Annotated in this window: 98 protein-coding genes and 2 tRNA genes; 83 read left to right on the forward strand and 17 right to left on the reverse strand. The window is 64.4% G+C overall.

Annotation, left to right across the window (positions count from 1 at the left end; genetic code table 11):
* The 49 genes from tuf to HZB53_12060 form a co-directional block, all read left to right on the forward strand.
* On the forward strand, nucleotides 1-140 hold a 140-nt coding region (tuf, locus tag HZB53_11820; protein MBI5878327.1), incomplete at its 5' end, for an elongation factor Tu.
* 54 nt (nucleotides 141-194) lie between these two features.
* Nucleotides 195-503 (forward strand): 30S ribosomal protein S10, encoded by a 309-nt coding sequence (gene rpsJ, locus HZB53_11825; protein ID MBI5878328.1) that lies wholly within the window; start codon nucleotides 195-197, stop codon nucleotides 501-503.
* Between the two features lie 76 nt (nucleotides 504-579).
* Complete coding sequence (rplC, locus tag HZB53_11830) at nucleotides 580-1,281, forward strand: 50S ribosomal protein L3 (GenBank protein MBI5878329.1); 702 nt, start codon at nucleotides 580-582, stop codon at nucleotides 1,279-1,281.
* 49 nt (nucleotides 1,282-1,330) lie between these two features.
* On the forward strand, nucleotides 1,331-1,957 hold the full coding sequence (gene rplD, locus HZB53_11835; GenBank protein ID MBI5878330.1) for a 50S ribosomal protein L4: 627 nt from the start codon (nucleotides 1,331-1,333) through the stop codon (nucleotides 1,955-1,957).
* Between the two features lie 17 nt (nucleotides 1,958-1,974).
* Nucleotides 1,975-2,259, forward strand: a complete 285-nt coding sequence (gene rplW / locus HZB53_11840; protein ID MBI5878331.1) for a 50S ribosomal protein L23 — start codon at nucleotides 1,975-1,977, stop codon at nucleotides 2,257-2,259.
* Nucleotides 2,260-2,263: 4 nt separating this feature from the next.
* Nucleotides 2,264-3,088, forward strand: a complete 825-nt coding sequence (rplB, locus tag HZB53_11845; protein ID MBI5878332.1) for a 50S ribosomal protein L2 — start codon at nucleotides 2,264-2,266, stop codon at nucleotides 3,086-3,088.
* A gap of 96 nt (nucleotides 3,089-3,184) precedes the next feature.
* Nucleotides 3,185-3,460: a 30S ribosomal protein S19 gene (gene rpsS / locus HZB53_11850; protein ID MBI5878333.1), complete on the forward strand. Its 276-nt coding sequence runs from the start codon at nucleotides 3,185-3,187 to the stop codon at nucleotides 3,458-3,460.
* A 36-nt stretch (nucleotides 3,461-3,496) separates the two neighbouring features.
* Nucleotides 3,497-3,841: a 50S ribosomal protein L22 gene (rplV, locus tag HZB53_11855; GenBank protein ID MBI5878334.1), complete on the forward strand. Its 345-nt coding sequence runs from the start codon at nucleotides 3,497-3,499 to the stop codon at nucleotides 3,839-3,841.
* 4 nt (nucleotides 3,842-3,845) lie between these two features.
* The gene (rpsC, locus tag HZB53_11860; GenBank protein MBI5878335.1) at nucleotides 3,846-4,547 is read left to right on the forward strand and encodes a 30S ribosomal protein S3; all 702 of its coding nucleotides are present in this window, start codon (nucleotides 3,846-3,848) and stop codon (nucleotides 4,545-4,547) included.
* Between the two features lie 57 nt (nucleotides 4,548-4,604).
* On the forward strand, nucleotides 4,605-5,036 hold the full coding sequence (rplP, locus tag HZB53_11865; protein ID MBI5878336.1) for a 50S ribosomal protein L16: 432 nt from the start codon (nucleotides 4,605-4,607) through the stop codon (nucleotides 5,034-5,036).
* A gap of 3 nt (nucleotides 5,037-5,039) precedes the next feature.
* Nucleotides 5,040-5,255 carry a 50S ribosomal protein L29 gene (rpmC, locus tag HZB53_11870; protein ID MBI5878337.1) on the forward strand — a complete coding sequence of 72 codons (216 nt, stop codon included), beginning with the start codon at nucleotides 5,040-5,042 and terminating at the stop codon, nucleotides 5,253-5,255.
* On the forward strand, nucleotides 5,252-5,590 hold the full coding sequence (rpsQ, locus tag HZB53_11875; GenBank protein ID MBI5878338.1) for a 30S ribosomal protein S17: 339 nt from the start codon (nucleotides 5,252-5,254) through the stop codon (nucleotides 5,588-5,590). Before rpmC ends, rpsQ begins: the two co-directional genes overlap by 4 nt.
* A complete protein-coding gene (gene rplN / locus HZB53_11880; GenBank protein ID MBI5878339.1) occupies nucleotides 5,587-5,955 on the forward strand; it encodes a 50S ribosomal protein L14 in 369 nt (122 codons plus the stop codon). The genes rpsQ and rplN overlap by 4 nt, the downstream gene beginning before the upstream one ends.
* 24 nt (nucleotides 5,956-5,979) lie before the next feature.
* Nucleotides 5,980-6,315 carry a 50S ribosomal protein L24 gene (rplX, locus tag HZB53_11885; GenBank protein ID MBI5878340.1) on the forward strand — a complete coding sequence of 112 codons (336 nt, stop codon included), beginning with the start codon at nucleotides 5,980-5,982 and terminating at the stop codon, nucleotides 6,313-6,315.
* A 1-nt stretch (nucleotide 6,316) separates the two neighbouring features.
* Nucleotides 6,317-6,865, forward strand: a complete 549-nt coding sequence (rplE, locus tag HZB53_11890; protein ID MBI5878341.1) for a 50S ribosomal protein L5 — start codon at nucleotides 6,317-6,319, stop codon at nucleotides 6,863-6,865.
* A gap of 36 nt (nucleotides 6,866-6,901) precedes the next feature.
* Nucleotides 6,902-7,084 carry a type Z 30S ribosomal protein S14 gene (locus HZB53_11895; GenBank protein ID MBI5878342.1) on the forward strand — a complete coding sequence of 61 codons (183 nt, stop codon included), beginning with the start codon at nucleotides 6,902-6,904 and terminating at the stop codon, nucleotides 7,082-7,084.
* A gap of 99 nt (nucleotides 7,085-7,183) precedes the next feature.
* Nucleotides 7,184-7,579 (forward strand): 30S ribosomal protein S8, encoded by a 396-nt coding sequence (gene rpsH, locus HZB53_11900; GenBank protein ID MBI5878343.1) that lies wholly within the window; start codon nucleotides 7,184-7,186, stop codon nucleotides 7,577-7,579.
* Nucleotides 7,580-7,591: 12 nt separating this feature from the next.
* Nucleotides 7,592-8,146: a 50S ribosomal protein L6 gene (rplF, locus tag HZB53_11905; protein ID MBI5878344.1), complete on the forward strand. Its 555-nt coding sequence runs from the start codon at nucleotides 7,592-7,594 to the stop codon at nucleotides 8,144-8,146.
* A 17-nt stretch (nucleotides 8,147-8,163) separates the two neighbouring features.
* Entirely contained in the window at nucleotides 8,164-8,535 is a 372-nt protein-coding gene (locus tag HZB53_11910) for a 50S ribosomal protein L18 (protein ID MBI5878345.1), read from the forward strand.
* Nucleotides 8,536-8,543: 8 nt separating this feature from the next.
* Nucleotides 8,544-9,653 carry a 30S ribosomal protein S5 gene (gene rpsE, locus HZB53_11915; protein MBI5878346.1) on the forward strand — a complete coding sequence of 370 codons (1,110 nt, stop codon included), beginning with the start codon at nucleotides 8,544-8,546 and terminating at the stop codon, nucleotides 9,651-9,653.
* Nucleotides 9,646-9,837, forward strand: a complete 192-nt coding sequence (rpmD, locus tag HZB53_11920) for a 50S ribosomal protein L30 (protein ID MBI5878347.1) — start codon at nucleotides 9,646-9,648, stop codon at nucleotides 9,835-9,837. Before rpsE ends, rpmD begins: the two co-directional genes overlap by 8 nt.
* Nucleotides 9,834-10,292 carry a 50S ribosomal protein L15 gene (gene rplO, locus HZB53_11925; protein MBI5878348.1) on the forward strand — a complete coding sequence of 153 codons (459 nt, stop codon included), beginning with the start codon at nucleotides 9,834-9,836 and terminating at the stop codon, nucleotides 10,290-10,292. The genes rpmD and rplO overlap by 4 nt, the downstream gene beginning before the upstream one ends.
* A gap of 57 nt (nucleotides 10,293-10,349) precedes the next feature.
* A complete protein-coding gene (gene secY, locus HZB53_11930; GenBank protein ID MBI5878349.1) occupies nucleotides 10,350-11,675 on the forward strand; it encodes a preprotein translocase subunit SecY in 1,326 nt (441 codons plus the stop codon).
* 36 nt (nucleotides 11,676-11,711) lie between these two features.
* The gene (locus tag HZB53_11935; protein ID MBI5878350.1) at nucleotides 11,712-12,359 is read left to right on the forward strand and encodes an adenylate kinase; all 648 of its coding nucleotides are present in this window, start codon (nucleotides 11,712-11,714) and stop codon (nucleotides 12,357-12,359) included.
* Nucleotides 12,356-13,120 carry a type I methionyl aminopeptidase gene (gene map, locus HZB53_11940; protein MBI5878351.1) on the forward strand — a complete coding sequence of 255 codons (765 nt, stop codon included), beginning with the start codon at nucleotides 12,356-12,358 and terminating at the stop codon, nucleotides 13,118-13,120. The genes HZB53_11935 and map overlap by 4 nt, the downstream gene beginning before the upstream one ends.
* Before the next feature lie 56 nt (nucleotides 13,121-13,176).
* Nucleotides 13,177-13,290 (forward strand): 50S ribosomal protein L36, encoded by a 114-nt coding sequence (gene rpmJ / locus HZB53_11945; GenBank protein ID MBI5878352.1) that lies wholly within the window; start codon nucleotides 13,177-13,179, stop codon nucleotides 13,288-13,290.
* Nucleotides 13,291-13,302: 12 nt separating this feature from the next.
* Entirely contained in the window at nucleotides 13,303-13,686 is a 384-nt protein-coding gene (gene rpsM, locus HZB53_11950) for a 30S ribosomal protein S13 (protein ID MBI5878353.1), read from the forward strand.
* Nucleotides 13,687-13,731: 45 nt separating this feature from the next.
* On the forward strand, nucleotides 13,732-14,130 hold the full coding sequence (rpsK, locus tag HZB53_11955) for a 30S ribosomal protein S11 (protein ID MBI5878354.1): 399 nt from the start codon (nucleotides 13,732-13,734) through the stop codon (nucleotides 14,128-14,130).
* Between the two features lie 82 nt (nucleotides 14,131-14,212).
* Complete coding sequence (gene rpsD, locus HZB53_11960) at nucleotides 14,213-14,848, forward strand: 30S ribosomal protein S4 (protein MBI5878355.1); 636 nt, start codon at nucleotides 14,213-14,215, stop codon at nucleotides 14,846-14,848.
* Between the two features lie 200 nt (nucleotides 14,849-15,048).
* The gene (locus HZB53_11965; GenBank protein MBI5878356.1) at nucleotides 15,049-15,978 is read left to right on the forward strand and encodes a DNA-directed RNA polymerase subunit alpha; all 930 of its coding nucleotides are present in this window, start codon (nucleotides 15,049-15,051) and stop codon (nucleotides 15,976-15,978) included.
* Nucleotides 15,979-15,981: 3 nt separating this feature from the next.
* Entirely contained in the window at nucleotides 15,982-16,359 is a 378-nt protein-coding gene (gene rplQ / locus HZB53_11970; GenBank protein MBI5878357.1) for a 50S ribosomal protein L17, read from the forward strand.
* A gap of 21 nt (nucleotides 16,360-16,380) precedes the next feature.
* A complete protein-coding gene (gene truA / locus HZB53_11975) occupies nucleotides 16,381-17,169 on the forward strand; it encodes a tRNA pseudouridine(38-40) synthase TruA (GenBank protein MBI5878358.1) in 789 nt (262 codons plus the stop codon).
* Nucleotides 17,166-17,603: a 50S ribosomal protein L13 gene (gene rplM, locus HZB53_11980; protein MBI5878359.1), complete on the forward strand. Its 438-nt coding sequence runs from the start codon at nucleotides 17,166-17,168 to the stop codon at nucleotides 17,601-17,603. The genes truA and rplM overlap by 4 nt, the downstream gene beginning before the upstream one ends.
* 3 nt (nucleotides 17,604-17,606) lie before the next feature.
* Nucleotides 17,607-18,008, forward strand: coding sequence for a 30S ribosomal protein S9 (gene rpsI / locus HZB53_11985; GenBank protein MBI5878360.1), 402 nt, complete (start codon nucleotides 17,607-17,609; stop codon nucleotides 18,006-18,008).
* A gap of 174 nt (nucleotides 18,009-18,182) precedes the next feature.
* Nucleotides 18,183-19,127, forward strand: a complete 945-nt coding sequence (locus HZB53_11990) for an acetamidase/formamidase family protein (protein MBI5878361.1) — start codon at nucleotides 18,183-18,185, stop codon at nucleotides 19,125-19,127.
* A gap of 215 nt (nucleotides 19,128-19,342) precedes the next feature.
* Entirely contained in the window at nucleotides 19,343-20,116 is a 774-nt protein-coding gene (locus tag HZB53_11995) for a VOC family protein (GenBank protein MBI5878362.1), read from the forward strand.
* Nucleotides 20,117-21,115: 999 nt separating this feature from the next.
* Nucleotides 21,116-23,200, forward strand: a complete 2,085-nt coding sequence (gene fusA / locus HZB53_12000; GenBank protein MBI5878363.1) for an elongation factor G — start codon at nucleotides 21,116-21,118, stop codon at nucleotides 23,198-23,200.
* A gap of 443 nt (nucleotides 23,201-23,643) precedes the next feature.
* The gene (locus HZB53_12005) at nucleotides 23,644-25,002 is read left to right on the forward strand and encodes an adenylate/guanylate cyclase domain-containing protein (GenBank protein MBI5878364.1); all 1,359 of its coding nucleotides are present in this window, start codon (nucleotides 23,644-23,646) and stop codon (nucleotides 25,000-25,002) included.
* A gap of 40 nt (nucleotides 25,003-25,042) precedes the next feature.
* Nucleotides 25,043-25,207, forward strand: coding sequence for a hypothetical protein (locus HZB53_12010; GenBank protein ID MBI5878365.1), 165 nt, complete (start codon nucleotides 25,043-25,045; stop codon nucleotides 25,205-25,207).
* A 156-nt stretch (nucleotides 25,208-25,363) separates the two neighbouring features.
* Nucleotides 25,364-26,074, forward strand: a complete 711-nt coding sequence (locus HZB53_12015) for a hypothetical protein (GenBank protein MBI5878366.1) — start codon at nucleotides 25,364-25,366, stop codon at nucleotides 26,072-26,074.
* A gap of 230 nt (nucleotides 26,075-26,304) precedes the next feature.
* Nucleotides 26,305-27,447, forward strand: coding sequence for a hypothetical protein (locus HZB53_12020; GenBank protein MBI5878367.1), 1,143 nt, complete (start codon nucleotides 26,305-26,307; stop codon nucleotides 27,445-27,447).
* A complete protein-coding gene (locus tag HZB53_12025) occupies nucleotides 27,444-28,046 on the forward strand; it encodes an N-6 DNA methylase (protein ID MBI5878368.1) in 603 nt (200 codons plus the stop codon). The genes HZB53_12020 and HZB53_12025 overlap by 4 nt, the downstream gene beginning before the upstream one ends.
* Before the next feature lie 125 nt (nucleotides 28,047-28,171).
* The gene (locus tag HZB53_12030; GenBank protein ID MBI5878369.1) at nucleotides 28,172-29,350 is read left to right on the forward strand and encodes a DUF2130 domain-containing protein; all 1,179 of its coding nucleotides are present in this window, start codon (nucleotides 28,172-28,174) and stop codon (nucleotides 29,348-29,350) included.
* Nucleotides 29,351-29,624: 274 nt separating this feature from the next.
* Nucleotides 29,625-30,311, forward strand: a complete 687-nt coding sequence (locus HZB53_12035; GenBank protein ID MBI5878370.1) for a class I SAM-dependent methyltransferase — start codon at nucleotides 29,625-29,627, stop codon at nucleotides 30,309-30,311.
* A gap of 181 nt (nucleotides 30,312-30,492) precedes the next feature.
* On the forward strand, nucleotides 30,493-30,762 hold the full coding sequence (locus HZB53_12040; protein MBI5878371.1) for a hypothetical protein: 270 nt from the start codon (nucleotides 30,493-30,495) through the stop codon (nucleotides 30,760-30,762).
* Nucleotides 30,762-31,181, forward strand: coding sequence for a hypothetical protein (locus HZB53_12045; GenBank protein MBI5878372.1), 420 nt, complete (start codon nucleotides 30,762-30,764; stop codon nucleotides 31,179-31,181). The genes HZB53_12040 and HZB53_12045 overlap by 1 nt, the downstream gene beginning before the upstream one ends.
* 27 nt (nucleotides 31,182-31,208) lie before the next feature.
* Nucleotides 31,209-31,733: a hypothetical protein gene (locus HZB53_12050; GenBank protein ID MBI5878373.1), complete on the forward strand. Its 525-nt coding sequence runs from the start codon at nucleotides 31,209-31,211 to the stop codon at nucleotides 31,731-31,733.
* Between the two features lie 148 nt (nucleotides 31,734-31,881).
* Nucleotides 31,882-32,100 (forward strand): DUF4160 domain-containing protein, encoded by a 219-nt coding sequence (locus HZB53_12055; GenBank protein ID MBI5878374.1) that lies wholly within the window; start codon nucleotides 31,882-31,884, stop codon nucleotides 32,098-32,100.
* A 1-nt stretch (nucleotide 32,101) separates the two neighbouring features.
* Nucleotides 32,102-32,419 carry a DUF2442 domain-containing protein gene (locus HZB53_12060; GenBank protein MBI5878375.1) on the forward strand — a complete coding sequence of 106 codons (318 nt, stop codon included), beginning with the start codon at nucleotides 32,102-32,104 and terminating at the stop codon, nucleotides 32,417-32,419.
* Between the two features lie 129 nt (nucleotides 32,420-32,548).
* On the opposite strand, the gene HZB53_12065 is transcribed toward HZB53_12060, so the two are convergent.
* From HZB53_12065 to HZB53_12090, 6 genes are all read right to left on the reverse strand, one after another.
* Nucleotides 32,549-33,259 carry a DUF4058 family protein gene (locus HZB53_12065; GenBank protein ID MBI5878376.1) on the reverse strand — a complete coding sequence of 237 codons (711 nt, stop codon included), beginning with the start codon at nucleotides 33,257-33,259 and terminating at the stop codon, nucleotides 32,549-32,551.
* A gap of 26 nt (nucleotides 33,260-33,285) precedes the next feature.
* On the reverse strand, nucleotides 33,286-34,032 hold the full coding sequence (locus tag HZB53_12070) for a hypothetical protein (protein MBI5878377.1): 747 nt from the start codon (nucleotides 34,030-34,032) through the stop codon (nucleotides 33,286-33,288).
* A gap of 16 nt (nucleotides 34,033-34,048) precedes the next feature.
* Nucleotides 34,049-34,732: an ankyrin repeat domain-containing protein gene (locus HZB53_12075; GenBank protein MBI5878378.1), complete on the reverse strand. Its 684-nt coding sequence runs from the start codon at nucleotides 34,730-34,732 to the stop codon at nucleotides 34,049-34,051.
* Between the two features lie 239 nt (nucleotides 34,733-34,971).
* Nucleotides 34,972-35,925: a carbohydrate kinase family protein gene (locus HZB53_12080; GenBank protein ID MBI5878379.1), complete on the reverse strand. Its 954-nt coding sequence runs from the start codon at nucleotides 35,923-35,925 to the stop codon at nucleotides 34,972-34,974.
* Nucleotides 35,926-35,941: 16 nt separating this feature from the next.
* The gene (locus tag HZB53_12085) at nucleotides 35,942-37,006 is read right to left on the reverse strand and encodes an ADP-ribosylglycohydrolase family protein (GenBank protein ID MBI5878380.1); all 1,065 of its coding nucleotides are present in this window, start codon (nucleotides 37,004-37,006) and stop codon (nucleotides 35,942-35,944) included.
* 671 nt (nucleotides 37,007-37,677) lie between these two features.
* Nucleotides 37,678-38,751, reverse strand: a complete 1,074-nt coding sequence (locus HZB53_12090; GenBank protein MBI5878381.1) for a hypothetical protein — start codon at nucleotides 38,749-38,751, stop codon at nucleotides 37,678-37,680.
* A gap of 677 nt (nucleotides 38,752-39,428) precedes the next feature.
* Between HZB53_12090 and HZB53_12095 the strand changes: the two genes are divergently transcribed.
* The 5 genes from HZB53_12095 to HZB53_12115 all read left to right on the forward strand — a co-directional run bounded on the left by HZB53_12095 (nucleotide 39,429) and on the right by HZB53_12115 (nucleotide 45,394).
* Entirely contained in the window at nucleotides 39,429-40,988 is a 1,560-nt protein-coding gene (locus tag HZB53_12095; protein MBI5878382.1) for an aldehyde dehydrogenase family protein, read from the forward strand.
* A 58-nt stretch (nucleotides 40,989-41,046) separates the two neighbouring features.
* Complete coding sequence (locus HZB53_12100; protein ID MBI5878383.1) at nucleotides 41,047-41,787, forward strand: diguanylate cyclase; 741 nt, start codon at nucleotides 41,047-41,049, stop codon at nucleotides 41,785-41,787.
* A gap of 31 nt (nucleotides 41,788-41,818) precedes the next feature.
* A complete protein-coding gene (gene guaA / locus HZB53_12105; GenBank protein MBI5878384.1) occupies nucleotides 41,819-43,360 on the forward strand; it encodes a glutamine-hydrolyzing GMP synthase in 1,542 nt (513 codons plus the stop codon).
* 2 nt (nucleotides 43,361-43,362) lie between these two features.
* The gene (xpt, locus tag HZB53_12110; GenBank protein MBI5878385.1) at nucleotides 43,363-43,932 is read left to right on the forward strand and encodes a xanthine phosphoribosyltransferase; all 570 of its coding nucleotides are present in this window, start codon (nucleotides 43,363-43,365) and stop codon (nucleotides 43,930-43,932) included.
* Between the two features lie 346 nt (nucleotides 43,933-44,278).
* Nucleotides 44,279-45,394 carry an NHL repeat-containing protein gene (locus tag HZB53_12115; protein MBI5878386.1) on the forward strand — a complete coding sequence of 372 codons (1,116 nt, stop codon included), beginning with the start codon at nucleotides 44,279-44,281 and terminating at the stop codon, nucleotides 45,392-45,394.
* Nucleotides 45,395-45,475: 81 nt separating this feature from the next.
* On the opposite strand, the gene mscL is transcribed toward HZB53_12115, so the two are convergent.
* The 4 genes from mscL to HZB53_12135 all read right to left on the reverse strand — a co-directional run bounded on the left by mscL (nucleotide 45,476) and on the right by HZB53_12135 (nucleotide 48,910).
* The gene (gene mscL / locus HZB53_12120) at nucleotides 45,476-45,919 is read right to left on the reverse strand and encodes a large conductance mechanosensitive channel protein MscL (protein ID MBI5878387.1); all 444 of its coding nucleotides are present in this window, start codon (nucleotides 45,917-45,919) and stop codon (nucleotides 45,476-45,478) included.
* Between the two features lie 78 nt (nucleotides 45,920-45,997).
* On the reverse strand, nucleotides 45,998-46,894 hold the full coding sequence (locus HZB53_12125; GenBank protein ID MBI5878388.1) for a universal stress protein: 897 nt from the start codon (nucleotides 46,892-46,894) through the stop codon (nucleotides 45,998-46,000).
* Nucleotides 46,894-48,234: an Nramp family divalent metal transporter gene (locus HZB53_12130; GenBank protein MBI5878389.1), complete on the reverse strand. Its 1,341-nt coding sequence runs from the start codon at nucleotides 48,232-48,234 to the stop codon at nucleotides 46,894-46,896. The genes HZB53_12125 and HZB53_12130 overlap by 1 nt, the downstream gene beginning before the upstream one ends.
* 31 nt (nucleotides 48,235-48,265) lie before the next feature.
* Nucleotides 48,266-48,910, reverse strand: coding sequence for a metal-dependent transcriptional regulator (locus HZB53_12135; protein MBI5878390.1), 645 nt, complete (start codon nucleotides 48,908-48,910; stop codon nucleotides 48,266-48,268).
* Nucleotides 48,911-49,203: 293 nt separating this feature from the next.
* Between HZB53_12135 and HZB53_12140 the strand changes: the two genes are divergently transcribed.
* From HZB53_12140 to HZB53_12195, 12 genes are all read left to right on the forward strand, one after another.
* A tRNA-Val gene (locus tag HZB53_12140) sits at nucleotides 49,204-49,278 on the forward strand.
* A gap of 548 nt (nucleotides 49,279-49,826) precedes the next feature.
* The gene (locus tag HZB53_12145; protein ID MBI5878391.1) at nucleotides 49,827-51,611 is read left to right on the forward strand and encodes a sensor histidine kinase; all 1,785 of its coding nucleotides are present in this window, start codon (nucleotides 49,827-49,829) and stop codon (nucleotides 51,609-51,611) included.
* Nucleotides 51,608-52,357, forward strand: coding sequence for a hypothetical protein (locus tag HZB53_12150; GenBank protein MBI5878392.1), 750 nt, complete (start codon nucleotides 51,608-51,610; stop codon nucleotides 52,355-52,357). Before HZB53_12145 ends, HZB53_12150 begins: the two co-directional genes overlap by 4 nt.
* The gene (locus HZB53_12155) at nucleotides 52,288-54,276 is read left to right on the forward strand and encodes an alkaline phosphatase family protein (GenBank protein ID MBI5878393.1); all 1,989 of its coding nucleotides are present in this window, start codon (nucleotides 52,288-52,290) and stop codon (nucleotides 54,274-54,276) included. The genes HZB53_12150 and HZB53_12155 overlap by 70 nt, the downstream gene beginning before the upstream one ends.
* Nucleotides 54,277-54,322: 46 nt before the next feature.
* Nucleotides 54,323-56,227 carry an NAD-binding protein gene (locus HZB53_12160; protein MBI5878394.1) on the forward strand — a complete coding sequence of 635 codons (1,905 nt, stop codon included), beginning with the start codon at nucleotides 54,323-54,325 and terminating at the stop codon, nucleotides 56,225-56,227.
* Nucleotides 56,227-58,059: a 5'-nucleotidase C-terminal domain-containing protein gene (locus HZB53_12165; GenBank protein MBI5878395.1), complete on the forward strand. Its 1,833-nt coding sequence runs from the start codon at nucleotides 56,227-56,229 to the stop codon at nucleotides 58,057-58,059. The genes HZB53_12160 and HZB53_12165 overlap by 1 nt, the downstream gene beginning before the upstream one ends.
* Nucleotides 58,060-58,127: 68 nt before the next feature.
* Nucleotides 58,128-58,217: transfer RNA gene (locus HZB53_12170), tRNA-Leu, on the forward strand.
* Nucleotides 58,218-58,497: 280 nt separating this feature from the next.
* A complete protein-coding gene (locus tag HZB53_12175; protein ID MBI5878396.1) occupies nucleotides 58,498-59,193 on the forward strand; it encodes a hypothetical protein in 696 nt (231 codons plus the stop codon).
* Nucleotides 59,186-59,812: an ABC transporter ATP-binding protein gene (locus tag HZB53_12180; GenBank protein MBI5878397.1), complete on the forward strand. Its 627-nt coding sequence runs from the start codon at nucleotides 59,186-59,188 to the stop codon at nucleotides 59,810-59,812. The genes HZB53_12175 and HZB53_12180 overlap by 8 nt, the downstream gene beginning before the upstream one ends.
* A gap of 9 nt (nucleotides 59,813-59,821) precedes the next feature.
* Nucleotides 59,822-60,583, forward strand: coding sequence for a methyltransferase domain-containing protein (locus HZB53_12185; GenBank protein ID MBI5878398.1), 762 nt, complete (start codon nucleotides 59,822-59,824; stop codon nucleotides 60,581-60,583).
* Between the two features lie 84 nt (nucleotides 60,584-60,667).
* On the forward strand, nucleotides 60,668-61,882 hold the full coding sequence (coaBC, locus tag HZB53_12190; GenBank protein ID MBI5878399.1) for a bifunctional phosphopantothenoylcysteine decarboxylase/phosphopantothenate--cysteine ligase CoaBC: 1,215 nt from the start codon (nucleotides 60,668-60,670) through the stop codon (nucleotides 61,880-61,882).
* A 210-nt stretch (nucleotides 61,883-62,092) separates the two neighbouring features.
* Nucleotides 62,093-62,665, forward strand: coding sequence for a hypothetical protein (locus HZB53_12195; protein ID MBI5878400.1), 573 nt, complete (start codon nucleotides 62,093-62,095; stop codon nucleotides 62,663-62,665).
* A gap of 477 nt (nucleotides 62,666-63,142) precedes the next feature.
* Here the strand turns inward: HZB53_12195 and HZB53_12200 are convergent, their stop codons facing one another.
* Nucleotides 63,143-63,403 carry a DsbA family protein gene (locus HZB53_12200; GenBank protein ID MBI5878401.1) on the reverse strand — a complete coding sequence of 87 codons (261 nt, stop codon included), beginning with the start codon at nucleotides 63,401-63,403 and terminating at the stop codon, nucleotides 63,143-63,145.
* Here HZB53_12200 and HZB53_12205 point away from each other — a divergent pair.
* From HZB53_12205 to HZB53_12260, 12 genes are all read left to right on the forward strand, one after another.
* Nucleotides 63,396-63,650 carry a hypothetical protein gene (locus HZB53_12205; GenBank protein MBI5878402.1) on the forward strand — a complete coding sequence of 85 codons (255 nt, stop codon included), beginning with the start codon at nucleotides 63,396-63,398 and terminating at the stop codon, nucleotides 63,648-63,650. The genes HZB53_12200 and HZB53_12205 overlap by 8 nt on opposite strands.
* Before the next feature lie 84 nt (nucleotides 63,651-63,734).
* A complete protein-coding gene (locus HZB53_12210; protein ID MBI5878403.1) occupies nucleotides 63,735-64,823 on the forward strand; it encodes a glycosyltransferase in 1,089 nt (362 codons plus the stop codon).
* Between the two features lie 466 nt (nucleotides 64,824-65,289).
* Nucleotides 65,290-65,985: a hypothetical protein gene (locus HZB53_12215; GenBank protein MBI5878404.1), complete on the forward strand. Its 696-nt coding sequence runs from the start codon at nucleotides 65,290-65,292 to the stop codon at nucleotides 65,983-65,985.
* 183 nt (nucleotides 65,986-66,168) lie between these two features.
* Nucleotides 66,169-66,888, forward strand: a complete 720-nt coding sequence (locus HZB53_12220) for a hypothetical protein (protein ID MBI5878405.1) — start codon at nucleotides 66,169-66,171, stop codon at nucleotides 66,886-66,888.
* A gap of 25 nt (nucleotides 66,889-66,913) precedes the next feature.
* Nucleotides 66,914-67,588: a CpsD/CapB family tyrosine-protein kinase gene (locus HZB53_12225; protein MBI5878406.1), complete on the forward strand. Its 675-nt coding sequence runs from the start codon at nucleotides 66,914-66,916 to the stop codon at nucleotides 67,586-67,588.
* 1 nt (nucleotide 67,589) lies between these two features.
* Nucleotides 67,590-68,657, forward strand: a complete 1,068-nt coding sequence (locus HZB53_12230; protein ID MBI5878407.1) for a glucose-1-phosphate thymidylyltransferase — start codon at nucleotides 67,590-67,592, stop codon at nucleotides 68,655-68,657.
* Complete coding sequence (plsX, locus tag HZB53_12235) at nucleotides 68,654-69,640, forward strand: phosphate acyltransferase PlsX (protein ID MBI5878408.1); 987 nt, start codon at nucleotides 68,654-68,656, stop codon at nucleotides 69,638-69,640. The genes HZB53_12230 and plsX overlap by 4 nt, the downstream gene beginning before the upstream one ends.
* A 53-nt stretch (nucleotides 69,641-69,693) precedes the next feature.
* Nucleotides 69,694-70,935, forward strand: coding sequence for a beta-ketoacyl-ACP synthase II (fabF, locus tag HZB53_12240; protein ID MBI5878409.1), 1,242 nt, complete (start codon nucleotides 69,694-69,696; stop codon nucleotides 70,933-70,935).
* Between the two features lie 84 nt (nucleotides 70,936-71,019).
* Entirely contained in the window at nucleotides 71,020-71,799 is a 780-nt protein-coding gene (locus HZB53_12245; protein MBI5878410.1) for an NERD domain-containing protein, read from the forward strand.
* A 6-nt stretch (nucleotides 71,800-71,805) separates the two neighbouring features.
* The gene (locus HZB53_12250; protein MBI5878411.1) at nucleotides 71,806-72,303 is read left to right on the forward strand and encodes a PaaI family thioesterase; all 498 of its coding nucleotides are present in this window, start codon (nucleotides 71,806-71,808) and stop codon (nucleotides 72,301-72,303) included.
* Between the two features lie 512 nt (nucleotides 72,304-72,815).
* Nucleotides 72,816-73,046, forward strand: coding sequence for a hypothetical protein (locus HZB53_12255; protein MBI5878412.1), 231 nt, complete (start codon nucleotides 72,816-72,818; stop codon nucleotides 73,044-73,046).
* A 152-nt stretch (nucleotides 73,047-73,198) separates the two neighbouring features.
* Nucleotides 73,199-73,873 (forward strand): hypothetical protein, encoded by a 675-nt coding sequence (locus HZB53_12260; protein MBI5878413.1) that lies wholly within the window; start codon nucleotides 73,199-73,201, stop codon nucleotides 73,871-73,873.
* 25 nt (nucleotides 73,874-73,898) lie between these two features.
* Here HZB53_12260 and HZB53_12265 read toward each other — a convergent pair whose 3' ends face one another.
* A complete protein-coding gene (locus tag HZB53_12265) occupies nucleotides 73,899-74,270 on the reverse strand; it encodes a hypothetical protein (GenBank protein ID MBI5878414.1) in 372 nt (123 codons plus the stop codon).
* Between the two features lie 35 nt (nucleotides 74,271-74,305).
* Here HZB53_12265 and HZB53_12270 point away from each other — a divergent pair, with 35 nt between their 5' ends.
* Entirely contained in the window at nucleotides 74,306-75,934 is a 1,629-nt protein-coding gene (locus HZB53_12270) for an NAD(P)H-hydrate dehydratase (GenBank protein MBI5878415.1), read from the forward strand.
* Nucleotides 75,935-76,085: 151 nt separating this feature from the next.
* Here the strand turns inward: HZB53_12270 and HZB53_12275 are convergent, their stop codons facing one another.
* From HZB53_12275 to HZB53_12295, 5 genes are read right to left on the reverse strand one after another with little or no spacing between them, the layout of a single operon-like run.
* The gene (locus HZB53_12275; protein MBI5878416.1) at nucleotides 76,086-76,511 is read right to left on the reverse strand and encodes a YtxH domain-containing protein; all 426 of its coding nucleotides are present in this window, start codon (nucleotides 76,509-76,511) and stop codon (nucleotides 76,086-76,088) included.
* A gap of 31 nt (nucleotides 76,512-76,542) precedes the next feature.
* Nucleotides 76,543-76,842 (reverse strand): hypothetical protein, encoded by a 300-nt coding sequence (locus HZB53_12280; protein MBI5878417.1) that lies wholly within the window; start codon nucleotides 76,840-76,842, stop codon nucleotides 76,543-76,545.
* A 20-nt stretch (nucleotides 76,843-76,862) separates the two neighbouring features.
* A complete protein-coding gene (locus HZB53_12285; protein ID MBI5878418.1) occupies nucleotides 76,863-77,123 on the reverse strand; it encodes a hypothetical protein in 261 nt (86 codons plus the stop codon).
* Complete coding sequence (gene mnmA / locus HZB53_12290) at nucleotides 77,120-78,205, reverse strand: tRNA 2-thiouridine(34) synthase MnmA (protein MBI5878419.1); 1,086 nt, start codon at nucleotides 78,203-78,205, stop codon at nucleotides 77,120-77,122. Before mnmA ends, HZB53_12285 begins: the two co-directional genes overlap by 4 nt.
* Nucleotides 78,206-78,209: 4 nt before the next feature.
* Entirely contained in the window at nucleotides 78,210-79,385 is a 1,176-nt protein-coding gene (locus HZB53_12295) for a cysteine desulfurase (GenBank protein ID MBI5878420.1), read from the reverse strand.
* 324 nt (nucleotides 79,386-79,709) lie between these two features.
* Here HZB53_12295 and rpsO point away from each other — a divergent pair, with 324 nt between their 5' ends.
* The 4 genes from rpsO (at nucleotide 79,710) to HZB53_12315 (ending at nucleotide 83,983) form a co-directional block, all read left to right on the forward strand.
* Nucleotides 79,710-79,979, forward strand: a complete 270-nt coding sequence (rpsO, locus tag HZB53_12300) for a 30S ribosomal protein S15 (protein ID MBI5878421.1) — start codon at nucleotides 79,710-79,712, stop codon at nucleotides 79,977-79,979.
* Between the two features lie 267 nt (nucleotides 79,980-80,246).
* A complete protein-coding gene (locus tag HZB53_12305) occupies nucleotides 80,247-82,460 on the forward strand; it encodes a polyribonucleotide nucleotidyltransferase (GenBank protein ID MBI5878422.1) in 2,214 nt (737 codons plus the stop codon).
* Between the two features lie 340 nt (nucleotides 82,461-82,800).
* On the forward strand, nucleotides 82,801-83,478 hold the full coding sequence (locus HZB53_12310) for an SAM-dependent DNA methyltransferase (GenBank protein MBI5878423.1): 678 nt from the start codon (nucleotides 82,801-82,803) through the stop codon (nucleotides 83,476-83,478).
* A gap of 187 nt (nucleotides 83,479-83,665) precedes the next feature.
* On the forward strand, nucleotides 83,666-83,983 hold the full coding sequence (locus HZB53_12315; GenBank protein ID MBI5878424.1) for a GIY-YIG nuclease family protein: 318 nt from the start codon (nucleotides 83,666-83,668) through the stop codon (nucleotides 83,981-83,983).
* Nucleotides 83,984-84,318 lie beyond the last annotated feature (335 nt).

Genomic DNA, 84,318 nt, shown 5'->3' on the forward strand with positions numbered 1-84,318 from the left:
AGATGGTGATGCCAGGGGACAGCGTGAACGTAGACGTGCAGTTGATCGTGCCGGTGGCGCTGGAGCAGGGCAGCCGGTTTGCGATCCGCGAAGGCGGGCGCACGGTGGGCGCGGGCGTCATCACCCAGATCGTCGAGTAAACGCAAGCGTGCGGGACCGGCCGCCCGGCGGCGGTTCCCGCGTACGAGGACACTATGGCCAAGCAAAAGATTCGCATTCGTCTGAAGAGCTACGACCACCGCGTGCTGGATCAGTCCGTCAAGCAGATTGTGGACATCGCGGAACGCACCGGCGCCATTGTCGTCGGCCCCGTGCCGCTTCCGACGCAGATCGAGAAGTTTACCATTCAGCGCGCCACGTTCATCGACAAGGACTCGCGCGAGCAGTTCGAAATCCGCACGCACAAGCGCCTGATCGACGTGGTGGAGCCCGGTTCGAAGACGATCGAGAACTTGGTCAAGCTCAACCTGCCCGCCGGCGTGGACATCGAAATCAAACTGTAGGCCGCGCGGCGCGGCGGCCGGGCCAAACGCCCGTCCCGCCCGCTGCACGCCTGGCTACCCGAGTGACAGAGGTCGTATCATGAAAGGTCTAATCGCGAAGAAGCTGGCGATGACGCAGATTTTCGGCGCCGGCGACCAGATCGCGGGTGTGACCGTGCTTGAAGCGGGCCCGTGCTACGTGACGCAGATCAAGACGGTCAAAACGGACGGCTACAACGCCATCCAGCTTGGCTTTGGGGCGGTGCGCGCCGAGCGCCTGCGCAAAGACTTGACGAAAGCGGAGCGCGGCCATCTGGGCATGCTCAAGACGGACGAGAAGCATGCGTCCCGCAAGCCCGCGCTGGAGGGCGTGCCCGCCCTGCGGCACCTGCGCGAGATCCGTGTCGAGGACCCGGGCAAGTACACGCTGGGCCAGAAGTTGGTGGCCGACCTGTTCGCCGTCGGCGACATCATCGAAGCCGAGAGCGTCAGCAAGGGCAAAGGCTTCGCCGGCGCGGTCAAGCGCTACCATTTCCAGGGCGGCAAGAAGACGCACGGCGCCTCGGACCGCCTGCGCGCGCCCGGTTCCAGCGGCGCCACGACCACGCCGGGCCGCGTGCTCAAGGGCAAGCGCCGCGCCGGTCATATGGGTATGGACGTTGTCACCCAGCGCAGCCTGAAAGTGATGCTGGTCGACACCGAGCGTAACCTGATCGCCGTGCGCGGCAGCGTGCCGGGCGGCACCAATGCGCTCGTCATCCTGCGCGAGCCCAAGCAGACCGGCAAGAAGAAGAAGTAAGCTACCGGGCGCCGGGAATTCATCCCGGGGCGCGGCCGATCGAGGTCTTATTATGAAGATTCCAGTCCGAAATTTGAAGGGCGACACGACCGGCGAGATCGAACTGCGCGACGATATTTTCGCCATCGAGCCGAACCAGTCGGTCATGCACCAGGCGCTCAAGCGCCAACTGGCGAATGCGCGCCAGGGCAATGCCGACACGAAGACGCGCGCCGAAGTGGCCGGCGGCACCAAGAAAGTCTACCGGCAGAAGGGCACCGGGCATGCCCGGCAGGGCGACAACCGCGCGCCGCACTGGCGCAAGGGCGGTATCGTAGGCGGCCCGACGCCGCGCTCGTTCGAACAGTCCATGCCGAAGAAGATGCGCCGGCTGGCGCTCAAGTCGGCGCTGTCGATCAAAACCCGGGCCAACCAGTTGATCGTGCTCGACGAGTTGGCGTTCGAGAAGCCGCGCACCAAAGATATCATGGCACTGCTGGCAGCGCTGAATGTCGAGTCGGGCGCGCTGATCCTGCTGGCGGGCACCGAAGCGAACGTGGCGCGTTCGGCGGCGAACCTGTCGGAAGTCACGGCCCTGAATGCCCGCTATCTGAACGTGCGCGATCTGCTGGGCGCCAACACGGTGATTGCGCCGAAATCAGCCATTGACGTGATCGAGCAGACGTTCGGCAATTGATGCGCGGGGAGTGAACCATGCATACGTTTGATGTGATTATCCGGCCCATCGTCACCGAGAAGACCACGCAGACCGCCGATATGGGGCGCTACGCCTTCGAAGTGAGCCGCCGCGCCAACAAGGTGCAGGTGAAGGAAGCCGTGGAGCGCGCGTACAAGGTGACGGTCGCGCAGGTCAATATCATTAACATGCCCGCCAAGGTGCGTCGCTTCGGCCGCAATTTCAGCACGAAGCCCGTCTGGAAGAAGGCGATCGTGACGCTGGCAGGCAATGACCGTATCACGCTGTTCGAGGGAGTGTAAGGCCATGCCGATCAAGCTATACAAGCCGACGTCAGCGGGCCGCCGCGGGTACGTCTCGGTCTCGACCGACGATATCACGACGAGCGTGCCGCACCGACCGCTGCTGACCGACAAGCGCAAGCACGCCGGTCGCAACTTCCGGGGTATCGTCACCGTCCGTCATCAGGGCGGCGGCCACAAGCAGAAATACCGCCTGATCGACTTCAAGCGCGACAAATCCGGCATCCCCGGCAAAATCGCCACGATTGAATACGATCCGAACCGCACGGCCCGCATTGCGCTGGTGCATTACGCCGATGGCGAGAAGCGCTACATGATCGCCCCGCTGGGCCTCAAGGTCGGCGACGCGGTCATGGCCGGTCCGACGGCCGACCTGCGCACCGGCAATGCGCTGCCGCTGGCCAACATCCCGGTCGGCACGCAGGTGCACAACATCGAGTTGACGCGCGGCCGCGGCGGCCAGATGGTTCGCTCGGCGGGCAGCTCCGCGCAGTTGATGGCCAAGGAAAGCGGTCGCGCCACGCTGCGCCTGCCGTCCGGCGAAATGCGCTTCGTCAACATTGAAAACATGGCCACGATCGGCCAGGTTGGCAACGTCGATCACAGCAACCAGAAACTGGGCAAGGCCGGCCGCAACCGCTGGAAGAACGTCCGCCCGTCGGTGCGTGGATCGGTCATGACCCCGCGCGATCACCCGCACGGCGGCGGCGAAGGCAAGGCGTCTGTCGGCATGCCGGGCCCAAAAAGCCCGTGGGGCAAGCGCACGATGGGCAAGCGCACACGCAACAACCCGCGCACGGACAAACTGATCGTGCGCCGGCGCAAATAACCGGAACAAATCCCAAATTCCAAATACCAAGCCCCAAGCGTTCGGCGCAGGGCGGGTGGTTGGGATTTGGGGCTTGGGATTTGGGAGTTATTCATTATGGGCCGCTCACTGAAAAAAGGGCCGTTCATCGACCCGAAGCTGGTGAAGAAGATCGACGCGCTGAACGCGCGCAACGACAAGAAGGTCATCAAGACCTGGTCGCGTGCGTCGCAGATCTCGCCCGAAATGGTTGGCCACACCATCGCCGTGCATGACGGGCGCCGGCACGTGCCGATCTATGTCACCGAGAACATGGTGGGCCACCGGCTCGGCGAATTCGCGCCGACGCGCCTGTTCCGGGCGCACGCGAGCAAGGAGAAGGTGGTCGGCTAGTCGCCGCACCTTTGACGGGAGCACATTATGGCAGACATTGAGGTACGCGCAGTCGAAAAGTATATCGGCATGTCGTCGTTCAAGGTGCGTCTGGTCGCGAACAGCGTCAAAGGCAAGGGCGTGGACGCGGCGCTGGCCCAACTGAAGTTCATGACCAAGGCCGCGGCGGTGCCGGTGGCGAAGGCGATCAAGTCGGCGGCGGCCAATGCCGAGGAAAACTTCGGCCTGAACCGCGAAGACCTGGTCGTGGCGCGCATCCAGGCCGACGAAGGCCCGCTGCGCAAGTGGCGCCGCTTCGGCGCGCGCGGGCGCTTCAAACCGATCCTGCGCCGCTCGGCGCACATCACCGTCGTCTTGAGCCAGCAGGGCGGAGAGGAATAAGCACATGGGTCGCAAAGTTCATCCGTACGGGTTCCGGCTGGGCGGCATCAAAGATTGGAAGTCGCGCTGGTTTGCCGACCGCCGCACGTACAAGCGCTTGCTGGCCGAGGACATCGTGATTCGAGCGCAGGTGATGAAGCAAGTCTCGGCGGCGGGTGTCTCCGACGTGGAGATCGACCGCTATCCGAAGCAGGTTTCGATCACCATCCACACGGCCAAGCCGGGCGTGATCATCGGCCGCAAGGGCGCCAATGTCAACGACCTGCGCTCCGGTCTGGAAAAGCTGACCGGCAAGAAAGTGCACATCGACGTCAAGGAGATCCAGCATCCCGAAGTGGACGCGTATCTCGTGGCCGAGTCGGTCGCGCAGCAACTGGAGCGCCGCATCGCGCACAAGCGCGCGATGAAGCAGGCCGTGCAGCGCGCGATGCGCCTGGGCGCGCTGGGCATCAAGATCGTCTGCGCGGGCCGCCTGGCCGGCTCCGAAATGGCCCGCCGCGACAAGGTGATCGAAGGCTCGGTGCCGCTGCACACGCTGCGCGCCGACATCGACTTCGCGCGCTACGAGGCGCTGACGACCTACGGGCGCATCGGCGTGAAGGTCTGGATCTACAAGGGCGAGGTGCTGCCGCCGACGCCGGAAGAAATCGCCGCCCGCATCACCGAGGCGAGCGCGATCAGCGAGACGAGCGGTCTGGACGCGTAGCGACATCACTGGCCCGGGACCCGGCTGGCGGGGCGGGCAGGCTGTGAGGGATAGAGTATGCTTCAACCAAAACGCATGAAGTTCCGCAAATTTCATCGCGGCAAGCGCCGCGGCATGGAGTCGCGCGGCACCGCAGTCTCGTTCGGCGAGTTCGGCCTGCAGGCGACCGAAGTCTGCTGGATGACCGCCCGGCAGATCGAAGCGGCCCGCCGCGCCATGGTGCGCTACGTGAAGCGCGGCGGCAAGATCTGGGTGCGCATCTTCCCGGACATGCCGGTGACGGCGCGCGCCGCCGAGACCCGCATGGGCGGCGGCAAGGGCGCGGTCGACCACTGGGTCGCCGTGGTCAAGCCGGGCCGCATGATCTTCGAGATCGCCGGCGTCAGCGAGGAGTCGGCGCGCGAGGCCATGACGCTGGCCGGCGCCAAGCTGCCGATCAAGACCCAGTTCGTCGTGCGCGAGGAACTGCTGGCCGGAAGCGAGGAGTAGAGCATGGCCGACAAAAAGAAAACCGCCGAGGGGAGCGCGCTGAGCGCGAAGGACCTGGCGGAGCAGATTGACAGCAAGAAGCAGGAATTGATGAAGCTGCGCGAGAAATATGCGACGCGCCAGTTGGAAAACACCAGCCAGATCCGGCAGGTGCGCCGCGAAATCGCGCGCCTGATGACCGAGCGCCGCGTGCGCGAATTGCAGGAGGCGGGCCAATGAAAGAACGCCGCAGGGTTTTCACCGGCCGCGTTGTCAGCAACAAGATGCAGAAGACGGTCGTCGTGCTCGTCGAGCGCACTCGCCGGCACCCGCTGTACGGCAAGGTGATCCGCGTGCGCAACCGTTTCAAGGCGCACACCGAAAACGCGCTGAACATCGGCGACACGGTCAAGATTACCGAGGCGCGCCCGATGAGCAAAGAAAAGCGCTGGGTCGTGTCGCAGGTGATCGTCAAGGGCGAAGTGCTGGCCGTGCCGGAAACGGAACTGCCGCCGACCAAGACCGAACTGCCCGACGCGCCCGCGGCCCCGGCCGCTGAAGGAGCGCAGGCATGATCCAGCAAATGTCCACCTTGCGCGTCGCCGACAACACCGGCGCCAAGCTCATCATGTGCATCAAAGTGCTCGGCGGCACCCGCCGCCGCTATGCCACCGTCGGCGACGTGATTGTCGCCGCCGTGAAGCAGGCCGCGCCCGACGGCTCGGTCAAGAAGAGCGACGTGGTCAAAGCGGTGATCGTACGCACGACCAAGGAGTATGGCCGCAAGGATGGCTCGTTCATCCGCTTCGACGAGAATGCCGCCGTCATCCTGGACGAGGCGGGCGGACCGAAGGGCACGCGCATTTTCGGCCCCGTGGCGCGCGAGCTGCGCGAAAAGGGCTTCATGAAGATCGTTTCCCTGTCGCCGGAAGTGCTGTAAGGCCGGGAGACGCCGAGGACGCATATGACTGCAAGAGTGAAGAAGGGCGATACGGTGGTGATCCTGGCCGGCGATGAGCGCGGCGAAAAGGGCACCGTGCACCTCGTCAAGCCGCGCGACGGTACCGTCGTCATCGCCGGCCACAATATTGTGAAAAAGCACCAGAAAGCGAGCGGCCAGCAGGTGCGTACCCAGCGCGGCATCATCGAGCGCGAGGCGCCGATGCCGCTGTCGAAGGTCGCGCCGGTCTGCCGCAACAACAAGTGCAAGAACTTCGACAAGGGCGTGCGCGTCGGCTTCCGCATGGAAAGCGGCCGCAAGGTACGCTTTTGCCGCACGTGCGGCGAGGTGATGGAGTAAGATGAATCTCAAGCAGAAATTCCAGGCGGAGATCGCGCCGGCCCTGCATAAAGAGTTCAAGTACGCGAACGTGATGCAGATCCCGGCCATCAAGAAAGTGACCGTCAATATCGGTCTGGGCGAGGCGCTGACGAACTCCAAGGCGATCGAGAACGCCGTGCGCGACATGACGACCATCACCGGCCAGAAGCCGGTCGTCACCCGCGCGCGCAAATCGATCGCGACCTTCAAGGTGCGCGCCGGCCAGCCGATCGGCGTCAAGGTGACGCTGCGCGGCGAGCGCATGTGGTCGTTCCTGGAGCGCCTGATCGGCACGGCGCTGCCGCGCGTGCGCGACTTCCGCGGCGTGCCCGCCGAAGCGTTCGACGGGCGCGGCAACTACACGCTGGGCCTCTCGGAGCAGTTGATCTGGCCGGAGATCGCCTACGACAGCATCGACAAGGTGCGCGGCATGGAGATCACGATCGTGACCAGCGCCAAGACCGACGAAGAGGCGCACCGCATGCTGGCCCTGTTTGGGATGCCGTTCGTTCGCAAGGAGACCCGCTAGCAGCCGGCCGTCCGGAGGCGCGGAGGAGAGAATCGTATGGCCAAAACGTGCATGAAATACCGCGAAATGCGGCGCCAGTTTCCCACGCAGGTGCGCAACCGCTGCCACATTTGCGGCCGCCCGCGCGGGTATATGCGCCGCTTCGATCTGTGCCGCATCTGCTTCCGCAAGATGGCGAATGAAGGCAAGATCCCGGGTCTGACGAAGTCGTCCTGGTAATCCGCTGAACCGACGCACCGGCGCGGCGCCCCGTTCGCGGGGAGTCTGAGGGAAGCCGCGCTTTCCGGGTGATCCGTCACAGTTGTCGAGGAGAATGGTATGGTCAATGATCCAATCGCGGACATGTTGACACGCATCCGCAATGCGGTGATGGCGCGCCACACGCAAGTCTTGATGCCATCGTCGAAAATGAAGGTGTCGATCGCGAAGATCCTGCGCGAAGAAGGCTTCATTCAGGACTTCGACGTCAATTCCGAGAAGCCGCAGCCGACTCTGCGCGTGCGCCTCAAGTACAGCGACCAGCGCAAGCCGGTGCTCACTGGGCTTGAGCGTGTCAGCCGGCCTGGCCGGCGTGTGTACAGCGCAGGTGAGAACCTGCAGTGGGTCCAGAGTGGCATGGGCATCGCCATTGTCACGACGTCCAAGGGCATCATGACCGACCGCAAGGCGCGCCGCATGCACATCGGCGGCGAAGTGCTCTGCTACGTCTGGTAAAGGGGTAGACCGATGTCACGCATAGGCAGACTGCCTGTCGTTATTCCGGCGGGCGTTCAAGTCAACTTGAAAGACCACCTGGTCGAGGTCAAAGGCAAGCTCGGCGCCATGAGCCAGGTGGTGCATCCCTTGATCGCGGTGAAAAAAGAAGGCAACCAGGTGTTGGTCGAGCGGCCGGATGACGCGCAGGCGACGCGCGCCCTGCACGGCCTGACGCGCGCCCTGATCGCCAATATGGTGGCGGGCGTGAGCGACGGCTTCAAGCGCGAACTGCAGATCGACGGCGTCGGCTTCCGCGGCGAAGTGCAGAGCGGCGCGCTCGTGCTGTCGGTCGGCTTCACGCATCCGGTGCGCATCGACGCGCCGCAGGGCGTCAAGTTTGAAGTGGACAAGACCGGCCGGCAGGTCACGATCAGCGGCATGGACAAGACCCTCGTCGGCGAGATGGCCGCGCGGATTCGGCGCGTGCGCAAGCCGGAGCCGTACAAGGGCAAGGGCATCCGCTACGCGAACGAAGTGGTGCGCCGCAAGGCCGGCAAAGCCGGCAAGGCTGCGGGCGCCAAGTAAGCTAAGGTGAGGACACGATGACGAAGAAGACCAATCCGAGCGCGCAGGCGCGCGAACGCCGGCGCAAGCACGTGCGCAAGACCGTGCACGGCGAGCCGGAGCGCCCGCGCCTGAACATCTTCCGCAGCGAAAAGCACATTTACGCGCAGGTTATCGACGACCGCAAAGGCCACACCCTGGCCTCCGCGTCCGATGCCGAGCCCGAACTGAAGACACGCCTCGCGAGCATCAAGCCGCTGGAGCGCGCCAAGGTGATCGGCGAGACGGTCGCGCAGCGCGCGCTTGGCAAGGGCGTGAAGAAAGTTGTCTTTGACCGCGCCGGCTATAAATATCACGGCCGCGTCAAGGCCCTGGCCGACGGCGCCCGCGCGGGCGGGCTGGAGTTCTAGGAGATCCGATGGCGAATACACCCGAGCAGCAGCAGTCAAATCCCACGCCCAGCGAAGCGACCAACGGCGGCCAGAGCACTCCGGCTGAGCAGAGCGCGCCAACCGGCCAGAGCGCGCCGGCCGGCCAAACCGCGCCCACTACCCCCCCTGCGCCAGCCGGCGAGCAACGCCCGAGCGGCCAGGGCGGCGGCTATCGCCCTGGTGGTACCGGCGGCGGATACCGCGGCGGCTCCGGCGGCGGCGGTGGCTATCGCCCCGGCGGGACGGGCGGCGGTGGTGGTGGCGGTGGGTATCGCCCCGGTGGCACGGGTGGCGGCGGATACCGCGGCGGCTCCGGTGGCGGCGGTGGCGGCGGCTATCGTCCCGGTGGCACGAGCGGCGGTGGTGGTGGCTATCGCGGCGGCTCCGGCGGCGGCGCACCGCGTACCGGCACGGGCGGTGGCGGTGGCGGCGGATACCGTGGCGGCCCCGGCGGTGGCGGTGGTCGCGGCGGCCCCGGCGGTTTCCGCAGTGGCCCCGGCGGTAGTCGGGGTGGTCGCGGCGGTCGCGGCGGCGGTCCGGAGCGTGTGGAAGGCGCGCCGCGCTCGGATTCGCGCGACCAGCCGCAGATCGCTGAGGACAAGCTCGAAGAGCGCGTGGTGGACATCGCCCGCGTGTCGAAGGTGGTTAAGGGCGGCCGGCACTTCGGTTTCCGAGCGCTCGTCGTGGTGGGCGATGGCTCCGGCGCGGTGGGCATGGGTATTGGCCGCGCGCGCGAAGTGACCGACGCGATTCGCAAGGGCGTCGATCAGGCGCGCAAGCACATGATCACGGTGCCGGTCACGCAGGGTACGATCCCGCACCAGGTGATCGTCAAGTATGGCGCGGCAGAAGTGCTGCTGAAGCCGGCCTCACCGGGCACCGGCGTTATCGCGGGTGGCGGCGTGCGCGCCGTGCTGGAATCGGCCGGCGTGCGCGACGTGCTGACCAAGTCGCTCGGCAGCAACAACGTGATCAACGTGGTCGCCGCGACGCTGAAGGGGCTGGAAGGCATGAAGCGACCCGAAGTCGAGGCGGCGCGCCGCGGCAAGTCGACGGCGGATGTCTCGCCGTTCTGGAGGAAGAGCACCAATGGCTGATCCGAAGGTTAAGATTACCTATACCAAGAGCGGGATTGGCTACAGCCAGCGGCAAAAGAACACGCTGCGCGCGCTGGGTCTGCGCAAGCTGGGCGACTGCGTTGAGCGTCCGCTGAATGGGCCGATCAAGGGCATGCTGGTTGCGGTTGAGCATCTGGTGACCGTTGAGGATGTGAAGGCATGAAAGCACACGATTTGAAGTCGCCGCAGGGCGCATCGCACCGCCGGCGCCGCGTCGGGCTGGGGCATTCGGCCGGGCAGGGCAAAACGGCCGGCCGCGGCATCAAAGGCCAGGGCTCGCGCAGCGGCGGCACCAAGGCGCCGTACCATGAAGGCGGCTCGCTGCCGTTCGTGCGCCGCCTGCCGTTCATGCGCGGCGAAGGCTTTACCAACATGAATCGCGTTGAGTACGCTCCGGTCAATGTGCAGGAACTGGCGCATGCGTTCGCGGACGGCGATACCGTCAACCCGGAATCGCTCGTGGCGGCGGGTCTGCTGAAGTCGGTGCGGTCGCGCGTCAAGGTGCTGGGCGATGGCGCGCTGGCCAAAAAGTTGACCGTGCAGGCGCACGCTTTCTCGGCATCGGCGAAAGACAAGATCGAGAAAGCCGGCGGAGCAGCCGAAGTCCTGGCGGCCTAACCAGCCGGGACACCCGGGCGCCTGTCGCAAGGCGGCGCCCCGTGGAGTGATCCGTTTATGCAATCGCTCAAGCGACCGAGTTTCCTCTCGTCCGTGCTCAATGCCTTCCGCATGCCGGATTTGAGCCGCAAGCTGTGGTTCACCCTGTTGATTCTGGTGATCTACCGCCTGGCCGCGCATATCCCGATGCCGGGCGTGGATCGCACAGCGCTGGATGAGTTCTTCAAGCAGCAGCCGCTGCTGGGCATGCTGGACCTGCTGTCGGGCGGCGCCATGTCGAACTTCTCGATCATGGCGATGGGCGTCTACCCGTATGTGACCGCCTCGATCGTGATGCAGCTCATGATCCCGATCTTCCCGAAATTGCAGGAGCTGCAGAAAGAGGGCGGCGAAGCCGGCCGGCAGCGCTTGAACCTGTATACGCACATCATGACGGTGCCGATCGCAGCGCTGAACGCTATCGGCCAGGCGCTGCTGCTGGCACGCGGCGCGAGCGGCAAGGCGGTGCTGACGAACTTCGGTTTTGACCGGCCGGAGCTCTGGCTGCCGACGCTGGCGACGATTCTGACGTTGACCTGCGGCACAATGTTCGCGCTCTGGCTGGGCGAGTTGATCACGCGCGACGGCGTGGGACAGGGCATTTCGATCATCATATTCGGCGGCATTGTGGCGCAGGCGCCGCAGCGCCTCGGCCAGTTGGCCGCCACGAATGTGCTCGGGTTGGTTGGCTACATCGTGATCGCGGTGGTCACCGTCGTGGCGATTGTGGTCGTATATGAGGGCCAGCGTCGCATTCCGGTGCAGTATGGCAAGCGCGTGCGCGGCACGCGCGTGTTCGGCGGACAGTCGTCGCATATCCCGATGCGCATCAACCAGGCGGGCATGATTCCGCTGATCTTTGCGCAGTCGATTCTGATTCTGCCCGGCGTGATCGCGTCGTATTTCACGGTCAGCACCAACGATTCGCTGCGCGCGTTTGCCATCGGCTTTGCGGGGCTGTTCGACAGCCGCACCAGCACGTTCTACTGGCTGATGTATTTCGTCATGGTGGTCGGTTTCACATTCATGTACACCGACATCACGTTCCAGCAGCAGAACCTGCCGGAGACGCTGCAGAAGAACGGCGGCTTTATCCCCGGCATCCGGCCGGGCAAGAATACCGAGAAATACCTGATGGCAGTCCTACGCCGCATCACGCTGGTTGGCGCCGTATTTCTGGGCCTGGTCGCGCTGCTGCCGTTCATCCTGCGCGACGTGACCGAGTCGTCGGTCATGGTTATCACCAGTACGGGCCTGTTGATCGTGGTCGGCGTGGTGCTGGATACGATGAAGCAACTGGAAGCGCAGTTGCTCATGCGCCAGTACGAAGGGTTCATCCGCTAACGGGCAGCCTTGATGCGGTCTGAGGGAAGCCATCCGATGAACATCATCCTGATGGGGGCGCCGGGCGCGGGCAAAGGCACGCAGGCCGACCTGATGAAGCAGCGGCTGCGCGTCCCACACGTATCCAGCGGCGACCTCTTCCGCGAGAACATCCGCAACAGCACGGTGTTGGGCAAGCAGGTGAAGGCGATCCTGGATCGGGGCGATCTGGTGCCCGATAGCGTGACGATTGCCATGATCGGCCAGCGCATCGCGCAGCCGGACTGCAGCCGGGGGCTGATCCTGGACGGCTTTCCGCGCACGATCCCGCAGGCCGAGGCGCTCGATGCGCTGTTCGTCGGACAGGGCGGACGGGTGGACCATGTGGTGTATGTGAAGGTGGCGAGCGAAAAACTCGTCGAGCGGCTGGCCGGGCGTTGGTTCTGCAAGGTCTGCCAGACGCCGTATCACATCATCCACAATCCGCCGCGCATCGCCGGCCAGTGCGATCGCGAAGGCGGCGAACTGATCCAGCGGCCCGACGACCGTCCCGAAACGGTGTCGAACCGGTTGAAAGTATACTTCGACCAGACGGCGCCGCTGATCGCGTATTACGCCAAGCAGGGCGTGCTGGCGGAAGTCAACGGCGACCAGGACATCGAGCGCGTGTACGCGGAGATCGCCGCGGCGCTGGGCGTGCAATGATCTATTTGAAGCGCCCCGAGGAAATCGCCAGCATGCGCGCAGCCGGGCGCATCGTCGCAGAGATTCTCGCGGAGCTGGGCAAGCGCATCGAGCCCGGCATGCGCACGCTGGACATTGAGCTGGTCGCGACCGGCATCCTGAAGGCACGCGGCGCGCAGTCGCCGTTCATGCACTACCCGCATCACGGCAACGGGCCGGCGTTCCCGGCCAATGTGTGCGTCTCGGTCAACGAAGAACTGGTGCACGGCATACCGGGCAGGCGGGTGCTGAAAGAAGGCGACGTGGTCAGCGTCGATTGCGGCGCGGTGGTCGATGGCTGGGTCGGCGATGGCGCCTGGACGTTTCCGGTTGGCAAGGTGTCGCCGGTGGCGCGGAAGCTGCTGGACGTGACGCGCGATGCGCTGCTGCTCGGCATCCAGGCGGCGCGCGGCGGCGGTCGGATAGGGGACATCGGGCATGCCGTCGAGACGCACGTGCGCAGCAACGGCTTCGCGGTCATCCGCGATTACGTCGGACATGGCGTTGGCCGTTCGATGCACGAGGAGCCGCAGGTGCCGAATTATGGCACGCCGGGGCGCGGCGCCAGGCTGCAGCCCGGCATGACGTTCGCGCTGGAGCCGATGGTTTCCGTCGGGTCGCCCAAGACACGCGAATTGCGCGACGGCTGGACGGTTGTGATTGCGGACAAGAGCCTCTCGGCGCAGTTTGAGCATACGATCGCCATCGGCGACGGCGAGGCGCAGGTCCTGACCCAGTTGTGAGTGTTTCGCGATCAGCCTGAATATGAATTAGGCAAATCGCGGGGAGCGAGTATAATATGAAGGTTCGCGCGTCTGTAAAGAAGATGTGTGACAAGTGCAAAATTGTCAAGCGGCACGGCGTGGTGCGCGTGATTTGCACCAACCCCAAGCACAAGCAGCGCCAAGGCTAATTCGGAGGCATTATGGCCCGTATTGCAGGTGTGGACCTGCCGCGTGAAAAGCGCGTCGAGATCGGTTTGACGTATATTTACGGCATTGGCCCCTCGGCGAGCAAGCGGATCCTGAATCAACTGAATATCAGCCCGGACACCCGTGTGCGCAGCCTGTCCGAAGACGAGATCACGCGCCTGCGTTCGGTCATCGACAAAGAATTCAAAGTCGAAGGCGATCTGCGCCGCGAGATCAGCATGAATATCAAGCGGCTGCAGGAAGTCGGTTCGTACCGCGGCATCCGGCACCGCCGCAGCCTGCCGGTGCGCGGCCAGCGCTCGCGCACGAACGCGCGCACGCGCAAGGGCCCGAAGAAGACGGTGGCCGGCAAGAAGAAGACCAAGGCGAAGAAGTAATACCGCGCGCGCCGTGCGCGCCGGACGTTGACACGGAGGAGATGCATGGCAAGACGACCGGAGGGCGCCCGCACGGGCGGCCGGGCCGCGAAGAAATCGCCGCCGCAAGGGCAGGCGCACATCCAGGCGACCTTCAACAACACCATTGTGACGTTGACGGACACGCAGGGCAATGTCGTGGCGTGGGGGAGTGCAGGCTCGGCGGGCTTCAAAGGCTCGCGCAAAAGCACGCCGTATGCGGCGCAGTTGGCGGCCGGCACGGTGGCAAAGACCTGCCTCGATGCCGGCATGCGCGAAGTCGATGTATACATCAAAGGCCCCGGCCCCGGCCGCGAATCGGCCTTGCGCGCTCTGCAGGCGTCGGGCCTGCGCGTGCGCTCGATTACGGACATCACTCCGATCCCGCACAACGGCTGCCGCCCGCGCAAGAAGCGCCGCGTCTGATCCCGTGCGGTGGAGCATGGCGGCGCCCTGCGGGGTGCCACCGCTTGATTCTGACTGACCCGCGACTATCGTAGGAGATTCGATGGCAAGGTATACCGATCCTGTTTGCAGGCTGTGCCGCCGCGAGGGCATGAAGCTGTTTCTGAAAGGCGAGCGATGCTTCTCGCCCAAATGCGCCATTGAGCGGCGCGCGTACCCGCCCGGCCAGCATGGCGGCAAGCGCACGGGGCGCCGCAAGGCGTCGGACTACTCCGTGCAGTTGCGCGAGAAGCAGCGCGCCCGCCGCATCTATGGCGTGCTCGAAGGCCAGTTCCGCCGCTACTTCGCGGAAGCCGAGCGCCACCAGGGCATGACCGGCGTCAACCTGCTGCAAATGCTTGAGTTGCGCCTCGACAATGTCGTCTATCGCGTCGGCTACGCCGATTCGCGCGCCCAGGGCCGCCAGCTGGTGACGCACGGCCACGTGCTCGTCAACGGCCGCCCGCTCGACATCGCCTCCGCCGTCCTGAAGTCCGGCGACGTGGTATCGATTGCCGAGGGCAGCAAGGCCAAGAAATATTTCACGGACCTGTCCAGCGTTCTGCGCGAACGCCGCGCGCCCGACTGGCTTCAGCGCAACGATGCGAGCCTGTCGGCCAAGGTGCTCGGCGTTCCGTCGCGCGACCAGATCGACGTGTCGCTCAATGAGCAGTTGATCGTCGAGTACTACTCTCGATAGCGTCGATCGTGTAGCGGGATGCAGGCGCCCGCGCAGGCCCCGCGCCCCATGCCGGTTGATCCGGCAACTGGGCGGCCCGGTTGGCCTGCGCTTTGTGCCTGTGCCCCTCCGGGGAGAGGTGCGGCTTGGTCAATCAAATACTACCGAAAATCGAAATCCTGTCGCTGACCCAGAACTACGGGCTGTTTGCAATCAGCCCGATGGACAAAGGCTTCGGCACGACGATAGGCAACGCCTTGCGGCGCGTCCTGCTGTCGGCGCTGCCTGGCGCGGCGGTCACGTCGGTCAAGGTCGAAGGCGTTCATCACGAGTTTTCGCCGATCGACGGCGTCAAGGAAGACTCGATCGAGCTGATCCTGAACCTGAAGCAGTTGCGCCTGCGCATGGACGGCGACGAACCGGTGCGCATGCTGATTGAGCGCACAGGCGAGGGGCCGGTGACCGCCGGCGACATTGAAACGCCGGCGGGCGTCGAGATTGTGAATCCCGAACTGCGCCTGCTGACGCTGGACGCGGCCGATTCGCGCGTGTCGGTTGAAATCGTCGTCTCCAAGGGCAAGGGCTTCTCGCCCTCCGAGGATCGCGGCAAGTTGCCGATCGGCGAGATTCCGGTCGATGCGATTTTCAGCCCCGTCCGCAAGGTGAATTTCGCCGTCAAGCCGGAGCGCATCGGCCAGGTGGCCAACCTGGATCGCGTCGAGCTCGAAATCTGGACCGACGGTACCATGCGCCCGCTGGACGCCGTCAAAGAATCGGCGTTCCTGCTGGCCAGGCATTTCGGCATCATTGCGGGCGTCAAGGAAGAAGACCTGATCCCGATCGAGGAGCCGGCGGCGGCCGCCGAGGATACCAGCGGCCGCGAACTGCCGATCGAAGACCTGCAGCTATCCGTGCGCGCCTACAACTGCTTGAAGCGCGCCGGGATCACGAAGATCGGCGAAGTGCTCGACCGCCTGTCCAAGGGCGAAGAAGAGATTATGTCGATCCGCAACTTCGGTCGCAAGTCGCTGGTCGAGTTGCAGGACAAACTGCGCGAGCGCGGCCTCATCGGCGACAATATGGTGAACCCGGAGGCCGTCGCCGAAGAGAGCGACGAAGAAGAAGATCTGGAAGCGGAAACGGAGGAGTAGAGCGTGAGGCACCAAGTCGCCGGAAAGAGGCTGTCGCGCAGCACGGGCGCGCGCAAAGCGCTGTTCAAGAATCTGCTGACCGACCTGTTCCGCAACGAGCGGATTGAGACGACCGAGGTCAAGGCCAAGGTACTCCGCAGCCAGGCGGAGAAGATGATCACGATGGCACGCCGCGGCGATCTGGCATCGCGCCGCCGCATCATCTCGCAACTGAACTCGACCGAAGTCGCCAAGAAGCTGTTCGAGGAAATCGCCAAGGAGTACCAGGGGCGCAAGGGCGGTTACACGCGCATCTACAAGCTCGGCCCGCGCAAGGGCGATGCCGCGCCGATGGCGCTGCTGGAGCTGGTGCAGGTCGCGGAGACGGCGGAGAAGAAGTAGCGGGTTGCGCAGGCGCCCGTCATGCAGCGTAACTTTGCGGCTATCGTGCAGTACGATGGCACGGATTTTGCAGGTTTCCAACTTCAGACCGACCGCCCGACGATCCAGGGGGCCCTGGAAGAGACGCTCAGCGTCATCTGTCAGTCGCCAATCCGGCTTGCCGGGGCGGGGCGCACCGATGCCGGAGTGCATGCGCGCGCGCAGGTGGTTTCGTTCAGTTGCGCGTGGGCGCGCGAGGTGCGGGAGTTGCAACGCGCCTGGAACGCCCGCCTGCCGGATAGCATCGCCGTGCAGTCGCTGGTGGTGGCGCCGGACGACTTTCATGCGCGGCGCTCGGCACGGGCGCGCACGTACCGCTACGTGATTGACAATCGTGCGGTGCGGGCGCCGCTGGCCAACCGGTACGCGTGGAGCGTGACCCGGCCGCTGGACGAGCGACAGATGCACGCCGCCGTGCAGGGCTACATCGGGCGGCACGACTTTATCGCCTTCGGCAACCCGCCGAAGCGCGAGCGCAGCGCGGTGCGCGACCTGTTGGCCGCGCGCTGCTGGCGCGCAGTCGACCGCGTGACCGTGGAACTGACGGCTAATGCGTTCCTGCACGGTATGGTGCGGCGCATGGCCGGCGCGCTGGCGGCGCTGGGCGGCGGGCAACTGCTGCCGGAGGCGTTTGCGGCACTGCTGCCGGCGCGCGACAAGGCCCGCGTCAAGTGGGTGGCGCCGCCGCACGGCTTGTGTCTGTGGCGCGTGGAATATGAGCGAGACCCGCTTGAGCGATCGGGCGGACCGGATTTCGAGGAGCCGAAGTGAAAACATTCGCATTGAAAGAAGCAGATATCCAGCGGGACTGGTGGGTCGTCGACGCCGAGGGCCAGACGCTCGGCCGGCTGGCGACGCGCATTGCCACGCTCCTGCGCGGCAAGCACAAGCCAACCTTCTCGACGCACCTGGACACCGGGGACTTTGTGATCGTCGTCAACGCCGAAAAGATCAAGGTGACCGGCAAGAAACTGGACGACAAAATGTACTACGCCTACTCCGGCTATGCCGGCGGCCTGCGCACGACCCCGCTGCGCGAGCAGCTGGCCAAGCACCCGGACCGCGTCATCAAGTCGGCGGTCAAGGGCATGCTGCCGGACACGCGCATGACCGAAAAACTGATGGGCAAGCTCAAGGTCTATCGCAAGGCCGAGCACCCGCACGGCGCGCAGAACCCGAAGGTTTACACGATTCAGGAGAAATAAGCGATGGCAGAATTGACCGGCAAGTACTTCGAAGGCGTCGGGCGGCGCAAGACCTCGGTGGCGCGTGTGCGGTTGTATCCGGGCGAAGGCGCGTTTGTCGTGAATGAAAAGCCGTTTGAGCAGTACTTCATGCGCGTAGCCGACCTGTCGACCGTGCAGGCGCCGCTGGCCGCGACCGGCATGCGCGACAAATACCTCGTCTCCGTCATGGTGAAGGGCGGCGGCCAGGCGGGCCAGGCCGGCGCCGTGGCGCACGGCGTGGCGCGCGCGCTGCTGAAGAGCGACGGGGCGTTGCAGCCGGTGTTGCGCAAGGGCGGCTTTCTGACGCGCGATGCGCGCATCAAGGAGCGCAAGAAGCCAGGCCTCAAGCGCGCCCGCAAGGCGCCGCAGTACACCAAGCGTTAAGCTTCGGTTTCCGGCTCGCTACCATGGGCCCGGCAGACAGGATTACCTGTCTGCCGGGCTTTTTCGCGCCGGCGGGTGTTTGGCCGGCCGGCGGACTCGCGATATCATCGGATCAGTGCGGACGGGCGCAGAACAGCCTGCACCCGCCAATTTCCCTCACCCAAGGAGGAGCCGATGTCCCGCCGCGAGCACGTGCTCGACAAGAGCAAGATTCATTACAAGTGGAACAAGGCCAACCCGCCCGCGATTGAAATCGATCCCGGCGATGTCGTGCATTGCGAAACGAACGAGGTCAGCAGCGGCCAGGTCACGCCGGGCTGCGCAGCCGACGTGTTCGGCCGCCTTGACTTCAACAAACTGTATCCGCTGGCCGGGCCGGTTTACGTCAAAGGCGCACAGCCCGGCGATGTGCTGGAAGTCGAGATTCTCAAGCTGCAACCGCTGGCCTGGGGCTGGGCGGGCATCCTGCCGGGACTCGGCCTGCTGTCCGAGGACTTCCCCAACCCGTACATCCGCCACTTCGATCTGACCGACGGCTTCAGCACGGCGCTGCGCGACGACATCCGCATCCCGATCCAGCCGTTCTGCGGCACGATGGGTGTGGCGACCGACGAGGAGGGTGACAAAGACGTGCTGCCGCCGACCAAAGGCGCGGGCAACATCGACACGCGCCACATCGGCGTCGGGGCCAAACTCTACCTGCCGGTATACGTGCCGGGCGCGCTGTTTTCGGCCGGCGACTGCCACGCCGCGCAGGGGGACGGCGAGGTATGCGTGACCGGCATCGAGTGCCCGATGCAGTTCAGCATGCGCTTCAACGTCATTAAAGGCCGCTCGCTGCCGCCCTGGCGCTACGAGTTTGTGACGCCGGCGGGCGCGCTGCAGCCGCTGTCCGATGCGCGCGGCTACCGGGCGCACACGGCGCTGGGTCCCGACCTGATGACGAACGCGAAGAACGCCGTGCGCGGTCTGATCGACTGGCTGGAGCGCGAGAAACACCTGAGCCGCGAGGACGCCTATGTGCTGTGCAGTCTCGCCGCCGATCTCAAGATCAGCCAGATCGTGGATGCGCCGAATTGGGGCGTGTCGGCGTATCTGGCGTTAAGCGTGTTCGCGTAGACGGCGCCGCGGCCTGACTCCGGATGCCTTGATGGCGTCCGCCGTACTGCGGGAGGTCGCACGCATTTTGACACACGTTGCCAGGCGGCCGCCTGGTGACGCACGACCTTTCGCGTTTTCCCGCTTTGCCCCTATAGTTGAAACTTGCATGATGGCGATGTCCTGGATGCCTGACTGGCAGCCATTTTGAGAGCGAAGGGGATCAAGGAGTCATTATGACCACACATACGCACGCAAAACCGGCCGGCACACCCACCTGGATCGACTTGCTGTCGCCCGATACCGACGTGGCGCGCAAGTTCTACGCTGCGCTGTTTGGCTGGGAATTCGACGCCAGCAGTGGGGAATACGGCGGGTACGTGAACGCACGGCTGGCTAAGCGTGCGGTCGCCGGCCTTATCGGCAATGAGCCGGGCGCCGCACCGGCGCCCGCCGCGTGGAACCTCTATTTCGCCAGCGACAATGCACAGACCGATGCGGCCCGCGCGGTCGAGCTCGGGGCGCAGGTCGTGGTCCCGGCCATGGCCGTGGGGCCGCTGGGCAGCATGGCGACGCTGGTAGACCCGACCGGCGCCGGTTTCGGTTTCTGGCAGGCCGGGCTGCACGTAGGCTCGCAGGTCACCGATGAACCGGGCGCGACCGCCTGGTGCGAACTCTATGCGTCCGATGCGAAGCAGGCGCGTGATTTCTACGCTGCGCTGCTTCACGCCACCGTCGATCCGATGCCTGGCGGCATGGAGTACTATGTGCTGAAGCACGGCGACATGAGCCTCTGCGGTATCATGCAGATCGATCCGTCGTGGGGCAATTTCAAGTCGCAGTGGATCACCTATTTCACGGTGGCCAACACGGACGAAGCCGTGGCCATCGCGACCCGCCAGGGTGGCAAGGCGATGGGCACGACCGACGATTCGCCGTTTGGCCGCCTGGCCGCCCTGGCCGATCCGGGCGGCGCGGCGTTCAAAGTCATTCAACCGCCCGCACACTAATCCGCGTCACGTGACGCGATCGACAGGCCATGTGCACAAGCCCGCCGGGACGTTTCCGGCGGGTTTGCTTGCTGAAGAAACTAGCCGTCATGCCGGCTAACATCATGCTGGCATGACGTACGTGTGATACTGTTTCGACCTGACAATGTCCTCAGGCCTATTGCGTAAGTGCTTCGATCGCTCCCTCATCCCCTGGCCCCTGCTCCCCCGCGCGGGGGAGCAGGGGAAAAAAGTATGGGGGATTGGCGCGCCGGCTTTGCCGCCGCGCCAATCCCCCTTAACTTGCACCCCCTCCCAGCGAAGCTGGGAGGAGGCCCGGGGGGAGGGCTGAGATTATTGCCGTGTCGCAGATTCTTGCAGTAATCACTTGGGGACGCATTCAAATCGAAACAGTATGCGGTTAGGACGCTTGCAATATGCCCCTGGCTCCGATTGGCGCTCGGTTGCATTTCAGATTGGGGGCGAAGTGACGCCTGAGGCAGAACAAGCTGTCACTCCCGCGAAAGCGGGAGTCCAGAAGCAACGCCGCTGGATGCCCGCGAAAGCGGGCATGACGACGTGGCATACGGCGACCTTCGCTAACTTCTCCCCAGAAGTGAAATACACCCTCGGCGCACAGCAATTCTCATTTTGGAGTCGGCCGCCAGTATGCCCCCTCATCCCCTGGCCCCTGCTCCCCCGCGCGCGGGGGAGCAGGGGAAAAGCTAACGGGGAGGTGCGCGGCGGCGCAGCCGCCGCGCACCTCCCCTTAGAATCTCTCCCCCTCCCAACGAAGTTGGGAGGGGGCCGGGGGGAGGGAAGCAGTCATTACTCGTCGAATTGGCTTGCGTGATAAGCACCTGAACACCAGCGCATGACAAGCCGGCATTGGACAGTACGCGTCCAAAGCCAAATTGAGAATTGCTGCTCGGCGCACAAAACCTTTGTGGAAGGGCCAGCCTTCATGCTATAATCGAAAAGCCGCAGTAGCTGCATATCAATGTTTCAGGAGTGCATCGCATGGCTGATAGCAAGGTTGAGCGGGTACGCAATGTCGCGCTGGTGGGACATTCCAGCGCCGGCAAGACGTCGCTGGCCGAGGTGATGCTGTTCGACGCCAAAGTGACCACGCGCATTGGGCGCATCGAAGATGGCAACACCGCGTCGGATTTCGACGCCGAAGAGATTCGCCGCCGCATATCGATCAACACGAGCGTCCTGCCGTTGACCTGGCGCGACGTGCAGATCAACGTGTTGGACACGCCGGGCTACGTCGACTTCGCCGGCGAAGTCAAGGGCGCGCTGCGCGTCGCCGATGCCGCCGTGTTCGTCGTGGACGCGGTCGCCGGGCCGGAAGTCGGCACCGAATTGGCCTGGGGCTACGCCGACGAGCTTGCGCTGCCGCGCATCCTGTTTGTCAACAAGATGGACCGCGAGAACTCCTCGCTCCAGCGTACCGTGGATCAGATGCGCGCCACGTTCGAGGGCGGCCGTCTGGTTCCGCTGCAGTTGCCGATCGGCTCGGAGACCAATTTCAAAGGGGTGGTGGATATCGCCCGCATGAAGGCGATCATCACGAAGGAAGGCCGCGATGGCGACATCCCGGCCGAATACGAGGCTGAAGCTGCCGCGTACCGCCAGCAACTGGTCGAGGCCGCGGCCGAAGCCGAGGACTCGCTGATCGAGAAGTACCTGGCCGGCGAAGTGCTCACGCAGGACGAGGTCATCCGCGGTCTGCATGCCGGCATCCGCAGCGGAAAGATCATCCCGGTGCTGTGCGGCTCGGCGGCCGCCAATCTGGGCGTGCAGTCGCTGATGCATACGGTGGTGGACCTGCTGCCGTCGCCGTCCGAGACCGTGGCCGAGGCGACCAATGCGGCCAGCCACGCGGTTGAGAAGCTGACTGCCAACCCGGCGGGCCCGCTGGCCGCCTTCGCCTTCAAGACGCTGGCCGACCCGTTTGTCGGCAAGCTGACGTACTACCGCGTCTACTCCGGAACGCTTTCGTCGGATTCGCGCGTGATCAACGGCCGGTCCGGCCACGAAGAGCGCATCGGGCAGTTGTACCAGGTGCGCGGCAAGGAACAGCTTCCGGTTCAGTCGGTGGCGGCGGGCGACATTGGCGCGGTGGCCAAGCTCGGCGAAGTGCACACCGGCGATACGCTCTGCGACAAGGGGCATGCGCTGACCTTGCCGGGCATCGCCTTCCCGAACCCGGTCTACGGCGTGGCGCTGTCGGCCGTCAAGCAGGCCGACGTGGACAAGATGGGCACCACGCTCCAGCGCCTGGTCGAAGAGGATCCGACGCTGAACGTGCGGCGCGACCCGGAGACCGGCGAGACGATTTTGTGGGGCATGGGCGACTCGCACATCGACGTGGCGCTCAAGCGCGCGCACGCGAAGTTCAGCACCGACCTGACGGCGGCGCCGCCGCGCATCCCGTACCGCGAAACGATCCGGCGCAAGACGCAGATCCAGGGCCGGCACAAGAAGCAGTCCGGCGGGCGCGGCCAGTTCGGCGACATCTGGGTGCGCTTCGAGCCGCTCCCGCGCGGCACGGGCTTCGAGTTCGTCGACGAAGTCTTCGGCGGCTCGGTGCCGCGCAACTTCATCCCGGCGGTCGAGAAGGGCTTCAATGAGATCGTCGGCAAGGGCGTGCTGGCGGGCTACCCGACCGTCGACTTCCGCGCCGTGCTGTACGACGGCTCGTACCACTCGGTCGACTCGTCCGAAATGGCGTTCAAGCTGGCGGCGCACCTGGCGTTCAAGAACGGCCTCCCGCAGGCGGCGCCCGTGCTGCTCGAGCCGTACTACAAGATCAGCGTCGTGGTGCCGGAGCAGTATACCGGCGACGTGATGGGCGACCTGACCAGCAAGCGCTGCAAGGTCGAAGGCATCGACCAGAACAAGGGCAAAGCAGTCATCACGGCGATCGGCCCGCTGTCCGAGCTACAGCGCTACGCGACCGATCTGCGCTCGATGACGCAGGGGCGCGGCTACTACACCATGGCGTACTCGCACTACGAAGACGTGCCCAGTCATGTGACCGAGTTGATCGTGGCCAAGCATAAGGCGGCGATGACCGGTCAAGAAGAAGAGGAATAGTTTTTGTCGTCCCGCGCATTGTGCGCTGGTAACTGACAGGGGTTTTGCGCGCGCGAAACCCCTGTCTTGCTTTTGGATGGGGGGCGCGCTGTGTCGGTGCGCGTGGCGTCGGTGATCGGCCGCCAGTTCTCGGTGCGCGTGCTGGAGCGGCTGCTGGAGACGACGGGGACGTAGAGAGCGACATTGGCGGGGGCACAGCGCGAACAATTATCCAGGAGCATGTTGCGATGAAGCGCATCCCAAACCCGTCTTGACGTGCCGACAAGCGCGGCTATACTCCGGTACACTGCAGTTGTTGCCGATCGGGGCTATGCGGAAGCCGTTGCGCTGGTCTGCTGTGCAGGGGCAACGCGGGACGCGTTCCACATAGTCAAACTTCGGCGCACGAGGTCGACCAGGGCAGCCAGTGATCTCGTCGCCATAGATAGGGGTTGGAGGCTGCCATGAACGCTGTCCCAGAGACGAAGTACGCGAAGAGCGGGGACTTCCACATTGCGTACCAAACCATCGGCACGGGCCCGATGGACCTCGTGTTCATGCACGGATGGATATCGCACATCGAGCACATGTGGGAAGAGCCCCGGATGGCGCGATTCCTGAACCGGCTCGCGTCCTTTGCTCGCCTCATTGTGCTGGACAAGCGCGGGACGGGGATGTCGGACCCGGTGCCGTTGGACCGCTTGCCCACCCTCGAAGAACGGATGGACGACCTGCGCGCCGTCATGGACGTGGTCGGGTCCGAGCGGGCCGCCCTGATGGGAACGTCGGAGGCGGGAGCACTGAGCTTACTGTTCGCGGCGACGTATCCGGCCCGAACAACGGCGCTGGTGCTCCTCAATTCCTATGCGCGGCTGGCCTATGCGCCGGACTACGCTTACGGCATTCCGGTCGAGCAGACCCAGGGCCTTCTGCAGGCCATTGAAGAGGGGTGGGGCAAGGGCGTCGCCTTCGAAGCGTTGATCGCCAGCCAGACCGGGAATGCGCCGATGAAGAGTTGGTGGTCGCGCTACCAACGCCTGGCGGCCAGCCCGGGCGCCGCAGTGACGTTGCTCCGGAGCGCCTTCGCAACCGACGCGCGCGCCGTCCTGCCGGCCATCGCCGTGCCCGTGCTTGTGCTGCACCGGGCCGGCGACCCCTTCACCGGGCTGGAGCACGGTCGTTACCTGGCTGAGCATATTCACGGCGCGCGGTTCGTGGAGCTGTCGGGAGTTGATCACCTGTTCTTTGCAGAGGACGTTGACCACCTGCTCGCCGAAGTCCAGGAGTTCCTGACCGGAATCCGCGAGGCGCACGAACCCGACCGCGTGCTGGTGACCGTCATGTTTGTCGACATCGTCGGTTCTACGGAGCGCGCTGTGCAGTTGGGCGACGGAGCGTGGCGTGACCTGCTGGACCGCTATTACGCGATCGCGCGGCAACAACTCGCGCGCTTCCGGGGGCGCGAGATTGGCACGGCCGGTGACGGGATATTCGCGACCTTCGATGGGCCCGCGCGGGCCATTCGCTGCGGGAGTTCGGTTGCCGACGCGGTCAGAGTGCTGGGGATCGACGTACGGGTCGGCATCCATTCAGGCGAGTGCGAGGTCACCGGCGATAAAATCGGGGGGATCGCCGTCCATACCGGAGCACGCATTGGGGGCTTGGCCGGCCCCGGCGAGACACTGATATCGAGCACCGTGAAGGATCTGGTGGCCGGGTCTGGAATTCGCTTTGAGGATCGGGGCCGCCATGCGTTGAAGGGGGTGCCTGGCGAGTGGATGCTGTATGCCGTGGCGGCCGAGGTCAAGCAGAACCAGCCATGACGCAGCGCACAGTCTTGAGCACCATCGATGCGCCGCCGGGATGATCGACACGGTGGAGATCGCCGACAACCTGCAAGGGTTGTTGCTGGCGCGCATTGACCGCATGCCGGACGACGTCAAGCACATCTTGAGCGTCGCGTCGGTGATCGGGCGCCAGTTCTCGGTGCGCGTGCTGGAGCGGCTGCTGGAGAGCACGGGGACGTAGGGTGGGAGCGTTGGCAACTCGAGTTTGCCTTGACTTTCGGAATGATGGGGATATACTGGGGCGCATGGCGGGGTGTGCCTAACGCCCCTGCAAGTGGCGTGGTACAGAACGCGCTCCACATACCTAATAATTGGGCACGTCCGGTAGAGAACAGGCATGAAATCCAATTTTCCAGCCAATAGCGTAATTAGCGCCTACATCACAACAGAGAACATGCTCGTTGATGTCTTGAGAGTTATCCCGTATTGCGATGTGCACGAAAACGTTTGGTCGCCAGTTCTTGCAACGATTCTCCTAGAAACGTGCAGCCAACTTGATTCTCTGTGGAAATACGAGGCCAAACAATCCCCTTGCGTCACAAAAGACAAGTTGGGAATCAGGGACTATTTTTCCTATTTCGGCGAATATATGGCACCCAGATGGGTGGTTTTCTACAGTGAGGAACCAAGACGACTACACCCCTTTGACGCTTGGAGCAATGTGGTGAGTCACAAACCAAGTGATTATCCGGGGTTAGATTGGTGGGCCGCCTATAACAACGTGAAACACGATAGACTTGAGAACCGGGCCGAAGCGACTCTAAGGCACTCAACGAATGCACTTGCTGGTTTGTTTGTTGCCATACTGAGATGTGAATTGTGCAGAAATGCCGTAGCGCAAGCAGGCTGGCTGCTGGGAGATGGGCATAATCTCCAAGCTTGGCTTGGGGAGGATTCATCCTCGACAAAGCTCCAGCACATTACGGTGGAGTCAAAGCTATTTACCTATCCGGTTGGCTGGAGCAAGGAAAAGATTACTGGCACAACAAAATGGGACGGCACTTGCAGTTTTAGATTCAGAGACTGGTTTGACCATCACACCTCATGACGAGTACACGAGTGTCGCGCAAAGCCGTTATAGACCGTTCTATGCCGCCCAACAACTGCATGCAGCCGACTGGCGCTAAGTGCCGCTGACTAGGGCGAGTCTTGCCCGCGCGGGGTTTGGGGTAGTTCCGGCGAGTCTTCCCCTCGAAGGAGTCTTCGACGCCTGCAACGCGCCTGATGCGCGGGTCGTTAGCCGTAACAAATATGAAGGCCAAAAAGGGAAATCGACGAATGTCATACCAATCAGTTGACCAACTCCAGAAGGTTCTTACCGACAAGGTGTTTCACTACGCCAAAGACTCCAAGAAGGCTGCTGGGCGTGCGCTCGGCACCCTGGTAGAGATCATCACGTTCTACGCCCTAAAATCATGGGGGCTTGAAAGAAACATTGCAATAGAGAGACCGCTACCTGAATTTGGCAACGACAGTATCACCCACAATGTTGAGTATAGCCTTCATCCGTCCACTCCTCTGATGACGACGGAGTTCGGCAGGAATGAGCTCCCCATCACCGCAAAGAAGATTGCCAAGAATCAACAAATTGCCGAACTAGGGATCTCTGCGGACTCGATGAAGTCGCACACACTGTTGAGCAATGGCTTGATTCTACGCAACTCGTGCACGGTCTGTGACCTTGGAGAGACCTTCATAAACGCTTACCTCGACCAACTCGGAAAGGAGAAAGGACAGTATTCTGTTGTGGCCCTTCGACGTCGCCCATTCGCGATTTTCGAGTGTAAGCGAGTCGGGGTAGAAGAAGGAATGCGGAAAGGACCGCAGACGATCGAAAAGGCGAAGCAAGGAGCCTATGTTGCTCGAACAGTGTCAGCGTTGCAGAAGATCAGGTTGACTAATGGCGATATGGGCGGCCTGATTCAGAAACGTGACGGATCGTTCCGACATGGTAACTACTACAAGTTGATGGCTGAAATCATCGCCTCTGGGGATTCAGAACTTCTTTCGCACTTTATTCTGACGGTCGGTGTTGTCAGCAATCACGGCAATTGGTTCACGTCTGAGAAACACAACAAGGAACTGAAGGTTCTCGCTCAATCATACGACTGGCTTCTTTTCCTGACCGATGCAGGGATTGCCCAGTTTATTGATGAGTTGCTGTTCCATCCGACAAAGGAACTGGCGGCAGCCAAAGAAGCATTTCTGGCGAGTTACACAGGCAAGAAGGGAGTCAATCAGTTTACAAAAGTTCAGATTGCCCTTGCGGCTGACGCCTCTCTCCAATCCTATTTCCAATCGCACCTTAAGGTGATCGAAGGCTGGTTCAACATTATCGCCCCAGCGGGGAAACGGCTTGCAGTACTCAAGGATGAACTTGACACTTTGAAACGAAAGAACTGGCAGGAGATACACTCATGACGGCTGGAAGGACAGTTAATTCGCAGAGCGTCAACTGGTGTACACCTCCTAAGTATGTTGACGCGGTTAGAAAAGTCTTTGGCGGTAAGATATTTTTGGACCCATGCTCGAATGAGTGGTCCATCGTCCATGCTGAGACAGAATATCGCCTACCAGGGAAAGATGGGCTCAAGGAAACATGGAATTATCGGACAATTTATGTAAATCCACCTTATGGCTCTGACAAAGAGAATAGAACGACAATAAAACACTGGCTTTATAAGTGTGCCCATGCCCACAAGAATTATGGATCGGAAGTTCTTGCCTTAGTGCCTGTAGCAACTAACACCAGTCATTGGAAAGAATATGTGTGGGGCCGGGCAACCGCTGTCTGCTTTCTGTACGATACGAGACTGCGTTTTCTTGTTGAGGGTAAAGACGAGGGTAAGGGTGCGCCAATGTCCTGTGCAATGATCTATTGGAACAAGGACATTGATACATTCCGCGAGGTGTTCATCGAATATGGGGCAGTTGTTGATCTGAGGTCGTTGCAGGGTAAAGTTATAGGCGACAAAAGAAAGCTGCGTCAACCCAAATTATTCGATGAAGTGCAAGGCTAACAACCGCTTGTAGCCGAATCGAGTGTCGTCTGGCCGGGCCGCTCAGATCGAGGTCGTTAGCCGGCTGCTCCAATTCGCGACAACTCTCAAAACCGTAATCGTTTCGACTTAACAGGAGACTTACAATGGCCGAGCAATCAATCATCTGCCCTCACTGCAATAAGAAGATATTGCTGTCCAAAGCCCTGACCGGCCAAATTGAAGAGAAACTTCGCAGGAGTTATGAAGCCGAAGCAAAGGAGCACGAACGCGAGATAGAAAGCGATTTCAAGCAAAAGTTAGCCGCTGAAAAGCGTAATGCGGAAAAGAGAGCCAAAGAGTCGTTAGCCATTGAACTTGCAGAACTGCGCCAGCAAGTTTCCGAAAAGAATGATGAACTTGACAAGGCGCGGCAACAGGAACTTGACCTTCGGAAGCGTCAACGCGAACTTGAGAAGAAAGAACAAGCGATGGAATTGGAAATCGCTCGCAAGTTAGATGAAGAACGGCGGAAGGTTCAAGAAGAAGTCGCCACAAGGTTGACCGAAGAAAACCGCGTCAAGGATCTTGAGAAAGACAAACAACTTGCCGACATGAGAAAGCAGATTGAAGACCTAAGGCGGAAAGCCGAGCAGGGTTCGCAACAAACGCAAGGGGAAGCGGTTGAAATCGAACTTGAAGAATTGCTTCGTATGAATTTCCCCTACGACCAAATCGAGCCGGTGGCTAAAGGTGTCAAGGGGGCAGACGTTGTACAGCGTGTACATACTCCGTCAGGGCAATACTGCGGCACTATCGTATGGGAGTCCAAGAACACAAAGGCTTGGAGCGATGGGTGGATTCCCAAATTGAAAGACGACCAACGTGCCTTGAGAGCCGAGATCGCTGTGTTGGCGTCTGTGGCTTTGCCAAAGGAGGTAACGCATTTTGCCAATGTTGACGGCGTCTGGGTAACCGATTTCCCAACTCGTGTTGGAGTTGCCAGTGCTTTGCGAACAAATCTGACTCAAGTTGCAATGGCGAGACTCGCAGCAGAAGGCAAGAGCGGCAAAATGGAAATGCTATACGGCTACCTCTCTGGCACAGAGTTCAAGCAAAGAGTCGAAGCCATAGTAGAGTCTTTTGTCACGATGAAAGAAGACCTTGAACGCGAAAGACGCGCGATGGAAACATCGTGGTCAAAGCGGGAAAAGCAAATTGAGCGCGTTACTCGCAATGTCGCTGGAATGTACGGCGATATGCAAGGAATCATCGGAGCAACTCTGCCCAAGATTGAATATCTTGAGCTGCCTTCTCCATCCGATGGTTCGCAGACGGCATCATAGCAAAGGAACCCTTATTTCGGGCGCCACCGTCAAAAGCAGGACAGTTCAACAAGCCCGAAGCGCGTGCAGGGGAGCGTTGCTGTCGCGCCGCTCCAGCGAAGGTTCGTATAATTCCGGCGAGTCTTGCTCGAACAAGGGTCTTCGATACCCGCAATGCGGCTGATGACCACCGTTGCCCAGTGGAAGCAGCCGTGGGTAAAAGAGCGACGTCGATGGCGCGATAGGCGGCGCTTCAGCGCGCGGCTGACGCTGGACGCACGTTCGGAGGCGCGGCGTGAAAAGCAGAGGCCAAGCCAGCTTCGTCAGTCTTCCCAGTTTCGCTGCGCGATTGTACAACAGCCTGACGCAGACGACAGCGATTGAACGCCAGCACCGGGAAATTGCGCGCGACCTGGTATCCAGAATTGAGTGCGGCAGGTTGCTGGATATTGGCCCTGGACCCGGGAAGCTCCTATTCGAAGTCCATCAGCTAAACCCAAGAATTGAGCTTTTTGGGCTTGATATTTCCGAAGCCATGGTTCAACTCGCCAGGAAGAACCTGACGGGCATCGACGTCAACATTCAGTGCGGCGATGTCCGGCATACCAACTATGCGGATGACTTCTTTGATGTTGTTACCTGTACTGGCAGTTTCTACTTATGGGATAATCCAGAAGAATGCCTCGCGGAACTGTTCCGCATTACGAAGAAGGGCGGGTCAGCATTTCTCTTTGAGACGTATCAAGATTTCGACGACAATCAAGTGCGGAATGCTTTGAAGGCCAATCTTGAAAGGGAGGGCTTGGTTCGAAGGCTGGTAACGCCCTTTTTCTTGATGAGGCAACTACGGCTGACGTATCGAACGGGCGAAATTGCCGACATCATCAAGCGAACGCGCTTTGCTGAAAGTTATACGCTGGAGCAGATACGCCTGGGCGGGCTGCCGGCCTGGCTGCGGATCCAACTGACAAAGTGCGGCTAACCACGTACTGCATCCGATTCGAGCTTCGCCCTCCGCTTTGCAACGCGACTGTCGCCGGCCTCTGCCCGCCGTTGCCCGGCGGCGGGGGCCGAGGAGAGTCGTTGGTGACACATTGAGCAGGCCCGCGCGCATTTGTTTCGACAATCAGTAGTAGAATTGAGTTGAGTTAGGAGAGCCGACAATGGAAATTCACGAACTGGTCATCGAGATGAAACTGCTTGAGCGCCGGTTGACCCTCTATGAAGAGAAATACGGCGTCCTCAGCGAAGATTTTTATGCAGCGCTCACAACCGGTCAGTTGGCCGATTATGACGCCTACGATGAGACGCGCGCCGACTTCAGCCGCTGGAAGGGCATTTTTGAAACGTGGCGGCGGCGAAAGGAAACCTATCGCCAGCAACTTCAAGAACGAAAATTCTCCTCGGTGTTGCGCTTTCAACCGGCCTATTGATGACCGACAATCCGTTGAAGTCATTGAGCGCCTATAGCCGCTTTGTGGCGGAGTTACTCGACCAGCCCCAAGTCAAAAGCTCGACCGTCGCCATTTGGTCTGATAGTCCATATACGGGTATTGCCGAGGGCGAAGTCCTGTTTGCAAAGGGCGTGCGGCTTCGCCTTAGAGAAGAAATGGACTTTGACGCGGGCCTCCTCATTTCCTATGGGTATGAAGTGTATCGAGGCGAGGAGCGGTTATATTGGTACGACGACTTTCCACATCCCAATGATCCGGCTTTAGCTTCGACCATCCCTCACCATAAGCACATACCGCCCGACATCAAGCATCATCGTATCCCCGCGCCAAACATGAGTTTCACTGAGCCCAATCTGCCGGCGCTCATTCAAGAGATCGATGAACTCGAAATACCGTAAGAATTGCTTCATCAGAGGGAGGAACTCATGCGTATATGGATTCCACGCGGAATCGCCGCCGTCTTGCTTGTCGCGCTGCTGGCGCTCACGGCATGCGGCGAATCGGACAGCCCGGCGGGGAGTTATCCGGCGCCGGCCGGCGCGACGTCCGCAGCGCCCCGCGCCGCCAATACGGGGCAGGTCGTCATCAGTGGCGCGCTCAGCAAGAGCTTCACGCCCGTCAGTGTCGAGGCCGGCACGCTCGGCAAGCTGATGGTCATCAACCTGCACGAGAAGAATGCCGACGGCGTCAGCCTGTCGTTCCCGCCCGACACGAAGCCGGGCACCTACGCGATTGAAGATCAATCGGCCAAACCGGTCGTCGACTTCGCCGGCGCATACTCCGTGTTTGGCAGCGCTGCCGCGTTCTACCTGAGCACGAAAGGCAGCTTGACGCTGACGGCCGTCGGCTCGAAATACAGTGGCCAGTTCCAATTTACGGCCAGGCACACCAAAGACGCCTCGAAGACGATCGAGGTGTCCGGCCCGTTTGCGGACGTGCCGGTCAAGTAGCACTGACAGGAGGTGAGCTTAGCGCGGGAGCGGATGTCCGTTCAGACACCCATCGCTTGCATGTGCGGATTCTTGCCGGCCGGCAGAAACGATGATACTCTGAAACGGTAGCACAAAGGGTATACCACCTGGTTAGGGAGCACTGGCCATGCCGACGACATTGCGCATTGGCGCTCATCGCTTCTATTTCTATTCTTACGATTGCGAGGAGCCACGCCACATGCACGTCGACCGCGAGCATATGAGCGCGAAGTTCTGGCTTGACCCCGATGTATCCCTGGAGGCAAACTATAGCTACAGCCGCAAAGAACTGCGGGACATCGAGCGGATGATTCGAGACAATCTGGAGACACTGAGACATGAATGAGATGCTTTCTGCGGGGCTGACGCTCGCGCCCACTAGGGCCATCCGTGTTACCATCACGGATGACACCCTGTCCGTTGACCTCGAAGACGGCCGCACGATTATTGCCCCGATCGGCTGGTACCCGCGTTTAGCGTATGGAACGCCGGAGGAGCGCTCCAATTTCCAGATTAGCGGCGCGGGGTACGGCATTCACTGGCCCGACCTCGATGAGGATATTGGTGTTGAAGGTCTTCTGCTTGGCAAGAAGTCGAGCGAAAGTCAAGCCTCTTTCGCGCGATGGCTTCAGCGCAGACGATTGGGCAACGAAGCGAAAGCGTAGCGTCCTGCAACGCGCCTGCCGCTGGTCGCCGTCAGAGTAGTAGAGTGTGCAGGAGTCGAAAGGCAATGCGAAGAACAAGCCCGGTGGCGTTTTGCGCTGCGGGGCTTTTCTTGCATTCGCTCCCGCGTTTCAGGCTGCGCCGGTGATAATCGCCCGCGCCCAGGCCGCATCCGCCTCCACCAACGGCGGGATGGCCGGCTGTGCGTAGTCGAGGCGCATGTCGAAGCGGGCGCGCGCGTACAACGCATGCAGGACAGCCGTCAGGTCGAGCAGCGGATCGCTGTCACCCGGCAGCAGCGGCACGGGGAATGCCGGTATCGGCTGGCGCACGCCGAAATGGTAGAGCTGCGCGCGCCGTGCGACCAGGATACGGTAGTCGCTGCGTGCGACCGGCCCGACGACATCCATCGGTTCGCCGCCGCGCAGCAGGTCGATCTCCACGAGGTTCGTGCGCGATTCGAGAACGTCAAAGCGCTTGGCTTCGTAGTCCTCGCGGCCCTTGCCGGGCGCTTTGTTCGCGGGCGACAGCACCTCCAGCACCGTTACGAGCCGGCGGGTGCTCACCTCGCGGATTTCGAGGAACCACTCGCTGACCTCGGCGCGCATGGGGACAAACACCTCCGCCACCCCGATCTCCGTCATAGGTGCCACGCTACCTTGATCTGTGATAATGGGGTCGTACCGAGTTAGGTGCTTGCGTGACGCGACACTGGTGTAGTAATGTGGCGCGATACGTTGCGACAAATCATCTGCGATGGCGACAACCAGACTTTGGTGCACATCGTGCCAGATGGCCGGGTGCTGCAGATACGGGTCCATGCCCGGAAATGGTGTATCCATGTGTGTACCGTTTTGCGTCCGCCGCGCTACTGGATCAGCGTGCTCTCCTCGACATTCTCCATGCGCGCGTAAAGCACCTGCTCGTTGACTTCGAGGTTGTTGATCAGCGCGAGCGTGGTCACCACGCCGTGGCCGACCCACTCACCCGCGATCTCGCCGTACTCGACGATGATCAGCGTGTTGTCGGCGCGCTCGTCGTTGGAGACCGACTCCGGGTCTTGCCATGTCCCGTACGCGCCGAGTTCGGTCGTCGCTTTCATGAAGGCGAGTGCGACGGTCTTGTTGAGCGGGAGCGTGACCGTCAGCAGTTCGCGCTGCACGCGGGTCAACCGTGTGTTCGTCGCCTCGTCGCCGAACAGCAGCGCGAACAGCGTGTCCTTGGCGCGGTTGAGCAGGCGGCGGCCGCGCTCGGTGCGATGCTCCGCGCGCAGCAGCGCGGTGCCTTTGGGCGGCGCATGCGGTACCAGGAAGCCCTCGCGCACGAGGCGCGCGCGGTCGAAACTCCTGTAACGCGCGACGAATGCGCGCAATTTGCTCTCGTCGAGCGCCAGGTCGCGCACGCGCGCGATGCGCTCCTCGCGCTGGCGCTCCTTGCGCGCGCGGACCGCGCGCCGGTCCATTTCCAGCAGGCTGTGCGCGTCGAGCGTCAGGCGCACCACCTGCTCGACGAGCCACGCTTTGTCCTGCTCCTCAAGGTATGCGCGCAGGCGTTCCTCGAACTGCGGCGTCAACTCGCGCTGGATCGACCGCACGATCGTTTCAATAGTGTCCATGCTCTTTCCTTCCGGATCAGTTGGCCGCGATTCCCATCGCTCGCCGCAGGTGCGCTGCGGCGGCCGTCGCGCCTCTGGCGAGCGCCATATCGAGCGCGGTTTGCCCGTTCTCGGCGCGGGCGAACGGGTTGGCGTCATGTACCAGCAGCATCGCGATCAGATCAGGGTTGTCGTTGTCGGCGGCCTGGAGCAGGGGCGTCCAGCCGCCCTGTTGCGCTGCGTTTGCATCCGCGCCGGCCAGTAGCAGCAGACGCGCCATGTTCAGCGCGGTCTCGGCGTCGGTATTGGCGGCCGCGCTGTGCAGAGGCCGCACGCGACTGGGGTTGCGCGCGGCGGCGTTGACATCCGCGCCGACATCGACCAGCGCTTCGGCGGTCGAGTAGTGCCCGAAATACGCGGCCAGGCCGAGCGGGGCAAAGCCGTCGGGCGCCACCGAATTCACCAGCGACGGATCGGCGGTCAGCAACTCCCGCACACGCGCGCTGTCGCCCACCGTGGCGGCCTCCCAGATATCGAGCGCGATGCCGTGCGCCAGCAGATCGCGCACGATCTCTGCGCGCCGGTAGTACGCGGCGATCGTCAGCGCGGACAGGCCGTCGGCGTTCCGCGCTGACGCCAACGCCGGGTCGGCGGCCAGCAGCTCGCGCGCACGCGCCGCATCGTTGGAGCGGATCGCGTCGAAGATCGCTTCAGGACTCATTCCTCTCCTCCCTCCCGTGTGGCAAACCACACGTCATGCCCGCGAAAGCGGGCATCCAGCGGTGTTGCCCCTGGACTCCCGCTTCCGCGGGAGTGACGACTTTTTCTGCCACAGATGCCGAGTCACCCCCAATCTGAAATGCACACCTTCTCCCCGATTCGGGGCGAAGGGGCCAGGGATGGGGGGTAGACCTGTCACTCGCGCGAAAACTATGAGGACATAGTCAAAGCGAAACAGTATTACGGGCTGCTACGCGGAGCGCTCGCCAGCAGGGTGTCGATCTCGTCCACCGTCGGCATCCGCGTGCCGGTGCCGAGTTTGGAGACGGCGACCGCGCCGACCGCGTTGGCGAAGCGTCCCATCGCTTTGAGCGACTCGCCGCGCAGGTAGCCAAACGCAATCGCCGCGTTGAAGGCGTCGCCCGCGCCGGCCATATCAGCGACCGGCACGCGGAAGCCGGGCACCGTCACCGCCTCGCCCGGCCGCGCCAGGTAGCAGCCATCCGCGCCCAGCTTGACGACGACGGTATGCGGGCCGAGCGCCATGATGCGCACCGCCGCCTCCGCGGGCGATTCGGCGCCGACCACCTGGCCGGCCTCCCCGGCGGTCAGCAGGACTACGGACGCGGCGCGCATCGACACCTCGAGATCGGCCCGGTCGAAGCGCGCGATCATCGGGCCGGGGTCGAAGAAGACCGGGATGCCGGCAGCGGCGCACACCGCCAGCATCTGCTGCGCGTGCTCCACCAGCGTCGGGTACATCAGCAGGTAGCCGTGGTAGTAAAACATGCGCGACCGCCGCAGTCGCGCTTCCCAGTCATCCGCCAGCGGGCAGTGGTGCGCCTCGCCGCGCATGGCCAGGAAGACGTGCGCGCCGCCCGGTTCGACCAGCGTGACGCACGACGAGGTCGACTTGTCGCGCGCCTCGACGACGCCATCCATATCCACGCCCTCGCCCGCCAGCACTGCGCGGAACAGGGCGCCGTACATGTCGTCGCCGAGCCCGCCCAGCGCGGCGGTGCGCAGGCCGATGCGCTGAGCGGTGATCAGCACGTTGGCCATGCCGCCCGGTTCCATGAAGAATGCGCTCGCCACTTGGTGCTCGGCGGCGCGCACGGGCAGCGAGGGGATTGCCATAACCAGATCGACGACTAGATCGCCGAGCGTGATCAGGTCGTATGCGGGTGCGGGCATCGCGTTCTCCGCGCGCCTACTTCGCGGCCCGCGCCGCGCTGTTGGCGATGGCGATCTCGCTCAAGCGGCGGGCGATGCCGTCCATGTCGACGGGGTTGGCGCTCCGCACGGTCGCGTACAGGTCCGCCGGGACGCCGTCGATGCCCTTGAGCGCGCCGGCCAGCGCGCCGCTGATCGCGGCGATCGTGTCGGTGTCGTTGCCGACGTTGACGCCGCCCGCGACCGATTCCAGCACGTCGCCGCCCGCGAACACGAAGAAGCCGACCGCCGCCGGCACCGTCTCGGCGATCATCACGGAGTTGCCGATGTACGCCTCCATCGCCGCGAGGCACTCCTCCATGCTGTGCGCGTTCAGCGCCAGCGACACGGCCCATTCGATGCGCTTCTCGACGCTGGGACCGGGCACGACGCGCGCCAGTTCCGCGCCGAGCTCGACGCCGCGCTTCGCGCCCCACAGGCAGGCGCGCACGACTGAGAACACATCGGCGCCCTCCGTCAACCCCTCGGCCACGCCGGCCGCGATAGCGCAGGCGCCGGCCATGCCGATCTGCGTCTGGTGCGTCGGGAAGCAGGAGATCGCCGCCGTGCGGCAGGCGCCTTCCAAGTCGCCGGGGTGGATCAGCCCGGCCGGGGCCACGCGCATCGCCGCGCCGTTCGATGCGCCGGTACGCGCCGCAATGCGCCGCGACGCGCCGACCGTGCCGATCAGCGACGGATCCTCGCCTTTCGCAATCGCTTCGAGGATCGGCTTCGACGACGGGCCCATCATGCGCCGCTGCGGCGAGTGCTGGCTCCAGTCCACCAGCACCTGCGTCCACTCCTCGCGGTCGAGCTGGCCGCGCTCGGCGATCAGCTTCGCCATGGCGAACATCTGGCTGGTGTCGTCGGTGATCTCGCCGACCGCGTTGCCCCACGAAAAGGTGTCGGGCGGCGGCTTGATCAGCGAGCGCAGCAGCCCGCCGTGCTTGGCCACGATTTCGGCGGTCGTCCACTGCTCAGTAGCCGCGCCCATCGCGTCGCCGAGCGAGGAGGCGGCGAGCGAGCCGAGAATGTGCTGGTACAGCCGGTCGTTGTCGGGCATAGGTCAGTCGTGCCTTTCGCTTTTGGGTTTGCGGCTAGAGATTACCAAAAGGCGTCGCTTCGTGCAAGCGGGTCGGCGCCCAGGCAGCAATTCTCATTTTGGAGTCGGCTGCCAATATGCCCCCTCATCCCCTGCCCCTGCTCCCCCGCGCGCGCGGGGGAGCAGGGGACAAGCTAACGGGGAGGTGCGCGGCGGCGCAGCCGCCGAGCACCTCCCCTAAGAATCTCGCCCCATCCCAACTTCGTTGGGAGGGGGTCGGGGGGGAGGGCAGCGCCACTTTTTCGGCGGGCCAGTTTGCGTGACAAGCGCCTGAGAGCCAGCGCATCGCAAGCGGCATTGGAAAGTACCCGTACAAAGCCAAATTGAGAATTGCTGCGGGGTGCAGGTATACCGGCGAACCGCCGGATCTCACAAGCCCGTCATGCCGGCATGCGTTGCCCGCTGGCTTCGGGCCAGCGGACGGTCAACGGGCAGCGGTGCTGTCCAGCGGCTTCGCGTTGCTGGACGTTCAGCACGCCTGGGCTGGAGGCCCAGGCGCAACGAAGTCGCTGACCACCGCCGGCATCCACTCTAACCGCAGGCTCGACGTCGCTCCACTCGAGCGGAGCTAGGCGGAATGCGGTCAATAAACAGCACGGGAGTCCCTCTGTAGGCTCCCGTGCTGTTTATCGTCATGATGGCATCGCCGGCGGCGAACTGGGGCCGTCCGCAATTGGCGGCAGCGGCGCCAGCGGAGCCGGTGGGGCGGGCGGCGGTGTGGGCGGCATCGACGGCGCGAGCGTGTTGCCGGCGAGGTCGGGGTATGCCAGCGTCCAGACGCCGGTGGACCACGTTTCCATAATGCCGGACAGCACGATCAGCACCGGCAGGTAGCAGGCGCAGCATAGCACGGCAAAGGCGAGCGGGCCGGTATCCGGCATGCCCTGGTTGCCGATCGTGGACAAGATGACCGGCAGGGCGATGATCAGGAACGGCAGCGCGAGCACAAAACCGATCACGCCCGTGATGATAAGGACGATCACACCCAGGATCAGGATATTGACCAGATTGGCCTTGAGGATAGCCCAGCCGCGCTTGAACGCATCGATCGGCCCCATGCTCTCCAGCACGACGGCGAACTGCGCGAAGTGCGCGATGATCCCGATCGGGATGAACGCAATGATCCCGACACAGATCAGCGGAATCAGGCAGAATATGCCCAAACCGGCAGTCAGCGCGGTGAATGCCGTGCCAGTAAGAATGATGCACGCAAAGAGGAATACCGGCAGCAGCAGCAGCAGCTTCAGGCCGAACAATCGCATGAAGTTTTGCGTGCCGATACTCCATGCTTCGCCAAAGGTCACGGCCCCCTGCTCTTCGGCCAAACGGAGCCCGCCGATCAGCCCGCCGGTGCCTATGATACTGAGCACGAACAGCATAATGGCGATGATGATCGCGACGCAGGCCGCGACGATCAGAATCGGGGTCGCCTCGGGCGGAATGAGCGCGGTCGGCGGCGTCAGCGGCGGTGTGGGCGTCGGGATGCCGCCGCGCGGGAACGGTGTCACGAGCGGCGGGATATTGCCACCCGGCGGAAATGGCGTCACAATGGGCGGAACCGTGCCGCTGCGACCGCCGCCGCCGAAATTGAAATTGAAGTTGGCGGAGCGACCGCCGCCTAGTGCGGCCAGGATGCCGAAGATCCAGAGCACTTTGTATTTCCAGGTGAGCGCCCAGGCCCGGCTCAGATATTGCCCGAAGTTCATGACGGCCTCCTGCGGAAGATTAGCGAGTTATTTGCACCGCCGATTATAGCACCCCGGCCGCAAAATCCCAACGGCTGCACCCCGGTGGCCTCGGTGGGAGTGTGCGGCAAGCGTGTCGACGGACTCTGTCGTGCATATTGGCGCCGAGTTGGCTGAATTGAGTGAGCCACGCAGACCCGAAGAGTTTGGCTTGCGCGCCCTCATCGCGAGCGACACGCCAGAAACCCTTCGGGTCTATGCACGCGACGCAGTTTTGGCAGTTTAACGGTTTACTCGTCTGCGATCTGCGCAGAAATTCTCATTTTGGAGTCGGCTGCCAATATGCCCCCTCATCCCCTGCCCCTTCTCCCCCGCGCGCGCGGGGGAGCAGGGGAAAAGCTAACGGGGAGGTGCGCGGCGGCTGCGCCGCCGCGCACCTCCCCCAAGGAATCTCGCCCCCTCTCAACGAAGTTGGGAGGGGGTCGGGGGGAGGGCAGCGCCACTTTTTCGGCGGGCCAGCTTGCGTGACAAGCGCCTGAGAGCCAGCGCATCGCAAGCGGCATTGGAAAGTACCCGTACAAAGCCAAATTGAGAATTGCTGCGATCGGTGCGCAGCGATTGCGGTATGGCCTCCGATGTTGTATGATAAATGCGTTTGGATCGTCCTTGATTCCCACCGCAACGGAGGCGACAACCACATGGACAAAATCACATATGCATCGCTCGGGTCGCTCGGCGACGAGTTTCACCAGCGATTTGACGCCGCGCTGGACACGGTGCGCGGCGAACTGGGGCGCACGCATGCCCTGTATATCGGCGGTAAGGCGCGCAAAACCAAAGACAACCTGATCATCGATACCAGCCCGATTGACACCCGCATCGTGCTCGGCCAGTTCCAGCGCGGCAGCCGCGCCGACACCGTAAAGGCGATTGCGGCCGCGCGCGCCGCGTATCCCGGCTGGCGCGATCTGGGCTGGGCCGGGCGCGTCGCGCTGCTGCGCAAGGCCGCCCAGAACATGCTGGAGCGCCAGTATGAACTGGCCGCACTGATGGTCATGGAAGTCGGCAAGAACCGTTTCGAGGCGATTGCCGAAGTGTCCGAAACGATCGACCTGATCCTCTACTATTCGCAGCAGATGGAGGAACACAGGGGGTACGAAGTGCCGATGGCCGGCGCCGGCGCCGAGCAGACGCGCAGCGTGATGCGCCCGTTCGGCGTCTGGGCCGTGGTGGCGCCGTTCAACTTCCCGATGGCGCTGGCGACCGGCATGGCGACCGGCGCGCTCGTCGCCGGCAACACGATCGTCTTCAAGCCGGCCAGCGACACGCCGTACACCGGCCTGAAGATCTACGAAGTGTTCCGCGACGCCGGCCTGCCAGACGGCGTGTTCAACTTCCTGACCGGCCCCGGCAGCCAGATCGGCGAGGAGTTGATCGAGAACCCCGGCGTGGACGGCTTTGTGTTCACCGGCTCGCTCGAGGTCGGCATGAACATCCTGCACCGCTTTACGACGAAGTGGCCCAAGCCGTGCATCGCGGAGATGGGCGGCAAGAACCCGGCCATTGTCATGCCGTCGGCCGACCTCGACAGCGCGACCGAGGGCGTGCTGCGCTCGGCGTTTGGCATGGGCGGGCAGAAGTGCTCGGCGCTCTCGCGCCTCTACCTGCACCGCGACATCAGCAGGCCGTTCATGGAGATGCTGGTCGAGAAGACGCGCATGCGCACCATCGGCGACCCGCAGCTCAAGGAGACGTTCCTCGGCCCGCTGATCAACGCCGGCGCGGTCAAGACGTACGAGCAGGCGATGCGCGTGGCGAAGAAGCACGGGCGCATCGCGTACGGCGGGCACACGCTCAAGCAGGGCGACTTCCAACACGGCTTCTACGTCGAGCCGGCGATCGTCGACCGCCTGCCGAAGTCGTCGTCGATGTTCCGCGACGAGTATTTCGTGCCGATCCTGGCGGTAGCCGAGGTGCGTTCGCTCGACGAGGCGCTCAAGCTGGCAAACGACAGCGACTACGGACTAACGGCCGGTATCTTCAGCCGCGACGAGGCCGAGCTGGCCAGATTCTTCGACCAGATCGAGTCGGGCGTTACTTATTCCAACCGGCGCGGCGGCGCGACCACGGGCGCCTGGCCCGGCGTGCAGTCGTTCGGCGGCTGGAAGGGTTCCGGCACGACCGGCAAGAACGGGCTGGGACCAAACTACGTCATGCAGTTCATGCGCGAGCAGAGCCAGACGATGATCAAGGCCTAGCCAAATTGCGTATTACGAGCGGCGGCGCCCGTGGCGGCGGGCGCGGACGCGCCTCGCCATGTATCTAACTCTGCGTCTCCTCTTGCGCCGGCTGGGAACCGTACGCGCCACGCTGGCCGTCTCCATTCTGTCCGTCGCCATTTCCGCTGCCATCACGATCGTCATTGATGTGGCGCTGGATGGCGCGGTGGGCACACTCGGCATACTGCTCGCCGTTGTGATCCCGGCCCTGGTGTCGCCGTTCCTAAGCGGCATCACGATCCGGCTGGCCTATCAGTTGGATGAAGCCGAGCAGCGGGTGCACCAACTCGCGATCACCGACGAGTTGACGGGCGCCGCCAACCGCCGCCAGTTTTTCGCGCTGGCCGGCGCCGAGTTTGAGCGGGCGCGCCGCTATGCTCAGCCGTTTGCGATCGTTATTGTGGACCTGGACGACTTCAAGCAGGTCAACGACACGCATGGACATCCGGCCGGCGATGCGGTGCTGCGTGCGTTGAGCGAGCTGTGCCGCAAGCGCATCCGCGTGGTGGACACGTTCGCGCGCTATGGCGGCGAGGAGTTCGTGTTCCTGATGCCCGGCACCGGCGCCACCGAGGCGATGGCGTTTGCCGAGCGCCTGCGCGTCGAGGTGGCCGCCACCACGATCGTGCACGCCGGCGCTCAACTGCAAGTGACGCTGAGCGCAGGCGTCAGCGGCTGGCAGGCGGGCGACAGCGATCTCGATGCGCTGATCGTGCGCGCCGACAACGCGCTCTATGACGCCAAGGCCAAGGGCAAGAACCAGATCGAATGGCGCTAAGCGGCGCGCCGGCCTGTGATATAATCGGCCCATGCAAGCCATCGTCATTCTCGATTTCGGCGCGCAGTACAGCCAGTTGATCGCGCGACGCCTGCGCGCGCTCCACGTATACTGCGAGTTGCTGCCGTTTGATGCCCCGCAGGCGGAGATCGAAAAGCTGTCGCCCCGCGCGCTGATCCTGTCCGGCGGCCCCAACTCGGTCTATGACCCCGGCGCGCCCGCGCTGCCGGCCTACGTGCTGGCCAGCGGCCTGCCCGTGCTCGGCATCTGCTACGGCATGCAGTTAATCGCGCAGGCGCTGCACGGCGTCGTACACCGCGCCGACCGGCGCGAGTACGGCCCGGCGACGATAACCGTCGGCGGCCCATCGGCGCTGTTCCACGGCGTGCCGCCCGCGCTCAACGTCTGGATGTCGCACGGCGACTCGGTCGAGCGGCTGCCGGACGGTTTTGCGACGCTGGCGCAGTCGCCCAACACGCCGTTCGCCGCGATCGGCGATGCCGCGCGGCGCATCTACGGCGTGCAGTTCCACCCCGAAGTCACCCACACCGAGCACGGCCTCGACATCCTGCGCAATTTCGTGTACGACGTGTGCGGCGTCTCGCCGAACTGGGTGCCGGCCAATATCATCGAAGAGAGCATCGCGCAGGTGCGCGCGCAGACCGGCCCGCAGGGGCGTGTGCTGTGCGCGCTGTCCGGCGGCGTCGACTCGGCCGTCACCGCGACGCTGATCGGCCGCGCCATCGGCGAGCGGCTGACCTGCTTCTTCGTCGATCACGGCTTGCTGCGCCAGAACGAGGGTGACGAGGCGATGGCGCTCTTCACCGAGCACCTCGACCTGAACGTGGTGCGCGTCAACGCCGGCGAGCGATTCCTGTCCAAGCTGGCCGGCGTGAGCGACCCGGAGCGCAAGCGCAAGATCATCGGCGAAGAGTTCATCCGTGTTTTCGAGGAAGAGGCGAAGGCGCTGGGACCGTTCGAGTTCCTCGCGCAGGGCACGCTCTATCCCGACGTGATCGAGAGCGCGGGGCAGGGCAAGAAAGACGCCGCGCGCATCAAGAGCCATCACAACGTCGGCGGGCTGCCGGCGCGGATGGATTTCACGCTGGTCGAGCCGCTCAAACGCCTGTTCAAGGACGAGGTGCGCGCCATCGGCCGCACGCTCGGACTGCCGGAGCGCTGGGTCAACCGGCAGCCGTTCCCGGGGCCGGGGCTGGCGGTGCGCATCATCGGGCCGGTCACGCGCGAGGCGACCGAGACGCTGCAGGCCGCCGACGCGATCGTGCGCCAGGAGATCGACGCCGTGCCGGACGTGCAGCGCCGCCTGTGGCAGTACTTCGCCGTGTTGACGCCCGTGCAGACGGTCGGCGTCATGGGCGACGGGCGCACTTACGCCAACCTCGTTGCGGTGCGCGCCGTCGCCAGCGAGGACGGCATGACGGCCAACTGGGCGCACCTGCCACATGACCTGCTGGCGCGCATCAGCGCGCGCATTGTCAACGAAGTGCCCGGCGTCAACCGTGTCGTCTACGACATCTCGAGCAAGCCGCCGGCCACCATCGAGTGGGAATGATCATGGAAGAACTGAAGCAACGCATCCGCAAGGATGGCCAGGTGCTGGAAGGCAACATCCTCAAGGTGGATGCCTTCATGAACCACCAGGTCGATCCGCGCCTCATGAAACGGCTGGGCGAGGAGTTTGCCCGCCGCTTCGCGCCACTCAAGCCGAACAAAATCCTGACGGCCGAAATCAGCGGCATTGCGCCCGCGCTGGAAGCGGGCGTCGCGCTGGACATCCCGGTCGTGTTCGCCCGCAAAGCGCGCCTGGTGACCATGCCGAAAAAGGTGTTCGAGCGGCACGTGCCGTCGCCGACGCGCGGCGCCGAGACGCTGCTGGTCGTGTCGCCGGAGTTCCTCGGCCCCGGCGACCGCGTCATCGTGCTGGACGACTTCCTGGCCAGCGGCCAGACGCTCAACGCGCTGGCGAACATCGTCGTCGAAGCCAAGGCGCAGTTGCTGGCGTTCGGCGTCGTGGTCGAGAAGACATTCGAGTCGGGCCGCGCCGCGCTCGAAGAGTGGAACGTCCCGCTCGAGGCGCTGGCGATCATCGAGAAGATGACGCCGAAGCAGATCATTTTCAAGTAATCGTAACCGGTCAGCCGTCATTGCGAGGAGCGTCGTTTGCGACGAAGCAATCTCTCTGCAGCGTTATCGCCCAACACGGGTGGAGATTGCTTCGCAAAAACCGCTGCTCAGAAACTTCGACACGCGAGGCTGTCATGCCGGCATGTCGTTAGCCGGCATCCACGCCAGCATCTGGCGCGCATGCTGGCCCGTGTTGCGCCCGTCTGGATTCCGGCCGTCGCCGGAATGACGGCTTGGATATGCGGCGCATCAGTTTCTGCACTCACGCATCCTGCGCGGCGGGATGGACTTCTCGCAATGACAGGCTGGACTGGACGCTTACGAACAATCGCTCCGGAGACAGTTCATGCGTTTTGCCCGGCCCCTGCGTCTGCTCGCCCTGCTGGCGGCGGCGCTGATGCTGTTTGCCTGCGATAGCGCGCCATCCGGCACGCCCACGGCGGCGGGTGTGCCGCCGACCAGCGCGCCCACATTGGCGCCCGCGACCGAGACGCCGACCGCAGTCCCGGTGGCGGCGACGGCGCCAGCGACCGCGCCCACGGCGGCGCCACCGACCCGTGCGCCCACCACAGTCCTGCCGGCGTCGACCAGTGCGTTCACTACGGTCGCTACGACCGTGCCGCCCACGCCGGCGCGCCCGCTGACGATTGGCGGCCCCGGCATCGGTGACGGCCAGTTCAGCAAGCCGTCCGGCATCGCCGTGACCGCCGATGCGGTCTATGTGGCGGACAGCGACGCCGCGCGCATCCAGAAGTTCACGCTGGGCGGGCAGTTCGTCTGGAAGGCCGGCACGCTGGGCGCCGAGCCCGGCCAGTTGAACGCGCCTGGCGGCATCGTCGTCTACAACAACCTGCTGTACGTGGCCGATGCGCGCAACCGCCGCGTGTCGCTCTTCCGGGCCGACAGCGGGGCGTTTGTCCGCACGATCGGCGTCGGCGGCTCGGACTTCGACCAGTTGCAGTCGCCGTCGGCGGTCGCGCTCGATGCGGAGGGCAAGCTGTTCGTCGCCGACCGCAGCAATTTCCGCGTGCAGGTGTACGACCGCGAGGAGAAGCCGCTGCGCATGAGCGGCAGCGGCGGCGGCAAAGAGGGGCAGTTCGGTGAGCTGGGCTCGAACGGCGTCGCTATCAGCGCGGCCAACACGCTCTACGCCACCGATACGGCCAACGACCGCATCATGACGTTCGAATTCAGCGGCAAATACCTGTCGATCTTCGGCGGCGCCGGCAACACGCCGGGCAAGCTGCGCCGCCCGCTTGGGCTCACGATCGACAAGCAGGGCCGCCTGGTCGTGGCCGACACCGGCAACCAGCGCCTGTCGATCTTCGGGGCCGACGGCTCGTTCATCGCCGTGCGCCAGTCGCCCGAGCTGGAAGAACCGATGTATGTGGCTACCGGGCCGGACGGCGCGCTCTATGTCACCGATTCCAAGCGCGCGCGGGTGGTCATACTGGCGCCGTAGACTTCAGGCGGCCGCAGCTATCGAGTAAAAAGAATGAGCCGGAGCATTTCTGCTCCGGCTCATGGTATTTACGGTTGTGGGCTACTTCAACTGCGAGGTGCAGTTCGGGCAGCGGGTCGCCTTAATGCTGATCGCGCTGAAGCAGTACGGGCATGGCTTGGTGTCCGGCGCGGCCGGAGGCGGCGCGCCCTTCAACCGGTTCGCCTGCTGGACGATCAGGAAGATGACGAACGCGACAATCGCGAAATTGATGATCGCCTGAATGAACGAGCCGTAGGCGAACGCCACCGCGCCCGCCTTACGCGCCTCTTCCAGGGTGGCCGGCACTCCCGCGCCGGCCGGCGTGCGCAGGACGATGAAGTTGTTGGTGAAATCGATGCCGCCGGTGATGAGACTGATGAGCGGCATCAAGATGTCTTGCACCAGTGATGTGACAATCGCCGTAAACGCCGCGCCGATGATCACACCGACGGCGAGGTCGAGCACGCTGCCGCGCGCGATGAACTTCTTAAACTCGTCCAGCATAGTAGCCTCCGTGCGAAGGATTTGGGCGGGCGGGTGGGCCGCCTCGTCTGCCAGATTATAGATGCTCCGGGTCGCGCGTCAAGCGTCGGGCGCGCGCAGCAGCAGCAGCGAACCGGCGTAACCGGTGAGCACCTTGGGCGCAATGCTGGCCGACCAGAACGCGTTCAGCCCCATCCGCCCGTGCGTAGCCATTACGATCAGATCGGCGTGCACGCGCTCGGCCGCGGCGATGATGCCTTTGGCCGGATCGCCGCGCGCCACTTCAATCGTCGCGCTCGCCGGCAGGGTCGCGCGCACTTTCTGCAGATAATCGGCGCTGCCCTGCTGCGCGAATTCGAGCATGGCGCGCATCGCGTTGGGCATGATCGCACCGGTGCTGGCCTCCGGGCCGGAGAGTGTCTCCGAGGTCGGCACCACCGCGATGAGATGGATCGCCGCGCCAAACGCGCGCGCCAGGGCGGCCGCCACCGGCACGGCCGTCTCGTGCACGGCTTCGCCGTCCAGCGGCAGGACGATCTGCGCCAGCGCCCTCGGCGCGGCGCCGTTCTTGCGCGCGCGCGACAGCAGCACCGGCACGCGCCCTTCGCGCACGACGTGCTGCGCAATGCTGCCGAGCAGCTTTTCGCGCAGGACGACGCCGCTGCCGTGTGTGCTCAACACGATCAGGTCGGCGCCCAGCTCCAGCGCCTGGTCGACGATCATCGCGGCGACGCCCTGGTCGCCGGCTTCGTGCACGTGCCAAGCGGTCGCGCGCGCGGGCAGCGGCCAGCGGCCCGCCAGTTCGCGCAGGTAGGCCTCGGCCTCGCCGGTCGCCGTCAGGTGCCGATCGCCGTGGATCGTCGCCGGCGGGTTCTTCTCGGTGATGTGCAGGAGTGTCAGGCGGGCGTTCAGGCGCGCGGCCAGGAACTGGGCGTCGGCCAGGACCGCCTCGGCCAGTGTCGAGCCGTCCAGCGGCACCAGCAGATGGGTAAACATCAGGCACCTCCCAGCAACTGCATGATCGGTTCCGACAGCGTCTGGTACAGCAGGTACATGTTGAGCGCCACGATCAGCGCGGCGACGACGATGGCGAGGGCGGTCGTGGAACGCTTGTTGACCAGCACGCCCATCAGGTCGCTGCGGCGCGTGAACATGATCAGCGGGATGACGGCAAACGGCAGGCCGAAGCTCAATATGACCTGGCTGAATACGAGCGTCTGTGTCGGGTCGGTGCCGATCGCAATGACGATCAGCGCGGGCGCCATCGTCACCAGACGCCGCAGCCAGACGGGGATCTGGCGGTGCATGAAGCCCTGCATGATGACCTGCCCGGCCATCGTGCCGACCGTGGACGACGACAGGCCGGAGGCCAGCAGCGAAATGGCAAACACCCAACTGGCTGCCGAGCCGAGCAGGGGCGTCAGCGTCCGGTAGGCCTCCTCGATCGTGCCGATCTCGGTCAGCCCGCTGCGGTTGAACGTCGAAGCGGCCATGATCAACATCGCCGCGTTGATCAGTCCGGCCACGCCCATGGCGATCAACACGTCGATCGTCTCGTAGCGGAACAGGCGGCGCAGCTTATCGGGGTCGCGCGTCACGATGCGCTTCTGCGTCAGCGCCGAGTGCAGGAAGATGACGTGCGGCATGACGGTCGCGCCGAGGATGCCGGTGGCGATCAGCACGCTCTGGGCGTCGGCGAACTGCGGCACGACGGCATGGAATAGCACCTGGCCCACGTCGGGCCGGTCGAGGATGGTCTCCAGCAGGTAGGCCACGGCGATGACGCCGACGAGCACGGTGATGACGGCTTCAAGCGGGCGGAAGCCGCGCCGCTCGAGCGCCAGGATCACGAACGTGGCGACGCCGGTGAGCAGACCGGCGGCCAGCAGCGGTATGCCGAACAGCAGGTTGAAGCCCAGCGCGGCGCCGAGGAACTCGGCGAGGTCGGTGGCCATCGCGACGACTTCCATCAGCACCCACATCGAAACAACCACGGGGCGCGGGAACTGCTCGCGGCACATCTCGGCCAGGTTGCGGCCGCTGGCAATGCCGAGCTTGGCCGCCAGCGACTGCACGAGCATCGCCATCAAGTTACTGGCGACGATGACCCACAATAGCATGTAGCCGTAGCGCGCGCCGCCCTGGATATTCGTCGCAAAGTTGCCGGGGTCGATATAGGCGACGCAGGCGACGAAGGCGGGCCCCAGGAACGGCAGCAGCCGCGCCAGTCCGCCTTTCTTGCCCTGGCCTTCCAATATATCGTGCGCGTCCGAAACGGTGCGCACGTCTCCGGATCGGATTGGCCCGTCGAGTTCCGGGCTGCGGGGGGATGGCATTTTCATTTCCTCATGTCGAAGACACAGTCACCTATTTCGGCGTCGTCACGTAAACGATCTGCGCGAGCTCCGTGCCGATGCTGATTTCCCGGTCGCCGAGCCGCAGTCGAATCGGGCCGTTGAACGGCGTGCGCTCGACAACGATGAAGGTCGCGTCGGGCCGGAGCCCCAGACTGCCCAGATAGCGCAGTCGCTCCGCGCTGTGGTCGCTGACCCGGCATACGACCCCCGCCTGGCCCGCGGCAGGCATTTCGGCCAGGCTCTGATGGTGTACGTCCACGATGCGCCCTTCGCGGGAGGGGATCGGGTCTCCGTGGGGGTCGCGGGTCGGATTGCCGAGCGTTTCCGCAATGCGCGTCTCGAACGCTTCCGAGATATGATGCTCCAGCCGCTCCGCCTCGTCGTGCACCTGATCCCAGGGGAAGCCCAGCGCCTCCGACAAATACAATTCGATCAGGCGATGATGGCGAATGACTTCGAGCGCCACTTTGCGGCCGGCCGGCGTCAGTTCGACGCCGTAATACGGTGTATGGCGCGCCAGTTTCAACTCGGCCATCTTTTTCATCATGCTGGTGGCCGAGGCGGCCGAGACACCCAGTGCATCGGCCAGTGCCGTCGTCGTCACTTCCCGGTCCGCCACGCTCAGTTTGTACGCGACTTTCAGGTAGTCCTGCATGTGCTCGCTAATCATGTGCCCCTATTCATCTAAAAAATAATTTAGATATGGCTAAATTATATGAAAATGCTGCGGGCTGTCAAATAACGAATGCAGGGGCAAGGCGTTCCCGGATATCCTGCCGTCGCGACGACGGCGGCGGACGTGGTGGAGCAGGCGCACAGCGCACCCCGCCGCAAGAAACGCACGGCTCGAGAGCCGTAGTCAATCGATTGGAAGGCAACCCGGATTTGAAAACAGCCCTGATTTGCGCCCCCGGCCGCGCAATGCTATAATTTCTTCTGTATCAATTCGGGCGCGTAGTCTCAGTTGGTTAGAGCGCACGGTTCACATCCGTGAGGTCGAAGGTTCAAGTCCTTCCGCGCCCACTAGCCGGGTGGCAGGTCACCCGCTCCATAAGATGAAAAACACCCATCGTGCGCATGATGGGTGTTTTGCTATCTGCACTCCGAAAGCCCTCGCGATGGGCGCAGCGATCGCGTCATTGGTGTCTCTGATTAGAGATTGTCCACCCCATTGCCCCATCGCAGGTTCAAGACCTCACGGGCTTTCAAGACCCGTGAGGTCCGACAGATATGGGTAATCGCTGTGTCTCTGAGCAATACTGTGCGCATGGGGCGTTATACTGTTTTGTGATGAGTATGTCCCCAATCAGCTTTTCCCCTTCTCCCCCGCACGCAGGGGAGAAGGGGCCAGGAGATGAGGGGGTGACAACCGCACTTGCCCCCAGCATTGGGACATGATCAAACTAAAACGGTATTACCAGTGCGGATTCAGCGTCACTTAACAGATTGAGCCTGCGAGTGTGGAGCGCATCGAAGATAGCCGCTCACGGCGAAATTGATGTATGATATGCCATCACGAATTGCGATGTGATGACTGTGCTAACCGCTGACGACACGTCTGGTGTGATTCTATGAGCGCTTCCGCATCCAACGCCGCCACCGTGGCTGCCTCCCGGCGCGAGCCGATTGCCCGCACCGCCCGGCGCGAGCGCCTGTTCACGCTGATTCGCTTCGGTGCGCTGGCGCTGCTTGGGGTGCTCGGCACGCTCATGCCGGACCAGCCCGGGGACGTGCTCGCCTCGCTGTGGACGATCGTGGCGCTCGGCGCGCTCCTCAACAGTGCCTTCTGGCTTTTCCTGCGCGTGCAGGCGGCCAGCGCTCGCTGGATTCCGTCGCTGGCTTCGGCCATTGACATGGTCGGGCTGGTCACGTTTATCAGCCTGACCGGCGGGCCGCGCTCGTCGTTGTGGCTGTTCGCCTTCGTCGTCATCGCCGCCGTCGCGCTGCGACATGGCACGCTGGGCGGCGTGGTGGCGGCGGTCTTCTTTTCGCTGGCCAGCATTAGCCTCAGCCTGTTCGCGGGACTGCGCCCGCTCGATGCACTTTACGGCGCGGCCGTTACCGGGCTGGCGTACGCGGGCGTCGCGCTGACGGTGGGCTGGCTCATCCGGGAAGAGCGCGCAGCGGTGCGCAGCGAGCACGAGCAGACGCAACTGGATTTGCAGCGCGGCCAGGCGGATGTCAAGACGTTTGTGCAGATGGCCGACACGCTGTCGCGCAATACCAACTACCAGGAAACGCTGCAGCAGATGCTCGAGCTGAGCATCCGCGGGCTGCGCTCGCGCGGCCGCCACGACGACCCGGCGGCCGGTCTGATCTTGCTCTTTGCGACCGGTCCGGTCGAGACGCTGTACGTGGCGGTGGCCAGCGACCTGCCGCCGGAAGATGCGCAGGCACGCCTGTCGCCGATCAGCGGAGCGGTGAAGACCGCGCTCGATGACGTCGAGGCGCAGTTCGTCACCGATGCGCGCAAGGATCCGCTGCTGTGCCAGTTCCGCATGACGGCCACCGCGCCGGCCGCCGTGGTCATGCCGCTGCGCGCCGGGCTGGCGCTGTACGGCGCGGCCGTCTTCTTCGGGCGGCCGGAAATGTTCGACGTGTTTGGCCTGCGCGCGGAACTGATCGACGTGTATACCGGCCAGGCCGCGGTGGCAGTGCAGAACGCGCAGTTGTACGAGCAGGTACGGCAGGAGCGCGACCGCTTCATCGACAGCGAGGAAAAGACGCGCCACGAGCTGGCGCGCGACCTGCACGACGGCCCCGTCAACCAGGTGGCGTCGCTGACCATGGGCATCGACTTTGCACGCCGATTGATGGACCGCGACCTGGAGCGCGCCAAGGAAGAACTGGACGGCATGCACCGCCTGGCGGCCAAGATCGCGCGCGACATGCGGTTGACCATGTACCGTCTGCGGCCGCTGGCGCTGGAGCAGGCCGGCTTGACGCAGGCGCTGGAGCAATACCTGGCGCGCCTGCGCGCCGAGCGCGCGGAGCCGGAGTTTGTGCTAAGCGTCGACAAATCCGCGACCTTCGAAGCGCGCCTGCCGGCCAACGCGGCGATGATGGTGTTCGATATCATGACCGAGGCCGTCAATAACGCCGTCAAGCACGCGAACGCCGGCCAGGTGCAGGTCGAACTGCGCGAGGCGGGCGGTTACCTGGTCGCATCGACGCGCGACGACGGTCGTGGCTTCGATGTGGCCAAGGTGACCGCGGGCTACGCCGATCGCGGCTCGCTCGGCCTGCTGAACATCCGCGAGCGCGCCGAGTTGGCGCACGGCGATGCGGTGATCGAATCCACGCCCGGCCAGGGCACCATCATCACGGTTCGGGTGCCGCTCGATCCCGCCGCATGATGCCGCCGCTACCGGCCTGGGCCGCGGCATCCCTCGCTGCGCACACGCTGGCCGCCGCGCTCAACGCTCTGCTGGCGAATCGCGTGCCGGATGCATGGCGCCGCCTGTCCGGCGTCTCTTGGATTGCGCGCGCGCTGTACTTCGTAGGTATTCCCTATCTGGCACTGATCGGCGGCGTGGTGACGCCGGCGCAACTGGCGCTGGCACGGCCCGCGACGGCTCAGGCCGGCGCGGCGCTGCCGGCGCTGGCCGCGTGGCTGCTGGCCGGCGCCATGCTGATCGGGCTGTACGGACTGGTCGTGCGGCGCTTCTACCCGGCGGACGTGCGACCGGCGGTGCGCCGCCGCGCCCAACTGGCGCGACCGTGGGGCTTTGCATTCATCGGACTGGATACGCTGTACCTGCAGGCGCACTGGGCGTTCTACCGCGCAGCCGCGGCCGCGGCACTGGACGTGAACGGGCGCGACGCCGCAGTGCTCGCCGGGCTGGCGCTGGTCGGAACCGAATGGCTGCTTGATCCGGCGTGGTGGCGCGACATGGCGCGCGCCGGGCTGTGGGAAGATCGGGTGCTGGTCGGCGCGCTGGCTGTGGCCAGTGCAACCCTGTACATGGTGACTGCCAACTTCTTTATCAGCCTGGCCGCCCACGCGCTGCTTTGGCTGGCGTGGCTCGGCCTATGGGTCTGGTTGTACCGCCCGCCGCGCGCGGGCACGACGACCACCCAACCGCCGGAGGCCACAGCATGACGCGCATGCCCGGTGCGCGCCGGGCGCTTGGGTTGTCCACGCTGATGGTAGTGCTGGCCGCCTGCGCGCCGGACACCGCGCCCCCGCCGGCCACACGCATCCCGCTGACAGTGGAGGCGCCGACGCGCCTGCCGCCGGAGCGTCGCGGCTCGGGCGTCATCTTCATCGATATGCCGGGCGCGCGCGCCGATCTGGCCGAGCGCTACATGGCCGATGGCGGCATGCCGGCGCTGGCGCGCATGGCGGCCGCGGGCGCAATGGCCGAGTACCTGCAACCATCTGAGCCCGCACTCGATGCGCCCGCGCAGGCCACGCTGCTCACCGCCGCATCACCGCGCCGCACCGGCATCTTTGCCGATGCCTTCCGCCCGGTCGGACAACCGGTCGGCCAGAGCGCCTCAGGCGCAGATCTGTCGCCCGACGTGGAGCCGGTCTGGCGCAGCGCGATGCGCACCGGCGCGCGCGCGGCAGTCGTCGGCTTTCCGGCCGCCATGCTCGATGCGCCGGCCATGCGCGCCGATCTGGTGGTAAGCGCGGGCGCGGCTGTCGCGCCGTCGGCGCAGCACGTCTTGAAATTCGCCGAAGCGAAAGACTGGAAGGGTGTGCCGCCTTCGTTCAGCCCGCCGCGCGAGGCGCGCCTGCTGATCGCGCAGGGGCGGGAGCCGCCGGCCGAGTTCTTTGCGCTGGCGATCGACACGACGGCAGATAGCAAGGAGAACTACGACACCTGGCTGATCTGCCGCCGCAAAGCCGTGGACGACGGCGCGGTCCGCCTGAAGGTGGGCGCCTGGGCGACGGTGGTGGTCGACAGCATGTTGCAGACGGCTGCCTCCTTCAAGGTGACTGACGCCAACCCGGCCAACTTCATTGTCTTCCAGTCGGCGCTGACGATCAATCAGGCGGCGCCAGTCGCGCTGGCACGCGAGGTGACGGCCCGCTTCGGCACGGCGCCGGCCGCGCCCGACGCCGATGCGCTGGCGCGCAACTGGATCGACGAGGGCACCTACCTGCAGATGAGCGAGCGGCAGTCCGAGTGGCTCGGCGCGGTCGCGCAGTACATTGGCCGCCAGTATGCGCCGGACCTGCTGGTCATGCGAGTGACCGCCGCGCAGGATGCCGGGCGCATGCTGCTGCTCACGCAGCCGCGGCAGCCGCGCTTTGCGGAAAAGGGCGCGTTCTACGCCGGGGCGCTGCGCCACGGCTACGAGATCGCCGATAGCGTCGTCGGCGGCCTGCGAGATGCAGCCGATTTGAGCCGCGATGCGCTGATTGTGGCGTCGCCATGCGGGCTGGCGCCCGCGCACACGCAGGTCAATCTCAACCGGCTCTTTATCGACCGCGGCTGGCTGGCCCTGCAGCGCGCAACGCCGCCCGCCATCGCCACGGGCGCGCTCGATCTGGCCCGGACCAAGGCGTTTGCCGAGGTGAACGGCGCGCTCGCGCATATCTACCTGAATCTGAAAGGCCGCGATCCAGGCGGCAGCGTCGAGGCGGGCGATGTGGAGAAGCTGACGGGCGACATCGTGTCGGCGCTGCGCGATCTGCGCGACCCGCTGGACAACGCGCCGGTGTTTGCGCGCGTGCTGCGCAAGACCGAGTTGGCCAGCGTGCCGGGCTGGCAGAACGACCAGGCGGGCGACATTGTGGCGCAGGCGCGCCCCGGCTACGCGTTGGGCGGTGCGCGCGACCGCAGCGCCGCCTTCGAGCCGGCGCCGGTGCTCGGCATCGCCGGTTATGCGGCCGACACGCTGGACATGCGCGGCTTGCTGGCCGCACAGGGCGCTGGCATACGCCCCGCCGGGCGCGTGCCCGCCGCGCGCGTGATCGATGTGGCGCCAACGCTGGCATCCCTGTTGCGCTTCCCCGCACCGCCCTTTGCCGAGGGCAAGCCGCTCGACTCGCTGTTGAAACCGCCGTAAACCCGCACAGCATCATAGCCCCATCCCCCCGACGAGGTCTGCTTGCATGAAATCGTTCACGCTCCGCGACCGGATCCGCTACCGATTCGACAATCTGTTCGCGCGCGGCACCGTCGCGCTGATCGTCGCGCTGGCGGCCGCCACCGCGCTGCTGATCTTCATCGTCTCGCTGATCGTCGTCATCAGCGGCGTTGGCGCCACGGATGACTCGGCCGGGCCGGATCTGTTCGAGATGATGTGGCGCAGCCTGCTGCGCACGCTCGACCCCGGCACGATGGGCGGCGATAGCGGCAGCCCCGGCTTCCTGGGGGCCAGCCTGATTGTCACGCTCGTCGGCATCTTTATCACGAGCATTCTGATCGGTATCGTGACCAGCGGCATCGAACGGCAGTTGGACGGTTTGCGGCGCGGCCGCTCGCTGGTCGTCGAGCGTGATCACGTTGTCATCCTGGGCTGGTCGCCGCAGATCTTCTCGATCATTGACGAATTGATGGAGGCGAACGCCAGCCGGCGCGATGCCTGCATCGTCGTGATGACCGACATGGAAAAACCTGAAATGGAGGAGCAGATCGCCGCGCGGGTGCGCTCGCGCGGGCACACGCGCGTCGTCTGCCGCACCGGCAACCCGCTCGACGTGACCGATCTCGACATCGTCAATCCAAACGCGGCGCGCGCGATCCTGATTCTGTCGCCGGAAAACGGCCATCCCGATCTGCACATCATCAAGTCGCTGCTGGCCGTCGTCAGCCGCGGCGGCGAGCGCTCCGCCGATTGGCACATCGTCACGCAGGTGAGCGATGCGCGTAATCTCGACGTGACGCGCATGGTGAGCGACGGGCGCGCGCAACTGGTGCTCGAAGGCGACCTGATCTCGCGCATCATGGTGCAGACGAGCCGGCAGGCCGGCCTGTCGGCGGTGTACAGCGAACTGTTGAGCTTTGAGGGCAACGAGATCTATTTCCGCGCCGAGCCTGCGCTGGCGGGTTGCGCATACCGCGACGCGCAGCTGAGGTACGCCGATGCCTCCATCGTCGGCGTGGCGCGCGCGGGCGGGCCGGCACTGCTCAACCCGGCGCCGGATACGCGCATCGAAGCGGGCGACCGCCTGATCATGATCGCCGCCGACGACAGCCTGATTGCGCTCAACACGGCGGGACCGGCCGCGGTGGACCCGGCCGCGCTGGCGACGCGCCAGCCGCGCGCGCCGGAGGCGGAACATACGCTGATTCTCGGCTGGAACCATCGCGGCGCCGGCATCATTCGCCAGCTCGACCAGTATGCGCAGTCGGACTCGCTCATTCTGGTCGTGGCCGACGACCCGGACGCGCAAACCGCGATCGCGCGCGATTGCGCCGATCTCAAGCGCCAGACCGTCACGTTCCAGCCGGGCCAGACAACCGACCGCCGCGTGCTCGACGCGCTCGATATCGCCTCGTTCTCGCATGTGATGGTGCTGAGCTACTCCGACGCTCTGCCGACGCAGGAAGCCGACGCGCAGACGCTGGTCACCCTGCTGCACCTGCGCGATATTCGCGAGCGCGGCGGCCGCTCGTTCTCAGTCGTCAGCGAGATGCTCGACCTGCGCAACCGGCGGCTGGCGGAGGTGGCGCACGCCGACGACTACATCGTCAGCGATCACCTCGTCAGCCTCATCATGGCGCAGCTCGTCGAGAACCCGCAGTTGTCGCCTGTGTTCGACGACCTGTTCGACCCCGAGGGCGCGGAAATCTACCTGAAGCCCGCCGAGGACTACGTGCAGCCCGGCCGCCCCGTGGATTTCTACACCGTGACGGCCGCCGCCGCGCGCTATGGCGAGTCGGCGATCGGCTACCGGCTTCAGCAGCGGGCCAACGACGTCGCACAGAGCTACGGTGTCGTGCTGAACCCGCGCAAGTCTGAGCGCGTGACATTCGCACACGGCGACAAGCTGATCGTGGTCGCGGAGGCGTAATGCGGCGCATCTTGCGTTTCGCGCTGCTCTGCCTGCTCGTGCTGGCCGCTGTTGCGGGCGCGCTGGTCGCGCCGGCGGCCGCGCAGGGCGGCGAGTACCGGCTGACCGTCCTGCACACCGGCGAGAACCACGGCCACTGGGATTCGTTCACGCAGACGATCTCGCTGGGCGGCATCGCTCGCCGCGCCACATTGATCCGGCGCGTACGGGCCGAAGGCGGCAACGTCCTGGCGCTCGACTCGGGCGACGTGTCGCAGGGCACGCTGTACTTCACCCAGCATCGCATGGCCGAAGGCGCGGCGTTCTACAACGCGGCGGGATACGATGTGGTTGGCATCGGCAACCACGAGTTCGATCTGGGTCCCCGAACCTTTGCCGAAAACTGGGTCGCCAATGCGCGCTTCGGCATCGTCAGCACCAACCTCGACTTCTCGGCTGAACCGTTGCTGGCCGGCAAGCTGCCGCCGTTCATGGTCAAGACGATCGGCGGCGAGCCGGTCGGCATCCTGGGATTCACGACCGAGGATGTCACGTTCAGCTCGTCGATGGGGCCGACCATTCGCGTCAGGCCGCGTGTCGAGTCGGCGCGCGCGGCCGTGGCGCAGTTGCAGGCGCAGGGCGTCAACAAGATCGTCGCCGTGAGCCATCTCGGCTACGGCGAAGACATCAAACTGGCTGCGGCGGTGGACGGTATCGCGCTCATCGTCGGCGGGCACACGCCAACGTTGCTGGGCGACCCGGCCCGTCTGAACCCGGCGTTGGGCGCGCCCGTCGGCCCGTACCCAACGGTGATTCGTTCGCCGGGCGGACGGCCGGTGCTGCTCGTGGCGGCCGGCGAGTGGGGCAAACTGCTCGGCCGCATCGACGTGACGTTCGACGCGACCGGCGCACCCGTTAAGTGGAGCGGTGAACCGATACTGGTCGATGCCGGCATTCCTGATGACCCGGCGGTCGAGGCGCTGCGGCAGCAGTTGGCTGCGCCGCTGACGACGGCCCGGCAGACGGTGATCGGCAAGGCGGCGTCCGACCTGGACGGCAGTGCGCGCCTGCTGCGCTCGCAAGAGGCGCCGATCGGCAATCTGGTGGCCGACGCGATGCTCGATGCCGCGCGCGCCGACGGCGCTCAGGTCGCGCTGATGAACGGCGGCGGCATCCGCACCGGCTTCAAGGCGGGCGACATCACGCTGGGGCAGGTGCTGGAGGCGCTGCCGTTCGGCAACCGGCTTGTGCAGCTCGACGTGAACGGGGCGGACCTGCTCGCCGTGTTGGAGAACGGCGTCAGCCGCATCAGCGACGGCGCAGGGCGCTTCCCGCAGGTGGCCGGCCTGCGCTTCGCGTTCAGCCTGACGCGGCCTGCGGGCCAGCGCGTGACCGCCGTCGAGATCGGGAGTGCGGCGGCCGGATTCAAGCCGCTCGACCCGGCTGCGACGTACCGCATTGTGACGAACGATTTCATGGCGGGCGGCGGCGATGGCTACGAGATGCTCAAGAACGGCACGGCGGTGCGCGGCGGCGACGTGCCGGTGGACAGCGTGGTTGCGGAGTATATCCGGGCGCGCGGGACCGTGTCGCCGCGCGTCGAGGGCCGGATCGCCAACGGCGCACTTTCGCCTGCGCCGACTGCCGTGATCGCGGCGTCGGGTGTGCTCACGTCGCCGACTGTGCCGCCGGCGGCAACGATTGTCACGCCGACTGTTGTGGTGACGCCGACCGCCATGCCAGCGCCGGCGGCGCTGGCCAGCAACCGAGAGCCGGTCGCTTGGTATGTCATCGCGGCACTGCTGATGGCCGCGCTGCTGCTGGGCGCGTGGGTTGCGCGCCGCCGCGCATAGAAGTGCTTCACACTACTTTGACAGCCCCACGCGGCATGTTATAATGTGGTTTGAGCCGCTGTTGGCGTGCGCCTGTGGCGGAACTGGCAGACGCGCTAGGTTGAGGGCCTAGTGACCCTTACACGGTCGTGGAGGTTCAAGTCCTCTCGGGCGCACCAACAAGCACACCCCCGGTGATTTATCATCGGGGGTGTTTGCTATTCAGCCGCCATGCCCTGCTGCTCGCGGACTTGGACGCGCGGCAACCGGTGCAATCCGTGCTTAGATACCAGCCCGGCGACGCGATCGCGTTGAGCGAAGCCGACTTCAGCCGCCTGCCCGCAGCCTTCTTTGCGGAGATCGAATGCAAGTACGCGTAGCCTGCGGGTCACCGACCCCCATCGCATGCCGGAGCGCCCGCCTTTTGTTGAACAACGTCCGCTGTGCTACCATGTTGCGGTGCATATCGCCATCGGCCCCGACGTCACAGCACGCGCGCCTCAACTCTGCCTGGGATGGCTGGTCATGCGCGGCCTGGCCGTGCGCGCCCATGACGACGGCCTGTGGGCCGCGGTGGAACGCGCCGGCGCGGACTTTGCCGCGCGGTACGGTATCAATCAGCTTGCGAGTGACCCGCATGCCCAGGCGGTGCGGCGGCTATTCAAGTCCGTTGGCGTTGACCCGGCTCGCTACCGCCCCTCGTCGGAAGCGCTGGCCCGGCGCGTCGTGCAGGGCAAAGGGCTGTATGCCGTCAATACGGCCGTGGACGTGAACAACTGGTGCTCGCTGGAAGAGCGCCTGCCGTTCGGCATTTACGATGCGGCGCGCATTGACGGGCCGGTGCTGCTGCGCCTGGGGCGCGAGAGCGAGGCGTACGACGGCATCGGCAAGGCGCTGATCTCGGTCGAAGGCAAGCTGACGCTTGCCGACGATCGCGGCGCGTTCGGCTCGCCGGTCGCCGATTCGGCCCGCACGCTGGTCGGCGTCCAGACGCGTGATATTATTCTCGTCGTCTTTGGCGCGGGCATGCCCGCGTCCGACATGCACCTCGTACTCCAGCGCGCCGCCGACCGGCTGGCGCAATTCAACGGCGGCACGCTCGCGCATACGCAGGTGCTGGAGCCGGCCGCCCGCACAGAGCTTGCTCATGACTGATATGGTTGTGGTCGATCGCGTCACCAAGGCGTGGGGTTCGAATGTCGCCGTCAATGCGTTCAGCATGCGCGCGGCGGAGGGCGAGGTGGTCGCCCTGCTGGGCGGGGTGCGCTCCGGCAAGTCCACCCTGCTCAAGATGATCTCGGCCGACGTGAAGCCCGACCGCGGCACGGTCAGCCTGTGCGGCTACGACACGGTGATGCAGGCCGGCATGGTGCGGCCGCGCATCGGCGTCGTACATCACGATCACTTCCTGGAGCCGAACCTGACCGGCCGCGAGAACCTCGACGAGCAGGCGCTGCTGCGCTTCCTGACGCCCGACGACGCCGAGGCGCGCATCAGCGAACTGCTGCCGCTGATCGAGATGGGCGCGCGCCTGGAGGCCAAAGCGAAGACGCTTGCCCCGGACGAATGGATGCGCCTCGAAATGCTGGCGTGCCTGATTCATCGTCCGCAGGTCCTGCTGGTCGACGAGCCGTCGCGTGGCTGCGACCCGGCAGGCCGCGAGCGCGTCTGGATGGCGCTGCGCCGGCTGCGCCCGCAGGTCAAGACCGTGTTGTTCACCACGCCCGACGAGACCGAAGCGGCGGCGTTGAGCGACCGCACGGTGCGCATTTAGGAGCCGAGCATGAGCGACGTCAAGAAGCTGGTGCAGGAGCAGTTTGGCAGAAACGCCGAGGCGTACGCGACCTCGCGCATGCACAGCCGCGGCGTCAGCCTGACGCGCGTCGTCGAGTTGACCGCGCCGCGTCCCGGCGATGCCGCGCTCGACGTGGCGACGGCAGCCGGGCATACCGCGCTGGCGCTGGCGCCGCACGTCCGGCGCGTGGTCGGGCTCGATCTGACGCCGCAGATGATGGTGCCCGCGCGGCGGCTGGCCGGCGAGCGCGGCGTCGCCAACGCCGACTGGATGGTCGGCGATGTCGAGAACCTGCCGCTGGCGTCGGCCTCGTTCGAGATCATCACCTGCCGCATCGCGCTGCATCACTGGCCCGACGCCGCGCGCGGACTGCGCGAGATGGCGCGTGCGGCCAAGCCCGGCGCACGCGTGGTGCTGATCGACAATGTGGCGCCGGCAGACGGCCACCTGGCGCAGTTCGTGAACCAGTTCGAGCGCGTGCGCGACCCATCGCACAACGTCTGCTACCCGCTCGCCGAATTGGCGGCCATGATGGACGCGGCGGGACTGCGCGCGCAGAGCACCGAACTGCTCGACAAGCCGACTGATTTCGAGGACTGGGTCAAGCGCATGCGCGTGCCCGATGCACCGCTGCGCGATCTGCGCGCCATGCTGCAGACGCCCGAAGCGGCGGCGACGATCCGCCCGGAAACGATCGATGGCGTCATGACGTTCCACATCACCGAAGCGATTTTGGTGGGGGTGCGGTAGCCTGTCACGCCCCCCGTGGTTCAACGGAACCGGCGTGGCCGGATCCGGTCGGTTCACTGAGCAGCGCATGGAGCGAAAGTCCGCGTGAACAACCTCACTGATAAACACGTTGTCCTCGGCGTGTCCGGCAGCATCGCCGCCTACAAAGCAGTCGACCTGGCGAGCAAGCTGTACCAGGCCGGGGCGATTGTGGATGTGATCCTGTCGCACGGCGCGCAGGAGATGGTGCGCCCGCTGTCGTTCCAGGCGATCACGCACCGGCCGGTCATCACGGAGGTCTTCTCGCCGCTGATGGAGACCGAGATCGGCCATGTGACGCTGGCGAAGCAGGCCGATGTCTTCGTCGTCGCGCCGGCCACGGCGCACACGATCGCCAAGTTGGCGCTCGGGTTGGCCGACGATATGCTCACCACCACCGCGCTGGCCACGACCGCGCCGATGCTGGTCGCCCCGGCGATGGAAAGCCACATGTTCCAGCACCCGGCGACGCAGGCGCACCTGGCCACCCTGCGCGCGCGGGGCGTGACGATCATGGAGCCGGGCAGCGGGCATCTGGCATCCGGCGCGTCCGGCGTGGGCCGCCTGCCGGAGCCGCAGCAGATCGTGCACGCGATCCGGCAACTGCTGGGCGCGTCCGGCGATCTGGCCGGGCGGCGCGTCGTCATCACGGCGGGCGGCACGCAGGAGGCGCTCGACCCGGTGCGCTACCTGACCAACCGCTCTAGCGGCAAGATGGGTTTCCGGCTGGCCGAGACCGCGCGCGACCGCGGCGCCGACGTGACGATCGTCACGGCGCCGTCGGCCGAGCCGACCCCCTACGGTGTGCGGCGGGTGGACGTGGTCACCGGGCTGGAGATGCTCGACGCCGTCATGCGCGAACTGACGCAGGCCGATGTGCTCGTGATGGCGGCGGCCGTCGCCGACTTCCGGCCCGCGACGGTGTCCGACCAGAAGATCAAGAAGGGCGCGCACGAGGGCATGACGCTTGAGTTGACGCGCAACCCGGACATCCTGAAAGAGGTGGCCGCCGCGCGCGCTGCCGGCCGGTTTGGCAGCCTGGTCGTCGTCGGCTTTGCGGCCGAGACGAGCAACCTGGTCGAGAACGGGCAGAAGAAGCTGGCCGAGAAGAACCTCGACCTGGTCGTTGCGAACCCGGTGCCGGAGTCGTTTGCCGGTGAGGAGAGCCAGGCGGTCTTCATCTATCGCGATCAGCCGCTGAAACCGTTCGAGATGCAGCCCAAGTCGCAGATCGCCGACAAAGTCTGGGACGTGGTGGCTGCATCTCGTCGATCGGGGTGACCTCCGCGATTTGAGACTGGCGCGCATCGGCTTCGATAGTGTCGAAAAATGGCCGGCACATGGGAAGCCCATCACTGTCGCACCCGTACTTCCAATCAGATTGTTAGTCGCCGAGAAATCTTCAACCGTGTAGGTCCCTATGCAATGGAGCCAGAACGTTTGGAGCCGCTATAGTGGAAGGTGAAGCGTCTTTGTCAAAAAGGAGTGCTCATGGCAAGAAAGCCTCTTTTCGCTATGGTCGGCCTCGGCGTGCTTCTGCTTGTCGTATTCTATGTGCAAGTAATAGCCAGAAACATAGCCGCACCAGCCATACTGTCAGCGACACCAACGCCCACCGTCGCCGCTGTTTTCAGTAATGTCCCCGCAACGTGCCCAATTACACGCCCGCCCAATCCGGCATTCGTTCCGCCAGCGCCGTGGCCCGCAGAGCCAGTGGGCGGCGACTTCTGGATTGGTACGCCGGAATTGTGGACATCCGTGAGCTCGACGGGAATGTGGATAAGGTTGCCGCATAATCCGACTGGCTATTCACAAAAGATTCCCGTGTGGAAGCCCAATTACAGCGCACAACTCGAGCCGCAGCCGAAGCTCACCATCACGGGAAAACGGCTGGATGTGGCTGCGCCGTCATACGTCACGAGTGGCGGAACCAATGCCTGCCACTCGGATTTCGGAGGCTGCGTCATGATGTGGGGCGTTGACCTGCCTTCGCTCGGCTGCTGGAAACTCACGATCGAACACGCCAGTTATGAACTGAGCTTCGTCGTATGGGTCGCGCAGTAAGGGTAGAGAGATTCGCGGCGCGATGCCCGTTCTGTGGTCAAAAGGCGTAGACGTTCGATAAGTGGCACAGGGCAGAATGATTCAGCTTGTCGGGAAAGTGGTCTTCAAGAGCCGTTGGGGCACATTTCAGATCTAAGGCGGACTAAAGTCAGAAGCGTCGGCAGACTTTTGCAACAGGCTCCTTGCTCGCGACGGTAGCGTTCAGTCCAATTTGTCATTGCGAGCGGTTTTTGCGAATCAATCTCCACCCTTGTGAGGCGAGGATGGAGATTGATTCGTCGCATACGACGCTCCTCGCAATGACGCCTGAACGGTTACCTCGCGACAACCGAAGCTGTCCGTACGCCCAATACCACGCTGGCCTTATGGTGCCAGGAACTCCAAGCCGCGCGTTACCCTGCCAACATCTCGCGCAAGAGCGGCCTCGCGGCAAGCGCGATGACGGCGCGTCACTTTTCGGGCCGAGAGGACGCCACATCAGGCGGTCGCGCCCTCCGCGATGCACTTATCCACGACCTGCGTGAGCAGTTCGAGCGGCTGTGCGCCGGTGACGAGGTATTTGCTGCCGATGATGAACGCGGGCACGCCGCTCAAGCGATACATGAAGCCGAGCGCCAGTTCCTGCTCGACGCGCGTCTTGTAGTCGCGCGCCTGCAACGCCCGGTCGAGCGCGGCGCTGTCCATGCCAGCAGCCTGCGCCAGTTCGACCAGCACGGCGGAGGTGAAAGCGTTGCCCAACGGCCGCAGCGTCCGTACCGCCGGCATGGTCGTCGTGCGCCCGCGCCCGCAGACGGCCAAGGGCATGGTGTTCATGTCGCCGGAAGACGAGTTTGGCCTGCTCGACATCGTCTTCCGGCCGGACGTTTATGGACGCTGCTGCCGGCAGATCCGCGGGCAGACGGTCATCCTCGTTGACGGCGAACTGCAGAAGGCGGGCGGCGCGATCAGCGTGCCGGCGCACCGCGCACGCGGGTGGGAGAGTTGAGCGCGGCAGAAGACTGACTGCGTTTGGGATTTAGAAGTTGGGATTTGGGATTTTGCCTCCGCCCGCGCTATACTCCCTCGTTGCATGGGCACAACACCGCGCGTGGCGATTCTGCACGACTGGCTCAACCAGGTCGGCGGCGCCGAAAATGTCCTCGAGGAACTGCATGCGATGTACCCCGGGGCGCCGATCTACACGTCGATGGTCTGGCGCGAGGCGATGCCGGCGCGCTACCGCGACTGGGACATCCGCACGACCTGGCTCGACCGCATCGGCTGGAGCAAGACGCACCACCAGTGGTTCCTGCTCGCCTACCCGCTCGCGTTCCGCGCGCTCGACCTGGCGGCCTACGATCTGGTGATCAGCAACAAGAGCGCGTTCTGCTTCACGGCGCGCACGCGGCCGGATGCCCGCCATCTCTGCTACTGCCTGACGCCGACGCGCTTCGTCTGGAACTTCGCGGCGTACGTGCGCGGCGAGGGTGCGGGCGGCGTGGCGCGGTGGGCGGTGCCGCCTTTCCTGCCGTACCTGCAGCGCGTGGAGCGGCAGGCCGCGGCACGCGTGACCCGCTTCGCCGCCATTTCGGGCGTCGTGCAGGCGCGCATTCGCACGCACTACGGGCGCGAGTCGAAGGTCGTCTTCCCGCCCGTCGCCGTCGAGCGCTTCCGCCCGAACACGGCGCCCCCGGACGACTATTACCTCGTCGTGTCACGGCTGATCCCGTACAAGCGCATCGACCTGGCGGTGCAGGCGTTCAACCAACTCGGCAAGCCGTTGGTCGTCATTGGCGACGGGCGCGACCGCGCCAAGCTGGAAGCGATGGCCGGGCCGAACATCCGGTTCCTGGGCCGGCTCGACGACGCCGAGACCGACAGCTACCGTTACCGCTGCCGCGCCTTCATCTTCCCCGGCGAGGACGATTTCGGCATCGCGCCGGTCGAGGCGATGGCCGCCGGGCGGGCCGCGATCGCTTTCGCGGCGGGTGGCGCGCTCGACACGGTGCGCGAGGGCGTCAGCGGCGTGCTGTTCCGCGAGCCAAGCGCCGAATCGCTGGCCGAGGCCGTGCGGCGCTTCGAGGCGCAGTCGTTCGATCCCGCCGCCGTGCAGGCGCACGCCGCGCTGTTCTCGACTGCCAATTTCCGGGCCCGCTTCAAGGAGTGGGTCGGCGCGTAAAGAAAAGATCTATCGCAGAGCACGCAGAGGGCACAGAGAAAAACAAATGTATCCGCGAATAACGCGAATCGACGCGAATAACAACAGGACCTTTCTCTTCTTTGCGTCCGTCGCGTTCTTTGCGGTTAAGTAGTCTTTCACCGTGTGCTCTGCGGTGAAATGCTGTTCAAGACAGCGATTGGGTTGGGTTGTAAAGAGACTAACCGCAGAGCACGCAGAGGGCACAGAGAAAAACAAATGTATCCGCGAATAACGCGAATCGACGCGAATAACAACAGGACCTTTCTCTTCTTTGCGTCCTTCGCGTTCTTTGCGGTTAAGTGGTCTTTCTCTGCGTTCTCTGCGGTGAAATGTTGTTCAAAACAGCATGGTTCTCATTCGTGCTGATTCGCGTTATTCGCGGATCAGTGGTTGTTCTTTGCGTTCTTTGCGGTAGTCAGTTTTTGTGGCGTGTGGAGTCGTGACTATGGAACTCAAAGCGTACTGGAACGTCGTCTTGCGGCGCTGGTGGATTATCGCCGTGCTGGTCGTCGTCGTGTTCGGCGCATCGCAGTTGCTGGCGCCCAAGCCGACCACGTCGTACACGGTCAGCATGCGCTTCGCCATCGGCCTGGCCGCCGACGCCATGCCGGCCGGCGCAGCGACGTATTACGACCCCGCCTACTACGACTGGCTCGTCTCGGAGTACCTGACCGACGACTTCAGCGAGATCGTCAAGTCGTCGGCGTTCGCGCAGGACGTCAGCCAGTGCGCCGGGCAGGGCGTGGCGCCCGGCATGGTGCAGGGCACGGCCAACACGCAGAAACAGCACCGCATCCTGACGCTTTCGCTTTCCGGCGGCGACAGGCAACAAGTGACGGCGATCGCTGACTGCGCCGCCAAAGTGCTGCGCGAGAACAACGCCAAGTATTTCGCGCAACTGAACACCTACCGCGCCTCGATCCAGATCATCGACGGTCCGAACGTCGCGGAGGCGACCAGCGACCTGCGCGGACGGCTCGACCTGCCGATCCGCCTCGCGCTGGCCGTCGTGGCCGGCATCGCGCTGGCGTTCCTGATCGACTACCTGGACGACTCCGTGCGCGGCGCGCGCGACGTGGAGGCGCTCGGGCTGAGCGTGGTCGGCGAGATTCCGCGCGCGCGGCGCAAGTGGCTGCGGTAGGGGGCATGGAAATCGGGGCGGGGCGACCCCGCCCCTACGATGCGGGTGTGTGGGGGCGCGGCGACCTGTCGCACCCTTTGGGGTGTCACCACGCCCGTAATCCGTTCTGTCCAATGCGCCGGTGGTTTCGTGTTTGACAGCCGCCATGCTACAATGCCTGACGGTCTGAAGGAGAGATAGTGCATGGATTTGCGTGATTATCTGAAGATTCTGCAAAAACGCTGGTGGATTATCGTGCTGGTGGCGGTCATTGCCGCCGGCAGCGCGTATGGCTTCAGCAAGCTGCAGGATACCGTTTATCGCTCGGCTATCAAGCTAACCGTGGAGCCCTCGCGGGCATCGGACTACGGGCAGACGCTCGCCATCAAGAACGTCCTGCGCAACTATGCCGAGCTATTGCGCGCCCGCAAGATGGCTCAACGCGTGATCGACACGCTTCAACTCGACATCAAGCCGGAGGCGCTGTTAGCCAAGCTCGCCGTCGACCCCAACGAGGCTGACTTAACGATCCAGATTGAAGTGCGCGACCACAGTGGCGGTAACGCCCAGCGCATCGCGCAAGCCTACGCCGAATTGTTCGTCAACCAGCGCCAGATCGCCAATCTGGAAAGAGATCAGACCGACCGCATCCTTACGTCGATCGTGGACGATGCCGGCGCGCCGGAGATCTACTCGCCCAAGACCAGCATTAACGTGCTGGCGGGCGGCGTGCTCGGCGGGCTGCTCGGCCTGATCATCCTGTTCGTGCTCGAATGGCTGGAGTCCGACGTCGTGCGTTCGGGCGAGGACGTCGAGCGCTACGCCGGCGTGCCCGTCATCGGCGCCATTCCAACCATCGGCGCGCGCCAGTCGCGCGGCGGCATGCCCGGCATCGCGCGCCTGGCGTTCTGGAAACGGGCCTGACCCGCGCCGCGCGGAGAGTACCCACATGAGCGATAACCGATCCGGCGCGCTGGTCACGCTGACCAACCCGCGCTCCTCTATCAGCGAAGCATACCGCACGCTGCGCACCAACATCGAATTCTCGTCGGTCGACCGGTCGCTGAAGAGCCTGCTGGTCACCTCGGCCGGTCCCGAGGAGGGCAAGTCGACCACGCTGGCCAACCTGGCCGTGGCGATGGCGCAGGGCGGCAAGCGCGTCATTATTGTAGACTGCGACCTGCGGCGGCCGTCGCAGCACACCATCTTCGAGCTGCGCAACGAGCGCGGCCTGACGAGCCTGATGATCGCCGACGCCGACCTGGGCAACCCGCCTCTGCAGGAGACGAGCCAGCCCGGTCTGCAGTTGCTGGCCGCCGGGCCGCCGCCACCGAACCCGTCGGAGATGCTTGGCTCCAAGCGCATGCAGGAAGTCATCAAGCGGCTCGCGGAGCGCGCCGATTGCGTCGTCTTCGACGCGCCGCCGATCCTGGCCGTGACCGACGCCGCCGTGCTGGCCACGCGCGTCGACGGCGTGCTGCTGGTCGTCAACGCCGGCGGCACCAAGCGCGACCACATGCAGAAGGCGCACGCCCTGCTCAAGAAAGTGAACGCGCCGCTGATCGGCGTAGTGCTGAACAACGTCAACTCCGACGACATGCTGAACCGCTACTACGGACAATAGCATGAAGGGCCTCATTCTGTCCGGCGGCAAGGGCACGCGCCTGCGCCCGCTGACGTACACCGGCGCAAAGCAGTTGGTGCCGGTCGCCAACAAGCCGGTGCTGTTCTACGCGATTGAGGACCTCGTCGAAGCCGGCGTCACCGATATCGGCATTGTCATCGGCGACACCGGCGACCAGATCCGCGCGGCGGTCGGCGACGGCGCGCAGTTCGGCGCGCGCGTGACGTACATCCCACAGGATGCGCCGCTCGGCCTGGCGCACGCGGTTAAGATCGCACGCGGCTTCCTGGGCGACGACCGCTTCATCCTCTTCCTCGGCGACAACTTCATCCGCGACGGCATCGTCTCGCAGGTCGAGGCGTTCCGCGGCGGCGGCATGAACTGCCAGATCATTCTGTTCAAGGTGTCGAACCCGGAAAACCTCGGCGTGGCGGTGCTGAACGCCGACGGCACCGTCAACCGGCTGGTCGAGAAGCCACGCGAGTTCATTTCCGACCTGGCGCTGGTCGGCATCTACATGTTCGACCGCCACATCTTCGACGCGATCGAGCAAATCACGCCGTCGCGGCGCGGCGAACTGGAAATCACTGACGCGATCCAGAAGCTGATCGAGATGGGCCGCGTCGTCAGGCCGCACCTGCTGCAGGGCGAGTGGATTGACACCGGCAAGCGCAGCGATATGCTCGACGCCAACCGGCTGATGCTCGAAACGCTCGACGCGCGCATGGACGGCACGGCCGACGCGCGCTCGCAGATCGTCGGGCGGGTGGTCGTCGAGGCGGGCGCGCAGATCATCGAGAGCGTGATCCGCGGCCCGGCGATCATCGGCGCGAATACGCGCATCGAGCGCGCCTTCGTCGGCCCGTTCACGGCTATCGACCGCGACTGCGTCATCCGCAACGCCGAAATCGAAAACAGCATTGTGATGGATGGCAGCCAGATCAGCGATGTGCGCGACCGCATCGCCGACAGTCTGATCGGGCGCTTCGTCGAGATCCGGCAGTCGCCGCCGATGCCCAAGGCGCTGCGGCTTCTGCTGGGCGACCACAGCCAGGTGGGGGTCCTATGAAGATCGTGCTCGATGCGATGGGCAGCGACAGCCGGCCGGTCAATGACGTGGCGGGCGCGGTCGAGGCCGCGCGCGACCTGGGCGTGACCGTCGTGCTGGTCGGCCCCGAAGCCGACCTCAAGCGCGAGCTCGACAAGCACCCGGCCCGGGGCCTGCCGATCGAGATCGTCAACGCCACGCAGGTCATCGAGATGAAGGAGCATCCGGCCAACGCCATTCGCGAGAAAAAGGACTCCTCCATCAACGTCGGCCTGCGCCTGCTAAAGAACAAAGAGGTCGACGGCTTCGCCTCGGCCGGCAACACCGGCGCCGTGATGGCCGGCGCGCTGTTCGGTCTCGGTCGTGTGCCGGGCATCAAGCGCCCGGGGCTGGCCGCGGCCATGCCGCTGGACGGCGCGACGGTGCTGGTGATCGACGTCGGAGCCAACACCGACTGCAAGCCGGAGTATCTCGAGCAGTTCGCGCGCATGGGCAGCGTGTACGCGCAGCAGGTGCTGGGCATCCCCAAGCCGCGTGTGGCGCTGCTCGCCAACGGCGAAGAAGAAACCAAGGGCGACCAGCTCGTGCAGGAGGCGCACGCCCTGCTGAAGCAGTTGAAGGAGATCAACTTCATCGGCAACATCGAGGGCAAAGATATCGTGCGGCAGGCGGCCGACGTGGTCGTCTGCGACGGCTTCGTCGGCAACGTGATGCTCAAGACCGCCGAGGGCGTGGCCGGTATGATGAAGGACGTGATCGCCCGCGAGATCAAGGCGGGGGCGCTGACGGCGATCGGCGGCCTGCTGGCCAAGCCGGCCTTCAACCGCGTGTCGGACAAGATGGACTATGCCGAGGTGGGCGGCGCGCCGCTGCTGGGCGTTGACGGTGTAGTGATTATCGGCCACGGGCGCAGCATCCCGAAGGCCGTGCGAAACATGATTCGCGCTGCCAAGACGGCGGTCGAGACCGACGTCATGGGCGCCATCCGGCGCATCGGCGCATAGCAACCCATTTCTGGAGACAAGGCGGGGGCATGAGCAGAAGCGGAATGCGGCAGATGCGCCGCGTCGTGGTGACGGGCGTCGGCGCTGTCACGCCGCTCGGGCTATCGGTGGCCGAGCACTGGCCGAACCTGGTCGCGGGACGCTCGGGCGTTGCGCGCATCACGGCGTTCGATCCGGGCGACTTGCCGACGCAGTTCGCGGGCGAAGTCAAGAACTTCGAGCCGGCAAAGTATATGAGCGCCAAAGAGGCGCGGCGCATGGCGCGCTGCTCGCAGTTCGCCATTGCGGCCTCCAAGGAGACGATCGCGGACGCCGGGCTGGCCGACGTGCTGAAGACCGAGGGCGAGCGCGTGGGTGTCGTGATGGGCAACGCCATCGGCGGCTTCGACATGCTGCGCTCCGGCATTGAAACGCTGCGCGAGCGCGGCTGGCGGCGCGTCAGCCCGTTCGCTATACCGGAATCGCTGGCCAACATGCCGGCGCACCACATTAGCCTGCATTACGGCGCCGGCGGTTTCAATAACACGGTGGTGACCGCCTGCGCGGCCGGCACCCAGGCGATCGGCGAGGCGATGGAGGCGGTGCAACTGGGCCGCGCCGAGGTGATCCTGGCGGGGGGCGCCGAGGGGTTGATCATGCAGGAAACGGTGGCCGGGTTCACGGCCATGCGCGGCCTCTCGACGCGCAACGACGCGCCGGAGAAAGCCAGCCGCCCGTTCGACAAGAACCGCGACGGCTTCGTGGTCGGCGAGGGCGGCTGTGTCTTCGCGCTGGAGGAACTGGAGCACGCGAAGGCGCGCGGCGCGCGCATCTACTGCGAGGTGCTCGGCTACGGCGCCTCGGCCGACGCGTATGACGTCGCCGAACCGGACCCCGAGGGCCGCGGCGCCATCCGCGCCATGCGCTGGGCGCTGGAGGATGCGGGCGTAACCCCGGCCGCGATCGGCTACATCAACGCGCACGGCACCAGCACGCCCAAAGGCGACATGCTCGAGACGCTGGCGATCAAGGCGCTGTTCGGCGAGGCGGCTTACAAAGTAGCGATCAGCTCGACCAAGTCGATGTGCGGGCACTCGTTCGGCGCGACCGGCGCCATCGAGGCGCTCTCGTGCCTGATGGCGATTCACACCGGCACGCTTCATCCGACCATCAACTATGAAACGCCCGACCCGCAGTGCGACCTCGACTACGTGCCGAACGTCGCGCGGCAGGCACGAGTGAATTACACGCTTTCGAATTCGTTCGGGCTCGGCGGGCAGAACGCCTGCCTGGTGCTCGGGCGTTACGAAGGCTAGCCTTTCGACCCGGCGCGCGGCGGCCGTCAAGTCAAGCCGGCCGCGCGTTTGTGCGCCATGACCAACTATACCAACACGAAAACTGTGGAACGCCGCAGCAAGGCGGCCAAGCGCGTCAGCCTCGCCGGCCTGGCCATCATGCTGCCCGGCATGCTCGTCGCGTTCGGCGGGCTGATCAACGAGTCGCTGCAGAGCAGCACGGCGATCCTGATTTCGTATGTCTCGCTGATCGCGGGCACCGTCATCGCCACCATCGGCGGGCGGCTGGCCGAGCAATGGCTGATCGAGCCGCGCAACGACCAGCGGCTGGAGCGCGCCCTGAAAGGGCTGGACCGGCGCTACCGGCTCGTCAATTACTACACGCCCGCCGCGCACCTGCTGCTGGCGCCGACCGGCGTGTACGTCGCCGTCCTGAAGGACGAGAACGGCCCGATTGCCTTCAACGGCCGGCGCTGGACGCAGCCGTTTTCGCTCGGCCGCGCCTGGCGCGAATGGCGACACGGCGGGCTCGGTCATCCAACCGCCGAAGCCGAGCTGCAGATCGAGCGCCTGCGGAAATGGCTCGCGCCAAAGCTGGGCGACGCCGCGATCGACATCAAGCCGCTGGTCCTGTTCAGCGACCCGAAAGCCGAACTCGAGATCGCGCCCGGCCACGATTTCATCATGCCACTCAGGCAGTTGAAGCCGTACCTGCTGGAGCGCAAAAACGATCTGATGCCGGCCGCGGACTACCAGCGGATGGTGGACGCCATCGGCCTGGCCGACAGCGACGCACGGATGGATGATGATGACAAGGCCGACGCACCCGCCGAGACGGCAGCCTCCACGCGCGGCGAGCGCAAGCGCAAGCGACGATCCAAGTAAGCCTCTATGAGCGAACCCGTACGCAAACAGCCGAACTCGCAGATGTGCTTCATCTGCGGCATGGACAACCCGATCGGCCTCAAGGCGTTCTTCTACGAGCAGTCCGATGGCAGCGTGCGTGTGAACTTCACGCCGCGTCCCGAGCACCAGGGCTACCCCGGCGTCCTGCATGGCGGCATCATCACCGCGCTACTGGATGAAACACTCGGGCGCGCCTCGATGACGCAGGGACGCGAACAGTGGATGATGACCGCGAAGCTGGAACTGCGCTTCCTGAAGCCGGTGCCGATCGGCAAGCCGCTGACCGTCATCGGGCGCGTGGAGAAGCTGAGCCGCGTCGGCATGACCGGACGCGGCGAGATCCGGCTCGACGATGGCAGCGTGGCCGTCGAGGCCAGCGGCCTGTTCGTGACGCTACCGCCGGCGCAGAAGGACGATCTGGAACGGCTGCTGCCGGTCTGGACTGTCGTGCCCGACGAGCCGGACGCCGGCAACAGCGCATAGCCGCTCAGCACAAGCCACCACGGAGTCACAGAGGCACAGAGAGAAGGTTTTCTCTGTGCCTTTCGCTTTCTGTTCGTGCAACTGCGGCCTCGCCCGGCCATCCTGTATTGCTCAGACCGGAGTGATATGAACGGGTCTCCCAATTGATTAGAGCGTTTTCCTGATCAATTGATGGTACCAACACAACGTAACGTCACTTCAGCGAAAGCCGGAGTCCAGGAGTGTGGACTGGATGCCGGCTTTCGCCGGCATGACGATCTGGGTGCCCTTGGCGCTATGCACCATCTATCCAATCGGAATCTGCTCTAGCGCTCTGCACGCTTCCCCAACACCATTCCCGATGCGATCAGTTTCAAGATGTTCTGGGACCGGGAGCGCATCGCCGACCAGAGGCGTTGACCGCGTGGCATAGTATGAACCGGCGCGGTAAATGGGCTATACTTTGTGCATGCCGATCGCCCTTCGGCACACTCAGGGCACATCCGGGCCGCGTGCGCCAGTTGGCGGACGGCATGGGTATGGTGACGCTGGCACGAAGGTACGACCCGTTCGGCGACGCGCTGCCGTGCGCGGGCAGCGGAGCGAGCGCATTCGGCTTCGCGGGCGAGCAGATGGACGCGACGAAGCTGAAGTATCTTCACCAGAATAGTTCGTACCGTTTCCGCTGCTTGTTAGTTTGCCGCCCGGGATGGCTGTTGAACACCGCTGTTACAGTAATGCGCGAGACGGTACTTGTCTTTTAATCGGAAATCCAATGCAGTGTCTTAGATTACTGCTAGAACGTAGGCTTTATTCCTTGCCCTTGATCAGTTGGCTTCAGGGAGGGATATATGCTTATGCGATTTCAAGTTGGGCATTCGTTGACTACCTTACTCACAAAATTGAGCCAATCCGGATGGATGACTTCATTGTCGGACCAGAACGAAGTCTAAGGATTGATCAATTCCTGATTGTTTCTGCAATCATGATTGTCTCGCTTGTGATTGATGGGCTGCTTGCGGCAGTGGAACCATCTTCAGGTCATAGATTGACCAAGGCTAATGGCGAATCGTCCTCGCAGACACAGAAGCGAATGATACCCGTAAGCCATCTATTGACAGCTCTAACGGATAGATGGCCGAGGTTCGCAGGTCACTTATTACTTGGAATTGGATTCGCACTGCAAATACTCTTAGTTGACTACCTTGCGAGATATGCCGCCTTCATGTTCCTATTGAAAAGTCGCGGTGGTCCACTGGGTCCAACTGACACGGAGATATTCGAGCCGGTACTGAGATTCTTGGTCAATATCTGTATATTCGTCACACTTCTCGCTATCTACGTATGGGATACAGTGCTTGTATGGCAATTTGGTCCGTTCCGAAGAATTACAAGCGTCGCAATAGCCGTCTTAAGTCGTGCCGTCTTCCTTGGCATTGTTATGTGGTTGCATAGTTTCACCTATTTAGATGGAATGTCACTTAGTAGTCGCCAACTGGTTAGTGGTGCGGCGCTGGGCGTGCTCGCTGTAATCAGCTTCGTTTTGCCTCGAATTGTATCAGGAACAAGGCGAACTGCGCGCAATGCCTGATGTCAGGGACTTCTTTAAACAAACGCTATCGGTATTGGGTGTACCATGCGCTGGGCGGCTTAGGCAGCATGTGCCAATTGGCGGATAGCGCGGTGACGCTGGCACGAAGGTACGACCCGTTCGGGAACGCTCTGACGAGCGTGGGCGACGGGACGAGCGTGTACGGCTTCGCGGGCGAGCAGACGGACGCGACGGGGTTGGAGTACCTGCGCGCGGTATTGCTGTTGCCCGTGGTCATTCCGGTCTTCGCCGCCGGCGTCGTCACGATTGCAGCAACGACGCCGATCTCTCCGCCAAACTGTACGGAGGGGGCGCCGTTGCCTTTCGCATGTGCGATCAGCGCTGTCCTCGCATCAATGCGGTTCTCGAATCGCCCGTCATCTTGTCCTCCGGTCACTTGGTTCCCTCGCGACTCTCGTCTATCATTTCTACATGAAAATCGTCACCGTGGATCAGATGCGGGCACTGGAGCGCGATGCGGACGTGGCAGATGTGTCCTACGCGCAGATGATGGAGTCGGCGGGGCGCGCCGTCGCGCGCGAGATCGCGCGGCGCTGGCCCCCGCGCGGCGTGAAGGTGCTGGTGCTCGTCGGCCCCGGCAACAACGGCGGCGACGGACTGGTCGCCGCGCGCCACCTGCATGACATGGATGCCGCCGTCTGGCTGTACCTATGGCAGCGCAACACCGACGGCGACCGGAACTTTGCGCTGACCCAGGAACGCAACATCCCGTTCACCCGCGCCGAGGACGATACCGACTTTACCGCGCTGCGGCAACTGCTGGATGACAGCGGACTGATCGTAGATGCGCTGATCGGCACCGGCGCCAACCGCCCGATTGACGGCCTGCTGGCCCAGGTGCTGGGCCGCGTGCGCGCCGCACTGTCCACGCCGCGCGACAGTGACGGCACCGCGCGCGCCGACGCCACCCTGCTGTTCCGCGCCGAGCGCGAGCGCGAAGCGCCGCCGCGCGGCCAGACGCACGCCGCCGTCGTGGCCATCGACCTGCCCAGCGGCATCAACGCCGACAGCGGAGCCATCGACCCGGCCACCCTGCCGGCCAATGTCACGGTGACCTTTGCCTGCCCCAAGACCGGCTTCTTCAAATTCCCGGCCGCTGACGTTATCGGCGAACTGGTCGTCGCCGATATCGGCATTCCGGCGGCACTGTCGGACGGCATCCGCCTGGCCGTCGCGACGCCGGATGACATCGCGCCGCGCTTACCTGCCCGCCCGCGCGAGGGGCACAAGGGCACCTTCGGCCGGGCGATGATCGTGTCGGGGTCGGGCAACTACACGGGCGCGCCATACCTGTGCGCCGCCGCGGCCGGGCGCGCCGGGGCGGGACTGGTCACGCTGGCCACCACCGTGGCGATCCAGGCGATTGTCGCCGCCGGGCTGCATGAGCCGACGTACCTGCCGCTGCCGTCGGACCAGGGCGCGATTGCAGCTGAGGCGGCCGCGATCGTCGCCGAGCAACTGGGCGGCTACGCCAGCCTGCTCGTAGGCCCGGGTCTGGGCCGCGCACCCGCCACGCGCGAATTCCTGATCGAACTGCTCGCCGGGCCGAAGCTGCCGCCGCTCGTGATCGACGCCGACGGGCTGAACATCCTCAGTGAACAGAAATCGTGGTGGACGCGCCTGCCGCCGCACTCGATCCTGACGCCGCACGCAGGCGAGTTCGCGCGGTTGTCCGGGCTGGCTGTGGAAGCGATCAGCGCCGACCGCGAGGGGGTGGCGGCGGCGCACGCGCAGAAATGGAACCAGATCGTCCTGCTGAAAGGCGCATTCACCGTGATCGCCGCGCCCGACGGACGCGTGACCATGCTGCCGTTCGCCAACCCCGCGCTGGCGACGGCGGGCAGCGGCGACGTGCTGGCCGGCATCATCGCCGGGCTGCTGGCGCAGGCGGTTGCGCCGTACGACGCCGCGCTGGCTGGCGGCTATCTGCACGGGCTGGCCGGCGAGCTGGCGCGCGACGAGATCGGCGATGCCGGCGTGCTGGCTGGCGACCTGCTGGAACGCATACCACGCGCGCGGCGCTGGGTGAAGAACGCCTAGAGCGTTATCTGATACGGCGGGCGGCTCGCGAGCCGCCCCTACGGATAATCCGGGAACGCGCCGTATCGGGTTACTACGGAAAATGCTTTAGAAACAAAAACACCTCACAGGTGCGAGACCGGTGAGGTGTGTCGGTGCTGTGAGTGGTGCGTTACGCCGAGGCGCCGGGCGTCGTCGCGTCCGGGTTGTGAATGCCCTGCCGCAGTTCGTCCATTTTCTTCTCGGCGGCCTGCTTGCCCGTCTCGTACGCTTCCTTGACCTGCGCCATCCGGTCGTCCAGCGTAACGCGCGCGCTTTCCGACAGCGACTTGGAGCGCTCGCGCAGACCGGACGACGCTTCCTCCGCGCGCTTGCGCGCTTCGGCTGACGCTTCCTCGGCCCGCTTGCGCGCTTCGGCCGACAGGTCTTCGGCCTGGTCGCGCAGTTCAATGCCCTTTTCGCGCAGCATCGCGCGGGTATCTTCGCCGGCCTGCGGGGCCATCAGCAGCGCCGCCGCCGCGCCCAGCAAACCGCCGACCACGCCGCCGATAAAAAACCCCGCGGCAAATTCCCAGCCGTTGCTCCCGTTGTCCGCCATCTCCCTGCTCCTTTCGTGTTACCCGTTCGCGTTATTTGCGCCGCGGCTCGCGTCCAAAGAGCGAATCAACCATCGTTTTCGCGCCTGCTACGTAGCCCTGCACCTTCACGAACGGCGCCACCACGTTGTCGCTGACAAACGTCGTGGTGCCGCGCACCGTGTTGATGGTCTCCTGCGCCGATTCCAGGATCGGCTTGACCTCTTCGCGCAGGACCCGCGTCAGACCGCGCAGTTCGAGGATCAGCCAGATAAGCAGCGCGACGACAATCAACGATTCCAGTGCCAGCACGATAATGAAGATGTCGCGCGCCACGGCGATGTTTTCCGCCATATATGAAAATTATAGCACACTCAGCGGGCGCGGACAATTTGCGTTGTGACCACCGCCGCGCAGACCGTCAGACCGGCGGCGATGTGCAGATCCCCGACTGTCGGAAACGGCAACCAGAAGACCGCCGCGAGCGCATGCCCGACCCAGAAGCCAACTTGCGCCCCCACCCACCAGGCGAGCAAGTCGCGCCGCGTCGAACCGCGCGCCAGATAGGCCACGGCGGCAATCAGAGTGGCGATGACCACACCGAGCGCCACCGGGGCCAGCCATTCGATCGTCATACGCGCATCCCCGGCGGCAGAATCAGCCCGCCGCCCAGACAGGTATCGCCGGCGTAGAAGACGGCCGCTTGCCCCGGCGTGATCGCCCGCTGCGGCTGCGCGAAAGTCACCAGCGCGCGCAGGCCATCCTGCGGCTCCACGCGCGCCGGCATTTCCACGCTCTTGTAGCGGATCTTGACCGTGGCATCGAACGCGCCGGCCGGCGGCTCGCCCGCGATCCAGTTGACCGCGCCCACCGCCGTCGCATTCGACCAGACCTCGTGCTGGCGGCCGACGATCAGCGCATTGCGCGCCGCGTCCAGGCCGACGACATACAGTGGCTCGCCAACGGCCATCTGCAAGCCCTTGCGCTGGCCGATCGTGTAGTCCGGCAAGCCGCTGTGCGTGCCGATCACGCGGCCCTGCGTGTCCTCGATCGGCCCGGTCACGAATGCGCTGGGACGCTGCTCGCGCACGAAGTCACGGTAGTCGTTGACGACGAAGCAGAGCTCCTGGCTCTCGCTCTTCTCCGCGACAAGGATGTTGCGCTCGCGCGCCATGCGGCGCACCTCCGGCTTGGTGTAGCCGCCGAGCGGGAAGATCGCGCGCGACAGTTGCGCCTGCGTCAGCATCGCCAGCGCATACGACTGGTCCTTGAGCGGATCGACGCCCTTGAGCAGTTCCGCGCGCCCGTCGCCAGCGGTCTGCACGCGCACGTAGTGCCCGGTCGCCAGCCGGTCCGCGCCGAGCGCCAGCGCCTGTTGGAGCAGCGCGGCGAACTTGACGTGCCGGTTGCACTCCAGGCACGGATTCGGCGTGATGCCGCGCGTGTAGCCGTCGAGGAAGTAGTCGACAACGTGCTGCTTGAACGCCGCTTCGAAGTTCAGCAGGTGGAACGGAATGCCCAGCCGCACGCAGACCGCGCGCGCATCGGCGACCGCCTCCGGCGAGCAGCAGCGGTTGTAGGCGTCGCCGTCGGGACCCGCGCCGGCCCACAGGCGCATCATGACGCCGACGACGTCGTAGCCCTGCTCGACGAGCAGGGCCGCCGCAGTTGAACTGTCCACGCCGCCGCTCATGGCGACCACTACACGCTCGGCCATCGCGCTACGCGCCTCCGCGCAGCGCGCGCAGCCGCCGCACAATGTCCGGCAGCGTTTCCAGCACCGTATCGATCTCGGCCAGCGTGTTCTCCGGGCCCAGCGTCAGGCGCAGCGCGCCGGCCGCCAGCGCGCGCGGCACCCCCATCGCGGTTAGGACGTGGCTCGGCTCCTGCAGCGCAGACGTGCAGGCCGAGCCTGACGACGCGGCGACGCCGGCCAAGTCGAGCGCAGCCAGCACCGATCCGGCGTCCACCCGCTCGATCACGAACGATGCGTTATGCGGCAGGCGCTCCACCGGATGCCCGGTCAGGTGCGCGTCGGCAATCGTCGCGGGGATCGCATCGATCAGCCGCCGGCGCAGCGGATCGAGCGCGGCCGCATGCTCGGCGCGATGGGACTGCGCGCGCTCCAGCGCGGCGGCCAGCCCGGCGATATACGGCACATTCTCGGTGCCTGCACGCCGGTCGCCCTCGTGCCCGCCGCCGGTCTGGGACGGCAGCAACGGCGTGCCCCGGCGCACGTACAGCGCGCCGACCCCCTTGGGGCCGAAGAACTTGTGCGCGCCTAGCGAGAGCAGATCGACGTTCAATGTCCACACGTCCAGCGGCAGATAGGCTGCCGCCTGCACCGCATCGGTGTGGAACGGGATACCGCGCTCACGGGCCATCTGCCCGATATCGGCGATCGGCTCGATGGTGCCGACCTCGTTATTGGCGTACATGATCGAGATCAGCACCGTATTCGGGCGGACAGCGTGCATCACGTCGCCCGGGTCCACCCGGCCGGTGCGGTCAACCGCGATTTCGGTCAACTCGACGCCGTAGTGCTCCCGCAGCTGGTGGCAGGTGCCATCTACGGCGTGGTGCTCGATGGCGCTCGTGATAATATGGGGTGCCTGGCCGTTCAGACGCGCCCGGGCTGCCAGCACCACGCCGCGAATTGCCAGGTTATCGCTTTCGGTGCCGCCGCTAGTGAAGACAATCTCCGACGGTGCGCAGCCCAGGACGCGCGCCACCCGCCGCCGGGCGTCCTCGACCGCCTCGCGTGCGCGCTGGCCGAGGCCGTACAGACCGCCCGGATTGCCAAATTCGTGCGAGAAGTACGGCAGCATGGCCGCCAGCACATCGGGATGGACCGGCGTGGTGGCTGCATGGTCGAGATAGATGGCTGCGCGTCCCATACGCACCATTATACACGATAGCCTGTGTGCTGATGGGCTGCAGTCCGGTTGCAGTGTTGGCTCGGAGGGGTCTTTCAAATTGGGAGCACATGCGCGGCCCGTCACGATGCGGCGCATGTAACGTCGCTCCCGCGAAAGCGGGGATCCAGGGGCAACACCGCTGGATACGGGCGCATGGCCATGCGCCCCTACGCGGGCATGACGAACTGCCTCCCTTGATTTGTCTCTTTATGCACCCAATGCTCGCTTCATTTTGCCCACCACTGCGGACTGTGCTATAATTCACACGTCATTGAGTCATGCAGATGCAGAAAGGGAGGCGATGTGGCGATTAAAGGTGCACAGAAGGAAACTTTGATCAAGCAATATCACGTTCACGAGAAAGATACCGGTTCGCCTGAAGTGCAGGTCGCGATTCTGACCACCCGCATTAACCAGTTGATTGAGCATCTGAAACTGCACAAACATGATCACGGCTCGCGCCAGGGTTTGCTGAAGCTGGTTGGCCAGCGCCGCCGGCATCTGACCTACCTGAGCAAGAAAGACGCCAGCCGGTACAAGGAAATCATTGCGAAACTGGGCCTGCGCAAGTAACAATCGCCCGCTTTCGTGCTGGTCTCGTCGTAAGGTCGCAACAAACGAGTGGAGGCAGCCGTACCGTCTCCATTCGTTTTTTTGTTGCCGTCAAGGAGGTCATGACCTAAACTAACACACGGCCCTGGAAGCGCAGGAATTGGAGAGTGCATCCAACCAACCGGTTGGATCCAGTTTCCAGCTCCTGGCTTCTGGGGCACACAGCAACCAATTACCGGGGAGCGACGGCACACCATGCCGCCATTCCCTATTGACCCAGGAGTCAACATGGAAAAGACCTATACCGCCAGGATTGGCGAACAAGACGTAGTCATCTCGACCGGCAAACTCGCCGGCCTGGCCGGCGGCGCCGTGACCGTGCGCACCGGCGATACGATGGTGCTGGTCACCGCGACCGGCAGCAAATCGCCCCGCGAAGGCATCGATTTCTTCCCCCTCAGCGTCGAATTTGAGGAGCGGCTGTACGCCGCCGGACGCATTCCGGGCTCGTTCTTCCGCCGCGAAGGCCGCCCCAGCGAAGCCGCCATTCTCGTCGCGCGCCTGATCGACCGGCCGCTGCGACCGCTGTTCCCGAAGGACTTCCGCAACGACGTGCAGGTGGTCGCGACCACGATCTCCTACGACGTGCAGAACTACCTCGACATTCCCGCCATCATCGGCGCGTCGGCCGCGCTGATGATCAGCGATGTGCCGTTCTACGGCCCGGTCGGCGCGGTGCGCGTCGGCCTGGTCGACGGCCAGTTCATCATGAACCCGACCGCCGACCAGATGGAGAAATCCGAGCTCGACCTGCGCATGGCCGGCACCGCCGACGCCATCCTGATGGTCGAGGCGGGCGCCAACCAGGTGCCGGAAGACAAGATGCTGGAAGCGCTCAAGGCCGGCCACGCGGCCATGCAGGGCGTCATCGCGCTGCAGAACGAAATGGCCAAAGAGGTCGGCAAGCCGAAGGTGAAGTACCCCGGCGCGGCGCTGAAGACCGAGATCACCGACAAGGTGAAGTCGCACGTCGGCACGCGCATCACGGACGTGTTCGCGCAGCCGCTGACCAAGGAAGCGCGCGAAGCGGCGCTGGACACCATCGAGGACGAAGTGATGGCCGCGCTGGTCGACCTCGACCCGGCCGAGGCCAAGGCCGGCTTCGAGTCGGTCATGCGCGACGAAGTGCGCAACGCGATCCTCGACAAGGGCGTGCGGCCGGACGGCCGCGGCGTCCGCGAGATCCGCCCGATCTCCAGCGAAGTCGGCCTGTCGCCGCGCGCACACGGCTCCGGCCTGTTCACGCGCGGTCAGACGCAGGTGCTGTCGATTGCGACACTCGGCACGGTCGGTGAGGTGCAGGAGCTCGACGGCCTGCGCCCCGAGGACTCCAAGCGCTACATTCACCATTACAACTTCCCGCCGTTCAGCACCGGCGAGACCTACCCGATGCGCGGCCCGCGCCGCCGCGAGATCGGCCACGGCGCGCTGGCCGAGACGGCGCTGCGCTACGTAGTGCCGCCGGAGGCTGAGTTCCCGTATGCGATTCGCATCGTGTCGGAGGTGCTGTCGTCCAACGGCTCGACCTCGATGGGCTCCGTCTGCGCCAGCACGCTGGCGCTGATGGACGCCGGCGTCAAGATCGCCGCGCCGGTCAGCGGCATCGCGATGGGTCTGGTCACCCGCAACGACGGCAAGTACGCCATCCTGTCGGATATCCAGGGCGTTGAGGACCACCTCGGCGACATGGACTTCAAGGTGGCCGGCACCGAGAAGGGCATCACCGCCCTGCAGATGGACATCAAGATCCGCGGCCTGTCGGCGCAGATCATGGAGCAGGCGCTGGCGCAGGCGCGCGAGGGCCGCATGTTCATCCTCGGCAAGATGCTGGGCGCACTGGCCGCGCCGCGCGAGGAGATGAGCCGCTTCGCACCGCGCGTCACGATCATCAAGATCGATTCCGAGAAGATCGGCAAGGTGATCGGCCCCGGCGGCAAGATGATCCGCAGCATCACCGAGCAGTTCGGCGTCAAGATCGACATCGAGGACGACGGCTCGGTGTACATCTCCTCGGTAAGCGCCGAGGGCGCGGCGGGCGCGGTGGCGATGATCCGCGGCATGACCGAGGACGCCAAGATCGGCGAGATCTACACCGGCAAGGTGGTGCGCGTGGCCGACTTCGGCGCGTTCATCGAAATTCTGCCCGGCGTGGACGGCATGGTGCACATCTCGCAACTGGCCGACTTCCGCGTGAACCGCGTGGAGGATGTAGTCAAGTTGGGCGACGAACTGACCGTCATGGTCATCGACGTCGATCCAGCCGGCAAGATTCGCCTCTCACGCCAGGCGGTGATGGAAGGCTGGACGGCCGAGGAAGCGCGCGAGCGCGACCGCAAGCCGAGCGGCGGCGGCGGTCCGCGCAGCGGCCCCGGTCGCGACGGTCCCCGCGGTGGCGGGCGTCCCGGCGGCGGCGGTGGCGGGTTCCGCGGCGGACGGCGGTAAGCGTATCCGCGAATAACGCGAATCTGCGCCAATCTTTTGTCCACGAAGCGACACGAAGAAACACGAAATGAAAGACCTCTCGCGAGTTTCGCGGGAGGTCTTTTTAGTTTCTAGCGGCCGGCCGCAAGCGCGCGACAGGATTGCCATTTCGACGGCAAGCAGTGCCGGAGAAATCTTGCAGAGGCGCAACGCAAAGATTTCTCAGTGGCTCCGCCGCTTCGAAATGACAACCAACGGCGCACCTTCGAAATGACAACCGACGGCGCGGCTTCGAAATGACGACGGCGGACGGACGTTGTAAAATCACTTGCAGCCGCACCCTCTTGTGCTGCATCCACCCATGAAAGAACAGATCAAATCCAAGCAACGTGTCGCCGATCACGGCGAGGTGTTCACCAGTCCGCGCGAGGTGAACGCCATGCTCGATCTGGTGAAGCCCGAAACCGAGCGGATCGACTCGCGGTTTCTGGAACCGGCTTGCGGCACGGGCAACTTCCTCAGCGAGATCCTCAGCCGCAAGCTGCGCGTGGTGGAAAAGCGTTACCGCCGCAGCCAATTGGAGTTCGAGCGCAACCTGGTGCTGGCCGTCTCGTCCATCTACGGCATAGACAAGCAGGAAGACAATACCATCGCCTGCCGCCAGCGGTTGTTTGACATCGCCGACGAGCGCTATACCGCACTGTTTAAGAGCAAGGCCAAAGACACGGTGCGCCGCATCGTGCGCTTCATTCTGGAGCGCAACATCGTCTACGGCGACGCGTTGAGCCTGCAAACCGTCGATGAACCGAAACAGCCGATCGTTTTTTCCGAGTGGACCTTCCCGTTTAACGACAGCAAACTGAAGCGGCGCGACTTTATCTTTGAAGAACTGATGCCCGACGAGCGGAAGAACGGCCAGGCGAACGATCTGTTTGCACAGAACCGGCCGGTGTCCGACCTCGGTGAGGTGGTCTTCATTCCTGCCGAAACGCGCGACTACCCGCCGGTTCCTTTTCTGAGAATTGCGGAGCAGACATAGCGGCATATACGACCTGTCATTTCGACGGCACGCAGTGCCGGAGAAATCTTATTGGCGCAGCGGGTAGATTTCTCAGCCGCTTCGCGGCTTCGAAATGACAGTCGATAGCGTGGCAACGAGATTACAACACCTGTAACTGTCATTTCGACGGCACGCAGTGCCGGAGAAATCTTGCCGGAGCAATCCGATGAACGAGCGCGCCTATTACGTCTATATACTCGTCAACTGGAACAACAACGTCATGTACGTCGGCGTGACCAACAACCTTGAGCGCAGGCTCTATGAGCATAAGAATAAGTTGGTGGATGGCTTCACCAAGAAGTACAACGTGACCAAACTCGTATACTACGAGCATGGGGGCGATGCCCGCGCGGCCATAGCCAGGGAAAAGGAAATCAAAAGATGGCGGCGGGAAAAGAAGGATAAACTGGTGATGACCATGAATCCCCAATGGAAGGACTTGAGCCTGGAATGGGAAGAAGATTTCTCACTGCGTTCGAAATGACGGGGGTGCGGTGAAGATTTCTCGCTGCGTTCGATATGACGGTAGACAGCGACGCATCCGTCATTTCGACGGCACGCAGCGTTCAGTGTCATTTCGACGGCACGCAGTGCCGGAGAAATCTTGGCGGTGTGGCGAAAGGATTTCTCAGCCGCTTCGCGGCTTCGAAATGACAGTTGATAGTGTGGCTTCGAAATGACAATAGACTCTATTCAAAATAGGCATTGGATCGCTTGTGGCGATAGCGTCGTCTGGTCCGGCGAAAGTTATGCAATGCGGTAGCAATACTCATCACCAGGTCTGACAACCCCGCGGCGAAATTGCGAAAGCGATCCTTG

The sequence above is a fragment of the Chloroflexota bacterium genome (assembly GCA_016235055.1).
Classification (GTDB): Bacteria; Chloroflexota; Anaerolineae; order JACRMK01; family JACRMK01; genus JACRMK01.

Excerpts from the sequence above, each read along its gene's own strand:
- rpsJ (MBI5878328.1), top strand. The coding sequence starts at position 195 with ATGGCCAAGCAAAAGATTCGCATTCGTCTGAAGAGCTACGACCACCGC.
- rplW (MBI5878331.1), top strand. The coding sequence starts at position 1,975 with ATGCATACGTTTGATGTGATTATCCGGCCCATCGTCACCGAGAAGACC.
- rplB (MBI5878332.1), top strand. The coding sequence starts at position 2,264 with ATGCCGATCAAGCTATACAAGCCGACGTCAGCGGGCCGCCGCGGGTAC.
- rpsS (MBI5878333.1), top strand. The coding sequence starts at position 3,185 with ATGGGCCGCTCACTGAAAAAAGGGCCGTTCATCGACCCGAAGCTGGTG.
- rpsC (MBI5878335.1), top strand. The coding sequence starts at position 3,846 with ATGGGTCGCAAAGTTCATCCGTACGGGTTCCGGCTGGGCGGCATCAAA.
- rplP (MBI5878336.1), top strand. The coding sequence starts at position 4,605 with ATGCTTCAACCAAAACGCATGAAGTTCCGCAAATTTCATCGCGGCAAG.
- rpmC (MBI5878337.1), top strand. The coding sequence starts at position 5,040 with ATGGCCGACAAAAAGAAAACCGCCGAGGGGAGCGCGCTGAGCGCGAAG.
- rpsQ (MBI5878338.1), top strand. The coding sequence starts at position 5,252 with ATGAAAGAACGCCGCAGGGTTTTCACCGGCCGCGTTGTCAGCAACAAG.
- rplN (MBI5878339.1), top strand. The coding sequence starts at position 5,587 with ATGATCCAGCAAATGTCCACCTTGCGCGTCGCCGACAACACCGGCGCC.
- rplX (MBI5878340.1), top strand. The coding sequence starts at position 5,980 with ATGACTGCAAGAGTGAAGAAGGGCGATACGGTGGTGATCCTGGCCGGC.
- rplE (MBI5878341.1), top strand. The coding sequence starts at position 6,317 with ATGAATCTCAAGCAGAAATTCCAGGCGGAGATCGCGCCGGCCCTGCAT.
- HZB53_11895 (MBI5878342.1), top strand. The coding sequence starts at position 6,902 with ATGGCCAAAACGTGCATGAAATACCGCGAAATGCGGCGCCAGTTTCCC.
- rpsH (MBI5878343.1), top strand. The coding sequence starts at position 7,184 with ATGGTCAATGATCCAATCGCGGACATGTTGACACGCATCCGCAATGCG.
- rplF (MBI5878344.1), top strand. The coding sequence starts at position 7,592 with ATGTCACGCATAGGCAGACTGCCTGTCGTTATTCCGGCGGGCGTTCAA.
- HZB53_11910 (MBI5878345.1), top strand. The coding sequence starts at position 8,164 with ATGACGAAGAAGACCAATCCGAGCGCGCAGGCGCGCGAACGCCGGCGC.
- rpsE (MBI5878346.1), top strand. The coding sequence starts at position 8,544 with ATGGCGAATACACCCGAGCAGCAGCAGTCAAATCCCACGCCCAGCGAA.
- rpmD (MBI5878347.1), top strand. The coding sequence starts at position 9,646 with ATGGCTGATCCGAAGGTTAAGATTACCTATACCAAGAGCGGGATTGGC.
- rplO (MBI5878348.1), top strand. The coding sequence starts at position 9,834 with ATGAAAGCACACGATTTGAAGTCGCCGCAGGGCGCATCGCACCGCCGG.
- secY (MBI5878349.1), top strand. The coding sequence starts at position 10,350 with ATGCAATCGCTCAAGCGACCGAGTTTCCTCTCGTCCGTGCTCAATGCC.
- HZB53_11935 (MBI5878350.1), top strand. The coding sequence starts at position 11,712 with ATGAACATCATCCTGATGGGGGCGCCGGGCGCGGGCAAAGGCACGCAG.
- map (MBI5878351.1), top strand. The coding sequence starts at position 12,356 with ATGATCTATTTGAAGCGCCCCGAGGAAATCGCCAGCATGCGCGCAGCC.
- rpmJ (MBI5878352.1), top strand. The coding sequence starts at position 13,177 with ATGAAGGTTCGCGCGTCTGTAAAGAAGATGTGTGACAAGTGCAAAATT.
- rpsM (MBI5878353.1), top strand. The coding sequence starts at position 13,303 with ATGGCCCGTATTGCAGGTGTGGACCTGCCGCGTGAAAAGCGCGTCGAG.
- rpsK (MBI5878354.1), top strand. The coding sequence starts at position 13,732 with ATGGCAAGACGACCGGAGGGCGCCCGCACGGGCGGCCGGGCCGCGAAG.
- rpsD (MBI5878355.1), top strand. The coding sequence starts at position 14,213 with ATGGCAAGGTATACCGATCCTGTTTGCAGGCTGTGCCGCCGCGAGGGC.
- HZB53_11965 (MBI5878356.1), top strand. The coding sequence starts at position 15,049 with ATGGACAAAGGCTTCGGCACGACGATAGGCAACGCCTTGCGGCGCGTC.
- truA (MBI5878358.1), top strand. The coding sequence starts at position 16,381 with ATGCAGCGTAACTTTGCGGCTATCGTGCAGTACGATGGCACGGATTTT.
- rpsI (MBI5878360.1), top strand. The coding sequence starts at position 17,607 with ATGGCAGAATTGACCGGCAAGTACTTCGAAGGCGTCGGGCGGCGCAAG.
- HZB53_11990 (MBI5878361.1), top strand. The coding sequence starts at position 18,183 with ATGTCCCGCCGCGAGCACGTGCTCGACAAGAGCAAGATTCATTACAAG.
- HZB53_11995 (MBI5878362.1), top strand. The coding sequence starts at position 19,343 with ATGACCACACATACGCACGCAAAACCGGCCGGCACACCCACCTGGATC.
- fusA (MBI5878363.1), top strand. The coding sequence starts at position 21,116 with ATGGCTGATAGCAAGGTTGAGCGGGTACGCAATGTCGCGCTGGTGGGA.
- HZB53_12005 (MBI5878364.1), top strand. The coding sequence starts at position 23,644 with ATGAACGCTGTCCCAGAGACGAAGTACGCGAAGAGCGGGGACTTCCAC.
- HZB53_12010 (MBI5878365.1), top strand. The coding sequence starts at position 25,043 with ATGATCGACACGGTGGAGATCGCCGACAACCTGCAAGGGTTGTTGCTG.
- HZB53_12015 (MBI5878366.1), top strand. The coding sequence starts at position 25,364 with ATGAAATCCAATTTTCCAGCCAATAGCGTAATTAGCGCCTACATCACA.
- HZB53_12020 (MBI5878367.1), top strand. The coding sequence starts at position 26,305 with ATGTCATACCAATCAGTTGACCAACTCCAGAAGGTTCTTACCGACAAG.
- HZB53_12025 (MBI5878368.1), top strand. The coding sequence starts at position 27,444 with ATGACGGCTGGAAGGACAGTTAATTCGCAGAGCGTCAACTGGTGTACA.
- HZB53_12030 (MBI5878369.1), top strand. The coding sequence starts at position 28,172 with ATGGCCGAGCAATCAATCATCTGCCCTCACTGCAATAAGAAGATATTG.
- HZB53_12040 (MBI5878371.1), top strand. The coding sequence starts at position 30,493 with ATGGAAATTCACGAACTGGTCATCGAGATGAAACTGCTTGAGCGCCGG.
- HZB53_12045 (MBI5878372.1), top strand. The coding sequence starts at position 30,762 with ATGACCGACAATCCGTTGAAGTCATTGAGCGCCTATAGCCGCTTTGTG.
- HZB53_12050 (MBI5878373.1), top strand. The coding sequence starts at position 31,209 with ATGCGTATATGGATTCCACGCGGAATCGCCGCCGTCTTGCTTGTCGCG.
- HZB53_12055 (MBI5878374.1), top strand. The coding sequence starts at position 31,882 with ATGCCGACGACATTGCGCATTGGCGCTCATCGCTTCTATTTCTATTCT.
- HZB53_12060 (MBI5878375.1), top strand. The coding sequence starts at position 32,102 with ATGCTTTCTGCGGGGCTGACGCTCGCGCCCACTAGGGCCATCCGTGTT.
- HZB53_12065 (MBI5878376.1), bottom strand. The coding sequence starts at position 33,259 with ATGGATACACCATTTCCGGGCATGGACCCGTATCTGCAGCACCCGGCC.
- HZB53_12070 (MBI5878377.1), bottom strand. The coding sequence starts at position 34,032 with ATGGACACTATTGAAACGATCGTGCGGTCGATCCAGCGCGAGTTGACG.
- HZB53_12075 (MBI5878378.1), bottom strand. The coding sequence starts at position 34,732 with ATGAGTCCTGAAGCGATCTTCGACGCGATCCGCTCCAACGATGCGGCG.
- HZB53_12080 (MBI5878379.1), bottom strand. The coding sequence starts at position 35,925 with ATGCCCGCACCCGCATACGACCTGATCACGCTCGGCGATCTAGTCGTC.
- HZB53_12085 (MBI5878380.1), bottom strand. The coding sequence starts at position 37,006 with ATGCCCGACAACGACCGGCTGTACCAGCACATTCTCGGCTCGCTCGCC.
- HZB53_12090 (MBI5878381.1), bottom strand. The coding sequence starts at position 38,751 with ATGAACTTCGGGCAATATCTGAGCCGGGCCTGGGCGCTCACCTGGAAA.
- HZB53_12095 (MBI5878382.1), top strand. The coding sequence starts at position 39,429 with ATGGACAAAATCACATATGCATCGCTCGGGTCGCTCGGCGACGAGTTT.
- HZB53_12100 (MBI5878383.1), top strand. The coding sequence starts at position 41,047 with ATGTATCTAACTCTGCGTCTCCTCTTGCGCCGGCTGGGAACCGTACGC.
- guaA (MBI5878384.1), top strand. The coding sequence starts at position 41,819 with ATGCAAGCCATCGTCATTCTCGATTTCGGCGCGCAGTACAGCCAGTTG.
- xpt (MBI5878385.1), top strand. The coding sequence starts at position 43,363 with ATGGAAGAACTGAAGCAACGCATCCGCAAGGATGGCCAGGTGCTGGAA.
- HZB53_12115 (MBI5878386.1), top strand. The coding sequence starts at position 44,279 with ATGCGTTTTGCCCGGCCCCTGCGTCTGCTCGCCCTGCTGGCGGCGGCG.
- mscL (MBI5878387.1), bottom strand. The coding sequence starts at position 45,919 with ATGCTGGACGAGTTTAAGAAGTTCATCGCGCGCGGCAGCGTGCTCGAC.
- HZB53_12125 (MBI5878388.1), bottom strand. The coding sequence starts at position 46,894 with ATGTTTACCCATCTGCTGGTGCCGCTGGACGGCTCGACACTGGCCGAG.
- HZB53_12130 (MBI5878389.1), bottom strand. The coding sequence starts at position 48,234 with ATGCCATCCCCCCGCAGCCCGGAACTCGACGGGCCAATCCGATCCGGA.
- HZB53_12135 (MBI5878390.1), bottom strand. The coding sequence starts at position 48,910 with ATGCAGGACTACCTGAAAGTCGCGTACAAACTGAGCGTGGCGGACCGG.
- HZB53_12145 (MBI5878391.1), top strand. The coding sequence starts at position 49,827 with ATGAGCGCTTCCGCATCCAACGCCGCCACCGTGGCTGCCTCCCGGCGC.
- HZB53_12150 (MBI5878392.1), top strand. The coding sequence starts at position 51,608 with ATGATGCCGCCGCTACCGGCCTGGGCCGCGGCATCCCTCGCTGCGCAC.
- HZB53_12155 (MBI5878393.1), top strand. The coding sequence starts at position 52,288 with ATGGGTCTGGTTGTACCGCCCGCCGCGCGCGGGCACGACGACCACCCA.
- HZB53_12160 (MBI5878394.1), top strand. The coding sequence starts at position 54,323 with ATGAAATCGTTCACGCTCCGCGACCGGATCCGCTACCGATTCGACAAT.
- HZB53_12165 (MBI5878395.1), top strand. The coding sequence starts at position 56,227 with ATGCGGCGCATCTTGCGTTTCGCGCTGCTCTGCCTGCTCGTGCTGGCC.
- HZB53_12180 (MBI5878397.1), top strand. The coding sequence starts at position 59,186 with ATGACTGATATGGTTGTGGTCGATCGCGTCACCAAGGCGTGGGGTTCG.
- HZB53_12185 (MBI5878398.1), top strand. The coding sequence starts at position 59,822 with ATGAGCGACGTCAAGAAGCTGGTGCAGGAGCAGTTTGGCAGAAACGCC.
- HZB53_12195 (MBI5878400.1), top strand. The coding sequence starts at position 62,093 with ATGGCAAGAAAGCCTCTTTTCGCTATGGTCGGCCTCGGCGTGCTTCTG.
- HZB53_12210 (MBI5878403.1), top strand. The coding sequence starts at position 63,735 with ATGGGCACAACACCGCGCGTGGCGATTCTGCACGACTGGCTCAACCAG.
- HZB53_12215 (MBI5878404.1), top strand. The coding sequence starts at position 65,290 with ATGGAACTCAAAGCGTACTGGAACGTCGTCTTGCGGCGCTGGTGGATT.
- HZB53_12220 (MBI5878405.1), top strand. The coding sequence starts at position 66,169 with ATGGATTTGCGTGATTATCTGAAGATTCTGCAAAAACGCTGGTGGATT.
- HZB53_12225 (MBI5878406.1), top strand. The coding sequence starts at position 66,914 with ATGAGCGATAACCGATCCGGCGCGCTGGTCACGCTGACCAACCCGCGC.
- HZB53_12230 (MBI5878407.1), top strand. The coding sequence starts at position 67,590 with ATGAAGGGCCTCATTCTGTCCGGCGGCAAGGGCACGCGCCTGCGCCCG.
- plsX (MBI5878408.1), top strand. The coding sequence starts at position 68,654 with ATGAAGATCGTGCTCGATGCGATGGGCAGCGACAGCCGGCCGGTCAAT.
- fabF (MBI5878409.1), top strand. The coding sequence starts at position 69,694 with ATGCGCCGCGTCGTGGTGACGGGCGTCGGCGCTGTCACGCCGCTCGGG.
- HZB53_12250 (MBI5878411.1), top strand. The coding sequence starts at position 71,806 with ATGAGCGAACCCGTACGCAAACAGCCGAACTCGCAGATGTGCTTCATC.
- HZB53_12255 (MBI5878412.1), top strand. The coding sequence starts at position 72,816 with ATGGGTATGGTGACGCTGGCACGAAGGTACGACCCGTTCGGCGACGCG.
- HZB53_12260 (MBI5878413.1), top strand. The coding sequence starts at position 73,199 with ATGGATGACTTCATTGTCGGACCAGAACGAAGTCTAAGGATTGATCAA.
- HZB53_12270 (MBI5878415.1), top strand. The coding sequence starts at position 74,306 with ATGAAAATCGTCACCGTGGATCAGATGCGGGCACTGGAGCGCGATGCG.
- HZB53_12275 (MBI5878416.1), bottom strand. The coding sequence starts at position 76,511 with ATGGCGGACAACGGGAGCAACGGCTGGGAATTTGCCGCGGGGTTTTTT.
- HZB53_12280 (MBI5878417.1), bottom strand. The coding sequence starts at position 76,842 with ATGGCGGAAAACATCGCCGTGGCGCGCGACATCTTCATTATCGTGCTG.
- HZB53_12285 (MBI5878418.1), bottom strand. The coding sequence starts at position 77,123 with ATGACGATCGAATGGCTGGCCCCGGTGGCGCTCGGTGTGGTCATCGCC.
- mnmA (MBI5878419.1), bottom strand. The coding sequence starts at position 78,205 with ATGGCCGAGCGTGTAGTGGTCGCCATGAGCGGCGGCGTGGACAGTTCA.
- HZB53_12295 (MBI5878420.1), bottom strand. The coding sequence starts at position 79,385 with ATGGGACGCGCAGCCATCTATCTCGACCATGCAGCCACCACGCCGGTC.
- HZB53_12305 (MBI5878422.1), top strand. The coding sequence starts at position 80,247 with ATGGAAAAGACCTATACCGCCAGGATTGGCGAACAAGACGTAGTCATC.
- HZB53_12310 (MBI5878423.1), top strand. The coding sequence starts at position 82,801 with ATGAAAGAACAGATCAAATCCAAGCAACGTGTCGCCGATCACGGCGAG.
- HZB53_12315 (MBI5878424.1), top strand. The coding sequence starts at position 83,666 with ATGAACGAGCGCGCCTATTACGTCTATATACTCGTCAACTGGAACAAC.